General features: G+C 52.1%; 119 protein-coding genes, 2 tRNA genes and 3 pseudogenes (1 of these 124 only partly in view). 74 read left to right on the top strand and 50 right to left on the bottom strand.

All coding sequences use genetic code 11. The features are described 5' to 3' along the window. The coding region (locus J4E70_RS19705) for an IS3 family transposase (protein ID WP_425516548.1) at positions 1-240 on the bottom strand (240 nt) is incomplete at its 3' end. Positions 241-294: 54 nt separating this feature from the next. Here J4E70_RS19705 and J4E70_RS08795 point away from each other — a divergent pair. Continuing rightward, positions 295-453, top strand: a complete 159-nt coding sequence (locus J4E70_RS08795; RefSeq protein ID WP_213888721.1) for a hypothetical protein — start codon at positions 295-297, stop codon at positions 451-453. A 9-nt stretch (positions 454-462) separates the two neighbouring features. On the opposite strand, the gene J4E70_RS08790 is transcribed toward J4E70_RS08795, so the two are convergent. Then, complete coding sequence (locus J4E70_RS08790; protein WP_213888720.1) at positions 463-810, bottom strand: helix-turn-helix domain-containing protein; 348 nt, start codon at positions 808-810, stop codon at positions 463-465. Between the two features lie 121 nt (positions 811-931). Between J4E70_RS08790 and J4E70_RS08785 the strand changes: the two genes are divergently transcribed. The 4 genes from J4E70_RS08785 (at position 932) to mauJ (ending at position 5,387) form a co-directional block, all read left to right on the top strand. Further along, positions 932-1,552, top strand: a complete 621-nt coding sequence (locus J4E70_RS08785) for a hypothetical protein (RefSeq protein WP_213888719.1) — start codon at positions 932-934, stop codon at positions 1,550-1,552. Positions 1,553-1,622: 70 nt separating this feature from the next. Continuing rightward, a complete protein-coding gene (locus J4E70_RS08780) occupies positions 1,623-1,889 on the top strand; it encodes a hypothetical protein (RefSeq protein ID WP_213888718.1) in 267 nt (88 codons plus the stop codon). Positions 1,890-2,552: 663 nt separating this feature from the next. Then, entirely contained in the window at positions 2,553-3,938 is a 1,386-nt protein-coding gene (locus tag J4E70_RS08775; protein WP_213888717.1) for a hypothetical protein, read from the top strand. A gap of 18 nt (positions 3,939-3,956) precedes the next feature. Then, positions 3,957-5,387 carry a methylamine utilization protein MauJ gene (mauJ, locus tag J4E70_RS08770; protein WP_213888716.1) on the top strand — a complete coding sequence of 477 codons (1,431 nt, stop codon included), beginning with the start codon at positions 3,957-3,959 and terminating at the stop codon, positions 5,385-5,387. Between the two features lie 215 nt (positions 5,388-5,602). Here mauJ and J4E70_RS08765 read toward each other — a convergent pair whose 3' ends face one another. From J4E70_RS08765 to J4E70_RS08750, 4 genes are all read right to left on the bottom strand, one after another. Further along, positions 5,603-5,890, bottom strand: coding sequence for a hypothetical protein (locus J4E70_RS08765; protein WP_213888715.1), 288 nt, complete (start codon positions 5,888-5,890; stop codon positions 5,603-5,605). Between the two features lie 20 nt (positions 5,891-5,910). Next, on the bottom strand, positions 5,911-6,144 hold the full coding sequence (locus J4E70_RS08760; protein WP_213888714.1) for a hypothetical protein: 234 nt from the start codon (positions 6,142-6,144) through the stop codon (positions 5,911-5,913). Between the two features lie 178 nt (positions 6,145-6,322). Beyond that, a tRNA-Ala gene (locus J4E70_RS08755) sits at positions 6,323-6,398 on the bottom strand. A 76-nt stretch (positions 6,399-6,474) separates the two neighbouring features. Next, positions 6,475-6,801, bottom strand: coding sequence for a TIGR02300 family protein (locus tag J4E70_RS08750; protein WP_213888713.1), 327 nt, complete (start codon positions 6,799-6,801; stop codon positions 6,475-6,477). Positions 6,802-6,978: 177 nt separating this feature from the next. Here J4E70_RS08750 and J4E70_RS08745 point away from each other — a divergent pair, with 177 nt between their 5' ends. Then, the gene (locus J4E70_RS08745) at positions 6,979-7,662 is read left to right on the top strand and encodes a M48 family metallopeptidase (RefSeq protein WP_213888712.1); all 684 of its coding nucleotides are present in this window, start codon (positions 6,979-6,981) and stop codon (positions 7,660-7,662) included. A gap of 32 nt (positions 7,663-7,694) precedes the next feature. Further along, positions 7,695-8,345, top strand: a complete 651-nt coding sequence (locus J4E70_RS08740; RefSeq protein ID WP_213888711.1) for a GntR family transcriptional regulator — start codon at positions 7,695-7,697, stop codon at positions 8,343-8,345. A gap of 75 nt (positions 8,346-8,420) precedes the next feature. Here the strand turns inward: J4E70_RS08740 and lpdA are convergent, their stop codons facing one another. From lpdA to J4E70_RS08700, 8 genes are all read right to left on the bottom strand, one after another. Next, the gene (gene lpdA, locus J4E70_RS08735; protein WP_213888710.1) at positions 8,421-9,809 is read right to left on the bottom strand and encodes a dihydrolipoyl dehydrogenase; all 1,389 of its coding nucleotides are present in this window, start codon (positions 9,807-9,809) and stop codon (positions 8,421-8,423) included. Between the two features lie 175 nt (positions 9,810-9,984). Continuing rightward, positions 9,985-11,535 carry a 2-oxoglutarate dehydrogenase complex dihydrolipoyllysine-residue succinyltransferase gene (gene odhB / locus J4E70_RS08730; protein WP_213888709.1) on the bottom strand — a complete coding sequence of 517 codons (1,551 nt, stop codon included), beginning with the start codon at positions 11,533-11,535 and terminating at the stop codon, positions 9,985-9,987. 6 nt (positions 11,536-11,541) lie between these two features. Further along, entirely contained in the window at positions 11,542-14,493 is a 2,952-nt protein-coding gene (locus J4E70_RS08725; RefSeq protein ID WP_213888708.1) for a 2-oxoglutarate dehydrogenase E1 component, read from the bottom strand. Between the two features lie 20 nt (positions 14,494-14,513). Next, positions 14,514-15,182: a hypothetical protein gene (locus J4E70_RS08720; RefSeq protein ID WP_213888707.1), complete on the bottom strand. Its 669-nt coding sequence runs from the start codon at positions 15,180-15,182 to the stop codon at positions 14,514-14,516. 187 nt (positions 15,183-15,369) lie between these two features. Continuing rightward, complete coding sequence (gene sucD / locus J4E70_RS08715) at positions 15,370-16,251, bottom strand: succinate--CoA ligase subunit alpha (protein ID WP_213888706.1); 882 nt, start codon at positions 16,249-16,251, stop codon at positions 15,370-15,372. Between the two features lie 7 nt (positions 16,252-16,258). Further along, complete coding sequence (locus J4E70_RS08710; RefSeq protein ID WP_213888705.1) at positions 16,259-16,564, bottom strand: hypothetical protein; 306 nt, start codon at positions 16,562-16,564, stop codon at positions 16,259-16,261. A gap of 16 nt (positions 16,565-16,580) precedes the next feature. Next, complete coding sequence (sucC, locus tag J4E70_RS08705) at positions 16,581-17,774, bottom strand: ADP-forming succinate--CoA ligase subunit beta (protein ID WP_213888739.1); 1,194 nt, start codon at positions 17,772-17,774, stop codon at positions 16,581-16,583. A gap of 209 nt (positions 17,775-17,983) precedes the next feature. Continuing rightward, positions 17,984-18,364 (bottom strand): winged helix-turn-helix transcriptional regulator, encoded by a 381-nt coding sequence (locus J4E70_RS08700; RefSeq protein WP_213888704.1) that lies wholly within the window; start codon positions 18,362-18,364, stop codon positions 17,984-17,986. Between the two features lie 118 nt (positions 18,365-18,482). Here J4E70_RS08700 and J4E70_RS08695 point away from each other — a divergent pair, with 118 nt between their 5' ends. Then, on the top strand, positions 18,483-18,890 hold the full coding sequence (locus J4E70_RS08695; protein WP_213888703.1) for an MAPEG family protein: 408 nt from the start codon (positions 18,483-18,485) through the stop codon (positions 18,888-18,890). A 49-nt stretch (positions 18,891-18,939) separates the two neighbouring features. Here J4E70_RS08695 and J4E70_RS08690 read toward each other — a convergent pair whose 3' ends face one another. Both J4E70_RS08690 and mdh read right to left on the bottom strand, forming a co-directional pair. Beyond that, the gene (locus J4E70_RS08690; RefSeq protein ID WP_213888702.1) at positions 18,940-19,242 is read right to left on the bottom strand and encodes a hypothetical protein; all 303 of its coding nucleotides are present in this window, start codon (positions 19,240-19,242) and stop codon (positions 18,940-18,942) included. 84 nt (positions 19,243-19,326) lie between these two features. Next, the gene (gene mdh / locus J4E70_RS08685) at positions 19,327-20,289 is read right to left on the bottom strand and encodes a malate dehydrogenase (RefSeq protein ID WP_213888701.1); all 963 of its coding nucleotides are present in this window, start codon (positions 20,287-20,289) and stop codon (positions 19,327-19,329) included. Between the two features lie 161 nt (positions 20,290-20,450). On the opposite strand from mdh, the gene J4E70_RS08680 reads away from it, so the two are divergent. The 12 genes from J4E70_RS08680 to J4E70_RS08625 all read left to right on the top strand — a co-directional run bounded on the left by J4E70_RS08680 (position 20,451) and on the right by J4E70_RS08625 (position 29,996). Next, positions 20,451-21,203 (top strand): sulfite exporter TauE/SafE family protein, encoded by a 753-nt coding sequence (locus J4E70_RS08680; protein WP_213888700.1) that lies wholly within the window; start codon positions 20,451-20,453, stop codon positions 21,201-21,203. A 295-nt stretch (positions 21,204-21,498) separates the two neighbouring features. Beyond that, positions 21,499-22,356 (top strand): HpcH/HpaI aldolase/citrate lyase family protein, encoded by an 858-nt coding sequence (locus tag J4E70_RS08675; protein WP_213888699.1) that lies wholly within the window; start codon positions 21,499-21,501, stop codon positions 22,354-22,356. A 7-nt stretch (positions 22,357-22,363) separates the two neighbouring features. Then, entirely contained in the window at positions 22,364-22,921 is a 558-nt protein-coding gene (locus J4E70_RS08670; RefSeq protein WP_213888698.1) for an NnrU family protein, read from the top strand. Beyond that, positions 22,918-23,121 carry a DUF1737 domain-containing protein gene (locus tag J4E70_RS08665; RefSeq protein WP_213888697.1) on the top strand — a complete coding sequence of 68 codons (204 nt, stop codon included), beginning with the start codon at positions 22,918-22,920 and terminating at the stop codon, positions 23,119-23,121. The genes J4E70_RS08670 and J4E70_RS08665 overlap by 4 nt, the downstream gene beginning before the upstream one ends. Further along, complete coding sequence (locus tag J4E70_RS08660; protein WP_213888696.1) at positions 23,121-24,152, top strand: MaoC family dehydratase; 1,032 nt, start codon at positions 23,121-23,123, stop codon at positions 24,150-24,152. The genes J4E70_RS08665 and J4E70_RS08660 overlap by 1 nt, the downstream gene beginning before the upstream one ends. A gap of 56 nt (positions 24,153-24,208) precedes the next feature. Then, on the top strand, positions 24,209-24,970 hold the full coding sequence (locus J4E70_RS08655; protein WP_213888695.1) for a DUF1194 domain-containing protein: 762 nt from the start codon (positions 24,209-24,211) through the stop codon (positions 24,968-24,970). 188 nt (positions 24,971-25,158) lie between these two features. Beyond that, complete coding sequence (gene sdhC, locus J4E70_RS08650; protein WP_213888694.1) at positions 25,159-25,545, top strand: succinate dehydrogenase, cytochrome b556 subunit; 387 nt, start codon at positions 25,159-25,161, stop codon at positions 25,543-25,545. Between the two features lie 11 nt (positions 25,546-25,556). Beyond that, positions 25,557-25,937 (top strand): succinate dehydrogenase, hydrophobic membrane anchor protein, encoded by a 381-nt coding sequence (gene sdhD / locus J4E70_RS08645; protein WP_213888693.1) that lies wholly within the window; start codon positions 25,557-25,559, stop codon positions 25,935-25,937. A 14-nt stretch (positions 25,938-25,951) separates the two neighbouring features. After that, the gene (sdhA, locus tag J4E70_RS08640) at positions 25,952-27,757 is read left to right on the top strand and encodes a succinate dehydrogenase flavoprotein subunit (RefSeq protein ID WP_213888692.1); all 1,806 of its coding nucleotides are present in this window, start codon (positions 25,952-25,954) and stop codon (positions 27,755-27,757) included. Beyond that, positions 27,757-28,233 (top strand): hypothetical protein, encoded by a 477-nt coding sequence (locus J4E70_RS08635; protein WP_213888691.1) that lies wholly within the window; start codon positions 27,757-27,759, stop codon positions 28,231-28,233. The genes sdhA and J4E70_RS08635 overlap by 1 nt, the downstream gene beginning before the upstream one ends. 2 nt (positions 28,234-28,235) lie before the next feature. Next, entirely contained in the window at positions 28,236-29,015 is a 780-nt protein-coding gene (locus J4E70_RS08630) for a succinate dehydrogenase iron-sulfur subunit (protein WP_213888690.1), read from the top strand. A gap of 117 nt (positions 29,016-29,132) precedes the next feature. Next, positions 29,133-29,996, top strand: a complete 864-nt coding sequence (locus J4E70_RS08625) for an urea carboxylase-associated family protein (RefSeq protein WP_213888689.1) — start codon at positions 29,133-29,135, stop codon at positions 29,994-29,996. Here J4E70_RS08625 and J4E70_RS08620 read toward each other — a convergent pair. Next, positions 29,993-31,315 (bottom strand): serine hydroxymethyltransferase, encoded by a 1,323-nt coding sequence (locus J4E70_RS08620; protein WP_213888688.1) that lies wholly within the window; start codon positions 31,313-31,315, stop codon positions 29,993-29,995. The genes J4E70_RS08625 and J4E70_RS08620 overlap by 4 nt on opposite strands. Positions 31,316-31,413: 98 nt before the next feature. Here J4E70_RS08620 and J4E70_RS08615 point away from each other — a divergent pair, with 98 nt between their 5' ends. After that, positions 31,414-32,298, top strand: coding sequence for a LysR substrate-binding domain-containing protein (locus J4E70_RS08615; RefSeq protein WP_213888687.1), 885 nt, complete (start codon positions 31,414-31,416; stop codon positions 32,296-32,298). Positions 32,299-32,325: 27 nt separating this feature from the next. On the opposite strand, the gene deoD is transcribed toward J4E70_RS08615, so the two are convergent. From deoD to J4E70_RS08595, 4 genes are all read right to left on the bottom strand, one after another. Further along, positions 32,326-33,030 carry a purine-nucleoside phosphorylase gene (gene deoD / locus J4E70_RS08610; protein ID WP_213888686.1) on the bottom strand — a complete coding sequence of 235 codons (705 nt, stop codon included), beginning with the start codon at positions 33,028-33,030 and terminating at the stop codon, positions 32,326-32,328. A 50-nt stretch (positions 33,031-33,080) separates the two neighbouring features. Continuing rightward, the gene (metG, locus tag J4E70_RS08605) at positions 33,081-34,802 is read right to left on the bottom strand and encodes a methionine--tRNA ligase (protein WP_213888685.1); all 1,722 of its coding nucleotides are present in this window, start codon (positions 34,800-34,802) and stop codon (positions 33,081-33,083) included. Positions 34,803-34,859: 57 nt separating this feature from the next. Further along, positions 34,860-36,083, bottom strand: a complete 1,224-nt coding sequence (locus J4E70_RS08600) for an MFS transporter (protein ID WP_213888684.1) — start codon at positions 36,081-36,083, stop codon at positions 34,860-34,862. Between the two features lie 86 nt (positions 36,084-36,169). Next, entirely contained in the window at positions 36,170-36,778 is a 609-nt protein-coding gene (locus tag J4E70_RS08595) for a YceI family protein (RefSeq protein ID WP_213888683.1), read from the bottom strand. 99 nt (positions 36,779-36,877) lie between these two features. Between J4E70_RS08595 and J4E70_RS08590 the strand changes: the two genes are divergently transcribed. Next, complete coding sequence (locus J4E70_RS08590; RefSeq protein ID WP_213888682.1) at positions 36,878-37,924, top strand: aldo/keto reductase; 1,047 nt, start codon at positions 36,878-36,880, stop codon at positions 37,922-37,924. A gap of 26 nt (positions 37,925-37,950) precedes the next feature. Here the strand turns inward: J4E70_RS08590 and J4E70_RS08585 are convergent, their stop codons facing one another. Beyond that, positions 37,951-39,015 (bottom strand): GlxA family transcriptional regulator, encoded by a 1,065-nt coding sequence (locus J4E70_RS08585; RefSeq protein WP_213888681.1) that lies wholly within the window; start codon positions 39,013-39,015, stop codon positions 37,951-37,953. Between J4E70_RS08585 and bcoG the strand changes: the two genes are divergently transcribed. The 3 genes from bcoG to J4E70_RS08570 are packed head-to-tail and all read left to right on the top strand — an operon-like array spanning position 39,014 to position 42,173. Next, a complete protein-coding gene (gene bcoG, locus J4E70_RS08580) occupies positions 39,014-39,922 on the top strand; it encodes a 3-dehydrocarnitine:acetyl-CoA trimethylamine transferase BcoG (RefSeq protein ID WP_213888680.1) in 909 nt (302 codons plus the stop codon). The two genes, J4E70_RS08585 and bcoG, sit on opposite strands and share 2 nt — an antisense overlap. 35 nt (positions 39,923-39,957) lie before the next feature. Further along, the gene (locus J4E70_RS08575) at positions 39,958-41,415 is read left to right on the top strand and encodes a carnitine 3-dehydrogenase (protein ID WP_213888679.1); all 1,458 of its coding nucleotides are present in this window, start codon (positions 39,958-39,960) and stop codon (positions 41,413-41,415) included. Continuing rightward, the gene (locus tag J4E70_RS08570; protein WP_213888678.1) at positions 41,412-42,173 is read left to right on the top strand and encodes an SDR family oxidoreductase; all 762 of its coding nucleotides are present in this window, start codon (positions 41,412-41,414) and stop codon (positions 42,171-42,173) included. The genes J4E70_RS08575 and J4E70_RS08570 overlap by 4 nt, the downstream gene beginning before the upstream one ends. Positions 42,174-42,282: 109 nt before the next feature. Here the strand turns inward: J4E70_RS08570 and J4E70_RS08565 are convergent, their stop codons facing one another. Next, the gene (locus J4E70_RS08565; RefSeq protein WP_213888677.1) at positions 42,283-43,143 is read right to left on the bottom strand and encodes a helix-turn-helix domain-containing protein; all 861 of its coding nucleotides are present in this window, start codon (positions 43,141-43,143) and stop codon (positions 42,283-42,285) included. Between the two features lie 108 nt (positions 43,144-43,251). On the opposite strand from J4E70_RS08565, the gene J4E70_RS08560 reads away from it, so the two are divergent. From J4E70_RS08560 to J4E70_RS08550, 3 genes are read left to right on the top strand one after another with little or no spacing between them, the layout of a single operon-like run. Then, positions 43,252-43,479, top strand: coding sequence for a DUF2061 domain-containing protein (locus J4E70_RS08560; RefSeq protein WP_213888676.1), 228 nt, complete (start codon positions 43,252-43,254; stop codon positions 43,477-43,479). Then, positions 43,472-44,377, top strand: coding sequence for a fatty acid desaturase (locus J4E70_RS08555; RefSeq protein WP_213888675.1), 906 nt, complete (start codon positions 43,472-43,474; stop codon positions 44,375-44,377). Before J4E70_RS08560 ends, J4E70_RS08555 begins: the two co-directional genes overlap by 8 nt. A 38-nt stretch (positions 44,378-44,415) precedes the next feature. Further along, positions 44,416-45,336, top strand: coding sequence for a DMT family transporter (locus J4E70_RS08550; protein ID WP_213888674.1), 921 nt, complete (start codon positions 44,416-44,418; stop codon positions 45,334-45,336). Here J4E70_RS08550 and J4E70_RS08545 read toward each other — a convergent pair. Continuing rightward, complete coding sequence (locus J4E70_RS08545; RefSeq protein ID WP_213888673.1) at positions 45,325-46,017, bottom strand: NUDIX hydrolase; 693 nt, start codon at positions 46,015-46,017, stop codon at positions 45,325-45,327. The genes J4E70_RS08550 and J4E70_RS08545 overlap by 12 nt on opposite strands. Before the next feature lie 25 nt (positions 46,018-46,042). Beyond that, positions 46,043-46,435, bottom strand: a complete 393-nt coding sequence (locus J4E70_RS08540; protein WP_246531671.1) for a DUF983 domain-containing protein — start codon at positions 46,433-46,435, stop codon at positions 46,043-46,045. 201 nt (positions 46,436-46,636) lie between these two features. Between J4E70_RS08540 and J4E70_RS08535 the strand changes: the two genes are divergently transcribed. The 4 genes from J4E70_RS08535 (at position 46,637) to J4E70_RS08520 (ending at position 48,656) form a co-directional block, all read left to right on the top strand. Then, positions 46,637-47,116 (top strand): EF-hand domain-containing protein, encoded by a 480-nt coding sequence (locus tag J4E70_RS08535; RefSeq protein WP_213888671.1) that lies wholly within the window; start codon positions 46,637-46,639, stop codon positions 47,114-47,116. A gap of 81 nt (positions 47,117-47,197) precedes the next feature. Continuing rightward, positions 47,198-47,782 carry an RNA polymerase sigma factor gene (locus J4E70_RS08530; protein WP_213888670.1) on the top strand — a complete coding sequence of 195 codons (585 nt, stop codon included), beginning with the start codon at positions 47,198-47,200 and terminating at the stop codon, positions 47,780-47,782. Beyond that, positions 47,775-48,146: a hypothetical protein gene (locus J4E70_RS08525; RefSeq protein WP_213888669.1), complete on the top strand. Its 372-nt coding sequence runs from the start codon at positions 47,775-47,777 to the stop codon at positions 48,144-48,146. The genes J4E70_RS08530 and J4E70_RS08525 overlap by 8 nt, the downstream gene beginning before the upstream one ends. 21 nt (positions 48,147-48,167) lie before the next feature. Beyond that, positions 48,168-48,656 (top strand): periplasmic heavy metal sensor, encoded by a 489-nt coding sequence (locus J4E70_RS08520; RefSeq protein WP_213888668.1) that lies wholly within the window; start codon positions 48,168-48,170, stop codon positions 48,654-48,656. Here J4E70_RS08520 and J4E70_RS08515 read toward each other — a convergent pair. Continuing rightward, a complete protein-coding gene (locus J4E70_RS08515) occupies positions 48,645-50,030 on the bottom strand; it encodes a diguanylate cyclase (RefSeq protein ID WP_213888667.1) in 1,386 nt (461 codons plus the stop codon). The genes J4E70_RS08520 and J4E70_RS08515 overlap by 12 nt on opposite strands. A gap of 95 nt (positions 50,031-50,125) precedes the next feature. Between J4E70_RS08515 and J4E70_RS08510 the strand changes: the two genes are divergently transcribed. Next, on the top strand, positions 50,126-50,404 hold the full coding sequence (locus tag J4E70_RS08510; RefSeq protein ID WP_213888666.1) for a DUF3572 domain-containing protein: 279 nt from the start codon (positions 50,126-50,128) through the stop codon (positions 50,402-50,404). A 10-nt stretch (positions 50,405-50,414) separates the two neighbouring features. Here the strand turns inward: J4E70_RS08510 and J4E70_RS08505 are convergent, their stop codons facing one another. Beyond that, positions 50,415-50,870: a MarR family winged helix-turn-helix transcriptional regulator gene (locus J4E70_RS08505; protein WP_213888665.1), complete on the bottom strand. Its 456-nt coding sequence runs from the start codon at positions 50,868-50,870 to the stop codon at positions 50,415-50,417. Positions 50,871-50,989: 119 nt separating this feature from the next. On the opposite strand from J4E70_RS08505, the gene J4E70_RS08500 reads away from it, so the two are divergent. From J4E70_RS08500 to J4E70_RS08455, 10 genes and pseudogenes are all read left to right on the top strand, one after another. Continuing rightward, positions 50,990-51,679, top strand: coding sequence for an HAD family hydrolase (locus J4E70_RS08500; protein ID WP_213888664.1), 690 nt, complete (start codon positions 50,990-50,992; stop codon positions 51,677-51,679). 121 nt (positions 51,680-51,800) lie between these two features. Next, positions 51,801-53,351: a trimethylamine methyltransferase family protein gene (locus J4E70_RS08495; RefSeq protein WP_213888663.1), complete on the top strand. Its 1,551-nt coding sequence runs from the start codon at positions 51,801-51,803 to the stop codon at positions 53,349-53,351. An 83-nt stretch (positions 53,352-53,434) separates the two neighbouring features. Continuing rightward, on the top strand, positions 53,435-55,207 hold the full coding sequence (locus J4E70_RS08490; protein ID WP_213888662.1) for a DUF4153 domain-containing protein: 1,773 nt from the start codon (positions 53,435-53,437) through the stop codon (positions 55,205-55,207). 63 nt (positions 55,208-55,270) lie between these two features. Next, positions 55,271-55,868 (top strand): annotated as a pseudogene (locus tag J4E70_RS08485) (heme NO-binding domain-containing protein). Further along, the gene (locus J4E70_RS08480; protein WP_213888661.1) at positions 55,865-56,896 is read left to right on the top strand and encodes a diguanylate cyclase domain-containing protein; all 1,032 of its coding nucleotides are present in this window, start codon (positions 55,865-55,867) and stop codon (positions 56,894-56,896) included. Before J4E70_RS08485 ends, J4E70_RS08480 begins: the two are co-directional and overlap by 4 nt. 162 nt (positions 56,897-57,058) lie before the next feature. Next, on the top strand, positions 57,059-57,682 hold the full coding sequence (locus tag J4E70_RS08475; protein WP_213888660.1) for an ATP-dependent Clp protease proteolytic subunit: 624 nt from the start codon (positions 57,059-57,061) through the stop codon (positions 57,680-57,682). A gap of 139 nt (positions 57,683-57,821) precedes the next feature. Next, positions 57,822-59,087, top strand: a complete 1,266-nt coding sequence (gene clpX, locus J4E70_RS08470) for an ATP-dependent Clp protease ATP-binding subunit ClpX (protein WP_213888659.1) — start codon at positions 57,822-57,824, stop codon at positions 59,085-59,087. A 251-nt stretch (positions 59,088-59,338) separates the two neighbouring features. Then, positions 59,339-59,713 (top strand): NADH:ubiquinone oxidoreductase subunit NDUFA12, encoded by a 375-nt coding sequence (locus J4E70_RS08465; RefSeq protein ID WP_213888658.1) that lies wholly within the window; start codon positions 59,339-59,341, stop codon positions 59,711-59,713. 22 nt (positions 59,714-59,735) lie between these two features. Beyond that, positions 59,736-60,182 carry an outer membrane lipid asymmetry maintenance protein MlaD gene (mlaD, locus tag J4E70_RS08460; protein ID WP_213888657.1) on the top strand — a complete coding sequence of 149 codons (447 nt, stop codon included), beginning with the start codon at positions 59,736-59,738 and terminating at the stop codon, positions 60,180-60,182. Next, a complete protein-coding gene (locus tag J4E70_RS08455; RefSeq protein ID WP_213888656.1) occupies positions 60,179-60,535 on the top strand; it encodes a DUF2155 domain-containing protein in 357 nt (118 codons plus the stop codon). The genes mlaD and J4E70_RS08455 overlap by 4 nt, the downstream gene beginning before the upstream one ends. Here the strand turns inward: J4E70_RS08455 and aat are convergent. The 3 genes from aat to accB are packed head-to-tail and all read right to left on the bottom strand — an operon-like array spanning position 60,499 to position 63,016. Beyond that, positions 60,499-61,116, bottom strand: a complete 618-nt coding sequence (gene aat / locus J4E70_RS08450; protein ID WP_213888738.1) for a leucyl/phenylalanyl-tRNA--protein transferase — start codon at positions 61,114-61,116, stop codon at positions 60,499-60,501. The genes J4E70_RS08455 and aat overlap by 37 nt on opposite strands. A gap of 47 nt (positions 61,117-61,163) precedes the next feature. After that, positions 61,164-62,513 carry an acetyl-CoA carboxylase biotin carboxylase subunit gene (gene accC, locus J4E70_RS08445; protein ID WP_213888655.1) on the bottom strand — a complete coding sequence of 450 codons (1,350 nt, stop codon included), beginning with the start codon at positions 62,511-62,513 and terminating at the stop codon, positions 61,164-61,166. Positions 62,514-62,524: 11 nt separating this feature from the next. After that, positions 62,525-63,016, bottom strand: a complete 492-nt coding sequence (gene accB, locus J4E70_RS08440) for an acetyl-CoA carboxylase biotin carboxyl carrier protein (RefSeq protein WP_213888654.1) — start codon at positions 63,014-63,016, stop codon at positions 62,525-62,527. 236 nt (positions 63,017-63,252) lie between these two features. Between accB and J4E70_RS08435 the strand changes: the two genes are divergently transcribed. The 3 genes from J4E70_RS08435 (at position 63,253) to J4E70_RS08425 (ending at position 66,558) form a co-directional block, all read left to right on the top strand. Then, a complete protein-coding gene (locus J4E70_RS08435; protein ID WP_213888653.1) occupies positions 63,253-64,587 on the top strand; it encodes an NAD(P)-dependent oxidoreductase in 1,335 nt (444 codons plus the stop codon). A 14-nt stretch (positions 64,588-64,601) separates the two neighbouring features. Then, a complete protein-coding gene (gene preA, locus J4E70_RS08430; protein WP_213888652.1) occupies positions 64,602-65,918 on the top strand; it encodes an NAD-dependent dihydropyrimidine dehydrogenase subunit PreA in 1,317 nt (438 codons plus the stop codon). Positions 65,919-66,132: 214 nt separating this feature from the next. Continuing rightward, the gene (locus tag J4E70_RS08425) at positions 66,133-66,558 is read left to right on the top strand and encodes a GFA family protein (RefSeq protein WP_213888651.1); all 426 of its coding nucleotides are present in this window, start codon (positions 66,133-66,135) and stop codon (positions 66,556-66,558) included. Between the two features lie 153 nt (positions 66,559-66,711). On the opposite strand, the gene J4E70_RS08420 is transcribed toward J4E70_RS08425, so the two are convergent. Both J4E70_RS08420 and J4E70_RS08415 read right to left on the bottom strand, forming a co-directional pair. After that, a complete protein-coding gene (locus tag J4E70_RS08420; protein ID WP_213888650.1) occupies positions 66,712-67,320 on the bottom strand; it encodes a TetR family transcriptional regulator C-terminal domain-containing protein in 609 nt (202 codons plus the stop codon). A 130-nt stretch (positions 67,321-67,450) separates the two neighbouring features. Then, positions 67,451-68,104: a TetR/AcrR family transcriptional regulator gene (locus J4E70_RS08415; RefSeq protein WP_213888649.1), complete on the bottom strand. Its 654-nt coding sequence runs from the start codon at positions 68,102-68,104 to the stop codon at positions 67,451-67,453. A 133-nt stretch (positions 68,105-68,237) separates the two neighbouring features. Here J4E70_RS08415 and J4E70_RS08410 point away from each other — a divergent pair, with 133 nt between their 5' ends. The 8 genes from J4E70_RS08410 (at position 68,238) to J4E70_RS08375 (ending at position 75,676) form a co-directional block, all read left to right on the top strand. After that, the gene (locus J4E70_RS08410; RefSeq protein WP_213888648.1) at positions 68,238-69,488 is read left to right on the top strand and encodes a Zn-dependent hydrolase; all 1,251 of its coding nucleotides are present in this window, start codon (positions 68,238-68,240) and stop codon (positions 69,486-69,488) included. An 11-nt stretch (positions 69,489-69,499) separates the two neighbouring features. Then, positions 69,500-70,960 (top strand): dihydropyrimidinase, encoded by a 1,461-nt coding sequence (gene hydA / locus J4E70_RS08405; protein ID WP_213888647.1) that lies wholly within the window; start codon positions 69,500-69,502, stop codon positions 70,958-70,960. A gap of 73 nt (positions 70,961-71,033) precedes the next feature. Then, positions 71,034-71,819, top strand: a complete 786-nt coding sequence (locus tag J4E70_RS08400; protein WP_213888646.1) for an ABC transporter ATP-binding protein — start codon at positions 71,034-71,036, stop codon at positions 71,817-71,819. Positions 71,820-71,873: 54 nt separating this feature from the next. Then, on the top strand, positions 71,874-72,797 hold the full coding sequence (locus tag J4E70_RS08395; RefSeq protein ID WP_213888645.1) for an ABC transporter permease: 924 nt from the start codon (positions 71,874-71,876) through the stop codon (positions 72,795-72,797). A gap of 35 nt (positions 72,798-72,832) precedes the next feature. Then, complete coding sequence (locus J4E70_RS08390; protein WP_246531677.1) at positions 72,833-73,639, top strand: ABC transporter permease; 807 nt, start codon at positions 72,833-72,835, stop codon at positions 73,637-73,639. 31 nt (positions 73,640-73,670) lie between these two features. After that, positions 73,671-74,657: an ABC transporter substrate-binding protein gene (locus J4E70_RS08385; protein WP_213888643.1), complete on the top strand. Its 987-nt coding sequence runs from the start codon at positions 73,671-73,673 to the stop codon at positions 74,655-74,657. Between the two features lie 112 nt (positions 74,658-74,769). After that, positions 74,770-75,321: an RNA polymerase sigma factor gene (locus J4E70_RS08380; RefSeq protein ID WP_213888642.1), complete on the top strand. Its 552-nt coding sequence runs from the start codon at positions 74,770-74,772 to the stop codon at positions 75,319-75,321. Further along, positions 75,314-75,676: a DUF6768 family protein gene (locus J4E70_RS08375; RefSeq protein ID WP_213888641.1), complete on the top strand. Its 363-nt coding sequence runs from the start codon at positions 75,314-75,316 to the stop codon at positions 75,674-75,676. Before J4E70_RS08380 ends, J4E70_RS08375 begins: the two co-directional genes overlap by 8 nt. Positions 75,677-75,885: 209 nt before the next feature. Here J4E70_RS08375 and acs read toward each other — a convergent pair whose 3' ends face one another. The 6 genes from acs to J4E70_RS08345 form a co-directional block, all read right to left on the bottom strand. Next, positions 75,886-77,835 carry an acetate--CoA ligase gene (acs, locus tag J4E70_RS08370; RefSeq protein WP_213888640.1) on the bottom strand — a complete coding sequence of 650 codons (1,950 nt, stop codon included), beginning with the start codon at positions 77,833-77,835 and terminating at the stop codon, positions 75,886-75,888. A 60-nt stretch (positions 77,836-77,895) separates the two neighbouring features. Continuing rightward, complete coding sequence (locus tag J4E70_RS08365; RefSeq protein ID WP_213888639.1) at positions 77,896-78,642, bottom strand: ABC transporter ATP-binding protein; 747 nt, start codon at positions 78,640-78,642, stop codon at positions 77,896-77,898. 9 nt (positions 78,643-78,651) lie between these two features. Further along, on the bottom strand, positions 78,652-79,410 hold the full coding sequence (locus J4E70_RS08360; RefSeq protein ID WP_213888638.1) for an ABC transporter ATP-binding protein: 759 nt from the start codon (positions 79,408-79,410) through the stop codon (positions 78,652-78,654). A gap of 15 nt (positions 79,411-79,425) precedes the next feature. Then, complete coding sequence (locus tag J4E70_RS08355; protein ID WP_213888637.1) at positions 79,426-80,634, bottom strand: branched-chain amino acid ABC transporter permease; 1,209 nt, start codon at positions 80,632-80,634, stop codon at positions 79,426-79,428. A gap of 3 nt (positions 80,635-80,637) precedes the next feature. After that, positions 80,638-81,669 carry a branched-chain amino acid ABC transporter permease gene (locus tag J4E70_RS08350; RefSeq protein WP_213888636.1) on the bottom strand — a complete coding sequence of 344 codons (1,032 nt, stop codon included), beginning with the start codon at positions 81,667-81,669 and terminating at the stop codon, positions 80,638-80,640. A 123-nt stretch (positions 81,670-81,792) separates the two neighbouring features. Continuing rightward, positions 81,793-83,139, bottom strand: a complete 1,347-nt coding sequence (locus tag J4E70_RS08345) for a substrate-binding protein (RefSeq protein WP_213888635.1) — start codon at positions 83,137-83,139, stop codon at positions 81,793-81,795. Positions 83,140-83,356: 217 nt separating this feature from the next. On the opposite strand from J4E70_RS08345, the gene J4E70_RS08340 reads away from it, so the two are divergent. From J4E70_RS08340 to J4E70_RS08325, 4 genes are all read left to right on the top strand, one after another. Beyond that, positions 83,357-84,667 (top strand): helix-turn-helix transcriptional regulator, encoded by a 1,311-nt coding sequence (locus tag J4E70_RS08340; protein ID WP_213888634.1) that lies wholly within the window; start codon positions 83,357-83,359, stop codon positions 84,665-84,667. A 69-nt stretch (positions 84,668-84,736) separates the two neighbouring features. Then, positions 84,737-85,105 (top strand): response regulator transcription factor, encoded by a 369-nt coding sequence (locus tag J4E70_RS08335; protein WP_213888633.1) that lies wholly within the window; start codon positions 84,737-84,739, stop codon positions 85,103-85,105. A gap of 283 nt (positions 85,106-85,388) precedes the next feature. After that, on the top strand, positions 85,389-88,085 hold the full coding sequence (locus tag J4E70_RS08330) for an ATP-binding protein (RefSeq protein ID WP_213888632.1): 2,697 nt from the start codon (positions 85,389-85,391) through the stop codon (positions 88,083-88,085). Between the two features lie 102 nt (positions 88,086-88,187). Next, positions 88,188-89,207: a flagellar motor switch protein FliM gene (locus tag J4E70_RS08325; RefSeq protein WP_213888631.1), complete on the top strand. Its 1,020-nt coding sequence runs from the start codon at positions 88,188-88,190 to the stop codon at positions 89,205-89,207. 41 nt (positions 89,208-89,248) lie between these two features. Here J4E70_RS08325 and J4E70_RS08320 read toward each other — a convergent pair whose 3' ends face one another. Next, positions 89,249-89,674 (bottom strand): protein tyrosine phosphatase family protein, encoded by a 426-nt coding sequence (locus J4E70_RS08320; protein ID WP_213888737.1) that lies wholly within the window; start codon positions 89,672-89,674, stop codon positions 89,249-89,251. A 118-nt stretch (positions 89,675-89,792) separates the two neighbouring features. On the opposite strand from J4E70_RS08320, the gene J4E70_RS08315 reads away from it, so the two are divergent. The 3 genes from J4E70_RS08315 (at position 89,793) to J4E70_RS08305 (ending at position 92,587) form a co-directional block, all read left to right on the top strand. Continuing rightward, positions 89,793-90,110 carry a TraR/DksA family transcriptional regulator gene (locus tag J4E70_RS08315; protein ID WP_213888630.1) on the top strand — a complete coding sequence of 106 codons (318 nt, stop codon included), beginning with the start codon at positions 89,793-89,795 and terminating at the stop codon, positions 90,108-90,110. Positions 90,111-90,145: 35 nt separating this feature from the next. Continuing rightward, entirely contained in the window at positions 90,146-90,358 is a 213-nt protein-coding gene (locus J4E70_RS08310) for a hypothetical protein (protein ID WP_213888629.1), read from the top strand. 135 nt (positions 90,359-90,493) lie between these two features. Continuing rightward, the gene (locus tag J4E70_RS08305) at positions 90,494-92,587 is read left to right on the top strand and encodes a 3-hydroxyacyl-CoA dehydrogenase NAD-binding domain-containing protein (protein ID WP_213888628.1); all 2,094 of its coding nucleotides are present in this window, start codon (positions 90,494-90,496) and stop codon (positions 92,585-92,587) included. A 53-nt stretch (positions 92,588-92,640) separates the two neighbouring features. Here the strand turns inward: J4E70_RS08305 and J4E70_RS19700 are convergent, their stop codons facing one another. Further along, the gene (locus tag J4E70_RS19700; protein ID WP_377608799.1) at positions 92,641-92,979 is read right to left on the bottom strand and encodes a hypothetical protein; all 339 of its coding nucleotides are present in this window, start codon (positions 92,977-92,979) and stop codon (positions 92,641-92,643) included. Between J4E70_RS19700 and J4E70_RS08295 the strand changes: the two genes are divergently transcribed. After that, positions 92,978-93,235, top strand: a complete 258-nt coding sequence (locus tag J4E70_RS08295; protein ID WP_213888627.1) for a DUF2312 domain-containing protein — start codon at positions 92,978-92,980, stop codon at positions 93,233-93,235. The genes J4E70_RS19700 and J4E70_RS08295 overlap by 2 nt on opposite strands. 24 nt (positions 93,236-93,259) lie before the next feature. Here J4E70_RS08295 and J4E70_RS08290 read toward each other — a convergent pair whose 3' ends face one another. Further along, complete coding sequence (locus J4E70_RS08290; RefSeq protein WP_213888626.1) at positions 93,260-93,883, bottom strand: GntR family transcriptional regulator; 624 nt, start codon at positions 93,881-93,883, stop codon at positions 93,260-93,262. Positions 93,884-93,949: 66 nt separating this feature from the next. Here J4E70_RS08290 and J4E70_RS08285 point away from each other — a divergent pair, with 66 nt between their 5' ends. Continuing rightward, positions 93,950-94,420 (top strand): OsmC family protein, encoded by a 471-nt coding sequence (locus J4E70_RS08285; protein WP_213888625.1) that lies wholly within the window; start codon positions 93,950-93,952, stop codon positions 94,418-94,420. A 32-nt stretch (positions 94,421-94,452) separates the two neighbouring features. Here J4E70_RS08285 and J4E70_RS08280 read toward each other — a convergent pair whose 3' ends face one another. After that, the gene (locus J4E70_RS08280) at positions 94,453-95,265 is read right to left on the bottom strand and encodes a hypothetical protein (protein ID WP_246531670.1); all 813 of its coding nucleotides are present in this window, start codon (positions 95,263-95,265) and stop codon (positions 94,453-94,455) included. Between the two features lie 150 nt (positions 95,266-95,415). Here J4E70_RS08280 and J4E70_RS08275 point away from each other — a divergent pair, with 150 nt between their 5' ends. Together J4E70_RS08275 and J4E70_RS08270 are read left to right on the top strand one after the other, a co-directional pair. Next, positions 95,416-97,074 (top strand): ABC transporter permease, encoded by a 1,659-nt coding sequence (locus J4E70_RS08275; RefSeq protein ID WP_213888623.1) that lies wholly within the window; start codon positions 95,416-95,418, stop codon positions 97,072-97,074. Positions 97,075-97,139: 65 nt separating this feature from the next. Continuing rightward, positions 97,140-97,215, top strand: a tRNA-Thr gene (locus J4E70_RS08270). 131 nt (positions 97,216-97,346) lie between these two features. Here J4E70_RS08270 and J4E70_RS08265 read toward each other — a convergent pair. Then, positions 97,347-98,015: a hypothetical protein gene (locus J4E70_RS08265; RefSeq protein WP_213888622.1), complete on the bottom strand. Its 669-nt coding sequence runs from the start codon at positions 98,013-98,015 to the stop codon at positions 97,347-97,349. Positions 98,016-98,146: 131 nt separating this feature from the next. Continuing rightward, on the bottom strand, positions 98,147-98,716 hold the full coding sequence (locus J4E70_RS08260; protein ID WP_213888621.1) for a class I SAM-dependent DNA methyltransferase: 570 nt from the start codon (positions 98,714-98,716) through the stop codon (positions 98,147-98,149). 159 nt (positions 98,717-98,875) lie between these two features. On the opposite strand from J4E70_RS08260, the gene J4E70_RS08255 reads away from it, so the two are divergent. Continuing rightward, entirely contained in the window at positions 98,876-99,580 is a 705-nt protein-coding gene (locus J4E70_RS08255) for a winged helix-turn-helix transcriptional regulator (RefSeq protein WP_213888620.1), read from the top strand. A 97-nt stretch (positions 99,581-99,677) separates the two neighbouring features. On the opposite strand, the gene J4E70_RS08250 is transcribed toward J4E70_RS08255, so the two are convergent. From J4E70_RS08250 to J4E70_RS08240, 3 genes are all read right to left on the bottom strand, one after another. Further along, the gene (locus J4E70_RS08250) at positions 99,678-100,178 is read right to left on the bottom strand and encodes a GNAT family N-acetyltransferase (protein WP_213888619.1); all 501 of its coding nucleotides are present in this window, start codon (positions 100,176-100,178) and stop codon (positions 99,678-99,680) included. Between the two features lie 482 nt (positions 100,179-100,660). Beyond that, entirely contained in the window at positions 100,661-100,870 is a 210-nt protein-coding gene (locus J4E70_RS08245) for a hypothetical protein (RefSeq protein WP_213888618.1), read from the bottom strand. 177 nt (positions 100,871-101,047) lie between these two features. After that, on the bottom strand, positions 101,048-101,473 hold the full coding sequence (locus tag J4E70_RS08240) for a hypothetical protein (RefSeq protein ID WP_213888617.1): 426 nt from the start codon (positions 101,471-101,473) through the stop codon (positions 101,048-101,050). Between the two features lie 252 nt (positions 101,474-101,725). Between J4E70_RS08240 and J4E70_RS19695 the strand changes: the two are divergent. From J4E70_RS19695 to J4E70_RS08210, 7 genes and pseudogenes are all read left to right on the top strand, one after another. Further along, a pseudogene (locus J4E70_RS19695) lies at positions 101,726-102,169 on the top strand (pentapeptide repeat-containing protein); the annotation flags it as partial. Positions 102,170-102,172: 3 nt separating this feature from the next. Continuing rightward, a complete protein-coding gene (locus J4E70_RS19690) occupies positions 102,173-102,721 on the top strand; it encodes a pentapeptide repeat-containing protein (RefSeq protein ID WP_246531669.1) in 549 nt (182 codons plus the stop codon). 151 nt (positions 102,722-102,872) lie between these two features. Continuing rightward, on the top strand, positions 102,873-103,166 hold the full coding sequence (locus J4E70_RS08230) for a hypothetical protein (RefSeq protein WP_213888615.1): 294 nt from the start codon (positions 102,873-102,875) through the stop codon (positions 103,164-103,166). 195 nt (positions 103,167-103,361) lie between these two features. Further along, positions 103,362-104,051: an SH3 domain-containing protein gene (locus J4E70_RS08225; protein ID WP_213888614.1), complete on the top strand. Its 690-nt coding sequence runs from the start codon at positions 103,362-103,364 to the stop codon at positions 104,049-104,051. Position 104,052: 1 nt separating this feature from the next. Further along, positions 104,053-104,640, top strand: a complete 588-nt coding sequence (locus J4E70_RS08220; protein WP_213888613.1) for a hypothetical protein — start codon at positions 104,053-104,055, stop codon at positions 104,638-104,640. A gap of 130 nt (positions 104,641-104,770) precedes the next feature. After that, complete coding sequence (locus tag J4E70_RS08215) at positions 104,771-105,505, top strand: hypothetical protein (RefSeq protein WP_213888612.1); 735 nt, start codon at positions 104,771-104,773, stop codon at positions 105,503-105,505. Positions 105,506-105,628: 123 nt separating this feature from the next. Beyond that, complete coding sequence (locus tag J4E70_RS08210; RefSeq protein ID WP_213888611.1) at positions 105,629-106,474, top strand: hypothetical protein; 846 nt, start codon at positions 105,629-105,631, stop codon at positions 106,472-106,474. Positions 106,475-106,668: 194 nt separating this feature from the next. Here J4E70_RS08210 and J4E70_RS08205 read toward each other — a convergent pair whose 3' ends face one another. The 3 genes from J4E70_RS08205 to J4E70_RS08195 form a co-directional block, all read right to left on the bottom strand. Next, positions 106,669-107,211 carry a histidine phosphatase family protein gene (locus tag J4E70_RS08205; protein ID WP_213888610.1) on the bottom strand — a complete coding sequence of 181 codons (543 nt, stop codon included), beginning with the start codon at positions 107,209-107,211 and terminating at the stop codon, positions 106,669-106,671. Between the two features lie 334 nt (positions 107,212-107,545). Further along, entirely contained in the window at positions 107,546-108,337 is a 792-nt protein-coding gene (locus J4E70_RS08200) for a hypothetical protein (protein WP_213888609.1), read from the bottom strand. Beyond that, the gene (locus tag J4E70_RS08195; protein ID WP_213888608.1) at positions 108,330-109,526 is read right to left on the bottom strand and encodes a site-specific integrase; all 1,197 of its coding nucleotides are present in this window, start codon (positions 109,524-109,526) and stop codon (positions 108,330-108,332) included. The genes J4E70_RS08200 and J4E70_RS08195 overlap by 8 nt, the downstream gene beginning before the upstream one ends. Before the next feature lie 437 nt (positions 109,527-109,963). On the opposite strand from J4E70_RS08195, the pseudogene J4E70_RS08190 reads away from it, so the two are divergent. After that, a pseudogene (locus J4E70_RS08190) lies at positions 109,964-110,203 on the top strand (IS6 family transposase) (it continues 467 nt past the right edge of the window).

The raw sequence follows: 110,203 nt of genomic DNA, 5'->3' as shown, positions 1-110,203 counted from the left end.
TTTCTTGTGATTGACCTTCCAGCCCTCCATCCGCAAAAGGGCTGTGACCTTCCTGTAGCCATACCGACCATACTGCTTGGCCAATCTGATCATCGCCAAACGCAGCGCATCGTCATTCGTTGGCTTGCCGTCATTCAACGCACGATGAAGAAAGCCGGAACACTCAAACCTATATGGTGAAGGTTTGTTTCCGAGCCAAGCACCTCGGCTACGCTCGATGCCGCATCCCAGTACTTGCACGCAAATATCCCACCATGTTTTCCTGAAGTTTTTTTGCAATTTCAGGGGCTGGTTATGGAGCAGGTTTTCATGGTGCAAGACCGACGGTCAGGCGTGTTGATGTTGTTTGATGTTTCCGGGGTTGAGAGACTTCTTGGCATCGAATTGAACTACATCAATTGGGCAATCCAATCGGATGGCGTATTTGAAAACCCATATTGGCGTGTAAGCTAGAACACCCTTTTAACTGTCCAGTTGGCTGAGCGCTTCCAATTGGGCGAGTGCGATCCTAAGTTCCTTGTCCGGCATGGCGCGGATCAGGGTCATCGCTTCAGCCTCGCGCTTTAACCTGTTCGGGCTCCGGGAGGGGTCATGATCCTGCGCCGGAAAGAACTCTGTAATTGGAACGTTGAAGACGCCTGCCAACAAAACAAGTGTGTCGAGGCTTGGCAGGCTTTTTCCGGTTTCAATGTTTGAAACGGCTTCAGCTGTTCGGCCAATGGCTTCGCCAATTGCTGCCTGGGTTTGACCCGTCGTGCGCCGAAACGACCGGACTTGGCCGCCAAGGTAGGTTTTTAAGTGATTGCTCATATGACGAAGTAGACTTCGTCTTGTGCATCAATAAATCGAACATACTTCGAAAAGTTTTGCAAAACACGACCGGACTTCATAGTTTGCGCAAATCAGTGCATTTACATGAAGCGAAGACGATTTGCGGGACGATCCAAAGAATATCGTTATTGCCGCAATCGATGTCGGTGCTCCCAAGAACATTGGCTGGGCGATATTGGATGGTGATGCCGTTGAAACGGGCAATGGCCTTGATGCATTCATTTGTTGTTTTGCAGAATTGGCTAAGGACAAACCAGCTGCATTGGGATTTGAAGCACCTTTGTTCGTTCCAATTAGCCGCCCGTTGAACCGGCTTACTGCTCAACGCAATGGCGAGAACGGGCGTCCGTGGTCAGCCGGGGCCGGGGCGACGGTAACAACAATAGGTTTGGCAGTGGTTTGTCATGTTCTGGAAGGTTTGCGAGACCGTCTTCCCAGTAAACCTGCGACATTGGATTGGCATAGCTGGACCAACGGCAATGACATGTTGCTCTATGAGGCCTTCGTCAGTGGTGCCAACCACGCCGGACCCGGGGAGCACTGGAAAGATGCGCTCAACGCAGCTGAAGGGTTTCGCGCAGCGCTCCCTGATCTCAATGCTGCAAATGCGGTATATGAAGACAACGTCCTATCCTTGGTTGGAGCCTGCATGATGCGCACGGGCTGGTGCCACAATAACAACCCAGTTCTCGCCGACCCATGTCTGGTCATTCGCCCTTAACAAAGGGGTTTGTAAGGCGCTGTTTCAGCTGATATTTTCGGATATTTTTTGCTGTAACTGAGAGGTAGATATGGAGCAGGACAACAAAGGTGAACCGGATCAAGAACCTACAACAATAGCGCTGACGATAGCCGTTCCAGAGAAAGTGGGCTGGTCGGTCAGGGCAGGGGACAACACTTGGTCGGGAGATGATATCAAAGGTTTGGTGCAACATATTGGGGAGACCAAAATCGAATGGCCTGCAACGCTGTCGATCTCACTGCTGTTTGAGTTGACGGGGGACGTTGAAGCGGTACGGTCGAGACCAAATCACCCAACAAAGGGGCGAGGCATTTGAGCGACGACACTTGGATACAGACATTCACCGGGAAGAAATTTCCACTTACCCATCCAGACCCAAACAAGATTGATATAGAAGACATCGCGCACGCTTTGTCGCTGCTGTGCCGGTTTAATGCGCATTGTGAGAAGTTCTATTCGGTTGCCGAACACAGTGTTCATGTGTCCCATGAAATCGACCCTGAACCGTCGCCCAAAAATTTGGATCTATCGTATCCTACAATGATGTTTGTCCTGAAAGGTTGCTGGTCTGTCGTATTGATGACAATCTTAAGGAGCCCAAAGATTGGACACATCTCTCCACGGTGACGAACAACAGAATTGCTCGTTTCGATTTCTAGCTTCAGCATTTTGTAGGGCGGTTTGAGAATTCAAGGAACGGAAAATTTCTGGTTCGCCGAAACCTAAATGGAGTAAATCTTGACAAGAAACTTGGAACATTGAAGGTCGCAGAAGACAAAGTGTGCTTTACATTCGAAAAGGCGCTGCGAGATAAAAATTATAAGAGACGTTTCGCTTTTTTCAGCTACTCGAACCGTTTGAGTTGCAAACAAAGCAGATATTCGAACAAAGTCGACTATAGGTCGCTCAGTTGCGATAGTAGGTCTTTGGCGCATCTGCGAGAACAGTAAAATGCGACCCTAACAACGGATTTTATGTTTTGGCTAACTTATCTTCTCGCAAAATTGATAAAACGCTGAAATTCGTAATGGACGAGTTGGTTCGTTACCACGAACTTTCTCAAAACATTGAGAGCATAAAGTCAGCCATTAAGAACGATGGTTGGCTTTACGAAATTCCGCTTGAAGGAAACCGAAAGAAGATAATCGGAAAAGCCGCTCACAAAAGGCTGGCCCAGCTATCAGAAACCGTCGTCAGCTCTGAGCCCAAACTCGTAGGTCGTGTCCGCAATTCAGATTTCTTGGAAGTCTTAAAGGTCGAATTTGGAAAACTGCTTCTAAAGGGCTGTGAGTACGATGATAAAGAGTTTATCGATCACTGCATCGAAGTGACTTGCCGAGATAAGCTTGTCTCGAAGAACTACTATATCCCTTGCCTCGCCCCAAACTTCCGAGGCATGACAAAGTTCTCTATTGGTCCCGTAACTTTCTACGATAAGAAAGTTTTTCTAGAAAGGCACGGTCCTGAAATATCCAAAGAAGGTTCTGTCACTCTCGAAGAATTTGAAGCTAAATATGATGTTCAAAATTGGATAGCTCACGTCCGCATATCTGGTTTCTGCGAACCAAAGGCCCAAGAGCGAGCATATCTTTCCGTACGCATGGCCATTGCTGCAATTAAGTCACGACTCCGACTGCAGGACAGTAAGTGGCTAGGAACATCGAAGCAAATGATGCCCAAGCTTCTCGAGTTTTTTATGAGTTCCTCTTCTGCTTCAGACGAAAAGGAGTCGATCTTTTTTAGTTGGCATAAGCAGTTCATTTTAAATGCGGAAAATGATGTTGTAATGCATCTTTTGTCAGATGGTTCAAGAGACTGGTTCATCTTGTTTGGTTCGTTTTTAGCAAAAGTTATCAATGAAGGTAGGTGGAGATTTCTCGAGCAGAAACTCATTACAGCGATGATATGGTTAGATATTGGTAATAGCCCTGCGAGTGATGCTGAACGAACCGTAGCCTTTTCAAATTGTTTAGAAGCACTGTACGTATCTTCTGACAAAGGCATAAAGCAGCAAATTGTAAAAAACTCGAAGGTCATTCTCGAATTTTCTGGTTGGAAATCTGATTTGAACGGTAAAGTCGGGGAATTTTACTCGAAGAGAGGCTCGCTGGTTCACGGGGAAGATATGCCTTTAGGTGAGGATATTGCGAATTCGACCTATCTTGGGAAATACCTAACAGACGTTAGCATTGAAGGCTTTTTTTATTTCGCTGCTTGGCTATTAGAGAAACACAGTCTTGCGAAGACGAAGGAACACGATCGGCCATTTAATGGACCGAATAGCTTCACGAAAGCCCTTAGTACTGAGCTCCCTCTGTTTATCCAGGAACGAAAAAAGCTACAAAAGAACATTAAATCTATTTAGTGGTTTATCTGTTGCATCGTGACTGAAATTGCTGCCCTTGCAGCGGTTTTGTCGTATTGCTCCATTTCCAAAGGTTTAGCCAGATATCTCGTTCGGCGAGAATTCGGCGGGAAGACATCGAAGATTATGCTCGGATTAAAAGTTCTAGAATACAAAGACGCTCTGACAGACGAATTGAAAAAGCCTGGGCGCTGGATCGTTGCATATGTAGAATCGTCGATGGCGTGGCCGGTGCGTGTCCAACGTATCGCGTACCTCGGGCAAGAATACTGGATCATTCCGGTCACTATCGATGCGTATCCTGGAATAGCTGTCCGAGTCCAAGGCAAAGATGAGGACGAACTGCGGGAAAAAATACTTCGCTTCTTAAGTGTATTGTCTTGGGTCGAAGGGAAAGGATCGGTATTGCTGTCTTTTGGAGGAGGCAGTGCACTCTACCCCTACAAACGAAGTTCCAACGCTGGCCTCGTTATTAGAGATCAATTTGATCTATGCTACCTTCCCGAGATAACTGAAGCAAAGCATCAATTGGCATTGGCTCTTATGCGAGAGGGTCGAGGTTTAAGTCACATCGCTTATTCGTTTCTCTCTTTTTACCGGGTGTTGGAAGTTGCCGTCGGAAAAACAAAGATCAAAGAATGGGTTGCGCAAGCTGTAAATCGCTTGCCCAATGGCGAGGGAAAAAGAGCATGGGGCAAGTTGATCGCTTCAGGTATCTTAAATGTATCTGATCACCTCTACAAATCCGGGAGATGTGCAATTGCTCATGCGGGCAGCAATCCGATTGTTGACCCCGATAAACCCACTGATTCAAATCGATTATATCATGAACTACCGCTGGTCGAAGGTTTGGCTGAACTCGCGATTGAGGAAAATTTTAATGTGCAAACCGCCGGGAAAGTTTTTCGTGAGCATCTCTATGAACTTTCCGGCTTTAAGAGGATTTTGGGCGCAGAAATAGTTCAAAGTGTTGTTTTGGGAAAGCCAATTGGCGCGAGCAAGGAAATAGACGTGCCAGTTATCGACTTCCAGCTAAAGGGAAAGGGGCCTTTCGAAGCGCTTAAGGGGTTGCAACCAACTTCTTTTGTGCAAGATGGGAACAAAGTTCATGTCGAGTTCGAGCGTGAAGATGGACGGCTCCGAGTGAAGTTTTCCTTGAACTTTACGGAGGAACGTTTGGAGTTTGACATACATGATGGATTTTTCGGTGCCCAAGATGATGACTCCTCAACGTATGCGTTTCACAAGGCGGAGTTAACCGAATTTGCTAAATGGTATTACTTGAACGGCTCTATACAGATCGCCGACTCCAAGACAGGTGAGCTTATCGCGCGAAAGGACGCGTTCATTCCAATCAACGTTGTTGTGCAGCCCGACGAATTTGACAAAGATATTGAATTTTGGCGATCCATCGCTGAGAATCGAAGAAAATTGGAAGCTGCTAAGTAGAATGGCACAAGTACAAATAGCAGTGCTGCAAGCCCCTAACATTCTTATGGTTGCTCTGGGCTCTAGACGCCTGCGTTGATTCCTAGCATTCTTTATGGGGCGCCACCGACGCCAATCCAATTCACCCAAATTCCAATAGCGGTGACTACGACCGAAATCCCTACAGCGATATGGCACTCTCAGCGAAGGTTTTGCCCGCTGAGAGCCTTGTCTGCCTATGCCGGAGCTTCCTCGTCCTTCTTAGCTTCATCATCACGGATGTTGCTAAGAACTAGCAATGCATCCCGAACGAGTGACCTTTCAATAGGAGGCATCTCAATATCGGAATTGTCATGCACGAGCATAACTTTGATTGCATAGTCCTGAATGGTTACGCATCGCAGTTCAGCTATCTGATCTTCAGTTTCGCGAAGTCGAGTGAGTTTTGAATCAATACAGTTCCTGACAATGCTTTCGCTGAGGTGGAACCATTTGCAGTAGAGCTGATACATCGTGAGTTTCATTTGAAGATCCTCCCAATGTTCTACGCAGCTACATTTTCAAGGCGGCTTCTGCGGACTTCCCTTACGAGGCAACCAACATCGCCTACAAAGAGCCAATCAAGAGATAGGCCTTGTTGCCGGGTGTAGGCCAAAAGCTCGTTGGTTGGTGCGCCGTCGTCATCAACCAAAGTTTCTGGCGGTTTTGTTCCTGTCCACTCGGCAAATTCTTTTAAACGAGCGTGTGCTGGTTCAAGATCGAGTTCTGGAAGTGTCATGTTCGTACCTTTCGTGTTGCAAATAGAAGCGCGAAACCGCGCATTGCAGGGCGAAAGAGACAACCAAACTATATTAACTGAGAGGGTTCTTCAGATACCTGATGGTGGGAAAATTGGCGGGACAGAGTTTTCTATATCTCGCGTTTTCGTTATATTTCAGTATCTTAATGATTTTATTTGGTGGAGCCTAGGGGGATCGAACCCCTGACCTCTTGCATGCCATGCAAGCGCTCTCCCAGCTGAGCTAAGGCCCCGATCCAGAATTAATCTGTGCGCTGCTATCTAGGCGAGCGTGGGGCCCAATTCAAGTGAAAAGAGCCCCATCTTAGATTAATTGTCGTCGTCATTCGCAGCGACATCGACGATCTCGTCAAGAGAAACGTCACCATCATCATCGTCGTCATCGTCATCGTCCAGAAGATCATCGGCCAGATCGACATCTGCGTCGTCATCCAGAACGACTTCTTCGTCTGCTACAACTTTTTCGGCTGAATTTTTATCTTCTTTGTCCGCGATCATCACACGTGATTTGTTGCCGGTGTCCAGATTAACCACTTCGCCGGTATAGGGGCTGACGATCGGATCTTTGTTCAAATCATAAAAACGTTTGCCAGTTGTCGGGCAGAGGCGCTTTACACCCCATTCTTCTTTGGCCATGAATTTTCCCTTCAAGCGTCGCCATCATTTTTGAGAGTCGCAGCCAACTGCCATACCCTGCGATTACTGTCAAAGGCTTTTGAATAACATTTGCGCAATTGGCGAAAATGACGTGAATAAACCTTCGTGTTACGGTAAATATCAATACAAAATTAAAATACAGGCAGCGAACAGCAGATGATCCTTACGGGCGATCCACCTATTGAAATTGCGTTGAAACGGTCTGCGCGGGCGCGTCGGCTGTCGCTGAGGGTGTCGCGGTTGGATGGGCGCGTTACACTTTCGTTGCCCAAAAGAGTACCAGTTGAAGAAGCTCTGGCATTTGCTCAGGAGAAAGAGCACTGGATTCGCAAGCATCTTGAACAGCAGCCAAAAACAGAAAAAGTACAGATTGGGGGGCAGGTGTTGTTTGAAGGCCGGCTGTTGAAAATTGTACCCGAGACAACACGCAGGGTGCGTGCTGAACAGGATGCGCTTGTTGTTCCTGATCAACCAGCGCGCACAGCAGCTCAGATTAGAGCTTTTTTAAAAGTTGCGGCGCGTGACAGGTTGCAAGCTGCATCGGACCACTATGCATCTGCTGTTGGGTGCCCTTATGCTCGGCTAACTTTGCGTGATACGCGGTCGCGGTGGGGGTCCTGCACAGCAGAGGGAAATCTGATGTATTCCTGGCGGCTGGTCATGGCACCGACGGAAGTGCTGCGCTACGTGGCGGCGCATGAGGCAGCGCACCTGAAGGAATTAAACCATTCCCCGGCGTATTGGAGCGTTGTTGAAAAAATCTATCCGGACTATCAGGCCCCGCGGAGCTGGTTGCGAAAGAACGGTGGTTTGCTGCATCAATACAGCTTCACAGATTGACGATGCCCACTGATATGTGATCACAATATAGCATGTTGATCCATTCCCGCCCGACAGAGGCAGTAACCGCTGCTCACGACAGGTTATACCGCAGCCTGCGTAGCCAGATTATGCATGGTGAACTGGCACCCGGTCAATCCCTGACCATACGCGGGGTTGGCAAAGCCTTTGGTGTTTCCATGACCCCTGCACGCGAGGCAGTCAGGCGGCTGTCAGCAGAAGGTGCGCTGACGATGTCTACCTCGGGTCGTGTCTCGACCCCAGCGCTGTCAAACGAACGTCTGGAAGAGCTTGCCGCCTTGCGCGCCTTGCTGGAGCCAGAGCTGTCTTCCAGGGCTTTACCACGTGCTCATATCGCACTGATTGAACGTTTGCAGATGATCAACGGCACGATTTCTGAAGCCGTGGCAAAGCAGGATGCCGTTGGTTATATCCGTACCAATCTGGAGTTTCACAGAACGCTATATCTGCGTGCCCAGGCCCCGGCAATGTTAGCTATGGTCGAAACGGTCTGGTTGCAGCTTGGCCCTACGATGCGCGCCCTTTATGGACGTTTGCGCCAGACAGATCCGCCACGAAACCACCGCCTGATTATTGCGGCCCTTAGGGCAGGGGATGAGCCGGGCCTGCGATTGGCGGTGCGCACGGACGTAACTCAAGGTTTGCGCCTGCTGATCACCTAACAAGCAACCAGTTGTTTTAAAAAGAAAACGCCAGCAATATTGCTGGCGTTTCCAAGTTCTATTCAGCTGTTGGCCTCAGGAATGGATCGCCCCGTCGCCGCAGGCGAGTGCCGCTTCGCGGACTGCTTCGGAACAGGTAGGATGCGCGTGGCAGGTCAGGGCAATATCCTGTGCCGAGGCGCCAAATTCCATTGCGACGCACAATTCATGGATCAATTCACCTGCGGATGGGCCCAGAATATGCGCCCCAAGAATACGGTCTGTTTCCGCGTCAGCCAGGATTTTTACAAACCCGTCCCCCGCGAACATCGCCTTTGCGCGGCCGTTACCCATGAAGGAAAACTTGCCAACTTTATACGCGCGGCCTTCTTCTTTCAGGGTTTCTTCGGTCTTTCCCACACTTGCAACTTCGGGGGCTGTGTAGATAACGCCGGGAATAACGCCGTAGTTTACATGGCCTTTTCTGCCTGCGATTACTTCTGCAACCGCCATGCCTTCGTCTTCGGCCTTATGTGCCAGCATTGGTCCTTCGATTGCATCACCGATGGCATAAATACCTTTGACGTCAGTTTCCCAGTGATCGTTTGTCTGGATTTGACCACGCGGGAAGACAGTGACGCCTAACGCCTCAAGGCCGAGACCTTCGGTATAGGGACGACGACCGGTTGCGACGAGAACGACATCTGCATCAAGTGTATCTTCCTTGTCGTTTTTACGCAGTTTGTAAGTGACTTTGGCTTTGGCTCGCTGTTTTGTTACGCTTTGAACCGCAGCCCCCATGATGAACTTAAGCCCTTGTTTTTTCAAAGTTCTCTGGAATGTTTTACAGATTTCAAGGTCCATGCCGGGGGTGATCTGATCAAGGAACTCCACCACGGTCACATCCGTGCCAAGCCGTGCATAGACCGACCCCATTTCAAGGCCGATCACGCCCGCGCCAATCACGACCATGGTTCTTGGAACTTTTCCTAATGCCAGTGCGCCGGTCGATGTGACGACGGTTTTCTCATCCACCTCAACACCGGGAAGGTCTGAGGATTCAGAGCCGGTTGCGATAACGATGGCCTTTGCTTCATGCACCTCGTCACCGACCTTAACCTTGCCTGCCTCTGGGATAGAGCCCCAACCTTTCAGCCAGTCTACCTTGTTCTTTTTAAACAGGAATTCGATACCCTTGGTGTTCTGCCCAATGACGTCATCCTTATAGGCGAGCATTTGGGGCCAATCGACAGAGGGGCTTTTGCCCTTCAGGCCCATCTTGGCAAAGTTGTGCTCTGCCTCGTGCAGCATATGGCTTGCATGCAGAAGCGCCTTTGACGGAATGCAGCCGACGTTCAGGCAGGTGCCGCCCAGCGTGTCACGACCTTCGACACATGCGGTTTTCAGGCCAAGCTGCGCGCAGCGGATCGCGCAGACATAGCCGCCGGGGCCGCCGCCGATGATGATCACGTCATAGTTTGCCATGGGGGTCTCCTGTAGGGAATTTGTAAGTCTTTAAAGCAATCAAAGACCGTTTTTTAAACTTTTACAACTTTTTGCGGTGGAGACTTCCTGAATGTAGGGTGCCATTTTGAGAGAGACGCCAGTTTTTCGGGAAGCGGGTCGGGATGTTCTGGCGGCAGAACACCCCGGGTTCATTTTATAAATCCATCAGCAAGCGGCGCGGATCTTCGAGCGCTTCTTTGACGCGCACGAGGAATGTCACAGCACCTTTGCCGTCAACGATCCGGTGGTCGTAGCTGAGCGCCAGATACATCATCGGGCGGATCACGACCTCACCGTTGATTGCCATTGGGCGGTCCTGAATTTTGTGCATCCCCAGAATACCGGATTGCGGTGGGTTCAGGATGGGCGACGACATGAGCGAGCCGTAGACACCCCCGTTTGAGATGGTAAAGCTGCCGCCCTGCATTTCTTCCATCGACAGCTTGCCATCGCGAGCACGCGCGCCCTTTTCGGCAATTGCCTTTTCGATGGTCGCGAATGACATGCTGTCAGCATTGCGGATCACTGGTACGACAAGGCCGGTTGGAGTCCCTGCAGCGATGCCCATGTGAACGAAGTTCTTGTAGACAACATCTGTACCATCGATTTCGGCGTTGACCTCTGGTACTTCTTTCAGCGCGTGAACACAGGCCTTGGTGAAGAACGACATGAAGCCAAGCTTTACGCCATGCTTTTTCAGAAACAGGTCTTTGTATTCGTTCCGCAGGTCCATCACAGCACCCATGTCGACCTCGTTATAGGTCGTGAGCATGGCGGCGGTGTTCTGGCTTTCTTTCAGGCGGCGCGCGATGGTTTGGCGCAAGCGGGTCATTTTCACGCGCTCTTCACGCGCGGCGTCATCAGCAGCAACCGGTGCGCGTGGAACGGCAGCGGGCGCGGCTGTGGCGGGAGCAGGAGCAGGTGCCGCCGGTGCAGCAGCGGGCGTTGCGGCTTTTGCTGCAGCGGTCGCGTTCTGCACGTCTTCTTTCATGATCCGGCCATCTTTGCCCGTACCTGCCACCGTTGCTGGGTCGATGCCTTTTTCGGCCATCAGCTTGTTGGCGGATGGGGCGTTCTCGATGTCTTTGCCGGTCTCCGCTGCGGCCCCTGCCGCTGCTGTGGCTGGGGCTGCACTGGCAGCCACAGCGCCGCTCGCAGACCCGGAGATCACGCCAAGCTTTGCCGACGCCTCGACTGTTGCACCTTCGGCAGCAACTATTTCTGTAAGCACGCCACTGGCTGGTGCGGGAACCTCGACCGAGACCTTATCGGTTTCAAGTTCACATAGCATTTCGTCTTGCGCAACGGTGTCACCGACAGCTTTGAACCATGACGCAACGGTTGCTTCTGTAACGCTTTCCCCCAGGGTTGGAACCATAATGTCAACGCTGCTGGCAGTTTCTGGAGCAGCGGGTGCTGCTTTTGCCTTTGGTGCAGCAGCGGCAGCAGGTGCCGCAGCGGCGGAGGCACCTTCGGAAATGGTTGCGAGCAGGGCGCTGACACCAACAGTTTCACCTTCGGCTGCAACAATTTCACCAAGCGTTCCGGCAACCGGCGAAGGAACCTCGACCGTTACCTTGTCGGTTTCCAGCTCGCAGAGCATTTCATCAACTGCAACGCTGTCGCCGGGTTTTTTGAACCAGGTGGCGACGGTGGCTTCGGTAACGCTTTCACCCAGAGTTGGGACGCGGACTTCTGTGGACATGATCAATTACCCTTTGATGGTCAGCGCGTCATCAATGAGCGCGGCTTGTTGATGTTTGTGTTGGCTGGCAAGGCCCGTCGCGGGCGAAGCAGAGGCGGGGCGACCCGCATAGGCTGGGCGTTTGGCCGCGTTCTTCAGGCGACCCAGAACCCATTCAATATTGGGTTCCATAAAGGTCCAGCCACCTTGGTTTTTAGGTTCTTCCTGGCACCAGACGACATCGGCGTTTTTGAAACGCTGCAGTTCATTCACAAGGCTCATCGCCGGGAACGGATAGAATTGTTCGACACGCATCAGATAGATATCCTTGATGCCACGCGTGTCACGCTCTTCCAGCAGGTCGTAGTAAACTTTACCTGAACACATAACCACGCGTTTGATCTTGCTGTCGGCTGCGAGCTTGGTATCAGAGTTGCCCTTTTGTGCGTCGTCCCAAAGGATGCGGTGGAAGGATGACCCGTCTGTAAAGTCCTCTGCATTTGACACTGCCATTTTATGGCGCAGCAGCGATTTTGGTGTCATCAGGATCAGCGGTTTGCGGAAACTGCGGTGGATCTGGCGGCGCAGGATGTGAAAGTAGTTTGCAGGGGTCGTGCAGTTTGCAACGATCCAGTTGTCACCACCACACATTTGCAAGAAGCGCTCCAGCCGGGCAGAACTGTGTTCTGGCCCTTGCCCCTCAAACCCGTGCGGCAAGAGCACCACAAGGCCGGACATCCGCAGCCATTTTGATTCTCCAGAACTAATGAACTGGTCAAACATGATCTGCGCACCGTTGGCAAAATCGCCAAACTGTGCTTCCCACATTACCAAGGCGTTCGGTTCCGCCAGCGTATAGCCGTATTCAAAACCAAGCACCGCGTATTCCGAAAGCATCGAGTCGATAACTTCGTAATGCGCCTGACCTTTGCGAACGTGGTTCAGCGGGTAGTAGCGTTCTTCTGTTTCCTGACTAACGATGCCTGAATGACGGTGGCTAAAGGTGCCGCGCGTTGCGTCCTGACCTGCGAGCCGAACCGGCAGGCCCTCGGTCAGGAGCGACCCAAACGCAAGTGCTTCGCCAGTCGCCCAGTCGATGCCTTTGCCGTTTTCAAACATGGCTTTCTTGGTTTCCAGCATCCGGGCCACCGTTTTATGTACCGGATAACCTTCGGGCAGGGTGGTCAGCGCCTTACCGACCTCGGCCAGCGTGTCTTCCCTGATCGCAGTCTGGCCGCGCTGGTAGTCTTCTTTTTGCTTGTCTATGTGGGACCAGCGCCCATCGAGCCAGTCAGCCTTGTTTGGCTTGTAGTCTTTGCCGGCTTCAAATTCCTCGTTCAGATGGGCCTGAAACGCGGCTTTCATATCTTCGATTTCACCTTCGGGGATCAGACCGTCACGAACCAGACGTTCAGTATAAAGCTGCAGTGTGGTTTTTTGCTTTTTGATCTTCTGATACATCAGAGGGTTGGTGAACATTGGTTCATCCCCCTCGTTGTGCCCAAAGCGGCGGTAGCAGAAGATATCGATGACCACGTCCTTGTGGAACTTCTGGCGAAATTCCGTTGCGACCTTGGCCGCGTGAACCACGGCTTCCGGGTCATCGCCGTTCACGTGGAAAATCGGTGCCTCAACCATCAGCGCGATATCTGTTGGATAGGGCGAAGACCGGCTGAAATGCGGTGCGGTGGTAAAGCCGATCTGGTTGTTCACGATGATATGCATCGTACCGCCGGCCTTGTGGCCGACGAGCCCCGAAAGGCCGAAACATTCGGCAACCACGCCTTGCCCTGCAAAGGCAGCATCACCGTGCAGCAGCACGGGCATGACCTGTGTGCGGTCCTCGTCGTTCAACTGCTGTTGTTTTGCACGGACTTTGCCGATCACGACCGGATTAACAGCCTCAAGATGGCTTGGATTGGCTGTCAGCGAAAGGTGCACGGAGTTGCCGCTGAATTCGCGGTCAGAACTCGCACCAAGGTGATATTTTACATCGCCGGATCCATCCACATCTTCGGGTTTAAAGCTGCCGCCCTGAAACTCGTTGAAAATGGCGCGGTAGGGTTTGGCCATCACGTTGGCCAGCACCGAAAGACGCCCCCGGTGGGGCATACCGATTATGATGTCTCTGATACCAAGTGCGCCACCGCGTTTGATGATCTGCTCCATCGCTGGGATCAGGCTTTCGGCACCATCAAGGCCAAAGCGCTTGGTTCCCATGTATTTGACGTGCAGGAATTTTTCAAAACCCTCAGCCTCGACCAGCTTGTTCAGAATCGCTTTGCGCCCTTCGCGGGTAAAGGCAATTTCCTTGCCGTAACCTTCGATACGTTCTTTTAGCCAACCGGATTCTTCAGGGTTGGAAATATGCATGTATTGCAGCGCAAAGGTGCCGCAATAGGTGCGGCGTACGATATCGATGATCTGCCGCATCGTGGCGATTTGCAGCCCAAGCACATTGTCGAGGAAGATTGGGCGGTCCATGTCGCCTTCTTCAAAGCCATATGTTTTTGGATCAAGCTCTGGCCGCTGGGACTGATCGCGCATTCTGAGCGGGTCAAGGTCAGCGGCAAGGTGGCCCCGGATACGGTAGGCGCGGATGATCATCAGGGCGCGGATACTGTCGAGCACGGCGCGCTTGATGGCATCGTCAGACACCTCGACACCAACTTCGACGGCCTTGGCCTTGATCTTTTCGCCCGCCTTTTTCGGCTCTTCTATCCACTGCCCGTCAAGCGCCTGTGTCAGGTCATCGTTCGGAACCGGGGGCCAGTCCGTGCGCGCCCATGAGGGGCCGGAGGCCTCGGCCTTGACGTCCATGTCGGCGTCGCCGAGTTCCTTGAAAAACGCTTGCCATGCCTCGTCAACCGCATTCGGGTCATTGGCATAGCGGGCATAAAGCTGTTCCACATATTCCGCGTTATGCCCTTGCAAGAAGGAAGACGCGTGGAATTGGTCGTTTGGGCTTTGTTCGGTCATTTTGTTACCTCCGTAGTGGCTTAACGCCTACGAACCTCCAGGAATAAGTTGAAGCTCGGATCAAATCCCATCAATTCAGAGAAGGCTTCGCTATCTGGAATAATGGAGACAATTTCGGTAAACGTGGCACCCTCGCCGCGCGTGTGTTTGGAGCTTTGATCGGACAGACGAAGCTCTGGCAGAGAACTTCTTCCGGTGAGATCTGTTGGAAGGGGGGCAGGATGATCGAGAAAAAGCCGGCATTGGATCATTCTTCCAAGTTCAGAGATGATAGCGAATGCTCCAGCTTTGTGTACGAGTGCAGTTACGCGGACTTCAACTGGATCGCTTTGAATAGAACGTAGGAGCGTCCTTTTGGTCGACCTTTCGATTTTTTCTCTGTATCTGACAGCTCCCTCGTGTCTTTCCTGTGCCGAAACATCTGAGAGTTGACCACTTTCGACAAGATTGATTGCAGAATAGTCGGCTTCAAAAATACTAACAGCAGAAACGCCATCGTCCGAAGCCTGTTCCCAACCGTCACTAAGCAATTGCTCGACGACAGTTCGTTTTTCCAAGGAAATATCGAGACAGTGGGCGATCGCCTGATCCAAATGTTCTGATGCAATAACTGGGTAAGCAGTAAGCCCCACGATCAGGGAGGCGAGTGCAACTCGCCAGTTGCTAAAAGTTTGGGTCAAAGTTGTCATCCAATCGCTTTCAACATGTTCGTGAAATCTAATCTTATGGCCTGAAACGGTCCCATCAGAAGAACCCTTTCGCACGGCGGACACGCCGGGCAGCGCCCGAACCGCCCCCCACGGGGCGGGCGCTTTGCGTCCACCCCTGCGGTTCGGGCACTGCCCTTAGTGTATATGCTGCGTCACAAGTCACAGTTTAACCGATCGCCTTAAGCACAGCCTCGCCCAGACCCGCCGGGCTGTCAGCAACAATAATCCCGGCGGAACGCATCGCTTCGATCTTGCTTTCCGCGTCGCCTTTGCCACCGGCGACAATCGCGCCTGCGTGGCCCATGCGGCGGCCCGGAGGGGCGGTGCGGCCTGCGATGAAACCGGCGGTCGGCTTCCAGCGGCCTTTTTTCTTTTCATCGGCCAGGAATTGCGCGGCTTCTTCTTCGGCGGAACCACCGATTTCACCAATCATGATGATCGACTGGGTTTCATCATCAGCAAGGAACATTTCAAGCACGTCGATATGTTCGGTCCCTTTGATGGGGTCGCCACCGATGCCAACAGCCGTTGACTGGCCAAGGCCCATATCGGTTGTCTGTTTCACGGCCTCATACGTCAGTGTGCCAGAGCGCGAAACCACACCGCAAGAGCCGCGTTTGTGGATATGACCGGGCATGATGCCGATCTTGCAGGCCTCTGGCGTGATAACACCCGGGCAGTTTGGCCCGACAAGGCGGGAGGCAGAGCCTTCCAGCGCCCGCTGAACGCGCATCATGTCAAGCACAGGGATGCCTTCGGTGATGCAGACGATTAGTTCCATTTCGGCGTCAATCGCCTCGAGGATTGAATCTGCCGCAAAGGGCGGTGGCACGTAAATGACAGAGGCGTTCGCCCCCGTTGTGTGCCGTGCCTCGTGCACCGAGTTAAAGACCGGCAGGTCAAGGTGGGACTGCCCACCTTTGCCCGGCGTTACGCCACCAACCATTTTGGTGCCGTAAGCAATTGCCTGTTCAGAGTGGAAGGTGCCTTGCGAGCCCGTGAGGCCCTGACAGATTACCTTGGTATTTTCGTCTATGAGTACGGCCATTTGCCATTCACCCTTTATCGCTAATTTCAGCAGTTTCAGTCTGAGACCACAAAAAAGTTACATTTATTGCACAGCCGAACGCGGCACCAATTGTTGTTGCTATGGCTAAAACCCGGACGACTATATCGCCGAGAGGAACGTCAACCGTATTCATTGAACCGAGAAACATGAAGATGCCGAAGGTAACGGCAACGGCAACTAGAATCTGCCGTTTGACTCTTGAGGAAAAACTGCCTTCGCTTTTACCGAATAACCATCCGAAAAGACTTGCAGCGGTTAATGCGCACACAAAAGCTATGAGAGAGGCGGCCAACATTCGATTGCTTAATCTACCCTTTCACCGCTTTAACGATTTTCTCAGCAGCATCGCTGAGGTTGTCGGCGGCGATGACGTTGAGGCCGGAGGTGTTGATAATTTCTTTACCCCGTTCAACGTTGGTACCTTCCAGGCGCACGACGAGGGGGACCTGAAGACCAACCTCTTTCACGGCGGCAACAACCCCCTCTGCGATCACATCACAGCGCATGATGCCACCGAAGATGTTTACAAGGATGCCTTTTACGTTCGGGTCAGACGTGATGATCTTGAACGCCTCGGTCACTTTCTCGGTCGTGGCACCGCCACCAACATCAAGGAAGTTGGCAGGTTCAGACCCGTAAAGCTTGATGATGTCCATCGTCGCCATGGCTAGGCCCGCGCCGTTGACCATACAGCCGATTTCACCGTCAAGCGCGATGTAGTTCAGGTCGTATTTCGAGGCTTCAAGTTCTTTTGGGTCTTCCTCGGTCGTGTCGCGCAGTTCAGCGATGTCTGCGTGGCGGTAGACCGCGTTGCCATCAAAGCTGATTTTGGCGTCGAGCACTTTCAGGTCGCCCCTGTCTGTGACGATCAGCGGGTTGATCTCCAGCATCTCCATGTCTTTTTCGAGGAACGCTTTGTAGAGCAGGCCCATCAGCACGACACATTGTTTGACCTGCGGGCCAGCAAGACCAAGAGAAAAGGCAATGCGGCGACCGTGGAAGGCCTGGTATCCCGTGGCAGGGTCAACAGAGAAGGACAGGATCTTTCCCGGTGTGCTTGCAGCAACTTCTTCGATGTCCATGCCGCCCTCGGTCGAGCAAACAAAGGAAATGCGCGATGTTTGACGATCTACCAGCAGGGCAAGATAAAGTTCGGTTTCAATGCCAGAGCCGTCTTCGATATAGATGCGGTTAACCTGTTTGCCTGCCGGACCGGTTTGGTGGGTGACAAGCGTGCGTCCCAGCATTTTCTTGGCTTCGGTCGCCGCCTCTTCGACAGATTTGGTCAGGCGTACACCGCCTTTGTCACCAGCATCCGGCTCTTTAAAACTTCCTTTGCCGCGTCCGCCAGCGTGGATCTGCGCTTTGACAACCCAAAGCGGGCCATCCATTTCGCCCGCCGCTGTTTTTGCGTCTTCGGCTTTCAATACAACACGCCCGTCAGAAACCGGGGCGCCGTAGCTGCGAAGCAATGCCTTCGCCTGGTATTCATGAATGTTCACGAACTCATCCCATTTTGCTGCAATCTTCGACACTAAAGACTTGCATGCGCAGCAAATAAAAGAATTTATTTGAGAAAACACGCTGGTTTGGGAAATATTAACGTTTTGTGATCACAAGCTGAAATCGTGTGATCACAAAAGAAGAAGCGCTTATTTTCTAACACCATTATGAGAGAATCATCAGCTTGTTGTTTACTGTAACGTCAGAGCTAAACGAATTCTGCTGTAGACGCCGTATCTTTTTCCGCAGAATTCAGGTGAGGCAGCGCGTACTCTGTGCCCCAACCCATCAGGGCGGCGATCACAGGTTGCAGGCTCTGCCCCAGTTCTGTCAGGTCATATTCAACGCGCGGCGGCACTTCGGCATAGACCGTGCGACGGATCAATCCGTCGGCTTCCAGTTCGCGCAATTGTTTGGTCAGTGTACGGGGGGATATTCTGCAGAGCAGCCGGTTCAGTTCGTTAAAACGACGGGTGCATTCGCTTAGACGGAACAGGATGACGCCTTTCCATTTGCCCCCGATCAGATCAAGCGTTGCTTCCATCGGGCATTCCGTCAGGTTTTCTGATTTATGTCTTTGTTTACGCATATCGTGCCTTCCGCATCCAATACTATCCAAAGTGTAAGTATAGACATTATTTGTGCATACTTACGAGCGTGAAAGTAATTTGATATCGACACCGCGTCACAATCAAGGAGAAATTTACATGCTGACGCTAACCCCCGATCTTTACTGGCTCACAATAACGCTAATCATGACAGGCCTTTTCTGGGCACCGTACATTGTACAACTGATGGTGCAGCTTGGCCCTGTTAAGGCAGTCTGGGACCCAACAGGGGCACACCCACATGATGCGGACTGGGCACTCAGAGCGAAACGCGCGCACTACAACGCGGTTGAAAACATGGCGGTCTATGCCCCGCTTGTGATTTTGGTATCGGCGCTTGGCTTGAATGACGCGCTAACAGCAGGGGCAGCGGTGCTCTATTTCTGGATAAGACTGGCGCATTACTTCATTCACATCTTTGCCATTCCGGCGATCAGAACAGTCGTTTTTCTGATTGGGTTTGGTTGCCAAATGACAATGGCTGGCCGCATTCTCGGACTGTGGTAAAACCCTAGAACCATCGTGGTGCGCTTTCCAAAACTATGTGGAAGGCGCATCAAGTTTTCTTTTCAGGAGGCTTGACGGCGAAAATAGTAAAGGCAGTTGCAAGCAGGGCGGGGATGGAAGGCACAAAGGCCGCAATCGCTATCTGGAAAAATGTGGGATTGCCACCTCCTATAGAGAACGCCAAGAAGAAGTAGAGCCAACACACAAGCCAAAACAAGGCTAACGCAATCGAAATAAAAATGAGAAGTATTCTGGCCCGGACGCGCGATTCGCGTTTTCCACTTTTTGCGATTCCAATTCCGACCATCCCTGGAATGCAGAATAGCAGCAACATTGGTAACAGGTATGACAAAGCTCTTTCCTTTTCTATTCCAAAAAAGGAAATGCACGCCCGAAGGCGTGCATTCAAGAACTGGTAAGGAATTCCATACCTTAGTTAGCTTAGTGAACCGTCGATCTCTTTACAGGCTTTCACCAGGCCTTTGACCGCATCGACAGATTTGTCGAACATGGCCTGCTCGTCTTTTGACATCTTGATGTCGATGACGCGTTCAATGCCGCCAGCGCCAATAACGGTCGGGACACCAACGTACATACCGTCAAGGCCAAGGGCACCGTCAACATAAGCTGCACATGGCAACACGCGTTTCTGGTCTTTCAGGTAAGATTCGGCCATTTCAATGGCAGAGGTTGCCGGGGCATAAAAAGCAGAACCTGTTTTCAACAGACCAACAATTTCAGCACCTCCGTCGCGGGTGCGTTGTACGATCGCGTCGAGTTTTTCCTGTGTGGTCCAGCCCATGGCCACCAGATCAGGCAGTGGGATGCCGCCAACGGTGGAATAGCGTGTCAGCGGCACCATCGTGTCGCCGTGACCGCCCAGAACAAAAGCAGTGACGTCACGCATAGAAACCCCGAATTCCAGGCTCAGGAAGTGGCGGAAACGTGCTGAGTCAAGCACTCCCGCCATGCCAACAACTTTTTCATGCGGCAGGCCGGAAAATTCGCGCAGCGCCCAGACCATTGCGTCAAGCGGGTTGGTGATGCAGATGACAAATGCGTTTGGCGCGTGTGCCTTGATGCCTTCGCCAACAGATTTCATAACCTTGAGGTTAATGCCCAGCAGGTCATCGCGGCTCATGCCCGGCTTGCGCGCAACTCCGGCAGTCACGATACAAACATCAGCGCCAGCGATATCAGCGTAGGATGTCGTGCCTGACATGGCCGCATCAAAGCCCTCGGATGGGCCGGATTCCGCGATGTCGAGTGCTTTGCCCTGAGGAACGCCGTCTGCAATGTCAAATAGAACAACATCGCCAAGCTCTTTCATTGCAGCGAGGTGCGCAAGGGTGCCACCGATCTGTCCGGAGCCGATAAGTGCGATTTTGGGTCTGGCCATGAATTTGATCCTTGAAACGTTAAATTCGCAGGTTGCGTATCTATTCCTGACAGTTTTCGCAAGTCTGCTGCGCTGCGGCAAAGACGCGTATTGCCCGGTTGACCAGAGCGGAGGCTGCGCTAAGCAGGTAAGAACGGACGGTTTTTAGGGGTTTTTCACGTATGGTGATGGATTTCACCTTTTTTGCACTTGCGATCCCTGCGGTCGTGTTTGCCGGGGTATCAAAAGGCGGATTTGGCTCTGGCGCCGCTTTTGCCGCAACTCCATTGCTTGCCCTGATTCTGGAACCGGGAGTGGCGATCGGGTTGATGTTGCCGCTTTTGATGCTGATGGATGTAAGCGCACTTCGCCCTTACTGGCGTCAGTGGGATTGGCCCCATGCGCGGGCGCTGATCATTGGGGCGGTACCCGGTGTAATGCTTGGGGGCGCACTTTACTCAATTGCAAAACCTGATCTGTTCAGGTTGCTGATCGGGATTGTCGCGATCAGTTTTGTTGCGTTTCAGGGTGGGCGGGCGCTGGGCTGGATTTCCCCGGCACACAGGCCATTGACCCCTGCAGTCGGTTTGTTAGCAGGTGTTGTTGCCGGATTTACAAGCTTTATCAGCCATGCGGGCGGGCCACCTGCAGCCGTCTACTTGTTGTCGCACGGGCTGAGCAAAACTGCGTTTCAGGCGACGACGGTGATCACCTTTTGGATCATCAATTTGCTGAAGTTCGGTCCGTATTTGGCGCTTGGAATAGTTACTCAGGAAACCTTGTTTGCAGATTTGCTACTGGCACCTGTCGCGGTGTTCGGGGTCCGGCTGGGGGTCAAATTCCATTTTAAGCTGTCTGAGCGCTGGTTCTTCCTTTTGACCTACGTATTCTTGACACTGACAGGAGCGAAATTGATTTGGGATGCGCTAACTTAGGTCAGGTAGGACAGGGCGTGTTGGATCGCCAATAGCAAGGCCCCGATTCCAAATGAGAGCGTTGTCAGTTGGATTTTCAATTTTGGTCTCCTTAGCAGGCTTTACGATCTGGGCAGTCCGAAATGAAAGCCACGTGCAAAGAGCTTGCTGAAGGGAATTGAAAAAGCGGTTAACAGGGCGTGCAGGAAAGCATAATTTGCAATCGCAGCGTAAATTCTGCGATGCGGCAAATCGGGTCTTGTCAAATGGTGCGCTGTTGTGGTGTTTTGCGCAACTATATTACGGAGACGGAATCATGAGCCAAGCCGCGCGACCCTTTCGGTCAGTTCTTTATCTTCCTGCGTCAAATGCCCGGGCGCTGGAAAAAGCGCGGAGTCTGCCGACAGACGCCATCATATTTGACCTTGAAGACGCCGTTGCCGCCGAGGAAAAAGACTCTGCGCGCTGGCTTCTTTCCAGCGCACTCGCAGCTGGCGGATACGGCAAAAGAACCCTGATTGCCCGGATAAACGGGTTGGACACGCCATGGGGGCAGGCGGATGCCGAAGTAGCCCGCGATATGAAGGCTGACGCGATCTTGCTACCTAAAGTCAGCAGTGCAAAGGATGTTGATGCGCTGGCGGCGATTATTGGCAAGCGGCCTATCTGGGCGATGATGGAAACACCAACGGGTATTCTGAACGTGGTAGAAATTGCAGCGCACCCGCAAATCCAGTGTTTGGTGATGGGCACCAACGACCTTGCGAGTGAGCTGAAAAGCCGACACCGCCCTGACCGGGAACCGATGCTTGCGTCGCTTCAGCACTGCCTGTTGGCAGCGCGTGCACACGGTGTTCTGGCAATCGACGGTGTTTATAACGCTTTCAAGGACGAAGAAGGGTTGCTCGTGGAATGCAAACAGGGTCGTGACATGGGTTTTGATGGCAAAACCCTGATTCACCCTGCGCAACTTGCACCAGCCAATGAGGCTTTCGCACCGTCAGAAGAAGAAATTGACTTGGCCCGTCGTCAGATCTCTGCTTACGAGGCAGCCAAAGCCGCCGGCAAAGCAGTCGCAGTTGTGGATGGTAAGATCGTTGAGAATCTGCATATCGTGACCGCGCGGCAGGCTTTGGATAAATTAGACGCTATTGCCGCACTCGCAACTGAATGAGGCAGCAATGACACTTTTGATACTTGGTTTGATCTTATGGATCGCCGCACATTTCTTTAAACGCCTGATGCCTGATCTGCGCGCAGCACTTGGTGACAAGGGCAAGGGGCTGGTTGCGATTACTATATTGGCTGGTGTTGTTCTGATGGTTATCGGTTATCGCAGCACTGTAAACATACCAGTTTATACGCCTATGGCGGGGATGGGGCATCTGAACAATCTTCTCATGCTTATCGCGATATTTTTGATGGGTGTCGGAAAAAGCGGTGGGATTGTTGGCTCCAAGCTCCGTCATCCGATGCTGACAGGTATGCTTATCTGGGCGGTGGCGCATTTGCTGGTGAACGGGGATCAGGCATCGCTGGTTTTGTTTGGAACGATGGCCGTTTGGTCTGTTTCGGAAATGGTTCTGGTTAACCGGGGTGAAGGTACGTGGAACCAACCGGTTGCCGGTTCGATCACCAAGGACCTGCGCGTTGGTGTTGTAACGCTGGTGCTGTTCGTCATTATCGCCCTTGTTCACAATTGGTTGGGATACAGCCCGTTTCTGGGAACCTATGGATGAAGCTTTACCGATTTCTAAGTGCGGACGACACGTCTGAGTTTTGCCACAAGGTCACAGCCGCGCTGAACAAGGGGTGGGTGTTGCAGGGTGACCCAACTTACGCTTTTGACGCCGCGAATGGTGTTATGCGCTGTGGGCAAGCCGTTGTGAAAGAAACGGCAGGTACCTACAGGCCTGACATGAAACTGGGAGAGCAGTAATGGCCAAAACCAACCCCGGATGGTTTTTTGAGGATTACCGCGTCGGGCAAGTAATTGCGCACGCCGTACCACGTACCGTTTCGGGTGGGGAACGCGCACTTTACCATGCGCTCTATCCTGCGCGCCACGCGCTCTATTCTTCGGATGAGTTTGCGCGGAACTGCGGGCTTTCTGTACCGCCACTTGATGATCTTATCGCGTTTCATACCGTCTTTGGCAAAACCGTGCCTGATATATCACTGAACGCAATCGCGAACCTTGGCTATGCAGAAGGTCGCTGGTTGCTGCCTGTTGTGCCGGGTGACACTCTGCGTTCCGAAAGTGAAGTCATTGGTTTAAAGCAAAACTCCAATGGAAAATCAGGTGTGGTCTGGGTGCGGACACGCGGGTTGAACCAGCGTGACAAGGCCGTGCTGGAATATGTGCGCTGGGTGATGGTACGCAAACGCGATCTTGATGCAGCGGCCCCGGAAACCAAGGTGCCGGACCTGGCAAAGGTCGTTGCACCGGAAGATCTTGTTATTCAAGCAGGGCTCGATTTCACCAACTATAATTTCACCTTGGCAGGGGAGCCGCACAAGTGGCGCGATTACGCGATCGGCGAACAGGTGGATCACGTTGATGGCGTGACCGTCGAAGAAGCAGAGCACATGATGGCAACGCGGTTGTGGCAGAACACGGCGAAGGTGCATTTTGATGCGACAAACCGGGCAGACGGGCAGCGGCTGATCTATGGCGGGCATGTAATTTCGATGGCGCGCGCCTTGTCGTTCAATGGGCTCGCGAATGCGCAGATGGTTGTCGGGCTTAATGCGGGTGCCCACGCGAACCCCTGTTTTACTGGCGATACGGTCCGGGCATGGTCTGAAGTGCTCGATAAATCCGAGACCAATGCGCCGGGTGTCGGGGCAATTCGACTAAGATTGGTCGCGACAAAGGGTGGTGAACCATTTGTTCTGAAGGGCGATGATGGGAAATACCTGCCCGAGGTGCTGCTTGATCTGGATTACTGGGCGCTCATGCCAATGTGATCAGCCGCGCCGCGAATGAAGGTTTCAGATTTTTGAGCCTGTGCTAGGCTGCGGTGATGAGCAAGCCTGACGAAACTTCGCACGGTGTTATTGGCCGGATTAGCGGGGCCATTTTGGCGACTGCGGTATTTACATCGGCGTTGCCTGCTAAGGCTTGCGAGGTTGCGCTTGCACTTGCTGTTGATATCTCCGGTTCGGTGGACCAAAGAGAATACCAGATTCAAATGCAGGGGCTGGCCAATGGCCTGCGTGACGGGGTGATTTCCGAAGCGCTTGTTCGGGCTGAGGCAGCTATTGCACTCATTCAATGGACTGGATCGAGCCGTCAAATTCTATCGGTTCCCTGGACGCGCGTTCGCAGTTTTGAAGATGTGGAAAAGCTTGCAAGTGTTATCGAGACTGTTCCACGGGAATGGCGTAGTTTTTCAACCGCCATTGGTGATGCCTTGAATTTCACGGCAGAACATTTTTCGGATGTACCGGATTGCAAACGTTTGGTCATTGATGTCTCCGGCGACGGTGAATCCAATGAAGGCACAGAGCCGCGTGATGTGCATTCAAATCTCCAGCGTATCGGGATCACCGTCAATGCATTGGTCATTGAAAAGGCGGACGAGGATCTGACGAGTTACTTTTGGGAAAACGTGATCACCGGGCAAGGGGCATTTGTTGTGACTGCAAATGGTTTCAACGAGTACCCAGACAGAATGCGAACCAAACTTCGTAGAGAAATTACCAATCAGGTTGTCAGAAACGAACAGACAGAGAGCGAGACGAAGCTTTATGCTGTTCGTACGGATGAAGAAACTGTTTGGTGAGCACGAAACGCGGATTGTTGCTAAAATTTGTGATCACGGGATACTTTGCTGTGATCACAAGATTAAAATATTTACCCACTGTGCCAAAAAACCGCGAAATTATTGGGCTTAGTATCGTGACTCACCGTATTTTATCGGTATTGATGTGCTGAAGAGAAAACAAAGCTGAAGAGATGAAAGGGCATTCCATGGCTGACGTGAACAGGGGTAACAGGCCTCTTTCCCCACACCTCTCTATTTATCGTCCTCAGATAACATCTGTTCTGTCGATCATTCACAGGATCACAGGGGTTGGTATGTCGCTTAGCGCTGTACTGATTGTCTGGTGGTTTCTGGCTGCGGCAACCAGCCCGGAATATTTCGAGTTTGTTGACGGGCTGCTGACCTCGTGGCTGGGGCTTTTGGTTTTGGTCGCATCGCTTTGGGCCTTCTGGTTCCATTTTTTTAACGGCATTCGTCATTTACGCTGGGACGCAGGTGTTGGTCTCGGGCTTAGTGCATCCGCCCGAACTGGTTGGATCGCTGTCATCCTGTCTGTAGCGATGACCGTTCTTTGTGTCATTCTGGCTGTGTGAGGGAAAAGGGCATGTCTTATCAAACCGACCGTAGCCGCGTTTCTGGTCTTGGCTCTGCCAAAAAGGGGACGGAACATTGGGTGTCGCAACGGGTAAGTGCGATTGCACTTATTCCGCTGGCGGTTCTGTTTCTTTATACTTTCATTGGCACGCTTGGCGACGGGCACGCGGCGGTGGTTGCAAAGTATGCCGAGCCTATCCCTGCAATTATCGCCGTTATGTTCATTCTGGTGTTGTTTCGCCATCTGCGCCTTGGCGTACAGGTGGTGATCGAGGATTACATAAGTGACCATACGACCCAGTTACGCATGTTGATCCTGAACATGCTGGTCTGGCGTGGGGTTGCCATTGTCGGCTTGTTCGCCATTGCCAAAATCGCCTTTAGCGCCTGATCCGGAGAGCTTTGATGTCTGCATACGAATATGAAACCCACGAATTTGATGTTGTCGTGGTTGGCGCGGGTGGGGCCGGGTTGCGTGCAACGCTGGGCATGGCCGAACAAGGGCTCAAGACCGCCTGTGTGACCAAGGTTTTTCCAACACGCAGCCACACGGTTGCCGCGCAGGGTGGTATTGCTGCCAGCCTGTCGAACATGGGGCCGGATCACTGGCAATGGCACATGTATGACACCGTTAAGGGGTCTGACTGGCTGGGTGATACCGATGCGATGGAATATCTCGCACGTGAAGCCCCGAAAGCAGTTTATGAACTGGAACATTACGGTGTTCCGTTTTCGCGGACCGAAGATGGCAAGATTTATCAACGCCCCTTTGGGGGCCACACGACGGAGTTTGGTGAAGGCCCCCCGGTGCAACGCACCTGTGCCGCTGCTGACCGGACGGGCCATGCCATTCTGCACACGCTTTATGGCCAAAGCCTGAAGAACAACGCGGAATTCTATATCGAATATTTCGCCATTGATCTGATCATGTCCGAAGACGGCCAGTGTCAGGGTGTTCTTGCATGGAAGCTTGATGACGGCACGATGCATGTTTTCAACGCCAAGATGGTTGTGCTGGCAACGGGCGGATACGGGCGCGCATTTTTTAGCGCGACCTCGGCCCATACCTGCACTGGCGATGGCGGCGGTATGGTCGCACGGCAAGGCATGCCGCTGCAGGATATGGAGTTTGTGCAGTTCCACCCAACCGGGATTTACGGCTCTGGCTGTTTGATCACCGAAGGTGCGCGCGGCGAGGGTGGATACCTCACCAATTCGGAAGGCGAGCGGTTCATGGAACGCTACGCGCCGACCTACAAGGACCTCGCATCGCGCGATGTGGTGTCGCGTTGTATGACGATGGAAATTCGCGAAGGCCGCGGCGTTGGTGCTGAAGGTGATCATATTCACCTGCATCTCAATCACCTGCCCCCTGAAACCCTGGCGCTGCGCTTGCCGGGTATCTCTGAAAGCGCACGGATTTTTGCAGGTGTTGATCTTACCAAAGAACCCATTCCGGTTTTGCCGACCGTTCACTACAACATGGGCGGTATTCCGACGAACTACTGGGGTGAAGTTCTGGCGCCGACCAAAACGAACCCGGATGCGATTGCACCTGGCCTGATGGCGGTGGGCGAAGCTGGCTGCGCATCAGTACACGGCGCGAACCGGCTTGGCTCCAACTCGCTGATCGACCTTGTGGTCTTTGGCCGCGCTGCGGCGATCAAAGCGGGGGAAGTTGTTGACCCGAAAACTGCGAATATGCCGACGAATAAAGCATCTGTAGAACAGGCTCTCGACAGGTTCGACGGCCTGCGTCACGCGAGTGGCGGTACTTCAACCGCTGATCTGCGGCTTGAGATGCAAAAAACCATGCAGGCAGACGCAGCGGTTTTCCGAACAGATAAAACCCTTTCTGAAGGGGTTGAGAAAATGGGCGCGGTCGCGGCTAAGCTTGACGATCTGAAAGTCACTGACCGTACGCTGGTCTGGAACAGTGACCTGATGGAAACGCTTGAACTGACAAACCTGATGCCAAATGCGCTTGCGACAATCGTTGGGGCAGAGGCACGCAAGGAAAGTCGCGGCGCACATGCGCACGAGGATTATCCTGATCGTGACGACAAGAAGTGGCGCAAACACTCGCTGGCTGTTGTCGATGGCAACAAAGTCAAACTCAGCTACCGTCCAGTCCACCTGGAGCCGCTTTCCAAGCATAAAGACGGTGGTATTGATCTGAAAAAGATTGCACCAAAAGCGAGGATCTATTGATGCGTATGTTGGTTTTAACAGCGACTCTTACGGCATTGGTTGGATGCGGAAGCGGCAAAAGTTCGGCACCAGATGTTAGTGTTCAGCGGCGCGCGATTTCTGACTGTGTTTTTGAAGCACACGCGGGCAGTAACGTTGCCTTGAGCACGTCCTGGACAAGACGCGCCGGTACAACTGTACGAGCAGTTGAAAGCGATGACATCACTGCAGCAGAAGCCGCTGCGGCAAATGCTTGCGCGGATCAGAAGCTTGCACAGATGGGTTTTGGTTCTCGATCTAATGAGCGAACCACCCGCGGGCAACGTCGTGCACTGCGTGATCAACTGGCCTCTAACCTGTCGCCGCTTCCGGATGGGTACCCGATGCAGCCCGGAGATAACGAGCTTTGGGCGAGCCTGACCCCCGCACAACAAGCACGGGCGCGTCTGTTCATCCAGGATGGCAGCACGATCCGTTCTTCCCTAGAGGCAGATTAATCATGGTTGAATTAACGCTCCCCAAAAACTCGCGCATGGTGACGGGCAAAACATGGCCTAAACCAGCCGGTGCAACGAATGTTCGCAAGTTCCAGATTTATCGCTGGAACGAGGAAGACGGCAAAAACCCATCCGTCGACACATATTTCGTTGATATGGACACATGCGGCCCGATGATCCTGGACGCGCTGATCAAGATCAAGAATGAAATCGACCCGACGCTGACGTTCCGCCGGTCTTGCCGTGAGGGGATTTGCGGCTCTTGCGCGATGAATATCGGCGGCATCAACACGCTGGCCTGTATTTATGGCATGGACGAGGTGCAGGGAGACGTCAAAATCTACCCGCTGCCACATATGCCAGTGGTGCGTGATTTGATTCCAGATCTGACGCATTTCTACGCGCAGCATGCGAGCATCATGCCGTGGCTTGAGACAAAAACGAACCGTCCTGCCAAAGAATGGCGCCAGTCGATTGACGACCGCAAAAAACTGGACGGTCTTTATGAATGCGTGATGTGTGCGAGCTGTTCGACAAGCTGCCCTAGCTATTGGTGGAATGGTGACAGATATCTTGGACCAGCGGCGTTGCTCCACGCGTATCGCTGGCTGATTGACAGCCGTGACGAAGCGACGGGTGAGCGGCTTGATGAACTTGAAGATCCCTTCAAGCTTTACCGCTGCCACACCATTATGAATTGCGCAAAGACTTGCCCCAAAGGCCTGAACCCGGCCAAGGCGATTGCTGAAATCAAGAAGATGATGGTGACGCGGTCGGTCTAAGCCGTAGCGTTTCAGAATTTTGGCCTCGCCCCTGGCGGGGCCTTTTCTGTTTTCGATGATTGCAAATGAAAATTGCTGTGCGAATACTGTGCTGGTCAACTTTCCAAAGGTCTGCCAATGAAACGCACCCCAGAAACGCCCGCCCCAGATGACGCTGCTGTACGCCTGGCGATCAAGCCCGTCATTTGCTATCCGCCCGAGACGCTGCCAGCCCCGAATTTGGTGCTCTACGCGAAGGTGCGGCAAAGCCTGGAGAAAGTCAGCGAAGCAATCGCAGACCCGCGAGAGGCCGCTACCTTTCATGTGCCGGCCGGGTACTTCTTCCGGATCACCAGTGTTGAGGGGCCGCAGGTTGGAGATTTGAACCTATGGAACGCCCATGATCTGACCGAGAGGTTCTATTCTGGCAAGACCCGCGCCCTGCACGGCACACATCTTACGACTGGCGATAGAATGTGGTCCTCTTTTCCAATGATGCGTCCAATGGCAACCGTCACGCATGATACACTTGACTGGTATGGTTTCGATGAATTTGGCGGCTCTGTTCACGATGTGATTGGCACGCGCTGTGATCCTTATACGCATAACCTGCTTGCTGGCGGGCACTACCATCATTGTTGTCATTCAAACCTGATACGCGCCCTTGCGGATGAAACGGGCCTGCCGCTATCGGAGGCAGAAAAACATGTACACGATGTGCTGAACGTTTTTATGTGCACCGGTTTCACCCGCGACACCGGGCAGTATTTCATGAAAGCCAGCCCCGTGCGGCCCGGCGATTTTATTGAGTTCTTCGCAGAAATTGACCTGCTCGGCGCGCTTTCCGCCTGTCCCGGCGGGGATTGTTCATCAGAGCATTCGAGCGATACCGCAGCCTGTTACCCCCTGTTGATCGAAGTGTTCAAGCCAGCCGAAGGCGCGTTAGCGGGTTGGCAGGCTCCGGTTGCCAATGGGTATGACCGGAGCCACGGTAGGGGTTAGGTGCGGATATAGTGCAGCGTGTTAAACCCTGAACGCAATTCTGCAACTTCAGCAGCCAGCGCTTCGGGTGCGTTGGCGCGCAATGCAGATGTGATGAGCCGTGCAAGTTTCTGTGCATGGCTTTCATCAACACCCCAGCGCACGAGTTCCGGTGTGCCGATACGCAGGCCGTTCATATCCCCGGCTACGGGATCACTTGGCAGACCAATTCCGCATGCCAGAAATCCTGCCTTGCGCAGGGATTTGGATGCAGCCTGACCACCGCCAAACCCCACCGCTTCAATCGCAAACTGGTGTGACTGGGTATATCCCTGATCGGCAGCAAAAACGGGCAACCCTTCGGCGGCAAGTGCTGTGGCTAAGGCTTGAGCCACGCTGACCATCTTTTCTGCATAGGCTGCACCGTATTCGCGCCAGTCAAGCATGCTCAGCGCAAGTGCTGCGGATTTTGCCGCGTCAAAGTTCGCGGTCATACCGGGGAAGGCAATCGCGTCTAACCGCTCGGCAATTTCGGCGTCATTGGTAACGATAAGCCCACCAGCAGGCCCGCCAAGGCTTTTGTAGGTGCTCATCGTCATCAGGTGCGCGCCTTCGCTCAATGGGTTCGCCCATGCGCGCCCTGCGATAATGCCGCATTGATGTGCTGCGTCAAACAACAGCTTTGCGCCAACACTGTCGGCAATTGCGCGGACCTCGCGTACAGGATGCGGAAACAGGTTCAGGCTACCGCCAAGCGTAATCAGTTTTGGGCGCACCTGTTCGGTCAGCGTGCGAAGGCCATCGAGATCAACTGTATAGCCATCTGCGTTTACGGGTGCCGCGTGGCTTACAAGACCATAAAGCCCGGCGCAGCCATCGGCGTGATGCGTGACATGACCGCCAATAGAAGCAGGCGGCACGATGATCGCATCACCCGGTTTGCAAATCGCCATGAAACCATAAAGGTTTGACAGCGCACCCGAAGCGACGCGGATTTCTGCATAGGATGCGTCAAAAATTTCAGCGCTGAGTTCTGCAGCGATGACTTCAATCTCTTCTATTGCCTCCAGCCCCATTTCGTATTTGTCGCCGGGATAGCCGAGCGACGGGCGTGACCCTAAACCCCGTGCAAGCATCGCTTCAGCCGCAGGGTTCATCACGTTTGTTGCCGGGTTGAGGTTGAAACACTCACGCTCGTGAATGCGCTGATTTTCATCTGCCAGTGCGTCAAGGCGTGTGGCGATATCCTTCGCAGAGGCCCCGGCTGTTTGCGCCGCAAGCTTCTGGATATAGGTTTCGCAATTCTCAGGCACCCAAGGGCGGTGTGAAAGATGGGTCATTTCATGCTCCGGTTTTCTTGCTGCCAAAGGAACAGGCCCTTGCGTTTTGCGCAAATGAGTTTTTATATAATTTAGGTGTAGAAAATCTAAGGCTTAGAATGGCAATTGTTCCTCCACGGCCAAAGGGGCCACCGCTGAACGCGCTTCGTGCCTTCGAAGCCGCCGCACGGCTGGGCGGGTTTACCAAAGCAGCTGACGAGCTTTGTGTGACGCCGGGCGCGATAACCCAGCATATCAAAACGCTGGAAACATGGGCGGGTGCGCCTTTGTTTAATCGTCAGCCACAGGGCGTGCAACTGTCGCCGCTCGGGCACAAGATCGCTGCCGAGTTCAGCGCGGCTTTTGACAGGTTGGGGCAGGCGGTTCAGGCGCTGCGTACAGAAGCGGCGCCGCAACTTGTGCAAATAGCGGCTTTGCCGAGCATCGCGCAGCTATGGCTTTCACCACGTTTGCCAGCCATTCGCAAAGCTTTGCCAGAGGTGACGCTTTCGGTAACGGCAATGGAAACCCCGCCAAATATGTTGCGGGACCCGTTTGACCTGACAATCTTTTTTTCTGATGAGCCGTCGGGTGGTTCACTGTTTTCGCTAGGCACGGATGTGATCTTTCCGGTGTGCGCACCGGAAGTGGCGGAAGGTTTGCAGCATGTTAAAGACCTTGCGAACTACCCGATGATCGGTGACGCCAGTTGGGCCAATGACTGGCAAATCTGGCTACGTGCGGAACACCCAAAGCTTAGCGTATCGGTAAAAGGCCCGACCTATTCGCTTTACAGTCTGGCGGTTGACGAAGCGGTAAATGGAGCAGGCGTGTTGATGGGGCACGAAACACTGGTCCGCAGTCATCTGAAGGCCGGGCGCCTTGTTGCGCCATTTTCCGGAAAGGTTTCGCTGGAACGAAGCTTGTTGCTTGCGCTTGCTCATAGGCCAAAACCCGGCAGCACGATCAGCCGCTTGTGTGACATGCTTGTCGAGGCGGCTTGAAAGCAGCCCGAGGTATAACCGGATGCGTTAGGCGAACGCGGCTTCCAGCGCGATTTCAACCATATCACCAAAGCTTTTCTCGCGCTGTTCCGATGGCATCGCTTCTCCGCTTAACAGGTGGTCACTTACGGTCAGAACGGCCAGCGCGCGGCAGCCATATCGTGCGGCAAGATTGTAAAGCTCTGCCGCTTCCATCTCGACGGCCAGAATGCCGTGCCGGGTCATTTGTTCATTTAAATCAGGGCGTTCGTCGTAGAACACGTCCGACGAATAGATGCCGCCGACATGGGTTTGAACCCCCTTAGCCTCAGCCGCATGAAACGCCCGATGCAAGAGGTGAAAATCAGCTGTGGGCGCAAAGTTGAACTCTTTGAAAATCGCGCTTGAGGGGGTCGAGAGCGAAGAGGCAGTTGAGGCCAGAACAAGATCGCGCAGTTTCACCTTTTCTTGCATCGCCCCGGCAGACCCGATGCGGATAAGTGTTTTCGCGCCATAATCCCTGATCAACTCGTTCACGTAGATTGACAGGCTTGGCATGCCCATACCACTGCCCTGAATGGTGACACGGTTCCCTTTGTAGGTGCCTGTGTAACCCAGCATCCCGCGTACTTCGTTGACCAGCTTTGCATCTGTCAGAAAAGCGTCCGCCGCCCAACGTGCGCGGTAAGGATCGCCCGGCAAAAGCACGGTTTCAGTGATGTCGCCGGGTTTGGCACCAATGTGGATGGTCATGTCAGAAGCTCCGATTGATTGCGCTTTCGAGCTAAGTTTAGACGCCTTGCCTAGTCTTTACGAACACCGGCAAATTGCACCTGCCATTTTTCACGATCTTCGTCCAAGATCTTTCCAAACAAAACGTCGGGCACTTCAAATGCGTGGCCCGCTGGCAAAGTTTCCAGTGCAGCGGCAACATCATTGGGCCAGTCCATATCGTCTGTTTTCAACGCTGCCATGATAGTGGCTGAGGCATCGGGAATGAAGGGTGCAGACAAGACCGCATAAATTCGGATCAGGTTGAGCGACAGACGGATCGATGCAGCGGCTGCGTCCGGATCTGTTTTGAACTTTGCCCAGGGTGCCGCCGTTTGCAGGTATTCGTTGCCCGCAACCCAGATCGCGCGAAGCTCGCTTGCGGATTTGCGAACCTCCATCGCGCCCATATGCGTTTCGTAGGCACGTATGCGGATTGTGATTTCTGCAATCAGTTTTTCTTCGTCAGGGCCATTGGTGCCACCTTCGGGGACAGCTTCGCCAAACTTTGAGCGGCAGAATTTCGTGACGCGCGAAACAAAATTGCCCAGCACATCAGCAAGGTCCTTGTTTACGCTCGCCTGGAAATTCTCCCAGGTGAATTCGCTGTCTGAACTTTCGGGCGCGTGGGACAAAAGCCACCAGCGCCAGTAGTCAGCCGGCAGGATCGAGAGTGCCTGATCCATGAACACGCCACGCCCTTGTGAGGTGCTGAATTGACCACCGTCGTAGTTGAGGTAATTGAAGCTTTTGATATAATCGACCAGCTTCCACGGCTCGCCCGACCCCATGATCGTTGCTGGAAAAGACAGGGTGTGAAACGGCACATTGTCCTTGCCCATGAACTGCACATATTTGACGTCATCAGCGCCCATATCGGTGCGCCACCAACGTTGCCAGCAGGCGTCTGGCTTACCATTCGCTTCGGCCCATTCTGATGTTGCTGCTATGTATTCGATTGGGGCGTCAAACCAGACGTAAAAGACCTTACCCTCCATGCCAGGCCAATCCTCGTCGCCTTTTTTTACGGGCACGCCCCAGTGCAGGTCGCGGGTGATACCACGGTCGCGCAACCCGTCACCATCATGCAGCCACTTCTTTGCAATCGAGGTGGTCAGGATGGGCCAGTCTTTCTTGCTGTTGATCCATTCGTCCAACTTGTCACGAAGCGTAGATTGGCGCAGATAGAGATGCTTGGTCTCGCGCACCTCTAGATCGGTTGACCCGGAAACAGCGCTGCGCGGATCAATCAGGTCTGTCGGCTCTAGTTGCTTGGTGCAGTTTTCGCATTGGTCCCCGCGCGCCTTGTCATAGCCGCAGTTTGGGCATGTGCCTTCGATGTAGCGATCTGGTAGAAAACGACCATCGGCGTGGGAATAAACCTGCTTTTCGCTCACTTCTTCAATCAGCCCGTTTTCCGCAAGTTTCCCAGCAAAATGCTGCGTCAACTTGTGGTTTTGTGGGCTCGAAGAGCGACCGAAATGGTCAAACGACAGACGGAATCCTTCGGCGATTTCGGACTGCACCTTATGCATTTCAGCGCAGAATTCTGCGACCGGCTGTCCGACTTTAGCCGCTGCAAGTTCAGCAGGTGTCCCGTGCTCGTCCGTTGCACAGATGAACATCACCTCGTTACCCCGGCCGCGCATGTAGCGGGCATAAAGGTCAGCTGGCAGCTGAGAGCCGATCAGATTGCCCAGATGCTTGATTCCGTTGATATACGGGATCGCCGAGGTGATCAGGATACGTTCCATGAAAAATGCCTTCTTTGCAGTGTCGGCCTTTCCTTTAACGTAACCTTTGCTCGGGTGCTAGCGCCTGTCGCGTTGCTTGCGAAGAAGTCGGCCAATCGTGAAGGATGACCGGGGGGTGTAGACGTAGGGCGTGCGTTCCCTAACTGTTTCACGGGCACGCATCCGTGTGACTCCAAACACGATCAGTGCAACATGACCTACCGCAACAAAACCAAACAATGCTGATGGTCCGAACTCGTGAATCAGTGTTGAGGCGATGTAAGGGCTCGCAATCGCACCAAGAGCGTAAAAGAACATAAGTGCGGCTGACAATTCCACGCGTTGCTCGGAAGTGGCAAAATCGTTGGCGTGGGCGGTAGAAACCGAGAATATAGGAAAGGTGGTAAACCCGAACACTCCGGCACCAATCATAACCATGAGCGTTCCGCCATCGGCGACGAGCACGGTATTGAAACAACTGACAACAGCGGCGGCAGACAGCCAGATCAGAACCCAGCGACGGTCAAATTTATCCGCAAGCCAGCCAATCGGATATTGCGCAAGCGCACCGCCGAGCACGAAGGCAGCAAGGAAATAGGCGATCTGATTGATCTGCAGGCCAACCTCTTGCCCGTAGATCGGGCCAACCATTCGAAATGCAGAAGACGACAACGCCGCAATCACCACCCCGAAGGACGCGAGCGGAGAAATATTCCAAGCCAGCATTGGGCGTAGCCGCGCGGCAGCTGGAGTTTCCGGTTGTTGGATTTTGGTGATCGTGATCGGCAAGAGCGACAGACAACAGAGCAGCACCAGAAGATTGTAAGAGATGTAATGTGCAGGTTCCAAAACCGCGATCAAAAGCTGTGCGCACAACGAAGATCCCATATCCACGATCCGGTAAGTTCCCATTGCGCGACCGCGAGTTTCATTTGTGACTTTGGCGTTTAACCAGGCTTCGATCACTGTGTAGCAGCCAGAGATGCAAAGGCCTGATCCAACCCGCATCATCGCCCAGAGATAAGGATCATCGCTCAGCGTGTGCGAAATGAGCCCAATTGCACCCGTCGCCGTAAAAGCCGCAAAGGCGCGCGAATGGCCAATGGTGCCCATCAGGCGCGGCGCCCACCAGCAGCCTAGAAAGAAACCCAAGAAGTGAGATGACCCCAGCAGACCGATCTGCGCAGTGGTGAACCCCTTGGCAATGCCCGATAGCGCGTCGAGCGGGCCAACGCCCCCTGAAGAAAGCTGTAGCAGGATAATGGAAAGAAAAAGAGCAGCAAAAGAAATCAGAAGACGCATGGGTCAGCCAGAGTTGTTACGGGTACAAAGTCGCACAGGTTGTAGTGCAAGCTTGGGTTTATTCGACAAAGGATGTCGTTTTCATACTAATTCTCAGGAGATATCCTCACCAGTATTCTCAGATTAATTTTATCCGAGACAAGGTTAGGATAACCGGTGGCGCCAAAATCAGATCGGCGCAGCGATCCGGTCAGCACGATGGATAGACCAGACGGATCGCCGCCGGTTTCGGCATTTTGCCGAAACAATCGAGCTGATAGTGTGACGGGCCGCGTTATGCCGCGTACTGTTAGGTTGCCCGTGATTTCAGCGCCTTGTGCATTCGGGCGTACGCGCAGGCTTTCAAACCGAATGAGTGGGTGGTTCCGGGTATCGAGCACGTTTGGGCCCTGCATGGCTTGCGTTGCAAGGAAAAATCCGGTGCGTGCACCATTTGCCTGTAAAGAAACGCGCACGCTTGACCGTGCGAGATTTGCAAGATCAATCGTTATTTCCGAAGTTGCGACAGGCATCGTGCCACGCCGCGGTTCTGAATTCAGGTAATAGATAAAACTGACGCGCGATCTGTCTTGATCAAGTTCGTAGGAGACCGGCGAAGCAAAAGCGCTGTTAGATATCCAGATCAGATTGAGACAGATAAACAGGAAGGCTTTCATAAGGCCAGTGTAACGCCAAATTTCAAACTGTCGCTTCATTCTTTTCTGTCAGGGCGTTCTAAGGGTGGCAGGTCTGCAATTTCGCCTTGCCCTTGGCGTTTGGTTCGGTAGGCTCGGTCGGCGAACAGGAGATGTAAGATGCGCTACAAAACCCTTGGTCAGACTGATCTGAAACTGTCCGAACTGTGTCTGGGGTCAATGACATGGGGCACACAGAACACGATGGAAGAGGGCCATGCGCAGATAGACCTGGCGCTGGATCACGGAGTGAACTGCATCGATACGGCAGAGATGTACCCGGTGAACCCGGTAAGCGCCGAAACCTGTGGGCGCACCGAAGAGGTGATTGGCGAATGGTTTGCTAAAACCGGACGCCGCAAGGAGGTTATTCTTGCGACAAAGATTACGGGTGCGAATGGCGGGTTCATGCGCGAGGGTCGCGGGATTGACAGTACAACGATCCCAATTGCGCTTGAGGGGTCACTGAAGCGCCTGAAGACAGATGTTATTGATATTTATCAGCTTCACTGGCCCAATCGTGGCTCGTACATGTTTCGCCAAAACTGGTCTTATGACCCGAGCAGTCAGAATAAGGCTGAAACTCTGGCGCATATGGAAGACACGCTTGAAGCACTGCAAAAACAGGTTGATGCAGGAAAAATCCGCCATATTGGCTTGTCGAATGAAAGCGCCTGGGGGACAGCCCAGTGGTTGCGTATGTCTGAGGACCGTGGCTGGCCACGTGTGGTAAGCGCACAAAACGAATACTCTTTGCTTTGCCGCTTCTATGATACTGATATGGCGGAATTGTCCGCGAACGAAGATGTCGGTTTGCTGGCGTTCTCACCGCTTGCGGCAGGGCTGCTGACCGGGAAATACAGGCGTGATGTGACACCCGAAGGATCGCGCCGCACGTTGGCGCCAGAACTTGGCGGCCGTCTGAAAACGGGGCGCGTTTGGGATGCGGCAGCAGCCTACGAGGATGTCGCCAAGCGGCATGGTCTGAATGTTGCGCAAATGGCGCTGGCGTGGTGTCGGACAAGGCCGTTTATGGCAAGTGCGATTTTTGGGTCAACCAGCCTGGAGCAACTGAAAACCGCACTGGGTTCGGTCGAAGTTGAATTGTCAGGTGAGGTTATGGCCGACATTGATATCGCGCATAAGGCGCATCCGATGCCTTATTAGATTTTATGCCTCCGGCGGGGATATTTTCAGGATAAAGAAGGCGGGCGTTGTCTGAGCACACTTGCCGTTTTCCCGAATTTTCGGCGAAATGCGCGGGCAAACGTGGCCTGAGCGGCAAATCCGGTGCGGATTGCGATTTCCTGCAAGGTAAGATCGCTGTCCTGCACTAGGCGGTGAGCCTCTTGCAGACGCAGATCAAGGAAAAACTGCCCGGGTGTGGTGCCAAGTGTTTGGCGAAACGCGGTTTCAAGCGAACGGGCGGAAAGGCCAATACCCAGCGCTATCGCGGTGATCGTTGGTGGATCTTCGATATCGGTTTCCATTCTGCGTACAGCTGCCGCAACAGCCGGGGCGGTGATTTCAAGACGCGCAGAAGAAACAAGGCTTTGCGGCGCACTTGCCGGATGAAGCGGGTCGTAGATGAACGCGCTCGCGACACGAAGTGCGAGCTCAGGCCCTTGTCGGCAGCGAATGAGATGCAACATCATGTCAAGACAAGGCGACGCCCCGCCCGTTGTGAAATAGCGGCCATCTATAACGTAGCGGTCGCGGACTGTATCGATTTCGGGAAAGCGAGTCATAAAGGTTTCGATGTCTTCCCAATGGGTTGTGGCCGTAACCCCATCTAACAGCCCGGCACGCGCCAGTATCCAACTGCCGCCATCGACACCACCTACAGCTTGATATTTACGGCGTTCATGCCGTAATCGCCGCATACGGGATTGGGAAGCGTGTTTTTCAAGGTTAAACCCGGCAACGACGATGAGCGCGTCAGCCGTTGCAGCTTGTTCCAGCACAGATGTCTCAACAGAGATACCGCTGGTTAAGTGCGTGGCGCCGCCATCAAAAGAAACGAACTGCCAATGGTAAAGCGGGTTTGCAGCGCGGCGGTTTGCGGCGCGGAGCGGGTCAACCGTGGCGGCAAGCGACAGAGTATTGCTATCTGGTAATATCAGGATTGCAACCGAGAGTGTCTCGGGTGTTCGCAAAAATATCTGATTTTCGGTTTTCATCAAATATGTTTCGTAAATTGTAAAGCTCATTTGCGCAAGTCCCACATGATCAGCGGAACGAAAGAGGAGATTCGTCATGCCACTCGCCATGAACAAAGATGTTTTTATCACCTGCGCCATCACCGGTTCGGGCAGTACGCAAGACCGTAGCCCGCATGTGCCCCGTTCGCCTAAGGATATTGCCGATAGTGCGATTGCAGCGGCCAAGGCAGGTGCAGCAGTTGTGCATTGCCACGTGCGTGACCCGGAAACCGGGGTGCCATCACGCAAGCTTGAGTATTACCGGGAACTGACAGACCGTATCCGCGACGCTGAGGTCGATATGGTTCTGAACCTGACGGCTGGCATGGGCGGCGATATCATTTTTGGTGGGCCAAACAGCCCGCTACCTTTGGCAGGCGGAACCGATATGGTTAGCGCGGAGGAACGTGTTGCCCATGTTGCGGAATGCCTGCCAGAGATTTGCACACTTGATTGCGGCACAATGAACTTTGCAGAAGCCGACTATGTGATGACCAACACCCCCGGCATGTTGCAAGCCATGGGGCGGATGATGACCGATCTTGGTGTTAAGCCAGAGATTGAGGCATTTGACACTGGTCATCTTTGGTATGCCAAGCAGCTTGTCAAAGATGGCGTTCTGGACAGCCCTGCGCTGGTGCAGCTTTGCATGGGTGTTCCCTGGGGCGCACCGGATGACCTCAATACTTTCATGGCAATGGTAAACAATGTGCCGGACGGTTGGACCTTTTCGGCCTTTGGGCTGGGGCGCAGTCAGATGCCCTATGTTGCGGCTTCTGTGCTTGCCGGGGGTAACGTGCGGGTTGGCCTTGAAGACAACCTGATGCTTGGGCGCGGCAATCTGGTAACCAATGCCGATCTGGTCGAAAATGCGGTCAATATTGTCGAAGGTCTGGGCGCAAAGGTGATCGGTCCGGACGACGTTCGCAAGAACCTCGGGCTTGAAAAGCGGGCACCCGTCTGACGCAAGGCACCACACAGGAAAACCGGAGAAATAAAATGACAAAGAGAGCGACAATCGTCGGCGGTGGTGTAATTGGTGGCGGCTGGGCGGCACGGTTCCTGCTCATGGGGTGGGACGTACGGGTTTTTGACCCTGACCCGGAAGCAGAGCGTAAGATCGGCGAAGTTCTTGACAACGCCCGCCGCTCCTTGCCCGGTTTGTCGGATGTTGCGATGCCTGCCGAAGGTAAACTCAGCTTTCACGAGACAATTTCCGAAGCAGTCGCCGGATCTGACTGGATACAGGAAAGTGTTCCGGAAAGATTGGACCTTAAGCGTAAGGTCTATCAGACCCTTCAGGAACATTGTTCGCCGGATGCCGTGATCGGCTCATCCACCTCAGGCTTTAAACCGTCGGAGTTGCAGGGCTGCGCAACGCGCCCTGCACAAATCGTGGTGACGCACCCGTTTAACCCGGTCTATCTGTTGCCGCTGATTGAACTGGTTACAACCGAAAAAAATGACGCGGCCCTGATTGAGCGGGCAAAAGACATTATAACGTCACTGGGTATGTTTCCACTGCACCTGAAGAAGGAGATCGATGCACATATCGCAGATCGTTTTCTTGAGGCAGTCTGGCGCGAAGCACTTTGGCTGATCAAGGATGGCATTGCCACGACCGAAGAAATCGACAACGCAATCCGCTACGGTTTTGGCTTGCGCTGGGGACAGATGGGGCTGTTTGAAACCTACCGCGTGGCGGGGGGCGAAGCTGGGATGAAGCATTTCATCGCCCAGTTTGGCCCCTGTCTTGAATGGCCCTGGACCAAACTGATGGATGTGCCGGAACTGACAGACGAACTTGTCGATATGATAGCCGATCAGTCCGACGCGCAATCAGGTGCCTATACTATCCGTGAACTCGAACGCATTCGCGACAATAACCTTGTTGCGATGATGCGGGCGCTCAAGACGCAGGACTGGGGGGCAGGGGCCTTGCTCAGGGTGCAGGACAAGCGGATGATGCCTGCGGAGCCTGACCTGTTAAAGCCCATTGTTACTGTTTCACGTGCAGTGCCGCTCGACTGGACAGACTACAATGGTCACATGAACGAAGCCCGTTATGTGCAGGCTTTCGGAGATGGAACTGATAAATTCATGGAATTTGTCGGCTGTGATGAAGACTACATTGCAAACGGCGGCAGCTATTTCACCGCAGAAACCCATATCCGTTACATCGACGAGTTAAACGCAGGCGCGCGCATTCGCGTCGAAACGATATGTGTCTTGGGCGAAGGGAAAAAAATGCATCTGTTCCATCAGATGTTTGAGGGGGACCGTCTTGTCGCCACGGGTGAGATGATGTTGATACATGTCAGCCTAAAAACCCGTCGTGCGTCAAACCCTGCTCCGCATATCGAAGAAAAACTCGCCAAAGTTGCCGCGGCGCATGCCGCACTTCCACGTCCTGAAGGGATAGGCCGCGCGATAGGGGTGATCGGGGTGAAGGCATGAACGACCGTGTTCTGATCACGGCAGGGGCATCCGGCATAGGCCGGGCTATGGCCGAAGCCTTCGCTTCGGCTGGGCACCAGATCTGGGTCACCGATGTTGATACCGTAGCTTTGGCAACCTTGCCGGCGGGGTGGCGTGGCACCTGCGTTAATGCCAGCGACGATGCTGGCGTATCAGCCCTTTTCGCTGAAATCCGCGAAACATGGGGTGGCCTTGATGCTCTATGCGCGAATGCGGGGATCGCGGGGCCAACAGCCCTTGTCGAAGACGTCACTTTAGACGACTGGCGTGCTTGCGTCAGCGTCAACTTGGAAGGGGCCTTTTTGGCGGCGAAATATGCAGCGCCCATCATGAAAGCGGCGGGTTCCGGTTCGATGGTGTTCACCTCTTCGACGGCGGGGATCTACGGCTATCCAAACCGTGCGCCCTATGCGGCTGCAAAATGGGCTGTGATCGGCCTGATGAAAACGCTGGCGATGGAACTTGGACCCTTCGGAATTCGCGCAAACGCGATTTGCCCAGGTGCGGTCGAAGGCCCACGCATGGAAGGGGTACTTGAACGTGAGGCCACCGCAAAGGGCATGACACGTGATCAGGTCTATGCAGGCTACGCAAGCGGTACATCTATGCGCAGTTTTGTTGAGGCAGCGGATATTGCCAATATGGCGGTGTTTCTGGCCAGCCCTGCCGCGCGGTTGGTTTCGGGTCAGGTCATCGCAGTAGACGGACATACCGAAAACCCAGACCCAAAAGTCTGATCCCAGAACTTGAACCAGAAACCAATTTCTTTATCCCTTAAATATCCCCGCGCGGAGCGCAAAACCGCACGAAGTGCCAGAAAGAACAGCGCGGAACGCGCTTCACTATTCAAACGATGTCTGCACGCAATTCCAAAAGCTTATCGGGAAGGTCATTTGAACTTACGACAGCCTCCCGGACCAGCCCGTCAAAATGCTGACTGATTGCTGCGACCCGTTCTTTTTCGCGGAACGCCAAATAACTTCGCCCAAGGTAGAGCACCGCCAGAAGCGGGCCAAAAATGGTAACCGGCGATGAATAAAGCCGACGCGCATCAAAGAGATATATTCGCAGACGAGGGTAAAACTGGTCATGCAGGGCCAGCATCCAGTCGATTTGCTCAAGACGTAATTCTAGCGGCAAATCCCGGTAGTATCCTTCGGCATGCGTGAAAGACTCAAGCTCGTGCAATGGTAGCGCGATTTCGTAGTCCGATTGTGCGGAACGCATAAGGTTCAGGCGGTCCTCAGAGGCACCAATTGCCTGATCCGTGGTGCGGCCCAGTTGCGGCTGATATTCCCAACTTAGCATCGACCTGGTTTTTATCATGTCCGGCAAAGTTGCGGGGACATGGCGAATTTTGTAACCGATGGCTTCCTGATGCCAGGCAAATATCTGTTCGTCGACCAATGCGCGCGGCGCTGCCGTCATCGAAACAGAGGCTGCGATGAGGTCAGCGGCTTGGTCAGGATGGTCCGTCAGACCCAATAACCAATCAGCAGAGACACCCAGGGCTGCGGCGCATTCACCAACGACTTGCGCGTTTGGCAGCCTTGTTCCGCCACCCGCCAGTAGTTGCGAAATAGTCGACCTGTCTACACCGACACGCCGTGCCAGAGAGCTTTGATTGAGGCTTGAAACAGAGAAGGCTTCGCTCAAACGTTGGCGAAACAACAATGCACGGTCCCTCTTGTCTGTTTTTTCTGGCATTTGGTTAATAAATCCAACAATGTTTAGTTTTTGTTTTGTATTCCCGTAATACACGCATCCGTGATTAGGGGATAGAGAAATGTGTAACCAACGAAAAACCGAGAAAAAATGGACACGAAAAGGCGAACATGGGTCAAGGCGATCGGATGGCAGGGGATGGGTCTTGCGACGATGGCGCTGATTGGATTTCTGATCACTGGATCTTTCAGCATTGGTAGTTTGTTGGCCCTGATCAATGCGACGGTCGGGTTTTTGTCTTATCTTGCATATGAACGTTTGTGGAACCGCATCAGTTGGGGACGGGCGACACTTGTACAAAGGGAACGCAATGGCTGAACACGCACCGCGCCGGATTTTGGTGGAATGGCAAACATTACTGCTGATCATCCTGTGTTACGGTCTTTGGTTGCTTGGCTGCACGGTTGTCGCATCGCTGTCTCTGTGGTTGTCTTACGCAACGCTCACCTTTGCTCTTGCACTCCATTCTTCGTTACAGCACGAAGTTTTGCATGGCCACCCCTTGCGCAGCAGGGCGCTAAGCGAGGCGCTCGTTTTTCCGGCAATCGGGTTGTTCATCCCCTATATGCGGTTCAGGGATTTGCATCTGGCGCACCATCAGGATTCGATCCTGACAGACCCTTATGATGATCCTGAATCGAACTACATGGACCCCAAGGTGTGGAACTATTTGCCAAGATGGCAGCAGGTTGTCCTGAACCTGAACAACACCTTGCTGGGCCGAATGCTTATCGGGCCGATCATCGCGCAAATATATTTTGTAAAGGGTGATTGGCGGTTGATCCGCGCGGGTGACAGAACTGCCCTTATGGGCTGGGTCTGGCATTTTGTTGGTTTGGTGCCCGTGTTATTTTGGCTTTTCTATGTCGCAGAGGTTCCGTTCTGGCTTTATGTGCTTGCGGCTTACTCAGGTCTGGCGATCCTTAAGATCCGGACCTTTCTGGAACACCGCGCGCATGAACATGTCGGTGGCCGTACAGTGATTATCGAAGACAAAGGCCCACTGGCCCTGATTTTCCTGAACAATAACCTTCACGTCGTGCATCACATGCATCCGGCCGTCCCTTGGTACAAGCTGCCGCAACTTTATGCGCAGAACAAAGATCGGTACCTGAAACGTAATGAAAACTATTTGTACCGGTCTTACGGCGAAGTGTTTCGCAAACATTTCTTTCGTAGAAAAGATGATGTTCCGCATCCGTTTTGGCGGCGTTAAGGTCTCGACAATTCGAACGCCTTCTGTAACGAGGCGGTATGGAGCTTTGGATACCCATATCGATTGCCGCGGCGTTTTCGCAAAATTTGCGATTCATGCTGCAAAAGCACCTCAAAGCGACACAACTTTCGACGGCGGGCGCGACATTTGCGCGATTTATCTACTCCGCTCCGCTGGTAGCGATACTGATTTTCGTTTATATGAATGTAACGGGGCAAGCCGTAACGGCGCTGCCGTTGCGGTTCTGGGCCTTCGCGCTTAGCGGCGGGCTGGCGCAGATTTTGGCGACAATGTGTGTTGTCGCGTTATTTGCTGAAAGAAACTTTGCTGTCGGGATTACATTTAAGAAAACCGAGGTGGTTCAAACTGCCCTTCTCGGCTTAATTGTTCTTGGCGAAGGAGTTTCTTTTTGGGGTCTTATGGCGATCGCTGTAGGGTTCATCGGGGTCGTACTTTTGTCTGATCCGCCCAAAGGGGCAACTGGACGCTGGTACAAAAGAATGTTCAATCGTGCGGCAGGTTTGGGACTGCTTTCGGGCATCCTGTTTGCCGTATCTGCAACCGGCTATCGTGGGGCGACCCTGTCACTTGGTCTTGATGACTTTATTCTGCGCGCGGGCTTTACGCTAGCAATTGTCGCTACCTTTCAAACACTTGTTATGGCTGTGTGGCTGCGGTTGCGCGAACAGGGTGAAATCAGCCGTGTGCTGCGTCACTGGCGCGTTGCGGGGCTTGTTGGTTTGACAAGCATGATTGGCAGCTTTTGCTGGTTCGCGGCGTTTTCACTACAAAACGCTGCCTACGTAAAGGCATTGGGCCAGATCGAATTATTGTTCAGCTTTATTGCAGGTGTCTTCGTATTTCACGAAAAAACCAGCCGCCGCGAGCTTCTTGCGATGGGGTTCATAACTGTAAGTATTCTGCTTCTGATCCTCGCAACAAGCGATTTACTGGCTTAGCGGGCTCTTTCGCCCTAGTCTTAGAAACAGGCTCTCTTCGTCGTCATTCTTAAAGAACGGAACACTTTCTGGCTGTGTCTCTTCATTCGCCAGAGCGGCAATCTCTGCCAGTACAACTTCGGTGATAAACGGCAAGTTGAAACTGCGCACTTCTTCCAACGGTATCCACTGCAATTGAGACAATTCTTCTGAGGCGCGAGAGAAATCATCCGGGTCACCCTGAATATGGGCGGCGTCGGCTAAAAAGAAACGGGCGTCAAACCGGCGTGGCCGACCCGGAGGGGTGATGGCCCGAAACACAAACGTGAACCCTGCAGCGGAAGGCACATGGCCGGTTGCCGCGAAATCAACCCAATCTTCGGGGGGTGCTGTATGCCATCTGCTTTGTGCTCCGAGAATAAGGCCTGTTTCTTCCCAGACTTCGCGTATTGCCGCAGTCTGCAAGGCCGGAACAAGTGCTGGGTCGGCATCTTCTGCCAGACGTGTCAGGCAGGTGTTTGACATGGTGCTTGCCAAAGGTATCTGTGCATCGTCCGGGTCAACCGCACCACCGGGGAAAACGAATTTGTTAGGCATGAATGCAGCTTTGGCCCCACGTTGCCCCATGAGCACGCGTGGGTTCGTTGTTTTGTCACGCAGCAGAATTACGGTAGCGGCGTTTCGGATCGCGGTTTTGTCCATTCATTCCTCCGATATTCAGATCTGACTAGACGTTTACCGTTTTCCCGAAGCCGTGCATCCGCTTTGCCCACTGCAACCCAACGATTGCACCTTTTAAGCGGGGTAAAAGATAAAGCGACAGCGCGACACACCCTACTGAGAAACTGCTGGCTAAGACCATAGGTTCGGGTCGGTATTGTGTATAGATTATGAGGATAAGGGGGGCCAGGATGTGACCCACGATCAAAATAGTAAGGTATGCCGGTCCGTCATCCGCGCGGTGATGATGTAATTCTTCATCGCATACCGGACAGGTTGCTCGCACCTTGAGATAGCCGCTAAGTAATGGGCCTGAGCCACATTTAGGGCAGCGGCGGCGCCAGCCGCGCAACATCGCGGGGCGAACCGGACGATTGAAAGTAGCTTGGGAATCGGGCATCTGAGTCTCTCGGTACTGTCGTGTTAGCCTTACCATTTAGTCCTAAACTTCAAATTAGTAAGCTCTAGAACACGTTCCGCGTCGGGATGTCGCAAAAGCATTAAATTTTTTTCGACGGAAAAAGCGCGCTCAGCCGTTTGATATTCTGATTGCGAAGAAAAACTCGCATCGAAAGAAACTTACAATTCGGAGAATACTGGCATGAAAGATAACTATCGTATCGCAGCATTGGTCGCGCTCATGGTTGGAGCGATTGGAGTCACTGGTGCTGTTGAAGCCCGCGAAGGCCATGGCCGTTATGGTCCAGAGCATGATTTTTCAGAACTTGACGCAGACGGCGATGGTTTGGTGACCATGGAAGAAATGGTTGCGCACCGTGAGGCTCGTTTTGACTCTGCAGACACAAACAGCGATGGCTTTTTGTCCGCAGAAGAGATGACAGCCCAGGCTCAGGAGCGTGTTGCGCGCCGTGTCGCACGCATGATTGAGCGCCACGATGAAAACGGCGATGGTCAGATCGGAAAAGACGAAATGAACGGGCACGAAGACCGGCGCGCCCACATGTTTGAGCGTATGGACAGTGATGGTGACGGCGCCATTTCAGAAGAAGAATTCGAGGAAGGTAAGGCCCGGCACGCTGGTCGCCGACATCGGCACGGCGAAGGCAGTGCATCTGAGTAAAGTGTAACTTGGTCACGGAGTCTGCAGTTGGCAGGCCCCGTGATTGCCTGAAGAGACTGTTTGGGCTAGGCATAAAAGGCAATGAAAATGGCGTTTGATGCCTTAGCTGATGTTTCCGATGACGCGTTGCTGGTTCTCTATGGCAATGGCGATACGGATGCTGCACGCGCCTTAACACAACGGTTGTTGCCAAGGGTTCTGGGTTTCGCCACGCGTATGCTGAACGATGCGACCGAAGCCGAAGATGTTGCACAAGAAGCAATGCTGCGTCTTTGGAAAATTGCAGGCGATTGGCGACAGGGTGAAGCAAAAGTCAGCACATGGCTTTACCGCGTTGTTTTAAACCTGTGCACAGACAGGCAGCGCAAACGCAAGGGGATCGGACTTGATCAGATTTCTGAACCAGAAGACGAAACACCGGGGGCGGTGGCGGGCCTTCAGGAACAAGAACGCCTCGCGGCATTGAAGGATGCTCTGGCCGCCTTGCCCGACAGGCAACGTCAGGCGGTTGTCCTGCGCCATATAGAGGGGTTTAAGAACCCTGAAATAGCGCAGGTGCTGGAAATCAGCGTTGAAGCGGTTGAAAGCCTGACCGCACGAGGAAAACGCTCGCTCGAGGTCTTGCTGGCCGGAAAACGTGCAGAATTGGGGTATACGGATGACTGAAGAAAAGTTTGATAGTGGCGCTTTGGAGGGCTTGTTTGATCTGGCTCGCACCGAGAAACACGTTCCGTCATCTGATCTTATTGTTCGCGTTCTTGCGGATGCGGATACTGAACAGGCTGTCTGCAGAGTCACCAGTTCTAAACCTTCAGAAGCGCGCGAATCCAGATTGGCGGTGGTCTTTCGTGCAATAGGCGGATGGCCCGCTATCGCTGGTATGGCGACGGCAACTGTTGCTGGAATCTGGATTGGGCTAAGCCCACCCGCAACACTGGAAGATATAAGTAGCAGTATTCTTACCGGTGAGACAGACGCTTACCTCTCCGAGCTATTGCCGGGGTTTGATGATTTTGTGGCAGAAGGCTGACCGATGACAATGGAACAACAAATGGAAAAACCACGCAGCAAGATTTGGCCAAAAGTCCTTCTGGCGGTATCGCTGTCATTGAACCTTTTGGTTATTGGTATCATTGCCGGAACGGTTTTGAAATTCGGGCCCGGTGGGCACCATCGACACAGGGGATTGGATCTGGATGTTCAACCAATGATTCAGGCACTAAGCCGTAGTGACAGAGCAGCGTTGCGCAGGTCTTTTGCCCGTGAAATGACAACCGTACGAGAGGCGCGTGCAGACCTACCATCTCGTGCAGAGTCAATCTTGCAAGCACTGCGGACGGAGCCGTTTGATCAGGCGGCACTGCAGACCGTGCTCGATGCACAAAAGCAGCAATTGGCCGAGCGACACAAAGCCGGGCAGCAAATATTGTTTGATCAGATATCGGCTATGTCAGAACGTGAACGGGCAACTTACGCGGACCGATTGGAAGAAGAATTTAGTCGGCGGCCCCGGTTTCGTCGGTATCATTCAGGCGGCTGAGCGGCTCAAAGTAACCTGATTACGCCCTTCAGACTTTGACGCAAACAAAGCCCGGTCTGCGCGTTTAATGAGCTGCTCTGCAGTTTCTTGTTCCGTTGACAAAGCACTGCTTAATGCGACACCGATACTAAGCGTGACGGAAACCTTGTTTTGACTCATCGGGATATCAACACTCGCGTCGCGCACTACCCGCCGTAGACGTTCTGCCGCAAATCTTGCATCGGCCAGATTGGTGTCGGGCATAGCGATCAGAAACTCTTCGCCCCCGATTCTGGCGAGCAAATCAACATGCCGCAGGTTGTCACGCAGGCGCTGGGCAACAGCGATCAGAACTGCGTCACCAGTGGCGTGTCCAAAATTGTCATTCACGCCCTTGAAGCGATCAATATCGAGCATCATGACTGCGTAAGGTTTTCCAGAAGTTTGCGCACGCTCCGCAATGCGTTCAAGGTGCGAGAACGCGTAACGCCGATTGTAAAGCCCTGTAAGCGGGTCAACAACAGCCATGCGCAGCCCGTCACGCACAGTGCTTCGAAGGCGGTCAGCTTTCCGTTTGCGCCGCGCCTGAGTCCTGATGCGCAAAGCAAGCTCCAGGGGTTCAAACGTACCGGACATCAAATCATTTGCGCCAAGGTCAAGCGCAATCACAGCTTGTTGCCGTGCTTTAGCACGCAGAACCATTATGATTGCAGCGTGCCGGGTCAGGGCGCGGCTTCGCAATTCAGACAGCAAACGCAACCCTTCGTCAGGGCGCTTTAGGTCCCCCGAAATCACAAATATGTCGGGAGGTGTCTGAGTTCCTTTCAATGCGAGGGCATCTTCCTTGGACACCACTTCAATATCGTCATCCAGAAATGGTGATAATTCAGACTTCCAATCCACTGCAATCGCTTCGTTTGAAGCAACAAGGGCAATTTTAGCTGGTGAGGTGAAATCCTGACCTTTTTCAGCAAAACCAAATTCGCGGCAAGTCGCTTCGCGCGATTGCAGCTCTTCTTCGGTATCGCGTGCACGAAGCAGGCTGCGTACCCGCGCCAAAAGTGTCATCTCGTCGATTGGTTTTGAAAGAAAGTCGTCAGCACCCGCTTCCAACGCTCTGATTCTGGCTTTTGAATCTTTCAAAGACGTCACCATAATAATCGGAATATTAGCGGTCAGAGGATCGGCTTTAAGTTGCTTGCAGACAGAAATGCCGCTTATGTCCGGCATTAAAACGTCAAGAAGAATTAGGTCGGGGTGTTCTGTTTGGGCGAGCGACAAAGCTTCTGCACCACACCCTGCCTGCAGTACATCGTAGCACGCTGAAGCGAGCGTAACTTTCAAAACGATGCGGTTGGTCGCGACATCATCGACGATAAGGATGCGACCTGGCATTGTTTCCCCGCAAAGTTAAGGTTAGTTGCTCGTTCCTGAGTTCTTGTGGGCTAGAAAAGTTAAGAATGTATTGCTCGGAGGTTAATTTAGGTGCGATGACCAGCGAACAGGCTGAAATAATTTCACTGCAATGTCTTGGTTGGCTGGTAGCCAATGATGACTTGTTGCCGGTTTTTCTGGGCTCTAGCGGGGCTTCGGAAGAAGATTTGAAAAATTACGCAGCAGAACCTGAATTTTTAGGGTCTGTGCTGGATTTTCTGATGATGGACGACGCTTGGGTTGTTTCGTTCTGTGATTCTGCTGGAATACGCTATGATATTCCCGCGCAGGCACGCATGGCGTTACCGGGCGGAAGCCATATGCATTGGACCTGAGAAGGGAATGCTAAAGGTTTTTCAGAGCGGCATCTTCACCTGTTCGCAGTCTGATCAACAGAAGACGTAAATTTTCTGCCTCGGCTTTTGAAAGTTTGCTTTCAAGTTTGGCGGCGTTTTCACGGGCAAAATTTGTACCGAGCGTAACCAGATTTTTGCCTTTATCTGTAAGCGCGACAGAGGTTGTCCGCTTGTCACCCTTACCGGTTGCGCGAAAAAGCGTTTTGTTTTGCTCCATTTGACGTAAAGCGCGCGAAGTAGCGGTGCGATCAATTCCGACAAATGATGCAATATCAGACGGTTGGAACAGGTTTTCGTTTTGCACAGCAAGCAAAATGCACCAGGTAATTCGCGTCAGTCCCAGCGTTTTAAGCTTTTCTTCAAAACGGCGTTCCTGAATGCGTGATGTCAGGGACAATTGATACCCGAGCGATTGATGAAGCCGGTAAGGGGTTTGGTCTGTCATGATTAACACTGTCAATTTTTAGGGTAGGCTGGTCAAGACGCTTTAAAAACCGTTCTGGCGGAAGGTTGCAAAACAGCCTAGAAGCATCTTGGAAACGCGCAACATCCGGAGTCAGTTGGATGCAATATACTGGGGTTCTTTTCGATAAAGATGGTACACTCTTTCATTTTGAACACACGTGGAGCCTATGGGCTAAACGCTTGTTTGACGACCTTGCCAATGGAGACCTTATAAGGGCCATCGAGATGGCGAAGTCAGTTGGATTTGACTATCACACCAAAGAATTTCACCCTGAAAGCATCTTAATAGCGTGCACACCAGACATGATTGCAGAAGCTCTCGCCCCGTCGGTTCCTAACCAGACAGCGGACCAGCTTCTTGTGATAATCAACGCGATTGCGGAAGAAGTTCCCGTTGTCGAAGCTGCACCGTTGGACCCTTTGTTAACAGGGCTTCGCGAACGCGGGATGAAATTGGGAATCGCTACAAATGATGCCGAAGCGCCGGCACGCGCGAATCTGAAAAAGGCTGGGGTCACAGAACATTTTGACTTTATAGCCGGGTTTGATTCTGGGTTTGGTTCCAAACCGGAACCGGGAATGTTGCTGGAGTTTTCCAATTCTATGGGTCTTCGGGCCAAAGACGTGGTCATGGTAGGGGATAGTGCGCACGATCTGGTGGCAGGACGTGCGGCCGGGATGGCAACTGTGGCGGTTTTGACAGGAATCGCAAAGGAGCCAGAACTTGCACCACATGCAGATGTTGTTTTGGCGGATATAGGTCGTTTGCCAGTTTGGCTGGATCGCTAAAGCGCCCGGTTTTTTATCTTCAAATTTTCTCGACGCATTTTTTACGACATTTAATGTCGGTTTCATCCGGTAAATAGCCGTTCTGTTGCGGCTTGCTAGAATGAAGCAATGGAGATGAACGATGGCGAAAACCACACGTAGGCAACGGTCTGGCGGCAGAGCGGGAAATACCCGCGGTTCAGGTAGCACGATAGATCAAATGCCCTGGCGCATTCCAGTGAACACTGATCGCCCGACAGAACCGCTGACTGAAGAAGGCGTTCAGGCCATTCATGGCGGTGCCATGCGTATTCTTGAAGATATCGGCATTGAAATCCTGTTCGATGATGCGCTCGCGATATTCAAGGAAATGGGGTGCCGGATTGACGGAACCAACGTTCGCATCGACCGGGATACGGTGATGGAACTGGTCGCCAAGGCCCCGTCAGAGTTTACGATCACACCGCGCAACCCGGATCGCAAGATTGCCATTGGCGGCAAACATATGGTGTTTGTGAATGTCTCTAGTCCGCCAAACTATTGGGATATGGAGACCGGAAAAGTCCCGGGAACGCGCGAACATTGTGCAAATCTGCTGAAACTGACGCAGTATTTCAACTGTATTCACGTCGCGGGCGGTTATCCGGTAGAACCCGTCGATGTGCATGCGTCTGTCAGGCATCTGGATGTGCTTTTCGACAAGCTGACCCTGACGGACAAGGTGCCGCATGCCTATAGCCTGGGCAAAGAGCGTGTCGAAGATGTGATGGAGATGGTGCGTATCGCAGGCGGCCTCAGTCACGAAGAATTCGAAGCGACACCAAGGATGTACACAAACATCAACTCAACTTCGCCACTGAAGCACGATCATCTTATGCTTGACGGATACATGCGCTGCGTGCGGCGCGGGCAGGTTACGGTGGTAACACCCTTCACGTTGGCCGGGGCGATGGCGCCTGTCACAATGGCTGGTGCTGTTGCGCAGTCGTTGGCTGAAGGGTTAATCGCGATCGTTCTGGCGCAATATATTCGCCCAGGCGCGCCCTGTGGGATAGGTACCTTTACCTCAAACGTTGACATGAAAACAGGTGCGCCGGCGTTTGGAACACCGGAATATATGCGGGCAACCCAGATGACTGGCCAGATGGCGCGGTTTTACGGTTTGCCGATGCGGTCGTCCGGCGTGTGCGCTGCGAATGTGCCGGATGGTCAGGCAATGTGGGAAACCTCAAATTCGCTTTGGGCGGCGGTGCAGTCGCAATCGCACATGGTTTATCACGCGGCTGGCTGGCTTGAGGGTGGGCTAATTGCAAGCCCGGAAAAATTCATCATGGATTGCGAGGTCTTACAGCAAATCCAGCGTTATTTTGAACCGATGATTACGGCTACAACACCTGATGATATTGCGCTTGATGCGATCAAGGACGTCGGAAATGACGGGCACTTCTTTGGCATTCAGCATACGCAGGATCGTTATGAGCACGCGTTTTATCAGCCTTTCCTTTCTGACTGGCGAAACTATGAGGGCTGGGATCTGGCTGGAGGTTACTGGACAGCGGAACGCGCCAATAAAATGTTCAAGAACATCATCAATGAATTCGAAACTCCGGCGATGGATGTGTCGATCAGAGAAGAACTCGCAGAATTTGTAACGCGCAGAAAAGCAGAAGGTGGCGCGCCAACTGATTTCTAAAAACTGACCTGTTTGGCTGGTCAGATTCCTATCACCTCGCTAATCTGTGCTCAAACCCGCGATCCAATAAGGGGGAGAAGGCGATGAGCACAGATACAATCACCAATCGGAACCGGTTGCTTTTAGCACTGATCGGCGGGTTCGCCGGGTACAGTTTCTGGTTTTTGTTCGAAGTGCTCGAAGACTTTTTCAGCAATTCGCATGTGTTTTTGCTGATTGCTGCGGCGACGTTTGGGTTTTTTGGATCGTTGATGGCCCTGTTTGGCCCGCTCAAGCTTGGGCGCGCTGCTCTTTCAGCGGTGGTGGTTGCTGTTCCGTCAGCCTTGCTATTGTTTTGGGCAAGTTTTCGATTTGTCGAGATGGAAGAGTTTCTGGAAACGGGTTTACCCCTGATCGCATACAGTGTGCTCATTACCATTCCACTGCCCTTTCTGATTACCGCTCAAAGCGCAAAAGAGGGCTGGCGTTACTATCCGGCATTGTTCGATCACGCCTGGAACATTGTTGTCCGTTACGCCGCAGCCTGGTTGTTCGTCGGCATTTTTTGGGCCGTCGTAATGCTGTGCAACGCTCTGTTTAATATCGTTGGCCTTACGACCATTGAGGACTTGCTTGATATTGACTGGGTGCCATTTGCGCTGACAGGTGGCATATTAGGTCTGGCAATTGCCGTCGTGAACGAACTTTCAGACTATGTATCACCCTTCTTGATTTTACGGCTGTTGCGATTGCTGTTGCCCGCGTTTGTTGTGGTCGTTGCCGTCTTTGTTCTGGCGTTACCATTGCAGGGCTTATCAGGATTGTTCGCGGGCCTATCCGCTGCCGCAACTTTACTCGCGATAGCTGTCGCTGCTGTAACCCTTGTCTCAACAGCACTGGAAAAAGAAGACGCTGATGCTGTTGAAGGCTTTGTTATGCTTGGTTCGGTGCGGCTCTTGTCTCTGATGACGCCGATTATAGTTGCGCTTGCCGGCTATGCTGTCTGGCTTCGGGTTGATCAATATGGCTGGACCCCGGACCGGCTTGCACTGGCAACAGTTGTTGTTCTTATGCAAACCTACGCAGTGGCTTATGCGGTTTCCGTGATATTGCGTCATAACTGGATGATCCACATAAGACGGGCAAATACCTATATTGCTTTGCTTCTGATTGCCTTGGCTGCTTTATGGCTGACGCCTGTATTAAACCCGGAACGTATTTCAACAAACAACCAGATCGCGCGTTTTGAAGCGGGTCGTACCGATGTTGAAACGCTTGATGTGTGGGCGATTGGCCGGGAATGGGGGCATGCCGGTGCTGCAGGGCTAAGGCGTCTTGAAGCAATGACAGATCACCCACAATCAGAGCAATTGCAAGCTAAGATTACGCGCGTCACGGAAGCATCCAACCGATACGAATTAGAGAATACAAGAACCACAACCGAGATTAATTTGTCAACACGAGAGCTGCTCCAAATCCTTGCTGTGCGTCCCGAGAGCGCGGTTCTAAAAGAAGAAATGTTTGCACGTCTTCCCAGCAATACCTTAAACGCGATCATGGATGGTTGCGGGCGAACGACGCCAGAGGGGCATTCGGGATGTGTTGCCTTGTTTGTTGACCTGTTGCCTGCGACAACCGATCCGGAAGTGATCGTCGCATATATGACAGGCAGCCAGAGCGCCCGGTTGGTCGCTTTCGTGCCGACCGAGAACGGTGGCTATGAATTTAAACAATATCTCTCTGATCTCAGTGATTCGAGCAGTAATTATCGAGGCGCGGATACGGTTGACGCGATTCTCGCGGGTAGATTTGCGACGGGGCCTGCTGAAATACAGGTTCTGCGCTTGCTAGATAGTTCAATCTTTATTCAACCCTGACACCGTAAGTGTGATGTTAATGCCTGCACTCTAGCTTTCCTTCAAAATTTTGAGGGGAAGAAAATGCATGGTCTGATTAACCGGTCTATCCAATGTTTCGTTCAAGATACCTATGGTGCGCAGATCTGGGCTGACGTGGCTGTTTCGGCAAACATCGGGTTACCAGGCTTTGAGGCGATGCTCAGCTACGATGACAGCCTGACTTATGCTGTTCTGGATGCAATTAGCCGTTCGGCTTTCTAATCCCCGTGACGACGTGATGGAAGATTCGGGTACGTATCTTGTTTCTCATAGGAATGTTGTGGCCGTTCGCCGTTTGCTGCGCTTTGGCGGAGTCAACTTCGTTGAGTTTCTTCATTCTCTGGATGATCTTCAGGATCGGGCGAAACTTGCTGTGCCTGATCTCGATATTCCCAGATTGGAATTGAAAGACAACGGAAAGGGAAATTTTACCCTGTTCAGTCATTGGGTCCATACCGGTTTTGGGCATGTTGCGCTCGGGCTATTACGCGGAATGGCGGATGATTACGGTGCATTGGTGTTTCTGGAGTATGAGGGCGCTGAACTGGGTTTTGAAAAAATATCGATTTCAGTGTTTGAGTCCGACTTTTCGGAGGGGCGTGCATTCGACCTGACACAGATCGCAGGTGAGGTGGCATGACAGAGTTTCAGTTGGGGCAAGTGCTCGACCAGCTTATTCCGATGCACCTTTGTCTGAATGTATCTGGTGATATTACCCATGCAGGCCCGACCCTGATGAAGCTGAGACCGAAGGGCGAACTGATCGGAAATCCATTTCTGGACGTCTTCAGACTGCGTCGTCCGGCAGGTGTAAAGCACGTTTCAGAACTCTTTAATCTTGTGGGCCATAAACTGTATTTGCGGTTTCGTTCCGAACCCGCAACATCGTTTAAAGGTCAAATCGTCAAAACATGTGATGAGCGTGTCCTGCTCAACCTGTCCTTTGGGATCTCGGTTTTGGATTGCGTGCGTGAGTACGGGCTAACGATAGCCGATTTCGCGCCGACGGATCTTACTGTGGAAATGCTTTACCTTGTCGAGGCTAAGACAGCTGTGATGAACGAGCTGCGTAAACTGAACAACAGATTGCAAAGCGCAAAAACAGTAGCGGAAGAACAAGCGCTTTCAGATACATTGACGGGCCTGAAGAACCGCCGCGCTATGGACCATATTCTCGCGCGCAAGATTGAGGCAAACAGACGGTTCGGCCTGATGCACCTTGACCTGGATTTTTTCAAGGATGTGAATGACACCTATGGGCACGCAGCGGGGGACTATGTACTGCAGGAAGTTGCCAATGTGCTTGTCGCAGAAACACGCTTGGATGACACTGTCGCAAGGGTTGGTGGTGATGAGTTTGTCGTTCTCTTTCCGGATATGACGGACGCCGCGAAACTAAAAATTTTTGCACAAAGGATAATCGCGAAGTTGGAACGGCCGATTGCGTTCAACGGAGCGCTCTGCAGAATTTCCGCAAGTATTGGTGCGACGACCTCTGAAAATTACGAGAGCCTGAATGCTGAAAAAATGCTCGCAGATGCAGATTTTGCGCTCTATGCGTCGAAAAGCAAAGGGCGTGCTCAGGTCACATTCTTTTCTGAAACCCTGATGGGGGAGGATCGGTCGGCTGAGCAAATGAAACAGAAGGGATTGCGACCGCATCATTGAAAATCAGGCGTTTTTGTATGGCGCCATGCTGACTGGACGCTTCGGACATTGTTAAAAAGGTCGCAAATACCGTCGTCGCCCCTTGCAGGGGCCCGGGCGCACAACTAAGACTCTCGTAGGTATCCCGCGCTAAAGATCAGGCGACAGTAGCAGGCAGGCAAAATGTACGATCCAATTTCAACACTCACTAACTTCATAATTCCAACCGTCGAAGAGACAACATCACGTGGTTCGATCCGCTATGATATCTTTTCGCGACTCCTGAAAGAACGTATCATCTTTGTTGCAGGTCCGGTTCACGATGAGATGGCAACCGTTATTGTTGCGCAGCTTCTGTTTCTGGAATCTGAAAACCCTTCAAAAGAAATCTCGATGTACATCAATTCGCCGGGTGGCGTAGTGACCTCTGGTCTCTCGATCTACGACACGATGCAGTACATCAAGCCCAAAGTTTCTACTGTCGTAATCGGTCAGGCCGCTTCTATGGGCTCGCTTTTGTTAACGGCAGGCGAGCCTGGGATGCGCTATTCGCTGCCGAACAGCCGTGTAATGGTGCACCAGCCGTCTGGTGGGTATCAGGGGCAGGCGACAGATATTATGATTCACGCGCAAGAGACACAAAAGCTCAAAGATCGTCTTAATCAGATCTATGTGAAACACACCGGTCAGAAGATAAAAGCCGTTGTCGACGCGCTGGAGAGAGACAACTTTATGTCCGCAGAGGACGCAAAAGAATGGGGCCTGATCGACGAAATTGTCGAAAATCGCCCTAAATCTGACACCTAATCCATTTACGAGGCAGGAGCCAAAGTCGTGATTTTGGCGTTGTAGATCAAATTTGGCTGGCCTAAGCTGGGTCGAGGGCACCAACTCCTGCCATAATTTGGCGGGTATCAGAGTGAGGCGATGGCCTTAGAGGAAAGTGATGGCGAATAATTCTGGCAACGACGGTAAAAACACCCTGTACTGCTCTTTTTGCGGAAAGAGTCAGCATGAGGTGCGTAAACTTATCGCTGGCCCAACAGTGTTCATCTGCGACGAGTGCGTCGAGCTGTGCATGGATATCATACGCGAAGAGACCAAGACAGCCGGGCTGAAATCATCCGAGGGCGTGCCATCTCCTCGCGAGATTTGTACTGTGCTGGATGACTATGTCATCGGACAAACACATGCGAAACGGGTGCTGTCAGTCGCGGTTCACAATCACTATAAGCGCCTGAATCACGGCTCTAAATCTGGTGAGATTGAACTCGCGAAATCGAACATCATGCTTATTGGCCCTACGGGGTGCGGTAAAACGCTTCTTGCGCAAACGCTGGCGCGTATTCTGGATGTCCCCTTCACAATGGCTGACGCCACAACGCTGACCGAAGCAGGGTACGTTGGGGAAGACGTTGAAAACATTATTCTAAAGCTGTTGCAAGCGTCTGAATACAATGTTGAACGCGCGCAGCGTGGTATCGTTTATATTGACGAAGTTGATAAGATCACGCGTAAATCTGACAATCCTTCGATAACCCGTGATGTGTCGGGTGAAGGCGTTCAGCAAGCGTTGCTGAAAATTATGGAAGGCACAGTCGCTTCTGTTCCGCCACAAGGCGGGCGCAAGCATCCGCAGCAGGAATTTCTTCAGGTTGATACCACGAATATCCTGTTCATTTGCGGCGGTGCATTCGCAGGTCTCGAAAAGATTATCGCGACGCGTGGCAAGGGTTCATCCATGGGATTCGGCGCAGATGTGAAAGACAACGACACCCGCGGTGTCGGTGAGATGTTCACTGAACTTGAGCCTGAAGATCTTCTTAAATTTGGGTTGATCCCGGAATTTGTTGGCCGCCTACCAGTCATCGCAACACTGACTGATCTGGACGAAGACGCGCTTATCACGATTCTGACGCAGCCCAAAAATGCATTGGTCAAACAATATCAACGGCTTTTTGAGTTAGAAGACACGACCTTGACCTTTACCGAAGATGCGCTGGCTGCAATTGCAAAACGTGCGATAAACCGGAAAACGGGTGCTCGAGGTTTGCGGTCTATCATGGAAGATATCTTGCTGGATACGATGTTTGAATTGCCCGGAATGGACAGCGTTGATGAGGTTGTTGTGAATGAAGAGGCTGTAAATTCTGATGCAGCACCGCTTTTCGTACACAGTGATGCGAAAGAAAATCCGGTTTCCGTTGGTTAGATACGCTGGCGACTGAGACCTGCTAAATTATTAGGATAGGGCCATCGTGTGTGCGGCGGCCCTTTTCCATTCTGAGACTGATGGAGTTTTCAGCTCTCGAATAGAACTACTCCCTTACGCGTCCTGAAACTCGGCGCAGCAAAGCCAAATTCTGAAATGAAATGACGCTCCATTATCACGATGCGCTCTCTTCCACTGGACCTTGGCGCAAACATGGTTCATATCATGAGAAATTGCTCCCGGAGGGTTTCATGCGCTTTATTTTGTCTCTTATCACTTGGTGGCACGGCCAAACGCTTGGTACACGGCTATTTACCTGGCGCAAAGGTGTCAAAGTTGGCGAGGATGAACAGGGCAATATCTTTTACCAAACCCGCGACGGAAAACGCCGCTGGGTGAATTACGCTAACGATATTGAAGCGAGCCGCATTTCCCCTGACTGGCACGGCTGGTTGCATTTCACCTGGGACGAGCCACCGACAAAGACACCATTGGCGCATAAGCCTTGGGAAAAGCAACATCAGGAAAACCTGACAGGTACAGAGCTTGCCTATGCGCCTGCAGGTTCAATCAGGCACACGGCCACTAAGTCTGGTAAAGACTATGAAGCCTGGAAGCCTGAGTAATCCACAGACTTGGGATACTTAAATGTCTGAGAATACAACAGAGGTATTGGTCGGCGGGGCCGTTCTGGCTGTCGCGATAGGGTTTCTTGTTTTTGCCGGGCAAGCAACGGGGTTCTCCACTGAAAGTGGCGACTATTCCTTGAAAGCGAGTTTCAGATCCGTCGAAGGCGTTTCGATCGGGACTGACGTTCGGATGGCCGGTGTCAAAGTCGGAACGGTGATCGGGCTGAACCTGAACACACAAAATTTCAGAGCAGATAGTGAGATTTCGGTTTTTGAAGGTGTCGTAGTTCCGGACGACAGCTCTATCCAAATTTCCTCTGAAGGGCTTTTGGGTGGAACTTTTGTTGAAATATTACCCGGTGGTTCGCCCCTGAATTACGAACCAGGATCGGAGATAGAGGATACGCAAGGCGCAGTAAGCCTCGTGTCCTTGTTGCTGAAATTCGTATCAGGCAGTGAAGAATGATCCGAGCTTTGGCAATTGTTGCTGCTCTGGCCGCAAGTCAGGGAAACGCACAAGATGCCACGGAAGCGAGCGGCGCTGTGCTGCGCAGTCTTGATAAGGTAAACGGTAACCTAGCTGACTATCAGATGTCATCGGGCGAGGTCGTAAAGCTCGGAAGGTTGGAGATCAAACTTAACAGCTGTCGCTACCCAACGGGAAATCCCGCGGGCGACGCTTTTGCTTCGCTGGAAATTCGTGGCGAAGGCTCGGTTTCACCTTTGTTCGAAGGATGGATGATTGCATCATCACCCGCGCTCAATGCTCTGGACCACCCGCGCTATGATGTTTGGGTATTGCGCTGTATCACGTCCTGACCGCTTGGCGTGCCAACCTGTCTGTTGAAATCTGCGTTTACAAGCAAGGCCTGTTCCAGCAATTCACGATAGTGCGCGCGAGAAATTTCAACAGCGCCCAAGGATGCAAGATGTGGGGTGATGAATTGTGTATCGAATAGCGTAAACCCCCCGACCCGCAACCTGTCTACAAGATAAGCCAGCGCGATCTTTGACGCATCCTTGCGTCGTGAAAACATGCTTTCACCAAAAAAAGCACCGCCAAGCGCTACGCCGTATACCCCCCCCACCAATGTATCTTCTTGCCAAACCTCCATTGAATGCGCAAAGCCCATTTCATGCAGTGACAGGTAAAGCTGAAAGATTGAGTCATTGATCCAGGTCTCATTTCTGTCTGCACATCCTTTTAAAACAGAAAAAAAGTCAAAATTTGTTCTAATTTGAAAAGTTTCATGGCGTATATTTCGCTTCAAGGTTCTTGAAATGTGGAATTTGTCCAATGGCAAAATTCCCCGATCTAACGGGTCCACCCAGAAAATCTCGGGGTTTTCCTGTGAATCTGCCATAGGAAAAACGCCCGCAGCATAAGCGCGAAGCAACATTTCAGGTGTGATTTTTTCAGTCACGGGGAAGACCCCCCAAGCACTGGCTACCCGCCCAGGTTGGTTTCCAGCCAATGTTCCAACCAGTGGATGTCGTAGTCACCAGTCTGGATATCCGGTTCATCAAGCAACGCATGGAAAAGTGGCAGGGTGGTATCAATGCCATCTACAATCAACTCTCCCAGGGCTCGCTTTAACCGAGCCAGTGCTTCTGGTCGGTCGCGGCCATGCACAATCAGCTTCCCAATCAGACTGTCGTAATAGGGGGGTATTGAATAACCGTTATAGAGTGCGGAATCCATACGCACACCCAAACCACCCGGTGCATGAAACGCGGTGATCTTGCCGGGACAGGGGCTGAAGTTCGGGAGTTTTTCCGCGTTGATCCGCACCTCGATTGCGTGGCCATGCAGGTCCAGATCATCCTGCCCAAATGACATTGAAAGCCCACCTGCCACGCGGATCTGTTCACGAACAAGGTCTACACCAAAGATGGCTTCTGTAACGGGATGTTCGACTTGGAGTCGCGTGTTCATTTCAATGAAAAAGAATTCACCGTTTTCATAGAGAAATTCAATTGTGCCAGCGCCAATGTAGTTGATACGCGCGACTGCGTCGGCGCAGGTCTTGCCAATCTTGTCCCGCAATTCTGGTGTAATGCTTGGGCCGGGGGCTTCTTCGAAAACCTTTTGATGGCGGCGTTGAAGTGAACAGTCACGCTCTCCCAGATGAACGGCTTTACCCTTGCCGTCCCCAAAAACCTGAACTTCGATATGCCGTGGCGCACCCAGGTATTTTTCAATATAAACTTCATCGTTACCAAAGACTGATTTGCCTTCGGAACGCGCCGTGCGGAACGCCGTTTCAAGTTCATCAGCGGATTTGGCGAGCTTCATGCCGCGTCCACCACCACCGGCAGTTGCCTTGATGATGACAGGGTAACCCACTTCTTCAGCTACTTTTTGTGCCGTTTCATAGTCAGGGACACCACCTTCGGATCCGGGAACACATGGCACACCCAGCGCCTTCATAGTTTCCTTGGCGGTAATCTTGTCGCCCATGATGCGGATATGTTCCGCCGTCGGTCCGATAAACGTGATGTCATGATCCTGAACGATCTGTACGAAATTCGCGTTCTCGGACAAGAAGCCATAGCCGGGGTGAATGGCTTGTGCTCCTGTGACTTCGCAAGCAGAAATGATCGATGAAATCGAAAGGTAACTGTCCACGCCGGGCGGAGGCCCGATGCAGATTGCCTCGTCAGCCATACGCACATGCATTGCGTCTGAATCAGCTGTCGAATGTACGGCGACCGATTTGATTCCCATTTCCCGGGCTGCACGAATGACGCGCAAAGCGATTTCGCCTCGGTTGGCGATCAGGATCTTTTCGAACATGGCGCCTGCCTTTATTCGATGATCATCAGGGGAGCGCCATATTCGACTGCGTCCCCGTCTGTCACCAGAATGCGTTTAACCGTGCCAGATCTGGGCGCGGGGATTTGGTTCATGGTTTTCATGGCTTCAATTATCATCAGGGTGTCGCCTTCGTTGACCTGCGAGCCAACTGTGACGAAGGCGGCGGCACCCGGTTCAGCAGCCAAATAGGCTGTGCCGACCATTGGTGAAGAAACAGCACCAGGGTGGTTCGCTGGGTCTTCTGAGTTGGCAGCAGGAGCTGAAGGGGCCCCTTGTGCGGGTGCAGCGGGTGCTGCAACAGGTGCTGCGGCTTGAACAGCCGCAGAAGCGAGAACCGTTTTTGCGCGGCTGACCCGGACGTTCAAACTGTCGTCCTCGCCGTAACAACGTTTGACTTGAAGTTCGGTCAGATCATTCTCGTGCAGCAATTCTGCCAGCGCCTGAATAAATGCAACGTCTGAATCTTGAGATTTTTTTGTCATGCCATCCTCGATTGGTCTTGCTGCTCGTCTGTAGCGAGCTTGCCCTGAGCTCGTTTGCTTATACGTCAGCCAATGTAGGGTGAAAAGCGATTGTTGCCATTAAATGGAAGACTGCCATGTGCCAGTGAGAAAAAACAATGCGTTAACGAAAAAAGAGAGACTAAAAATTTACCATTTGATAAAAAAATGAACTTGTGGCAAGATTCGCGTGACATAAACCAGCAGGGAGGCCGGTAATGCCAAACAGCCAAATGACGCCGGGGATTCAGTCAGGCAGACTGAGTGCAGAGGCATACCAGGAAAATTTTTCAGATTTGCATCCGCCTTATGAGCCGCATGAAGCTGCCGTTGCCGCAGACCGATGCTATTTTTGCTATGATGCGCCATGCACAACCGCCTGTCCTACCGACATCGATATTCCGATGTTCATTCGTCAGATTCAGACTGGAACACCTGAAGAAGCCGCAAAAACGATTTTTTCTCAGAACATTCTGGGCGGGATGTGCGCGCGGGTCTGCCCGACAGAAACGTTGTGCGAAGAGGTTTGTGTGCGTGAGGTTGCTGAGGGTAAGCCCGTCGAAATCGGACGTTTGCAGCGATATGCGACAGACAAACTGATGAATAGCGGCAAGCATCCGTTCAGTCGCGCCGACGTGACTGGTAAAAAGGTTGCCGTCATCGGCGCAGGGCCTGCGGGCCTTTCTTGTGCGCACCGTTTGTCGATGTATGGTCATGATGTCGACCTCTTTGATGCACGATCAAAGGCTGGCGGTCTGAACGAATTTGGAATCGCTACCTACAAATCCGTAGATGGGTTTGCTGCACGCGAAGTTGACTGGCTTTTGCAGATTGGCGGAATTTCCCTCAAGACCGGAAAATCGCTCGGAAACGGGCTAAGCATTGACCAATTGACGACGGCATATGACGCTGTGTTCCTTGGAATCGGCCTTGCGGGCGTAAATGCACTTCGGGCAGAGGGCGTTGATAAAGACGGAGTGTCTGATGCGGTTGATTTCATCAGCACACTTCGGCAGGCCGAGGATATGTCAACCATTCCTGTTGGACGAAATGTTGTTGTCATCGGGGGCGGGATGACGGCTGTTGATGCGGCAGTACAATCAAAACTGCTTGGTTCTGAAAACGTGACTATCGCCTATCGCCGTGGCCGTGATCAGATGGGGGCCTCAGGATTTGAGCAGGATCTCGCAGCATCGGCTGGGGTGCGCATTCTTGAAAATGCGCAACCCGTGAAGGTGCATGGCAATGGGGCCGTTCAGGAAGTGGAGTTCGAATATACCGAAACCACCAGCGACGGCCTGCGCGGCACTGGCGAGACATTTCGTTTACCTGCGGATCAATTGTTAAAGGCAATCGGCCAGACGCTTGGTGAAACACCTGAAGGGATCATTCTGGAGGGTGGTAAAATCGCCGTTAGCGACGCGGGGCGTACGTCGGTTAACAACGTCTGGGCTGGCGGGGACTGCGCCACTGGCGGGGACGACCTTACAGTGACAGCCGTGGCCGAAGGCCGCGATGCTGCCGAAGACATCCACCAAAGCCTGATGGGCTGAGAGGAGGAATAAATATGGCTGATATTTCTGCAAATTTTCTGGGGATCAAATCCCCGAACCCGTTCTGGCTCGCTTCGGCACCGCCAACGGACAAGGAGTACAACGTCCGCCGCGCGTTTGAGGCCGGATGGGGTGGCGTTGTCTGGAAAACACTTGGGTCGGAGGGCCCGCCCGTGGTTAATGTAAACGGCCCACGATATGGCGCGATTTACGGGGCTGACAGGCGGCTTTTGGGGCTCAATAATATCGAGCTGATCACGGATCGTCCGCTTCAGACAAATCTGCGAGAAATCAAGGCTGTAAAGCGTGATTACCCGGATCGGGCGATGATTGTATCACTTATGGTGCCTTGCGAAGAAGCGGCATGGAAAGCGATTTTGCCTGTCGTCGAAGAAACCGGCGCGGATGGCATCGAGCTTAACTTCGGGTGCCCTCATGGCATGGCGGAACGTGGTATGGGTTCTGCTGTGGGGCAGGTGCCAGAATACATCGAAATGGTGGCACGCTGGTGCAAGCAAAATACCCGGATGCCTGTGATCGTAAAGCTGACGCCAAATATCACCGATATTCGTCGTCCGGCAGAGGCAGCCAAGCGCGGTGGAGCAGATGCCGTCAGCCTGATCAACACGATCAATTCGATCACCTCGGTGAACCTGGATGCAATGTCACCAGAGCCAATGATTGATGGCAAAGGAACGCACGGCGGCTACTGTGGTCCGGCAGTCAAACCGATCGCAATGAATATGGTCGCGGAAATCGCACGCAATCCGGAAACAGCGGGTTTGCCGATATCTGGCATCGGCGGTGTTACCACATGGCGTGATGCTGCGGAGTTCATGGCGCTTGGGTGCGGTAATGTTCAGGTATGTACCGCCGTTATGACCTATGGTTTTAAAATCGTTCAGGAAATGTGTTCGGGTCTCTCTGCTTGGATGGATGAAAAAGGGCATAGCTCTGTCGACGATTTTGTTGGCAAAGCCGTGCCAAACGTTACCGACTGGCAGTATTTGAACCTCAACTACATTGCCAAAGCCAAGATTGATCAGGATGCCTGTATCAGCTGCGGTCGGTGTTATGCCGCTTGCGAAGATACCAGCCATCAGGCGATTTCAATGTCCGAAGATCGCGTGTTTGAGGTGATGGATGACGAATGTGTCGCCTGCAACCTGTGCGTTGATGTTTGTCCGATTGAAGACTGTATCACGATGGAACCTATGCAGCCGGGTCAGATAGACCCGCGCACAGGCGAAAAGGTTCCGTCCGAATACGCGAACTGGACAACGCATCCAAACAACCCATCCGCAGTCTCGGAGCCAACCTTCGGCGGATGAACAATCTCCCAGGGTTTTTAACCCCACCTTCACCCCGGCCTTGTGTCGGGGTGTTTTCGTTTGGGGGGAGGTCGGAAAGTAGTGATGGTTTGCGTTAATGTCATTGTTGACGAGTAATGAGCGGCGAGTTCGAGCTAACTAAGATTGTTGCCGCGAACCCTGTCCTTCGATAGTGATTTCGGTGAACTGGATTTGGTGGATATGGAGCTCATTCGTGGCAAATGAGATGGAATTGACCGGGAGATGCATGTGTGGTGCCGTGAAGATTGTTGCGACAGCCCGCAAGCCAACTGTCGCAGCTTGTCATTGTAACATGTGCCGACAATGGTCGTCAGGGCCATTCATGGGAGTGAATTGCCAAAATGCGGCATTCGAAGGCGAAGAGAGCATTGGTCGAACACGTTCATCTGACTGGGCGGAACGGGGTTTTTGTACGAAATGCGGATCAAACCTTTTTTATCACATCATAGACAGCAAAGATTATCAGATAGCCGCTGGCCTGTTCGACGATCAGTCGAAATTACGCATGTCGTTGCAGGTCTTCACTGACAGCAAACCGAAGTTCTATGAGTTCTCGAACGAGACCAAGATGATGACGGGTGCAGAGGTTGCCGCCTCATTCGGACCCTCACCGAAGTGATCCACCCACCACAAAATTGTTCTTAAGAAGCCTGCGCCGGTTCCTGATTTAACACGAGTGCCGCGCTTAAACCGGATCAGGTGGGGGCTTTGATCCGGGCAATGTCTGAATTGCCTGCAAAGCCCACCTAATCTCCTTGCGGTCTTCTCTTTTCTAAGGTGTCAGCAGCTTGGTGAACAAAAGGTCCAGATACGCTTTTGCCTCCGGGTATGGGTCATCTTCCTTGCCTGCCAGAACACTTCGGACTTGAACGTCAAAGTCGGCGTAGTGCTGGGTCAGGGACCAGATTGAAAAGATCAGATGGTGCGGGTTTACGTTGGCTATCTTTCCTTCAGAAATCCAGTTCTTAATGACTTTTGCCTTCGCATCCACCAGTTCTTTCAATTCTCCGTTGATCGTTTCTTTGATCCGCGGTGCGCCTTGTATGATCTCGTTCGCAAACAAGCGGCTTTCACGGGGGTAATCGCGGCTCATCTCAAGTTTGCGGTGCATGTAAGACAGGATTTCCTGTTTCGGATCCCCCTTGGCGTCCATTGCGCGTAGCGGATCAAGCCATGTGTCCATAAGGCTCGATAAAAGCGCGATATGGATCGCATCTTTCGACGGAAAATAATAAAGCAAGTTTGGCTTTGACAACCCGGATGCCAAAGCAATTTGATCCAGCGTGGAACCGCGATACCCATACTGCGAAAACACCTCTAATGCGGCATCCAGAATTGTGGTGATATTCTTCTGCTGAATGCGTGTGCGCGGTTGAGTCATGCGTCTTCCCAAAAATAGCTTTGTCAAAGGCCCGGGCGGGTTCTTTTCTATAAACGTTCAGCGCAATTTGAACAATAAAATCAGATGGACACTGCGCCCTAATCTAATGAGTTTACCCAATGTAGCAGGATTAACCGGTATTTTTGCCAACAGGCACCACCCCGATACCTTTGAGAATGATCTCTTTTACAGATACCTTCGCCTCTGCCCAGTCTTTGTCAGACAAGGGTTTGCCGTTGTTCAGCGTTTCAATCTGATGACCAAAGTCGGCATAGTGCTGGGTTGTGGCCCAAAGCATATAAAGCAGATGGCGTGGGTTGATCGGGTCCATCAAACCTGCGTCAATCCAGCGTTGAATGACAGCCATTCGCCCATCCGTCCAATCTTTCAAAGTGTTCTCCAGATAATCCTGAATAACAGGCGCACGATGCATCACTTCTGACGCCCAGACTTTAGACCCAGCGGGGTGCCTGCGGCTGATTTCCATTTTTGCGTCAATGTATGCCCCGATTCCCTCGGCAGGGCCGGGGGCGGCATCAAAGATGTCTGCGGCCTGCAACCAGACCTGAAAAATGTTCTGCACAACTTGTCGGTACAGGGATTCTTTTGTTGGAAAATAATAGTGCAAATTGGCCTTGGGCAGACCGGCAACATCCGCAATCAACTGCATGGTTGCCCCGCCAAACCCCGCTTCTGCAAAGACTTTTTCGGCTGCTTCTAAAATAAGCTTTTCATTCTCCTGCCGAATATCTTTTTTGCGGGCGGGGCGCTGGGCTATAGGCATTGCAAAAACCATCCAGAATTTTCTTGACCGGTTGGTCAGGTTGTGGTCGTGTTATCTTGACCATACGGTCAGGATGTAAAAAAATGCAAGAGGCAGAAGGCCCGGCACCTGACACGACCTAGGGAGAGAGAGAATGGCTGCACCCGGTGAGAACCTGAAAATCAATGGCGAACGCCTTTGGGACTCTTTGATGGAAATGGCCAAAATCGGCCCCGGCATTGCGGGTGGCAATAACCGCCAGACCCTGACGGATGAAGACGGCGAAGGCCGTGCACTGTTCCAAACCTGGTGCGAAGCGGCGGGTTGCACGATGGGGCTCGACACCATGGGCAACATGTTCGCCCGGCGTGAAGGAACAGACCCTGAGGCGCTGCCGGTCTATGTCGGCTCGCACCTCGACACCCAACCGACGGGTGGTAAATATGATGGTGTGCTTGGGGTTCTTGGCGGGCTCGAAATCCTGCGCACGCTGAACGACCTTGGGATAAAGACCAAACATCCCATCGTTGTGACCAACTGGACGAACGAAGAAGGCACACGTTATGCCCCCGCAATGTTAGCGTCAGGCGTATTTGCTGGGATGCACACGCAGGACTGGGCTTATGACCGTGAAGACGCCGAAGGTAAGAAATTTGGGGACGAGCTGAAACGCATCGGCTGGCGGGGTGATGAAGAGGTTGGCGCGCGCAAAATGCATGCCTTCTTTGAACTTCACATCGAACAGGGCCCGATTCTTGAGATAGAAGGCAAAGACATTGGCGTTGTGACCCACGGTCAGGGCCTGAGCTGGACGCAAGTGACAATCACCGGCAAGGACAGCCACACAGGCTCTACCCCCATGCCGATGCGCAAGGATGCGGGGCTTGGCCTTGCCCATGTGCTGGAACTGGTCAATCAGATCGCGCTTAGCCACGCACCCGATGCTGTGGGTGCGGCGGGCCATATTGATGTTTATCCGAACTCGCGCAACGTGATTCCGGGCAAGGTGGTGTTCACTGTTGATTTCCGCTCGCCCGATCTGGCAGTGATCGAAGATATGGAAGCCCGGCTAAAAACTGGCGCGCAGGCGATTTGCGATGAAATGGGTCTGGGGGTTGAGTTTGAAAAGGTTGGCGGGTTTGATCCGGTCACCTTTGACGAAACTTGTGTAACTGCCGTGCGGAATGCCGCTGAACGGCTGGGCTATTCCCACCGCAACATCATTTCAGGTGCCGGGCACGACGCCTGTTGGATCAACCGCGTCGCCCCAACCGCAATGGTCATGTGCCCCTGTGTTGACGGGCTAAGCCATAACGAGGCCGAGGAGATCTCCAGGGAATGGGCCACAGCCGGGGCAGATGTGCTGATGCACGCGGTGGTCGAAACGGCGGGAATTGTGGAATAGGGAGAAGATCAATGACCAAAGTCATCAAAAACGGCACCGTCTGCACTGCAGACCGTACATGGAAGGCCGATGTCCTGATCGAGGGCGAGGTGATCAAGCAGATTGGCGAGGATTTGAAGGGTGATGAATACATCGACGCCGAAGGCGCCTATGTCATCCCCGGTGGGATTGATCCGCACACTCACCTTGAAATGCCATTTATGGGCACAACGGCGGCGGAAACCTTTGAATCCGGCACATGGGCCGCCGCAGCAGGTGGCACCACGATGGTGGTTGATTTCTGCCTGCCGGGGGCTGACGGCTCTATCAAGAACGCAATCAACGAATGGCACCGCAAATCCGCGCCGCAAATCTGCTCTGACATTGGCTATCACATGGCGATCACAGGCTGGGATGAGAATGTGTTCACCGAGATGGAAGACGCGGTGAAGATGGGTGTCAACTCCTTCAAACACTTCATGGCCTACAAGGGCGCGTTGATGATTGAAGACGACGAGATGTTCGCGAGCTTCAAGCGCTGCGCCGAGCTTGGTGCGCTGCCGATGGTCCACGCCGAAAACGGTGACCTGGTGGCAGAGCTTCAGCAGAAGTATTTTGATCAGGGCATCACGGGGCCAGAGGGCCACGCCTATTCACGCCCACCCGAACTGGAAGGCGAGGCCGCGAACCGCGCGATCACCATTGCCGATACAGCAGGTGTGCCGCTTTACATCGTACATGTGAGTTGCGAACAGACGCATGAGGCAATCCGCCGTGCGCGGCAAAAAGGCATGCGGGTTTATGGTGAGCCACTGATCCAGTTCCTGACTCTGGATGAGTCTGAGTATTTCAACAAAGACTGGGATCATGCCGCGCGGCGTGTCATGTCACCGCCGTTCCGCAGCAAGGACCATCAGGACAGCCTTTGGGCCGGGCTTCAGGCGGGCAGCCTGCAGGTTGTTGCAACGGACCACGCGGCGTTTAACACCGAACAGAAACGCGCGGGCCGCGATGATTTCCGGATCATTCCGAATGGCTCGAACGGGCTTGAGGAACGGCTGGCCGTGCTCTGGACCGAAGGCGTCGAAACCGGGCGGCTTACGCCAAATGAATTTGTCGCAGCCACTTCAACAAACGTCGCCAAGATATTGAATATATATCCGAAAAAAGGTGCGATTGTCGAAGGCGCCGATGCCGATATCGTGGTATGGGACCCAAAAATATCTAAAACCATTTCGCCTGCGAACCACCATTCCGTGCTCGACTACAACGTATTCGAGGGTTTCAACGTGAGCGCCCAAAGCCGCTATACCCTAAGTCGGGGTGAAGTGATCTGGGCCTGGGGGCAAAACAGCCAGCCGCAACCGGGAAGAGGCCGGTTCGTGCCGCGCCCTGCGTTCCCGTCTGCGCACACCGCACTTAGCCAGTGGAAAGCACTGAACTCTCCACGCAAGATTGAGCGTGATCCGCTGAACATACCGGCAGGGATTTGATAGTAGCGAGTCCACTATGTGGGCTCGTAACGACACAGGGACCCCAGAACGGGGCGATTGACAGGGGGATGTCTTGGATCAAGACGTTGTAATCGAAGCAAACAATCTGGATTTGACGTTTCAGACCAATGATGGGCCGGTTCACGCACTGAAGGATGTGAACCTGACCATCAACAAGGGTGATTTTGTCAGTTTCATCGGCCCGTCCGGGTGTGGGAAAACCACGTTCCTTCGGGCAATGGCGGCGCTTGAAGAGCCAAGCAACGGCTCCATTACCGTAAACGGCATGTCCGCGGACGAGGCACGCCGTAACCGCGCCTATGGCTATGTATTTCAGGCCGCAGGCCTTTACCCGTGGCGCACGATTGCGGGCAACATAAAACTACCGCTCGAGATCATGGGGTTCAGCAAGGCTGAGATGGCAGAGCACGTTAATAAGGTTCTTGAACTTGTTGATCTAAAAGGATTTGGTAAAAAATTCCCCTGGCAGCTTTCTGGCGGAATGCAGCAGCGCGCGAGCATTGCACGGGCGCTGGCGTTTGACGCTGATATTCTTCTGATGGATGAGCCCTTTGGGGCATTGGATGAAATTGTACGGGACCATCTTAACGAACAGTTACTGGAACTTTGGGCACGTACGGAAAAGACCATTGGTTTTGTTACCCACTCAATCCCCGAAGCGGTCTACCTCTCAACAAAGATTGTTGTCATGAGCCCGCGTCCCGGGCGGATCACTGATATTATAGAGAGCACGCTACCAAAAGACCGTAGTCTGGATATTCGCGATACGCAGGAATTCATTGATATCGCGCATCGGGTACGTGAGGGGCTTCGTGCGGGGCATGGTGACGATGCTTGATAAACAAATAAATACTAATGCTTGCATGATTTTGTTAATTCGAAAGATGTGCGCATGAGGTCGATTATCCCTATCCTCACCGTTGTCGCGGCATTGATGGCAATCTGGTACGCAGGCGCCATCTGGATGAATAGCAAATGGGCGCTGGATCAGGCCGAACGCGCAGGTGTTGAACTTAGCCTTTCCGAAATTGTTACTGATACATTGGCGCAAGAACGGCCAGTGCTGCCTGCACCGCATCAGGTGGTCACCGAGCTTTGGCAGACGACGGTTGAGAAAAATATCACTTCAAAACGCAGTTTGGTTTTTCACGGTTGGATAACACTCAGCGCGACATTGCTTGGCTTCATCTTTGGCACCGGCCTTGGTGTGTTGCTTGCAGTGGGGATCGTTTATTCCCGCGCAATGGATATGAGCGTGATGCCCTGGGCCATTGCAAGTCAGACGATCCCTATTTTGGCAATCGCACCCATGCTGGTTGTTGTGATGAACACAATTGGTGCGACCGATTTTCTGGGCAAAGATACTGCTGAAGCCCTGTTTGGAACGCAACCCGCATTCATGAAGGGCTTGCTGCCGAAAGCGGTGATCGCGGCCTACCTTAGTTTCTTTCCCGTGGTTGTCGGTATGGTCAAAGGTCTGCGCGCCCCAGACGCGATGCAGCTTGATCTTATGCGCACTTATAGCGCCAGCGGCGCGGCGACTTTCTGGAAATTGCGCCTTCCGTCTTCGATGCCCTATTTCTTTACATCGCTGAAAATCGGCATAGCCGCCTCTCTGGTTGGTGCCATCGTGGCAGAGCTTTCTGCAAGCCCGATCCGGGGTCTTGGCGGGCGTATGTTGACCGGTAGCTACTATGGGCAAACGCTGCAAATCTGGGCCGCGCTTATCGGGGCTGCGGTTCTGGCTGCCGCGCTGGTCGGCCTTATTGGGGCGCTGCAGCGGGGAACCCTGCGCCGTATGGGGATGAAGCCATGAGTTGGGTGATCGGATCTTTGGCTTTTTGGGCCGTCATGACCTGGATAAATTTCTGGCTGGCAAATTCGCCTCTGCGAGGAACGCGATTAGTCAAACTGTTTGTACCCGCAGTTTTTGGGATCACTTTGCTCGTCGTCTGGGAAGGGTTGGTGCGTGGGCTTCAGGTGCCAAATGTAATCCTTCCTCCGCCAACAGCAATCGCCGCTCGGTTTGCGAGTTCGCTTGATATTCTTTGGGTCGATTTTGTTCAGACATTCGTCAAAGGCGCATTGAGCGGGTACATTATCGGCTGCGGTGCCGCCTTCCTGACGGCTGTCATGATCGACAGATCGCCATTTTTGCAGCGCGGGTTACTGCCGGTTGGCAACTTTATCGCGGCGCTGCCGATTATCGGGACAGCACCCATCCTTGTGATGTGGTTCGGGTTTGACTGGCACTCGAAGGCTGCCGTTGTTGTTGTGATGGTGTTTTTCCCGATGCTGGTGAATACCGTGCAGGGGCTCGCGGCAAGCGATCATATGCAGCGTGATCTGATGCGCACTTATGGCGCTAGTTATCCGCAGACCTTGCTGAAACTACGCCTTCCTGCGGCAATGCCGTTTATTTTCAATGGGTTGAAGATTTCGACAACATTAGCGCTTATCGGTGCAATCGTGGCGGAATTTTTTGGCTCGCCCATTCGCGGAATGGGATTTCGCATTTCAACAGAGGTCGGCCGCCTGTCGCTTGATATGGTCTGGGCAGAGATCACCGTTGCAGCGCTCGCCGGATCGGCGTTTTATGGGGTGGTCGCAATGATAGAAAAAGGGGTCACCTTCTGGCACCCCTCACAACGAAGCTGAATCAACAATAAATTCAACATGGGAGACTGAAATGAAGAAAATGCTGACAACTGCACTGGCGGGCGCGATGGCGTTTGGGGCCGGTATGGCTGAAGCGGCAGATGATCTGACGCTGCAGTTGAAATGGGTAACGCAAGCGCAATTCGCTGGCTACTACGTAGCGCTTGAAAACGGCTTTTACGAAGAAGAAGACCTGAACTTAACCATCCTGCCGGGTGGCCCGGATGTTGCACCTGCTCAGGTTATTGCGGGCGGTGGCGCTGACGTGGTGATCGACTGGATGCCATCAGCACTTGCCGCACGTGAACAAGGCTTGCCGCTGGTCAACATTGCGCAACCCTTTGCATCGTCCGGGATGATGCTGACCTGCCGTAAAGATTCGGGTGTTGAAACGCCCGCAGATTTTGCCGGTCGGACATTGGGCGTCTGGTTCTATGGCAACGAATACCCGTTCCTCAGCTGGATGGGAACGCTTGGTCTGTCGACAGATGGCGGTGACGGCGTGACCGTGCTGAAGCAAGGCTTTAACGTTGATCCGATCCTGCAAGGGCAGGCAGACTGCGTTTCAACCATGACCTACAATGAATACTGGCAGATCATTGATGCGGGCCTTGGCGCTGATGACCTAGTGACCTTCAAATACGAAGATCAGGGCGTGGCGACACTGGAAGATGGTCTTTATGTTCTGGAAGACAGGTTGACGGACGAAGCTTTTCAAGATCAGCTTGTGCGGTTTGTACGTGCCTCTATGCGCGGTTGGAAATGGGCCGAGGAAAACCCGGATGCAGCAGCAGACATTGTGCTCGAAAACGATGAAACCGGTGCACAAACTGAAAAGCACCAACGCCGTATGATGGGCGAAATCGCCAAGCTTACAGCGGGTTCTGACGGTGCGCTTGATATTGCAGCTTATGATCGCACGGTCGCAACGCTGTTGGCCGGCGGGTCTGACCCGGTTATCTCTGCAGCACCTGAAGGTGCATGGACTCACGCAATCACGGATGCAGCACTGAAATAGCCCTGGCCAAATTTAAAATCAAAGCAGGCGCGGCTTCGGTCGCGCCTTTTCTTTTGAACCGATTGGGCCTGGCGTGCCACCTTATATACAGAAGCATGGTGGGTTGAAGCAGATGAAACAGGCCGAGCGGAGTTTGGAAGAGTTGCTTGTGCTGCGCGCGCAGGCGGGTGACTCCCGCGCGCTGGATCAGTTGGTAAGGCTTCGTGGTCCAAGGTTGCTGGCTCACGCGATGCGCCTGTCGGGTCGTGCTGACGACGCACGTGATATCGTACAAGAAGCCTGGATTGAAATCCTGCGTGGTCTGCACGGGCTGCGAGAAGCGCGCGCCTTCGCAGCCTGGGCGACAAGAATTGTAACCCGGCGGGCTGCGCGATTTGTTAAAGGGAATGTTGCGCGGCGGGCATTATCGGCAGCAGTTTCTGTCGAAACAGAAACTAGTATGCCGGACGTTGGTGAAGCAGCTTCAGATGCACGCGCAGTGCGCAAAGCAATGTCAAGTTTACCCCCTGATCAGGCAGCGACCATTGCCCTGTTTTACTTGGAAGATATGAGTGTGGCCGAGGTGGCCATCGCATTGGATATACCTCGCGGTACCGTGAAAACACGGCTGATGCACGCGAGAGCAAAACTGAAAGACGCTTTGAAAGGAGCATGTGATGAGTAGACTTGATGAACTGATCGAAGAGGCATTGCGCGAAGAAGATCGCGAGATCATTGAGGCCACGTCAGAGCAGGGTTGGTTTCAACTGGGATTGAGCCAGTTCAGCGGCAAACTCGGCTGGGTTACATGGGTCATTATGATCACGCAGGCCATCCTGTTTTTAGCAGGAGTCTGGTGCGCCATATATTTCTTCAACACAACCGAACTTTTGTCAGCAGTAAAGTGGGGGTTATCAGGTGCAGTTCTTATCCTGATGGCAACTCAACTTAAACTAAGTTTGATGCCAAAGATGCAGGCGGATCGTGTTTTGAGGGAAATGAAACGGTTGGAATTAATACTGGCCAGTCACAGAAGTTAGATGAATTTGCACCTCGCCGGCATAGACGCGACGAGGTGCTTTCTTCATCCACGGCCATCGGCGTCCCCGCCTGTACCGCCGGTCAAGATTTAACCAAATAACTTTCTTTTTCCCTAAAATATCCCCGCCGGAGGCAAAAAATCTTAGATAAGATTTTTCAACTTTCAAGCCTCCGGCGGGGATATTTAGAGAATAAAGAAAGAGTAATGTTAGCTTCTGTTCATACGGTTTTCGATCAACTCATCCACGACGGAAGGATCGGCGAGTGTCGATGTATCTCCAAGTGCACCAAAATCGTTTTCAGCAATTTTGCGTAGAATCCGGCGCATTATTTTCCCGGAGCGGGTTTTTGGAAGGCCGGGTGCCCATTGAATGAGATCGGGTTTGGCGATCGGCCCAATCTCAGTGCGAACCCATTTTTCCAGTTCTTTACGCAATTCCTCGGTTGGTTCAACGCCATTCATCAGAGTTACATAGGCGTAGATGCCCTGACCTTTGATGTCGTGGGGATATCCCACAACCGCAGATTCCGCGACGTTTGCGTGTGCAACGAGGGCGCTTTCGACTTCTGCTGTACCCATTCGGTGGCCTGAGACATTTATTACGTCGTCAACGCGCCCCGTGATCCAGTAGTAACCATCTGCGTCGCGGCGACATCCGTCACCGGTAAAGTAGTAACCTTTGTAGTCAGAGAAATAGGTTTGCTGGAAACGCTCGTGATCGCCATAGACAGTGCGCATCTGTCCAGGCCAGCTGTCTTTGATGCAAAGCACGCCTTCAGCTTCGGTTTCATTAATCTCAGCACCACTTGTCGGTTCAAGAATGACAGGCTCTATCCCGAAGAAGGGTAGGGTGGCAGAGCCAGGTTTTGTGGTGGTTGCGCCGGGGAGTGGGGTAAGTAAATGACCCCCGGTTTCGGTTTGCCACCAGGTGTCCACAATTGGGCAATTCCCTTTGCCGACAACGTCATTGTACCAGTTCCAGGCTTCGGGATTGATTGGCTCGCCGACTGTGCCAAGAACTTTGAGATCTGACAAATCGCATTTTTCAACCGGCTCATTGCCATGTGCCATCAAAGCACGGATCGCCGTGGGTGCGGTATAGAATTGGTTAACCTTATGCTTTTCGCAAACCTGCCAAAAGCGGGATGCATCAGGATAGGTTGGCACCCCTTCGAACATAACTGTTGTCGCGCCGTTCGCGAGGGGACCGTAGACAATATAGCTGTGACCCGTAACCCAGCCGACATCTGCTGTGCACCAGAAGACATCGCCTTGGTGGTAATCAAAAACGTATTCTTGTGTCATCGACGCGTAAACCAGGTAGCCGCCGGACGTATGTACAACGCCTTTGGGTTTGCCCGTAGAGCCAGAGGTATAGAGGATGAACAGCGGATCTTCGGCATTCATCTCTTCAGGTTCGCAATCTGGAGAGGCGGCCGCAGCGAGAAGGTTATAGTCGTAGTCGCGGCCTTCTTTCCATGTCGTTTGTCCACCGGTACGTTTTACAACAAGGTTTTTGACTTTGTCCGAGCAATGCAGCAAGGCTGCGTCTGTGTTGGATTTCAGAGCTGTATTGCGCCCGCCGCGCGGGGCCTCGTCCGCGGTGATAACGACTTTAGCCTCTGAATCATTGATTCTGTTTGCCAACGCGTCCGGGCTGAAACCCGCGAAGACGATCGAGTGGATCGCACCGATACGCGTACAGGCCAGCATCGCATATGCCGCCTCTGGAATCATCGGCATGTAGAGCACGACACGATCGCCCCTGGTAACACCCAGGTCTTTCAGCACATTGGCCATGCGACATGTGTTGGAGTACAGTTCTTTGTAAGTGATGTGGAGCGCTTGCTCGTCTGGGTTATCGGGTTCCCAGATGATTGCTGTTTGGTCGCCCCGGGTTGCAAGATGTCTGTCGATACAGTTGGCCGAGACATTCAGAGTACCGTCCGAGAACCATTTGATGTCAACTTCGCCATAGGCGTAGTTGGTCTCCTTGACCGATGTATAGGGTTTGATCCAGTCGATCCGTTGTCCATGCTGGCGCCAGAAACCATCGGGATCAGAGATCGAGGCGGCATACATTTCCTGGTATTTAGCTTGATCAACATGGGCGTTGGCAGCGAATTCGGCGGTGGGTGGATAGGTTTTGTCGGTCATGATTATGAAAAACTCTCTTGCAAGGGTACGCGGACAGAACAAATCTGTCCGTGTCTGTAATCAGATGGCCAGATACTCGGCCCGCAATTCGGCGTTATCAAGCACCTCTTTTGCGGTACCGTCAAATACGACGGTGCCTGTATCAAGGATAACAGAGCGATCAGCCAGATTAAGTGCACGGATCGCATTTTGTTCAACGATCACGGTCGTAATTCCCTGCTCTTTGATGACATTGAGTGTTTTCTCGATCTCGTCGACAATCACCGGGGCCAGACCCTCGTATGGTTCATCAAGCAACAGAACTTTGATGTCGCGGGCCAGTGCTCGCGCGATTGCAAGCATTTGCTGTTCCCCGCCTGACAGGGTTACGCCTTCTTGTTTGCGACGTTCACCCATACGGGGAAAGAGGTCGTAAATCCGCTCAAGTGACCAGCCGACAGGTTCAACGATTTGTGCAAGCTGCAGATTTTCCTCGACCGTAAGTCCGGCGATAATACGACGATCTTCAGGGACAAGCGCCATACCTGCAACCGCCGCCTCATGTGATTTCATGGTATGCAGACGTTCGTGGTCCAGCCAGATTTCACCATGCGTCAGTGAAGGGTTGTCGAGCCGTGCAATTGCGCGCAGCGTTGAGGTTTTGCCGGCACCGTTGCGTCCCAGAAGGGCAAGGATTTCACCTTCGTGCACGTTAAAGCTGACGCCTTGCACGATATAGCTTTCGCCGTAGTAAGCGTGCAGATCCCAGACCGAAAAATAAGCGGGGGCGGTTGACGCATGATTGGCGTTTTTTGGAAGTGCGTTCATTGTCGCCTCCTATTGTTGGGTTTGGCCAAGGTATGCTTCCATAACCTTGGGGTGCCCTTTGATGTTTTCCGGCGTGTCTTCGACAAGCGGTGTTCCCTGTGCAAGGACTGTGATCCGTTCTGCAAGTGAGAATACCACATGCATGTCGTGCTCGATGATCGCCATGGTAATATCGCGCTTGGCATTGATCTCTTTCAAAAGATCGATGGTGTTGTTGGTATCAGCACGCGCCATACCTGCGGTTGGTTCGTCAAGCAGAAGAAGTTTTGGTTCCTGTACCAGACACATCGCCATTTCCAGGCGCCTTTTGTCGCCGCGTGACAACGATGCGGCATGCATGTGGATCTTGTCCTGCATGTTTACGTCTTCGAGCATTGCTTCTGCTTTTTCGACGATTTCTTTTTCTGCCGGGATGGTCTCAAAGGCATGAAGCCGATATGCACCATCGCGTTTTGCAAAACAGGGGATCAACATATTTTCGAAAACTGTGAGGTCACCGAAGATCTCGGGTGTTTGGAACACCCTTGAAATGCCCATTTGGTTGATCTCATGTGGTGCGCGGCCCAGAACGGACTGCCCGTCGAACATGACGCTGCCGGTATCCGGGATCAGCTTACCGATCAGGCAATTGAGCAAGGTTGATTTGCCGGCACCATTAGGCCCGATGATCGCGTGTACAGAATTTTCCTCTACGCTGAGGTTAACATCTCCGAGCGCTTGCAGACCGCCAAAGCGTTTGCCGACACCTTTGATTTCGAGAATACCCATTGTTTCGTATCCTTCTTATTCGGCCACGTGAGGCGATTGTTTCGGGTGGTGTGCAGAGTCGTCATCAGCGGTGTCTTTGGATTTACGTTTAAGGAGGTTCAAAATCCGTTGTCCACCTTCCATCAGACCACCTGGCAGGAAGATCACGACACACATGAACAGCAGACCAAGTGTCAGATGCCAGCCTTCGCCGAAGAAGGGGTTAACAATATTGATGAAGAAATCTTCAATACCGTCAGGCAAGAAACTGAACCAGCCATGCAGCACGTTGTCATTGATCTTGGAAAAGATGTTCTCAAAGTACTTAATGAAACCAGCACCAAGTACCGGACCCATCAATGTACCCGCACCACCAAGGATGGTCATGATCACGACTTCTCCACTCGCAGTCCACTGCATACGCTCGGCTCCAGCAAGCGGATCCATTGAGGCGAGCAAGCCGCCAGCAAGACCAGCATACATACCTGAGATCACAAACGCGGCCAGTGTATAGGGACGCGAGTTAAGCCCTGTATAGTTCATACGCTGTTGGTTTGATTTCACAGCACGCAGCATCAGCCCAAAAGGTGACCGGAAAATGCGCAGGCTGAGGTAAAAGGCAAGGATGGCGATGATCGCGCAGAAATAATAGCCAACGTTAAAGTTAAACTCCCACCCCCCAATCGGCACAATGAGTGATTTGTTCATTGCCAGACCGAAAACATGGGTTGTCGTCAGCGCGCCTTCACCCATCAGGTACTGTGGATCATCAGTGTAAACCTGAAGTCCAGTTTCGCCATTGGTGATTGGTGTCAACACTGAATAGGCAAGGTTAAAGCTCATTTGCGCGAATGCCAGCGTTAGGATCGAGAAATAAATACCCGAGCGACGCAGAGAGATATACCCGATGAACAGCGCAAAGATGCCCGAAGTGATAACCGCAAGGACAAGCCCCGGCAGAACATTGTAGGACAGCAACTTGAACATCCAGACGGTCGAGTAAGAGCCGACACCCAGAAAGGCTGCGTGGCCAAACGAAAGGTAACCAGTCAGGCCGAAGAGGATGTTAAAACCAATGGCAAAGATACCAAAGATAGCGAAACGTTGCATCAAGTCTGGATAGCCAGCGTTGAACTGCGCCAGCGATGAGCCTTCCGGAAAGGGTTGAAGGATGATCGGCGTGCACAGAGTCAGCGCCACAACGACCAACAGGAACTTTGTGTCTTTATTTTCTAGACCTAGCATGAATTAATCCTCCATCACGCCTTTACGACCCATTAGCCCGCGTGGGCGTGTGAGTAGGATGAGAATGGCAACCAGATAAATGATGATCTGGTCGATACCAGGGAAAATGGCTTTGATTTGGTTCATCGAAGCAAAGCTTTCGAGAATACCCAGCATAAAGCCCGCGAGCACTGCGCCTGGAAGAGAACCCATGCCGCCAACAACAACGACGACGAAGCTCAGGACCAGAAAGTCCATGCCCATGTGATAGTTGGGCGAGTTGATGGGTGTGTACATAACACCGGCTAGTCCAGCCACTGCAGCGGCGATACCAAACATGATTGTGAAGCGTTTGTCGATGTTGATACCAAGCAGACCAACGGTTTCGCGATCAGCCATGCCCGCGCGAACGACCATACCGAAGGTGGTGAATTGCAGGAAGGCAAAGACGCCACCAATGATCAAGACGGAGAAGAAGAAGTAGACCAACCGCCAGTAGGGGTAAATGATCACGTTTGGGTCAAACCCAAGCATTGACCCAAAGTCGAATGATCCGCGAAACGCGTCGGGGGCGGGGGTTGGGATCGGGTTGGCGCCATAAAAATGCTTGATGACTTCCTGCAGCACAATGGCAAGACCAAAGGTTACAAGAATCTGATCAGCGTGTGGGCGCTTGTAGAAATGCTTGATCAGGCCACGTTCCATGATAAAGCCGATGCTGATCATGATCGGAATGGCAAACAAAATGCCAAGAGGAACCGACCAGTCGATCAGGGCGGCGCCGATCTCTGGCCCAAACCAGGATTCGACATAGGGTGTTTCGATCTTGGCCGGGTTGCCAAGGAAATCGGTTTTTGTCGGATCAAGTGTCGTCGAGCTCAGGCTCAGGATCTTTTGCAGTGTCACTGCACAGAACGCACCAATCATAAACAAGGCCCCGTGGGCAAAGTTCACAACACCTAGCGTGCCGAAGATGAGAGTAAGGCCCAACGCGATCAGCGCGTATGCACTGCCTTTGTCCAGACCATTGAGAATTTGTAGAAGGAGCGCGTCCATCGTATGCCACCCAGTTCTTTTGGTTGCCTGATCCTTTGGATCAACGTTGCAATGAAAGGCCCGCGGAAGGGCCTGTCAGCAAGATCCGGCCGCGCAAAACGCGCGACCGGCGATTTTTTAGGCTTATGCGCCTGGGTTACATTCACCCAGGTTGCCACCCGCAAACATTGGGTGATCTGCTGGATATGTAACCTGAGCTGCCGGAGTAACTTCAACAACTTCGAGAAGGTCGAATTCGTTTTCCGGGTTCTCTTTACCCTGCACCACAAGCACGTCTTTGAAGCACTGGTGGTCATCTGCACGATAAAGAGTTGGACCGTTGCCAAGACCGTCGAACTCGTAGCCTTCGAGAGCTTCGCCAACCGCACATGGGTTGAACGATCCGGCGCGCGTAACTGCGTCTGCATAAAGCAGGGTCTGACAGTATACTGTGTGCGCGGCCTGTGATGGCGGGAAGCCATATTTCTGACCAAACGAGCGAACGAAAGCTTTGGAGCCTTCATCCTGAAGTGACCAGTGCCAGTTCGTCGAGCCAAGAATGCCCTTAACGTTTTCACCAGCACCACGAGCCATCAGGCGTGAATAGAGCGGAACGACGATTTCGAAGTTCTTGCCGTTCACTTGCTTGTCACGCAGGCCAAACTGAACCGCGTTGGTCAGCGAGTTCACCATGTTACCGCCATAGTGGTTCAGCACCAATACGTCAGCGCCGGAGTTCAGAACCGGTGCGATGTAGGACGAGAAGTCCGTTGCTGCAAGCGGTGTGCGCACTTTGTCTACGGTTGACCAGCCGAGTGCCTCGGTCGCGGCAGCGATCGATTCTTCCTGTGTCCAACCCCAAGTGTAATCTGCAGTCAGGTGGTATGCTGTCCGGTCGGTGCCGTAACGAGCTGCAAGCACTGGTGCGAGCGCTGCACCAGACATATAGCCGTTGAAGAAGTGTCGGAAACCGTTGGCTTTTTTATCTTTGCCCGTTGTGTCGTTAGAGTGGGTCAGGCCAGCCATAAAGATAACGCCTGCCTCTTGGCAGAGACCTTGGACAGCAATCGCAACGCCGGAGGATGAACCACCGGTGATCATGATTGCGCCATCTTTTTCGATCATCGAGCGGGCAGATGCACGCGCGGCGTCTGATTTGGTTTGGGTGTCGCCAGTTACGTACTCGACTTTTTTACCCAAAATACCGGTGCCATCGAGCACTTGAGACGAGAACGTCGGCATCATGCCGCCGTCACCACCACCATTCAGGTGCTCAACTGCAAGCTCGTAAGCGCGCAATTCGTCTGCACCTTCGTCTGCGTAGGGGCCGGATTGTGGAACGTTAAAACCAAGCGTGACGCTGCCGCCAGTTGGTTCGTTAGTGAAAGCATGTGCTGACGACGCCGTAAAGATTGTTGGCATAGCAAGACCAGCGCCAGCGATGGCCCCGGTTTTCAACAAGCCGCGACGTGTCGGTTTCGAATAGGACATATAAATTTCTCCCGTTGATACAGTGCACCAATGCCTCCTCTGCACTGGTGCGGGCCTTTTACAGGCTGGGTGCAGTATCGCTCAGGGTATGAAAATTTCGCAACAACTGCTTTTATCGAAACAATAATTTTGTAAAGATATAGACAGCGTGATAGAAGATTTTGTAAATTTCTTAACTCGCAGATGCAGAAACCTATTGTTTTAAACGGAGATTTCCATGTCGAACCGTACATTGACGGGTAGCCGGATCAGGGGCAGGCGTCTGGATTTGGGTTTGAAGCAGTCGGAATTGGCCAATGAAGTTGGGATTTCGCCGTCCTATCTTAATTTGATTGAACACAACCGCCGCAGAATCGCAGGTAAATTGCTGGTGGATTTGGCGAGGGTGTTGAAAGTCGACGTGTCGAGCTTATCTGAGGGGGCTGAAGCTACGATGATGGTTGATCTACGAGACGCGGCCTCGGATCAATCTACCCCACCTGTTGAACTTGATCGGGTTGAAGAGTTTGCCGGCAGATTCCCCGGGTGGGCCACATTATTGGTTGCAGGCCATCGCAGAGTCGAAGAGCTAGAGAGAACGGTTGAAACATTATCTGACCGTTTAACACACGATCCATTCTTATCGGCTTCTTTGCACGAGGTGCTTTCCACCGTAACGGCAATTCGGTCTACATCCTCTATTCTTGCAGAGCCGGGTGAAATTGAACCGAGCTGGCAAAGACGTTTTCAGACGAATATTCACGAAGACGCATTGCGTTTGGCAGAAAGTGTGGAAGGTTTGGTAACCTACCTTGATGCAGCCGGCGATGCAGAACGCGAACTGACCTCGCCACAGGAGGAACTGGAAGTCTGGCTGGAAGGTCGCGATTATCATGTTGCAGAACTAGAAGGCGCAAAGACGCAGTCACCCGAGCAATTGATAGAAGACGACGTTAAGCTAACGCTCTCCGCACGCGCGTTGATACTAGCATATTTGCAAACCTATCGCGCAGACGCGGACGCCCTGCCTCTCGCGTCGTTTCAGGCCGCAGCTGCAGAGATGCATTACGATCCGGCCCGGCTCGCAACGTATTTCGGTGTTGGGCTTGATATTGTCTTTCGGAGATTGGCGACCCTTCCGTCCAAAGCGGAGCACCTCAGGATTGGGCGTGTTGCCTGCGACGCATCGGGAACATTGACCTTTCGTAAACCCACTACCGGGTTTGATGTGCCTCGGTTTGGGGCTGTATGCGCGCTTTGGCCTCTTTATGGGGCATTGGCGCAACCGATGGCGCCAATACGTACGATTGTTGAACAAGTTGGCCGCAACCCGCGTCAGTTTTTGACCTACGCATTGTCGCAACCACGCTACCCGGACGGGTTTGACGGGGTCGCCGTCTACGAAGTGCAAATGCTTGTCCTGCCAATCGATTTGTTGGCGGAGACCGGCATCAACACAGTTCGGTCTGTTGGAACAAGCTGCCGGATTTGCCCAAAAATAGAGTGTGTCGCACGACGAGAACCATCAATTTTATCGGATGGGTTTTGACTTAAGGTAATTTCTTGCTGATAGTTGGCGGGCAGCCGTTTAGGGAAGGCGGTCAAAAGGGGGGAGCAGATGGGCAAGACAGTCCTTCTGATAGAGGATGAACCAAATATTATTGAGGCCGTAAGGTTTATCCTGTCGCGGGACGGCTGGCGTGTTGAAACCCATTCTGACGGTGCAACGGCAATGTCTGCGATTCAAAAGATAAAACCAGACGTTGTTATTCTTGACGTGATGCTTCCTAACAGGAGTGGCTTTGACATATTGCAGGAGTTGCGTTCAGCAGAAGAAACCGAGGCCTTGCCTGTCCTGATGCTCACAGCCCGAGGTCAAACCAAAGATCGTGAACTGGCAGAACATTATGGCGCAAGCAGATTTATGACAAAACCCTTTGCGAACTCCGACGTTCTTAATTGTGTTCGCGAGCTTGCAGGACCATGAGTGATCGGCGACAGCCGCTGTTTTTGGCAAACCAAAGCTATCGGCGCAGGCGCGTAATGGATGCAGCGCATCTGTTACCTTTGCTGGGGGTTTTGCTTGTAATTCTGCCGTTACTCCGGAACTCAGAAGCCGAGCCAGCATCGACGTCATCGGCCATTTTGTATTTGTTTGGGGTCTGGTTTGGGCTTGTGCTGCTTTCAGCAATGTTTTCGCGCCTTTTAAAGGAGCAGAATCTTTTAAAAGAACAAAAGGAACTGGACCAGGAACAAGGGGACGCGCCCTGATGGTCGGCTTCAATATGCTGATTGTTGTTTGCCTCGCTTACGTGGTGCTTTTGTTTGTAATTGCATTTTTCGCGGACAGGCGCGCGGCCCTCGGCAAACTTGGGTGGCTACAATCACCAATCGTCTACACGCTCAGCTTGTCGATTTACTGCACAGCATGGACGTTCTATGGCGCTGTCGGAAATGCAGCTCGATCCGGGCTTGAGTTTGTAACGATCTATCTCGGTCCCACGTTGGTCATGGTCGGTTGGTTGTGGATTGTACGAAAACTCGTTCGCATCGGAAAAACGCAGCGCATCACCTCAATCGCTGACCTGATTTCATCACGCTATGGAAAATCGAATTTGCTGGGTGTGCTCGTAACCTTGCTCGCAGTTGTTGGCACGACACCGTACATCGCGCTTCAGCTTCAGTCTGTGACATTATCATTCGCCGTGTTCGCTGATCGTGCACCGGAAAGAGTTTCGTCAGGTTGGGATTTGCCAGACCTTAATGCGACGGCGCTCTGGGTCGCGGCGGGTTTGGCGCTTTTTACTGTTCTGTTTGGCACGCGTAACCTAGACGCAAACGAACGGCATCATGGGGTGGTTACTGCCATCGCCTTTGAAGCGATTGTAAAACTGGTAGCACTTCTAGCAGTTGGCATCTTTGTCGTCTGGGGCGTTGCGAGTGGGCCATCAGATATTTTGGCGCGTATCGACGCATCCCCGATAGCAAACTGGGAACTTCGCCCCGGGCGTTGGGCCGGGCTAATCTTTCTCTCGGCGGCCGCATTTTTATGTTTGCCCCGAATGTTTCAGGTGATGGTGGTCGAAAATACCGACGAGAGAAATGTTCTGACAGCCAGTTGGGCCTTTCCACTCTATCTGCTTTTGATGAGCCTGTTTGTTGTGCCGATCGCGGTGGTTGGTCTCGACCTGATGCCTGCAGGTTCAAACCCGGACTTGTTTGTTTTGACCCTTCCTTTGTCACAGGGGCAGGATGGGCTGGCGCTGCTTAGCTTTCTGGGTGGATTTTCATCGGCAACATCTATGGTCATCGTGGCGGCGATCGCGCTTTCCACAATGGTGTCAAACCACATAGTGATGCCAATATGGCTGGCGGCAACAACGACAGGGGCGACTGTATCTGGTGACGTGCGCCAGGTCGTCCTGATGGCGCGGCGTATATCAATCGGGGCAGTACTGGCGCTGGGCTACGCATATTTTCGCTACTCTGGCGGTGGCACTGCGCTTGCGGCCATTGGCCTGATCTCATTCACGGGCGTTGTTCAGGTATTACCTGCGATGCTTGGTGGTATTTTCTGGCGAAGGGCAACACGTGTCGGTGCCGCAGGCGGGCTTATCGTTGGATTTATCGTTTGGGGTTACACACTCTTCTTACCGTCGATTGGCGGGGCTAATATTTTGCCCGAAACCGTCATGCTATCCGGACCATGGGGGCTTGGCTGGTTGCGACCGCAGGCCTTGTTCGGGATCGCTGGACTGGATCCGGTTGTTCATGCATTGATCTGGAGCATGGTTTTGAACACCCTGGTCTTTTGCCTCGGGTCGTTGCTAAGTTTTCCGACACCTCTTGAACGGCTTCAGGGTGTTCAGTTCGTGAATATCTTTGAGCACAGCACCGGCCCACGTGGTTGGACAAAAAGTGGTGTGGAATCCGAAGATCTGCTGGTGATGTCGCAGCGCATCCTTGGGCCAGAGCAGGCCCAACGGCTTTTCCAGCATGAAGCGCAAGCACAGGGTAAGGTCGGGTTTTTGCCTGATACATCCCCTGATTTTCTAGAGTTGCTGGAACGAGAACTGGCCGGATCTGTCGGGGCTGCGACGGCCCATGCGATGATTGGCCAGATAACGGGCAGTGCGCGTGTCTCTGTTGAGGATCTGCTTGCCGTGGCCGATGAGACTGCTCAGATACTAGAATATTCCAGTCAGCTTGAAGCGAAGTCGGCAGAGCTTGGCCGCACTGCGCGCCAGCTTAGGGAAGCAAATGAGAAGCTTACGGAATTGTCGGTTCAAAAAGACGCCTTCCTTAGCCAGATCAGCCATGAATTGCGAACGCCTATGACATCTATTCGCGCGTTCTCTGAAATTTTACGCGACATGGAAGGAATGACCCCTGTCGATCAACGCCGATACTCTTCCATCATTCATGATGAAACGATACGCCTGACGCGCCTGCTGGACGACCTTCTTGACCTCAGTGTTCTGGAGAACGGTCAAGTGGTGTTGAACGAGGCACCGGTTAGATTGCGTGACGTGATAGAACGTGCTGTTTCAGCCTCTTCGCAGGCGCAAACGACCCAAATTCTGAAGGTTCGACGCGACACAGCGTCTGAGATGGTGACGCTTGTTACGGATAGTGACCGTTTGAGTCAGGTCTTTATTAATCTGATTGCGAATGCGCGAAAATATTGCGCTGCGCCGGATCCGCAGCTGACCATAAAAGTGCGTAAGTATGAATCTCGCGTCGAAGTGGACTTTGTGGACAATGGTCAGGGTATTCCAACCAAAAGCCAATCATTGATTTTTGAGAAATTCTCGCGCCTTTCAGATCATGCGGCGGCGGGTGGTGCTGGACTGGGGTTGGCAATTTGTCGCGAAATCATGACCAATCTGGGTGGTACAATCGCTTATCTTCCGGGGCAGGGTGGTGCGGCCTTCCGTGTTTCTTTGAACTTAAAACAAGTGGTCTAAATCACAATCGTGATTTCGGCTTTCAGAAGTAACACTTTCTAAATCAATGCGCAGCATGGTCGAGGCGTGGTTAACCGGGTTTCGACCAATTCAGAGGCGCCAATGCAATCTGTTTTGCAGAAAATTACAATTTCTGCGCAAAACACCCAGCAAAAGCCAGCGGTGATAGCTGCTTCACAGTTGTGCCACGCCTTTGCACTGGCGGCGCAAAATGGTTTTGACATGGCCTTGGCGGCAACGTTGCAAAGCGAAACTGAATTGATGCTCCCGCGTCTGCTAAACGAACTGCCTGAAGCTGCGTTGCTTGTAACGCTTGACGCGCCAGACTGTGCAAAGGGTTGCATGGCGATTGATCCGCAGGTTCTTGCAGGATTGATCGAGGTGCAAACTCTGGGTCAAGTCAGCACCCAGGCTGCGGTGCCGCGGCTTGCAACACACACCGACGCGTTGATGTGTGAAAGTTTCGTAAACAAGGTTTTTGAAACGGCAGACGAACTTTTACACCCGTTGCAAAGGGGGGAATGGTTCTTTGGGTATCGGTTCGGCACCCGTATCGAAGAAGTCCGTAAGTTAGGCCTAGCTCTAAAAAATGTATCCTACCGCTTCTACCAACTAGAGATTGATATGGCGCTGGGTGCGAAACGGGGTCAGATTTTAATAGCGCTTCCGTCCCAGTTTGAGAAAACCGTCGGGAACGACAGTGAAACCAAAGTGCGCCACTGGCATCAGACGCTTTCTGCATCGGTTATGACGAGCGAAGCACAGATTGACGCGATCCTGCATCGCTACATGGCACCGCTGTTCTCTGTCCAAGCTCTAAAAGTTGGGGACATTCTGACACTTCCGGCCAGCGCGCTTTCCTCCGTTTCGCTCGAAACCAATACCGGAATCGAGCTGGCAAATGCCAAGCTGGGTCAGTTGCATGGGTGTCGTGCGGTTCGTCTGTTAAGCGTCGAGGGTAAGGGCGCGGTTGCGCCACATCTGGCCAGCATCAGCGGATCACCGGCCCCACAGGTCCGTGAAGCGAATGAAGATGACTCTGAAACGAGCGATGGCTTAGAGGAAAACCAGCAAGAAGATGGTTCAGCACTGCCATTGAAAGTGATGAGTGAGAAACCTTGATCGATGTCATATCTGACGAGAGAGGTTGTTTGACTCTTAACTCAATCTTTTGCAATCGCGGCCAGATGGGGACGAACGCCTTCGATCTGATATCCTGCTTCGGCCGCGGTTGCGATAATTTCATCGACAGGCTGCGTATCTGCCTTGGACAGGGCCCAAACAATTGTCGAACGTGTGCCTGAGGCGCAATAGGCAAGTACGGGGCCTTCTGACGTTTCTATTGCGGCGGCCTGCGCGGCAATAAGGTCTGGCGTCATTGTGCTGTGTGTAACGGGTAGTTCCACAAATTTCAGCCCGGCAGCTTTGGCTGCGGTGCGCATTTTTGTGGCGTGCAGGGTTGGTGGTATCTCTGCATCTGGTCTGTTGCAGATCAACGTCGTGAAACCGGCGTTTGCGATTTCCGCAACATCGCTGATTTCGATTTGGGGCGAAACCGCATAGTCGGGTGTGATTTGTCGAATATCCATAAATCGCGCAATACCATGAGTGGTGTAGCCATACCAGTGTGTCATGTTATTATTGACCTGCGTCAAAGAAGGGCTGGTGTACTCGCTCCATAGTGCTTCTGATCAAAGGAGAACACAGATGACAAAAATCGCCGAAAGAAAAGCTGCTCTCTTGGAACGTCTGCAGGAGTTAGATGAGCGAATCCACCATATTGAAGAAGAGCTGGATGAGCCCGTATCCAAGGATTGGGAAGACCGTTCAGTAGAGCGCGAAGAAGACGAAGTGCTTGAAACTATGGGCGTTACAAGTCAGGCGGAAATCCGCATGATACAGGCTGCTTTGGAACGAATAGAAGCTGACGAGTATGGATTTTGCGTTAAATGCGGCGTCGAGATTTTGCCAGCACGCTTGGATGTGTTGCCATATACACCGTTCTGTAAAAATTGCGCTGTATAGTGTGAGTAGTGAATTAATTTTAGGAGGAAGCTATTATGTCATTTGAAAACCTGAAAGCTGCGGCGCTGTTGCTGATGGATGAAATTCAGAAGCGACCAGAGGATGCGCATGTTTTACAAGAGCAACTGCGCGAAAAAATCGCCGAGTTTAAAGCGATGGGACTACCCGTTCCTGAAGACTTAGCTGCCTTTGAACTGGCCCTTGAAGAAGAAGAAGCAGAGGAATTGTTTGATAACATGCCACTCTAAGCTCTTGGTGCGCTGCATTTTTTAAGGCCGTGCTTTGCAAATTTTTTAAAGTCGGCTTTGCGTTTTCACGCCGTGGTGCAATAGTGCGTTAAAATCCGGACAAAGATCGGGTATGCGCGCAGGGAGTTGAACCTTATGGGGCAAGAGGTAAAATTTAACGTCAATGACGGCGTTGCTGTTATTACAATCAATAATCCACCGGTTAATGCACTAAATGCCGCGGTTCGGCAGGGCCTCGTCACTGCATTTGACGATGCCGAAGCAAATGATGATGTCAAAGCCATCGTGATGTTTGCCGAGGGGCGTACCTTTCCGGCAGGCGCGGATATAACCGAATTTGGCAAGCCAACGGTGGATCCGTGGTTGCCGGATGTGTGCAACCGCGTTGAAGCGACATGCAAACCTGTCGTTGCTGCCGTGCACGGCACGGTTCTTGGTGGTGGCTTTGAGCTTGCTCTTGCTGCGCACTATCGCATCGCAGACCCAATGACGACATTTGGTTTGCCCGAAGTCACGCTTGGCATTTTGCCGGGTGCGGGTGGTACGCAGCGCGTTCCCCGAATATGCGGGGCAGAGGCGGCGCTTGATCTGATGATTGCCAAGGCACCGATATCGGCTGCAAAAGCCGTCGACTTAGGGCTGATAGACGGGGTTTCACGCGCACATGTCAGGGATGCGGCGCTCGACTTTGCACACGAACTTATTGGCAAACCCAACGCGCTGCGACCCACGCGTGAACGCACCGAAGGATTAAGCGATCCAGTTGGGTATGCCAGAGCGGTTGCGGCAAAGCGGCAGGCATTGGCAGGCAACCCGCTCTTTGCGCCGGCAAAGATTGTTGATTGCGTTGAGGCTGCGATGTTGTTGCCCTTTGAGGGTGGGCTGGCCTTTGAGCAGGCAGCGTTTGAGGATTGTTTGCGCTCAGATCAATCCGCAGCCTTACGGCATGTTTTCTTTGCGGAGCGCAAAGCTACAAAAGCGCCCGAAGTGGCGCGTGCAAAACCAAGGCCCGTTGAGATCGTAGGGATTGTCGGCGGCGGCACCATGGGGTCAGGCATTGCTGCATCTTTTCTTGATGCGGGGTTTGGTGTTGTTCTTGTTGACCGGGATCAGCCCATGTTGGATACGGCACTAGCCCGGATTGAATCTGTTTTCGATAAAGCTGTTCGAAAAGGGAGCATAACCGCACAGATGCTTGATGAAAGAATGGCGCGTCTTACTGGCGATATTCACTATTTCGCTGTGAGCGAGGCAGATCTCGTTATCGAATGCGTGATTGAAGATATGTCTGTAAAGGAACAGGTTTTCGCGACTTTGGACGCGGTTATCAAACCGGGTGCGATACTCGCGACGAACACGTCCTATCTTGATATCAATACGCTTGCTGCGGGTGTTGCACACCCAGAGAACGTTTTAGGGCTACATTTCTTTTCGCCGGCTCATGTTATGCGCCTTGTCGAAGTCGTGGTTGGAGAGGCAACGGAGGCTGACGTTGTCGCCACGGGTTTTACGCTCGCCAAGAAACTTGGAAAGATCCCGGTGCGTTCCGGGGTTGCCGATGGGTTCATCGGCAATTCCATTTTGGCTGCGTATAGAACCGCCGCAGACTTTATGTTGGAAGACGGGGCGAGCCCTTATCAGGTTGACGCCACAATGCGCGCCTTTGGCTTTCCGATGGGCCCGTATCAGGTGCTTGATCTGGCGGGGCTTGATATATCGTGGGCCCGTCGCAAAAGATTAAAATCCACGCGAGATCCTGAAATGCGATACATCGCGATTGGTGACAAGATGTGTCAGAAGGGCTGGCTCGGCCAAAAGGCCGGGCGTGGATACTATACCTATGCAGATGGTAGCCGTTTGGGTGTCGAAGATCCCGAAGTTCTGGGGCTTATCGCCGCCGAGCGAGAGAGAAAGGGCATAACCCCGCGCGCGTTCGGGCCCGAAGAAATTCTATACAGATGTCTCTCTGCAATGGTGAATGAAGGTGCAAACCTAGTGCTGAACAAGATCGCGCAGCGGCCCTCGGACATTGATGTTGCGATGATACATGGCTACGGCTTTCCGCGCTGGCGGGGTGGTCCGATGAAAGCGGCAGAACTTTCGGGCCTGTTGTCGTTGCGCAACCAACTTCGGGAATTCGCCAAGGAAGACAAGTTTTGGACACCCTCTCCTTTGTTTGACGAGGTCATAAAGGCTGGACATGGCTTTGACACACTCAACGCGGTGTAGCTGTTGCGAACTCATTTTCGCATTTCGGGCTTTCAGAGCAGGTCTGCTGACACTTAAGAAAGCATAATTCCAACGACGACTATGGCCAGGCCAATCAGAGAGAGCAGGAGCGCGATCATATTCAGAACAACGACTTTTTGAAGTCGCCTGCGCATCTCGTCGTCATCAAGACTGTTCCGTTTTGCAGAAGCCGCAATGACGATGCACCAAATAAGCCCCGCAAGTCCGACAAGCGAAACAGCAGCACCGAGCCAGATCATGTTTGCCATTGGCTTAACCTCTTTGTTTGCCTGACCTTCGGGTAAAGGATGTGCGATAGGCGCGCAAGGGTCTTGCAGCCTGTTGCCAGCCCGGCTACTCAGGGGCTCATTCGAAATATGGGGCCATCGCATGAACGACATTACCTCTGACAGTAGCTACCGCGTAACTGCGGATGAACTGCGCCAGTTTATTGAACGTATTGAACGGCTTGATGCCGAAAAGAAAGACCTTGCTGAACAGCAAAAAGAGGTGATGGCCGAGGCAAAAGGCCGGGGTTATGACACCAAAGTCATGCGCAAAGTGATAGCGCTTCGCAAAAGAGATGCGAATGACATTGCCGAAGAAGAAGCCGTGCTTGAAATGTATAAAGAAGCGTTGGGAATGTAGGTGCAAACCTGGGGCGGTTTCGTTTTATGATGTGGGCATTGCACGCACCAGCGTTTTGCCTGCTTCGGACAAATGACGCTTAAGTGCGTCAACCGCTGCTTCTGTTTCTTTATTTCTGCAATGCTTCATGATCAATTCATGATCCCTGATCCATTGCAGGGTTTCTTCGGGCAGGGTGCGATATGCTGCGATGTGTAACTGGCATCGGCGCCTAAGCTTTTCTATCATCACAATTTGATGTTTGCGGCCCGAAGGCGAATAAAGCGCAAGGTGAAAATTCCAGTCACCTTCAGCCCAGCCTTCTGTTTGCACTTCCAGATTTGAACGGCGGAGTACATGTTCAATTCTTTCAAAATCTGCCTGCTGCATGTATGGGATAGCGCGCCGCAGGCAATCACCTTCCAGCAAGACACGCATATCAAATATTTCCTGCACTTCTGAAGGCGACAGCTGTATGACACGCGCTCCCCGGTTCGGCGTAACGGTCACAACACCTTCGACGGACAACAACATCAGCGCATCCCTAATTGGAATGCGGCTAACCTGAAACCGCGCCGCCAGTTCAGATTGTACAAGCTCTGTACCGGGAGAGAGCGTTCCAGAAAGAATGTCGTGCTGTAGAGTCGCTGCAATAGCTTCGGCTGTCATTTCAGGTCTTTCGTTTGATTTTTCATAATGTATACACGTATACAAAATCGAATTAAAGGAAATATCATGGCAAAACAGTACGACTACACCGCACGTGTCGTCTGGACAGGGGATCAAGGGGTTGGGACGCGTGACTATCGCGCATACGCACGCACCTGGAATATCGAGACTCCGGGTAAGCCGGTTATCCATTGTTCAAACGACCCACTGTTAGGGGGCGACCCTAACCTGCTCAACCCCGAGGATCTGTTGCTGTCAACTTTGTCGGCCTGTCACATGCTCTGGTATCTCCACCTTGCCAGCGTTGAAGGGATCGTTGTGACAGCTTACTCGGACGATCCGCTTGGAACAGGCGAAACGGCACCAAATGGGGCAGGGCGTTTTCTAAGCGCGGTATTGAGACCGAGAATCCAGGTGAAAGCAGGTGCAGACTTACAGCGCGCCCATGAAATCCATAAGGAAATTCACCAATATTGCTTTATCGCGAGGTCAGTTAATTTTCCTGTTACATACGAGCCAGAGTTCATCGAAGTGTGAAATTGTATCTTATTTGCAGCCCTGACTCCGTGTCAGGGCGCGATGAAATTGACGCCATGCATGCGCTGAACCTCATCCAAATCCTCTTCATAAAGATCAGTGAGTTGATCAACATAGTCGTCCGTCCAGCCCTCAATATCCAATTCTTGCTCCATCTTCTCCACCATCGCAAATTTCCCCAGAAACGCAGCGATCACACGGCGTTTCTGAATTTCGTTTCGCGGTGGATGGCTTTCCAGATAGCTTTGGAACCTTTTAAAGCCGCTGCGGGTCATAATTTCTGCTAGCAGATCATCTGTTCCTGAAAGCTCAACCATAGGATCAACGCCCGCAAGCTCGCGCATGAGTTCCGCCCAGATCAACGGTGTATCTTCGTTGGCCCAAACCGTGAGAGTTGCATTTGGAACCGCAGCTTTGATGCGTTTCAATACGTCGGACCAGCGAATATCGAGCGGGTTAATCTCGTTCATGAAATTTTCGTAAGATATGTTGCTGGTGCGGTCAAAAACACTCGGGATAAAGGTTGCCGGATTGCGAAGTCCGATATGAAACTCCACCTCAGTTGCGGGAAATAGGCCAGCAAGTGCCTGTGCTTTCTTGCCAGCCAACGCATAAAATTCGCTGCCATGGAAAATGCGAGTGGGAACGCAGATCATGTGTTCACCAGACAGAATCAAACGCGTTGCTTCATCTTCATCGATTATCGCATCGACAAGCGCGTCTTGCGTTTCCCGCTTGGGTGTTTCCCCCCCAAGAGCGGCCAATGTTTCACGGATTAATTTTCTGAAACGACTCGGGCCGGGGACAACCACCCCCTGACTTCTGAGAACATCCTTATTTTTCAATAAGCACTTTAAAAGCCGGTCTTCATCTGTGGAATGGGCACCGATGTGAAAGACAACCTGCATAAAATCACGACAACTTTCAAAGATTCATCCGGGTCAATATACGGGCTTTTCTGGACAGTGAAACCGCTTTCCGATACTGCGCCTTTTATGTCTGAGAAAAACGCTCATCTTATGGCAGTGCCGAAACGGAGAAGCACGCTGAACCCGTGGTCTTTCGGCGCTGCAGTTATTGCGATTCTTGTGATTTTGCCGATCGCAGCTGTGATTTGGATTGGGTTTAACCCGGCGGAAAACATCTGGCCTCATTTGGTTTCAACGACGTTGCCGCGTTATCTTTCAAACACCGTTATTTTGATGGTGTCTGTCGGTTCTCTCTCGGCCTGCGTGGGCGTGGGCGCGGCCTGGCTCTTGGTGATGTATCGCTTCCCCGGAGCACGTTGGTTGGAATGGCTGTTGTTGTTTCCACTTTCGATCCCTGCCTATGTAGGGGCCTATGCGCTGGTTGATTTTCTGGAATACGCAGGGCCTGTGCAAACGTTTTTGCGAGAGGCCTTTGGCTGGGCTGATTCACGCGACTATTGGTTCCCTGAAATCAGATCGCGCGGATCTGCGATTGTCGTTCTGACGGGCGCGCTATTCCCATACGTATACATGTTGGCCCGGGCTGCTTTTCGCGAACAATCAGCTTCCAGCTTTGAAGTCGCTCGCGCCTTAGGCGCGGGTTCGGTCGCTCGGTTATTCCGGGTTGGTCTGCCTCTGGCACGTCCGGCGGTCGCTGCGGGGGCTGCTATCGTAATGATGGAAACGGTCAGTGATTTTGGCACAGTCGAGTATTTTGCCGTTCAGACACTGACAACTGGCATTTTCAGTACCTGGCTGGAAAGCAACAATGCAGGTGGTGCTGCGCAGATAGCAGGCGTGGTTCTGACACTCGTGTTGCTTCTGGTTGTTTTGGAAAAAACCAGCCGCAAGAAGAATCGCTATTACAGTACGGCGCGTCACCAGCGCCCGGTTACACCCGTTAAACTGAAGGGTGTGCAGGCAGGGGTCGCATCGATTTTGTGTTTTATTCCCTTCGCAGTTGGGTTCCTTCTTCCCGCCCTCGTGATTGGCAGTCATGCTCTGAGCAATGCGCATCCCTGGGCTGATCCGGCTCTTGTCCGTGCGCTGGCAAACACCGTTGTTGTTGGTGGCATTGCAGCGCTTGTGACTGTTTCTGCTGCCTTGTTCATGGTGTACGGAGTGCGATTAACAGGACGGCGCTTACCACGCATTTTACTACCCGTCTCAACGATAGGCTACGCCGCACCGGGTGCGGTTCTCGCTGTTGGTATCCTGATCCCGATGGCGGCTCTGGATCACCTGATTGCGGATGGGATTGAAGCCGCTACTGGCTTTGATCCCGGTCTTTTGCTCACCGGATCAGCCTTTGCGCTAATCTACGCGTATGCGGTCCGTTTCTTCGCGATCGCGCAAGGGACTGCGGATGCAGCCCTTGGCCGTGTCTCCCCAAGCTTGCCGATGGCGGCAAGGTCTTTGGGCAGAACCGCGGGAGGTGTGCTTCGCGAGGTGCACATCCCGTTAATCCGAAGCTCTGTCGGGACGGCCCTACTGTTGGTTTTTGTCGATTGTGTGAAAGAACTGCCTGCAACCCTTTTGCTCAGACCGTTCAATTTCAACACGCTTTCGACAAGGGTTTACGAGCAGGCGTCGCTTGAAAACCTGGCTGGCGCCGCCCCGGCAGCGATGATGGTTATTCTGGTTGGCCTTTGTGCCGTTTTGCTCATGGCCCGTTCAAATCGATAAATTGAGCAACTTTTGCGAATGAGAGGCTTGCAAGACAGCAAACAACCGCGTAAATCCACCCGCGAGCCCCTATAGCTCAGCTGGTAGAGCAACTGATTTGTAATCAGTAGGTCCGCGGTTCGAGTCCGTGTGGGGGCACCATTTAATTAAATAATAACAGTCACTTAAGAGGATGAGGTGTTTCGCACGCTTGGGTCTCTGTTGTGTAGCTTTCACATAGCTTCCACGGGGATAGGGTTTGGACTGATTTCATAGACATCCGCCCGCCGTAGCTAATTCGCTTCAATATCACCCGGAACTATTAAACCTTGTTCGGCTCGAAGTTTCATAATTAACATCTGGTGCTGCCGGGACACCTTCATATGCTGGTGATTGGGTTGCTTTGCATGATCAATAGAACATAGAACCATTAAATTCTTTTGGTTGTTATCGGTGACCACACCATTCTTGTGATGGCAATGAAGTAAGCCGGGTAAAGTAGATAAATTTACCCCGCATGCCTCGCATCTCCAACCTCGCAAACGCCTTAGCTCTTCTGATATTGCAGCCCACCGAGTCACGTAAACATTCGGCGAAGCGGTTATGTCGTGACGACTCGGCTTGGAGGTGAAAAACGTTGAATAATCAAGAAGAAATTCACTAATGTCAAAGCTTTCCCAGACCGCTTTCTTGGATTGGCGGTTGCCGTTAACTTGCCTTAGCCTGTCTTGAGCTCTGGCATATCCTCGCCAATTAATCGCATTCAGACAGTTCTTGCAGACTTTCAGTCTGGCTTCGACCTCCCCCCTTTCGCGTGTTATCGAGTTTCGCCAATCAACTAAAAATGCTCCATCTGTCCTGTTTGTCACTACATAGCGTTCAAAACGCCCTGCATTACGCATCGTCTCTAATGTATCGCATTCAGCGACGTGGAAACGGCGTGATTTTTCTGGTTCATTCAAAAGGGTATCCCGCTCAGTCTGGGTGTCCTTTATATAGAGAATTACCTGTTCGCCCTGATATGTAAGGAGACCGCCAGGACCCCCTTTTACATCCTCCAAGGATATTTCGATACCGCCCCTAAGTCTTTCAATTAACTCTTCCCTGATCGCCCCACTTCTCGGACTGTAGGACCCGCCAATAGGTCGTCGATTTTGGCCCGCAATCCTTGTTCCTCGTAGGTATCTGGCCGCACGTTAAATATCACATGCCCTCCCGGACGGGTCACTCTTATGAACTCATCCAGGCAATCCGGCGGTGCATGCCCGGGACCAAGAGACCCAAAACAGGTTACGGCAGCAAAGCTGTTGTCGGCCTCGGGAATAGGCCGACCCAAGTCTTGCTCGTACAGAAGGTTGTAGGTTTCCAGCCTTTCTGCAAACTTGAGCATTGCCGGAGATATGTCGAGCCCGACGATATCCTCATAACCAAGTATCGCCAGCGCTTCGCCAACAAGACCGGTGCCACACCCAGCATCGAGTATCGGTCCCTCATCATTTGGAACGTGGCGTGCAACAAAGGCTACGCCAATGGTGGGAAGCCTGAATCCGTTGCCGATGTTCTCGGCATCATAATTTGATGCCCAGCCTTCATAGCTCTCTCGAATAGCTTGCATCCCTTCAGCGTTGTAAACATGCTCTAGCGTGTCAGTAGCGTTGGTCATCTGGTTCCTCCATTTCCCATAAATACAACAGTGGCTGTCTACTCGTGCAAAGGGCAGTGTAGAATCTGGATCAACCCCGGTACAAAATTTGTACTGGCGATATCCCAAAAGGCTTTGGTAGGCTGCAATTGGAATACCCCTGTGACGCCAAGAGGTACTATGGCTTCGAAACCCTACGGATTATTTTGTCCAACGTCCAAAGCCTGTGAGGTCTTGAACCCACGCTGGACGATACAAATTCTTGGCGAACTTTGGGGTGGTTCGACCCGGTTCAATGAAATCAAGCGGGGTCTACCCGGAATATCGCCAACTCTGCTAGCAAATCGACTTAAAGAGATGCAGGAAAACGGGCTCATCGACCGTCTTGAAGATCCTGCCACAGGAAACATCAACTACCTTCGGACAGATAGGGCGGCAGAGCTCGACGAAATTCTGCAAGGACTTGCCCGATGGGCGCAACGACATATCGAAGCGGACATAGCGTTGGAAGATCGAGATGCAGACGTCTTGATGTGGACGCTTCAGAGACGGATCATCGTCGATGAACTGCCGCAAAGAAGAGTCGTCATGAGGTTCAACTTTTCCGATGCAACGTCTCCGGCATCGACATATTGGCTGATTTCGAAACCGAGAGAGCCAATCGAGCTTTGTGCATCCGATCCGGGTTTTGACGTCGATCTGTACATCGAAACCGCAGTTGAGGTTATGGCTGGAATTTACCTCGGTAGACTTACTCTCGATCGAGAGATTGAGGAAGGCCGGTTTTTCATGAGTGGCGAGGCGAGACTTATCAAAACCATCAAACGCTGGCTTAAGATCAGCATTTACGCTGATACGGACGGCATAGCGATTGCGGAAATATAATGGTTTTGACATCGCTGACGGCAATGACAGCTAAGTTCCGCAGAGCCGATGCCTAAGCTCGGTGAAGCGAACGTCCGATAAGCTCAAACCTACCGCCTTAGGCCTTCGGGAGTTCCATCATCATCTCATGCCACTGAACTCCGCCGTGGTCAGATTCAGAAGGCTGTGTGTACCGATAGCCAAACTTCTCATAGAGGGGTACGTGGTGCTTTTTGCACATAAGATGGATCGTTTCTTTTTTCGTGTCAGTCATACGCTTAACGAATTCGGACATTAATGCGGTGGACAAGCCGCGACCTTGATATCCTGGATCAACCACCACTGACATGATCACGACATTTGGAGCAGCCGGATCATGTCCAATGAGTTCTTTGAAATCTTCATCAGACATTTCAACGTCATATGCGCACCCGCTGTTTATGAAGCCAACAAAGACTTTATCGACTTCAAGGATCAAAAAACCTTGGGGATAGTTAGAGATACGCTTTGATATTTTTTCAAGCGTCGCAGCTTCATCGCCATCATAGGCTGATGTCTCTACATCAAAGCAGCGCGTTGCATCCGATAGTGAGGCATTGCGAAATTTGTGGTTGTCCATGTTCTTAGTCAATCTATGAATGTATCAGACAAAAGAATAACCGATCATTCGATTGAAAACCAGTTCTCGACGGACGGCAACGTTGTCCCGCATAGCGGTTGTTAGACCGTGATGCCGCGAACGACTGGTGTGAGCTTATTCTGTTGAAAAACTCCAGTTTCGGGCCTAATCGATGAACTTTTTTGCCATGCAGGCCGAGTAGTGGGGTTGGCCAAACGCCATCTTAAACGCTGCTGGGCGATCGCATCACGTCTGGTTCACAATCCTATCTAACTTTCGCCGGCCGCGCGTTTCCACCGGAAAATCGTGATTTTCAGAATTTGGTGTCTTTCAACAGAGTAAGCCCTTCCAAGACATTCGCAATCAAACAATCACGCCGGAGTCCAACTGGTCGAACCGGTCAGTCATCCTAAGCACGGTCTCCTACGCTAGTGACGGCTGTTAGCATTCCGAAGCACAGCGGTCGTCCGTATTGAGCGCAACTAGCCTTCGGGTTCTGGCGTCAGTACGTTCTTGTCAATCAACTGGCGGAGGCTCTGTGCTGCTTCTGCTTGTACCCCTGGCGTGTTCAGGGCTGCCGCAAGATTTGAGACTTTCTCGCGGTAGAGTTTGGCGAGGTTCGGATGCAGGGCAGGTGGACGAAACATTTGGATGGCGTTTCGAACAACGACAATTGGTACATCGTTCCGCACGACGAAATGCTGGGTTGGAACGAATTGGCCGCCGCTCAGAGAACTGCGTCATGGCTAAAGGAGAACGCCTGCTACCAAAGCGCAACGCAGTCGAAGACATATTGGAAAGATTGCGGGCACAATCGAGCAAGCTGCGTAGACGAATGATGATGTTGATGACACCACCATTTTTAGAAATCAGCTCTTATGTCGAGTTACAGTTTCGACCATATTTCGATAGTTTTTTTGATCAACCTCAGGCCAATGATAATCGTTAATACGAGAATTGCAGAAGCCTTTGACAGAGCTATAAATTGGAAGAATTATCTCTTCGAAGCTACCGTCAGCTTGGTGAGATATACCGTCTGAATCTGATCCTTCCGTCTCCATGGTCATAGTAAATGCATTTGCCTTACGTGCCAACGACATCACATAGAACGCTGGTTCCAGGCTCAAATGGACCAATTGTTTGTCTTCGTAAGTTAGAAGCCGAGACAGGGCGATCATCGTGTCATCGATAAAGTCATTTGGCACATCTGATATATTTTCTTCGAGGCAATATTCATTGTCAGTGATTGTAAGATTGACCCAACCATGTTCCGGCGCCCCTAGAGAGAATTTCATTTCGTTAGCTCCGATCCACAAAATTACTACCAAATAGGCCCTACCCGGGGAAAGCCTATTATCTGCCGCCAAACTTGGAACACCTTGGCTCAAAAACCGTGACGGGTACAAAAAGATCAAATCACTGTCTTTTGAAATTAGCATGATTTGCGAAAGCAGGCTTCGGATAGGCTAAATGCGATTATTCTGACATTTCCATTTAAGTTGTTATGCTCAAAAAAATATTTTCATGACAGATAGAGACGCAATATTATGAATCGAAACCTAGAAAACAAATTCGCACGGACTTTTATGGTGCTTGCGCTCACTCTTTCGATGGCGTCTGGAGCGCGGGCTGCGTGCGGCGATTTCGCGGGTAATGGCGTTGATTGGTCGCACTGCGATCTCCGGATGGCAGGCTTGAAAGGGGAGAACCTTGCCGACGCAAACCTGACCGCAGCGTGGCTCTCTCGCGCGAACCTGACTGGTGCGAACTTGACAGATGCAGACTTGGATGGAGCCACCCTTCGAGGATCGACCATGATTGGCGCAAACTTGACAAGTGCCTCGTTGAGAGGTGCGAGCTTGAGCCTTGCAGACCTGACGAGCACTAATTTGTCCAGAGCCGATTTGTCGGGTGCTCTCTTGGGAGGGGCACACCTAAACAGTTCGGTTCTAGCTTCGGCGAATCTAGTCGGAGCCCATTTGGGGGTTGCTGATTTGACCGATGCAGATCTTACCGATGCGCTCATGAACTCTGCGCATTTTGATCAAGCCAATCTAGACAGCGCGAACCTGACCAGAGCGACACTTATTGGAGCGAGCCTGACACGAGTGAACTTGACAGGCGCAAATTTGTCGGATGTAAACGCGTCAGCCGCAGACTTCAGTGGCGCAGATCTAACTGGTGCCAAATTGACTCACTCGGTGTTAATCGGCGCAAATTTTGCGGCGTTCTATTTGAGCGAAGATATTGACTACGCGGCCGCGCATCTGACTAGTGCAGACTTAACAGAAGCGAACCTAACGGCATCAAATCTTGCCGGCGTGTCTTTAATTAACGCCGATCTGAGCGGTGCTATCCTTTCTGGTTCCAACCTGATTGGTGCCGATCTGACCAGCTCTAATCTGAATGGTGCCGTTCTTATCGGAGCGGACCTGACCGGCGCAGACTTAACAGATGCAGATTTGACCGGTGCGGAGCTGTGCCGTGCTATTTGGACAAATGGCAGAATTTGCGAATGCGGCTTGCTGGGGCAGTGCAATTGATGGCTGCAGAGCCTACGTCGCATATTGATTTATTTTCGTGAATTTCTCTCTCGAGAAATTCCAGCGAGAGGCGAAGTGTGTCGATTATTGACGGACAACAACGCTGGGTATTTCTGCGCGGATTAAAACTGAACAGGGAAAGGTTTCATTAATGCCAACAAGTGACATGTCGAGCAAACCACCTTGGAAAATCGTTGCTGAACACAAAGGCACGTCCCGCAGAGCGTTCCAGCGCACGGACGAGTTTAAACACACCGGAAACAACGAAGGAACCCAAACCGATTCCGTGAAAGTTCTGGATTCAGAACTGAATATAATTTTTGAGACGTCGATGAAAATTGAATGGGAATACCACGGGTTCATCAGCGTCGCCTTTTCCGATGACGGAACAGAAATAATGCTTAGGGGTTCTGACGGGCAGCAACGCACGGCCCGACTTGTATAGAGTGCGCAAACGGGATTTGCCCTGATTAGCGGTCACTTTGTTTATTTCTTCGGATGCAAAAATCCGATCAGTTGGGTGCACGATTTCCCCAATTTTGAGAAGGCGAGTCACGGCTTAAAACTGCCATTGTCACGGGAAATATCTCTAATCTACTCAGCGTTAGGACTTTGTCAGTTTCCCTGTTACTGTCTATTAATGCTTAAAAAACTTTCAGTCTTAGCGCTCGTTTTTATCTTTCTCGCTTCCACTACTTCATGGGCCCAAGTACTTCGTGCCCGGCCTTTTGATGAAGGCCCGACCAATCAAAGGTTTTCCAGTTTTAGAGAAAATCTGCTGCAAGCAATTAAAATCCGCGACGTAGACTTCGTCGTTAGCCAGGCAAGTAGCGACATTGAGCTCAGTTTTGGCGGCACTGCAGGTCGCGAAGCGTTAAGGGATTTCCTGACAGTAGATCCCCAAAGCCTGTCGGAGGATTATCGCCATTTGGCACCAAAAATCCGCGAGGAAAACTGGGCTAACCTGGAAGGCACGCTCCGTCTTGGAGGGCGGTTTGAAGAAGGTGGTCTTGTCTTCGTCGCTCCGTACACGTGGGTTGTCGAATTACCCCAGTCTGCCAACCCTTTTGAAACGTACTTTGTCACCGGCGATGGTGTGGCGTTACGTAGTCAGCCTAGCCAATCAAGCGAAGTGATTACTCGTTTGAGTTATGACATTGTGACAATGCTGGACAATGACGACAGTAAAACCTACCAAAAAATTCGCTTGATAGACGGGACCACTGGTTTCGCCCACGGTGATTACCTTAGGTCGTCCGTTGGTTATCGGGCTTTTTTCTCCTCCGAAAATGGCCAGTGGAAAATGACAATGTTTATTGCGGGAGATTGATGTGAAGGCTTTCATGAGAGCTCTGCCTCTAGTCCGAACCAAACCAGTTTCACCGTCAGATATCCCGCCTTTTCGCAGCCGAGACAGCGCGAAAATCTGGGTTGCTTTTACCTTTGCAAACTTACTTCTGGCAGCAACCATTTTTACACCCCCAGCCATGGCTCAACGTTTTGTCAATGCAGAGCCGACAGAGGATAATTCAGAAGGTCTTAGATGTTATATCATCAACTCCCGGATTGGCTGGCAGTATATGCCGTTGATCAGAGGATTTGAGAATGAAGTTAGTATTAACATGTCCGACACCTGGTCTGTCGATGCCGCCAATTATGAGAGAGTGGGCATTTTCGGTCATACCGGTGCAGATGCTGAAAGGCTGGGCCCGTATTCAGAGTACAAGTTCAGCCCAGCATTCGACTTCGGATATTTGTTGGTGAGTGATACGAATGGAAATTTCTACTCAAGTGTTGTGAATGAGTTCAAACTCAACCCTAGTATTCAGGGCTTATATTTGCGCATCAATGACAGCGATGAGACGCTGCATGACAATGTTGGATTTATCCGAGTGTGCACACAACAAGTCTTATGGTAATCATGCGCATCGACAGGTCGCTTGATTTCCGCCTCAAGACGCATGTGCCGCCGTGATCAGGGCTCAAATTCGCAGACCGTGGCGCACGTTTACACTCACTCCCGGAATTTTTAACTTGAGGAAATGGTCAGTGAAACAAAGATTTGCCGCAGTAATTATTCTTGTATTCAGCTTTACGCATTTTATCGCAGCGCAAGAAAATAATCTTGCTGAACAACCAGCGGCAAAAACTGCACCTTATCAGATTCTACTGGAAACCGACTACGCCGAACTGACCGGGTGCGACGTCTACCACAGCTATGAGGACTCACTCGTAATCGCTCTGGACTTTCTGGTCTTTGACGAAGGCTCGGACAAAGACGCTCTAGGCTATGTGCAAAGAGAAACCGTCCACTTATTTGAGCATCTGGTTAAAAGCGGTGAAACCGATTTAGTGGATGCCGCCTGTCTTCCCATGTCTCTGCGTCGTTTGGGAGAAGAGTTAGGGCTTTTGAGTGAACTGTCTTCAACTGTTCCCGATTTTGCCTACCCGTTGTCTTTTCGCTATGATGGAGGTTCTACAGGTTTTCCAGATGAAGCGGGCAAAACCTATTCTGTTCAATCACGTGCAAACTATATTGAAACAACCGAATGTCTGGTATCTGCGTCGACCTATGAGAAGCTCCAAAAAGCGTTTATTGAGTTTTTCTACTACTCTGGGCACCCGGGTGACTCCAAAAAATACATGTTAGCATTTCTTACTGACGTAAGAGATAGCCGACCAACGGCAGAGGGTGAACTGAACCCAATGTGTATGACCCCGGAGATTACAAAACTGGCGCAAGACATCGGCGTCTTGACGGAAGGTGGAAAGATAATACCGTGAAGTGATCTGTCGATACCAAGGGGCGTGAGCCTACCCTTTATCAGGTGATCTACGGCGCGGATCGTTTTGAAGTGATCAGACAGAACGGCGTTTTCGAACAACAGCAAGTATCGCGGAAAAATTATGAGCATAGAACAAGCGAAGAAATACATTAGAAGATTGCGAACCGAGGTACCTTTGCGGCAGCAATTCGAGCTGGTCTGGCAAGGAAAGCGCCGCAATCCGGATGATATCTACGTGATCAAGGGAGAATCGATGGTGCCTCATCTGCTGGCCTCGTCAATTCCCGATTTCAAGACTGACCCCAGCGGCAATCAATCATGGTGGAGTATAAGTAGCGCCCAGCAGGATATGCACGACCTGCTGTTTAGCAAATGGGATGGCAAAGACCACGCTCAGCGATATCTAGACGGTGGCACGATCTCAAATGAGAGCATACAGAAAGTGATCGATAAACCTGAGATGGAGGCGGTGCTACAACTCTTGGCCAACGTCGCCAATGCTTGTTGCGGATATGAAATCAGTCTGGCCCACATGAACGAGGCTTGGCATTGCTATGTGCAATGGGTTTACAAGAAAGTTGACTACACGGGAAGGCATGACGAGGTGCAGCGCCTGCGAATGGATTTGGTCGATAAATTGTCCCTGCGTACCCATATCAATGACTTGGTTTCATCCAAGGATATGCCATTGGGCGTTGCGGGTCTTTTAAAAATCTACTTGCAGACGGGATTCACCAACGAAGGTGCGTACGAGGGCTTTGAAGAACATAAAACCCTGCTTGAATCAGTAGTTATTGTAGCCGAAGAGGCTGGCTATAACTTCAGTGCTCTCGACTATCTCAAGGACTGCATCCACAAACAAGCGGAGGACGATCCGGGGCCTGATCTGGATGATCGTTATTGGCCGGAGGACGACCCCAATCGCTGGAACCACCAATCAATCACGCCGGTGCGCCTCAGTTTTTGAGTGATCCTCCCCTTTTGAATTGGACCGCTCTTATGGTTGGGAACAGAGTTCTTCCCCGCACAGGATCATGACCCGACGCGGAGCCCAAACCGGTTAAAACGGGAGGCTGAAGCGATGACACTGATCCGTGCCATGCCGGACAAGGAGCTTCGGATTGCGCTCGCCCAATTGGAATCGCTTTTCAAACTCGCGCCTCACCCAGGGTACAGGCGGATTTCACAGTTAGCCATTGAGAATCCTGCGAGTTCTCTGAAAGTGTTGCCGTGGCCCACAACGGCCAGTGGTCTTTCAGTGAGGCGGGCAAGGTCCTGCGCGAAACCACGTATCCGCTCTTGAAACACGTCCTTGGGTTCGAGGGGCACGCCGTTTTCATTAGTCAGGCCCTGATGCCACCAAATCTCTTCCAGATGATCGAAGGAAAGATCGAGAAATTCGCTTTTCAACGTGCTCGCAGGCCGACCAATGTCGCAGCTGTAGCTAAGAAGCTCACGGTGCTCGGCGACAACCCTTATCGGTGCAATGTCGTCGAAAATGGTTTGCGCCGTCTGGATAGCACGCGTGAGCGGAGAGGTTATCACTTGCATGATCCCAAGGTCCATCGCAGCGGCTTTGGCTTGTTCGGCCTGAAGACGCCCTTTTGGGGTAAGTGGAGCATCGAAGATCATTGGATCTGGATCACCATCTTTGTGCGCTGCATTGAATTCCGATTGTCCGTGCCGGATTAGATAGATTGCCATTTCAATAACTTTGCCGGGCGTCGCCCCGCATTTTTCGGGTCTGAAATTCCGGCATTTTTTCAATTATTTCCCGATACAGAAGTACTGCAATCTCGATTGCATGTCGAACTGAGTCTGAATCCGCCACTCCAGAGCTAAGTCCTACGCACTCCAAATATGTGAATCAAGCATCAAACTGATATCGGGACGGTCTTTGCGCACCGCTTGCTGCCGAAGATTTGTGGCCAGTTCACAAACCACCAGTGTTGGCGTGCAAGCCCCAAAGTAGCCGTTGGCGCGGCCGCAGAAAATTGGCATTTTGTCCGCATAGCAGACCTTAGCGGGCATCTGAAATTTATAGGTCCTGACCTTTATCAATTCGATTGTTTCGATAACTTTTGACCAGGGACTGGGGTTTGATTTTCAAGTCGAATTCTCGCACTACTTGCCTTGCCGCATGTGATAAAGTTTCACCATCTTCGATACGTCGATTCATTTCTTCATAAGGTTCAGCATAGATGTCTCTTTTGAGTTGGGCGGTGGTCTGCCCACCACGAGATGAACCACCAACTTGACGTTCTCCTAGCTGGGCATTGCGCTCATGCTCGGATTTCATCCGGCGTTCTTTGTCTAGACCACCCAATTCAGAGCCAACATGCGCAGCATAGGCTACAAGCGCTTCGGCAGGTTCATTTCCGTCACGTACCTTTGCTGAAATGAGATCAAGCCTCGTCAGTTCGTTTGCCAATCGAGACGCATACCAAAGATGCGAATGATCCTCATCTGGGCAAAAAACATTTGCAGCCAAAAGGAAACCCAAATCGGATTTTTCTTTTAGGTAGGTTTCTCCCTTTGAAAGTACAAAACTAGCTTCCAGCGGAGCGTATTTTCCCTGGGGGTGAATAAATTTGAAGGGATCAACTAAATCTTCGCTTTCGTATGTATTCCTACAGTACTCCTCGACCTCTTCTCTGAATGTTTGAAAAGGAATGGCGGGTGATACATTTGCGCGGCTGTCGACAAGTGCGCCGCTTATTGCCTTTTCACGGTAAGCTAGATCAACAATAGACGGTTGTCGTCTACGGGTGGTGATGCCCGACCCAACAACCAGCGAGGAAAGCGCTTTTCGGGGTTTCTTTTTAGCCATTTCGCTTCACTCTCATTGCTTCCGCAATCTCTTCGCCAATTGAGTCCGCGGCGGCACGAAGTGGATCGTCAGATAGGTGTGCATATCGGGCGGTTGTAGCTGTTTCTCTATGCCCGAGAAGAGCGCCGATAACGGGTAAGGACATGCCAGCTCTCGCGCCGACGCTGGCAAACGAATGCCGCAGGTCATGCAGGCGCACATCCTCCAAGCCAGCTTCTTTTCGAATAATTGTCCAAGGGTCTTTAATATTCACCAAATGTGTTCCGTGCTTCCTACCGATAATCACGAATGGGTTGTCTTCCTTGCGGGGTAGCTCGGACAAGATCTGCAACGCAGCCGGAGACAGGTAGATTTCTTTCTCACCGGTTTTACTGTCCGTCAATTCGAGACAGCCGCGTTCAAGATTCACTTCACACCATCGAAGGGTTAAGATTTCCCCATGTCGTGCCCCGGTCAAAACTAAAAGTCGGATCATCGCTATGACATGTGGAGAAATTTGGCGTTCCAGTTCTCCGGCCTCTGCCTTCGCCAGAGCTTCACCAAGCCGCGCCAATTCCGCTTGAGATAAATATCGTTTACGCTTCTTCTCCTCGAACCGCCTGATACCCTTTACAGGGTGATCACCGCTTGCGGTCCACTCCAAGTCATTCGCAGAGAAACTAAAAATTTTGGATAGCAGCGCCAATACACGATTTGCCTCATAAGGCGTGTCTTCTAGCTTGGAGTGAAACGCTCGGATTTGTTGACGGGTAACGGATTTGACCTTCTTGCCGCCGAACGTGGGCCGCAAACGTTGCTCAATCATTCGGGTATCATTCGCAAGGCTTGTCGGTTTCTTGTGCTTTTTCGCGTGGTCGGAAATGTAGCGATCAAACAAGTCCGACATTGTTGGGTCTTCCCGAAGTGCTTTTCGTTCACCCGCGGGGTCTCCGCCTTGACGAACCTTCGCCGCCCAATCTTTGGCTATTTTCCGCGCCTGGTCAGCCGTAAGAGAGCCATAGTCGCCTATCTGCGGCTCTCTGATCTGAGCGCCACGCCCACCACCAACGCGATAGCGATAAAAGAATGCTTTTCGACCACTCGGATATATACGGAGTGAGAAGCCGGGCACTTCAGTGTCGTGCACCTTGTAGAGCTTGTTGGCTGGCTTCTGCGCGCCGACGCGGTTTTTGGTGAGTTTTAGCTTCATTTTTGAACGTAGCTTCCACATAGCTTCCACATGAAACGAAACTACACGAAACCCACTGACAATGAAAGGGCGGCATAGGCATTGATTTTATAGATTTTTTCAGATTATGAGTTAGCAACAGAAATCACGCGAAACTTATAACCCTGAGATTTGTAATCAGTAGGTCCGCGGTTCGAGTCCGTGTGGGGGCACCATTTTTCGATAAAATCATCATACATGCTTGATTTTAAGGGATTTACCGGACAGCTGTAACACATCATGGACACAAAATGCGTCCTTGGGAGCAACTAAATGTGCAAGCAGGTTACCCTAAAACACCTTGATGAACTCGCAGATGGCACCTTCAGGTTCCGCAGGAGGTTCCCCTTAGCCCACCAAGAGGCACTGTCAGACAAAACCGACTTGAGCCGGGCAGGGTGGTTTCGTAGCCTCGCTGGATGACAAAACGCAGTCCATTTCGCTATTTTAAAACGTCGCCAGAGATTATCAGGCTGGCAGTTATGTTGTACGTCCGGTTCCCTCTTTCGTTGCGCAATGTTGAAGACCTTCTGCATAAGCGTGGCATTGACGCTAGCCACGAAACCATCCGGTTTTGGTGGAGCCGGTTTGGCCCGTTGTTCGCCGCTGAAATCCGCAGAAAATGGGTTCAGCAACTTCGTGCTCGTTCAAATTGGCAA

This window comes from Pseudohalocynthiibacter aestuariivivens, from assembly GCF_018457175.1.
GTDB lineage: Bacteria > Pseudomonadota > Alphaproteobacteria > Rhodobacterales > Rhodobacteraceae > Pseudohalocynthiibacter > Pseudohalocynthiibacter aestuariivivens.
Note: the sequence above shows the minus strand (reverse complement) of the source record. Positions and strands in the feature narration are given on the sequence as shown.

Bases quoted from the DNA above. Each gene is read 5' to 3' on its own strand.
- J4E70_RS08795 (WP_213888721.1), top strand. From the start codon at position 295: ATGGAGCAGGTTTTCATGGTGCAAGACCGACGGTCAGGCGTGTTGATG.
- J4E70_RS08790 (WP_213888720.1), bottom strand. From the start codon at position 810: ATGAGCAATCACTTAAAAACCTACCTTGGCGGCCAAGTCCGGTCGTTT.
- J4E70_RS08780 (WP_213888718.1), top strand. From the start codon at position 1,623: ATGGAGCAGGACAACAAAGGTGAACCGGATCAAGAACCTACAACAATA.
- J4E70_RS08765 (WP_213888715.1), bottom strand. From the start codon at position 5,890: ATGAAACTCACGATGTATCAGCTCTACTGCAAATGGTTCCACCTCAGC.
- J4E70_RS08760 (WP_213888714.1), bottom strand. From the start codon at position 6,144: ATGACACTTCCAGAACTCGATCTTGAACCAGCACACGCTCGTTTAAAA.
- J4E70_RS08750 (WP_213888713.1), bottom strand. From the start codon at position 6,801: ATGGCCAAAGAAGAATGGGGTGTAAAGCGCCTCTGCCCGACAACTGGC.
- J4E70_RS08745 (WP_213888712.1), top strand. From the start codon at position 6,979: ATGATCCTTACGGGCGATCCACCTATTGAAATTGCGTTGAAACGGTCT.
- J4E70_RS08740 (WP_213888711.1), top strand. From the start codon at position 7,695: ATGTTGATCCATTCCCGCCCGACAGAGGCAGTAACCGCTGCTCACGAC.
- lpdA (WP_213888710.1), bottom strand. From the start codon at position 9,809: ATGGCAAACTATGACGTGATCATCATCGGCGGCGGCCCCGGCGGCTAT.
- odhB (WP_213888709.1), bottom strand. From the start codon at position 11,535: ATGTCCACAGAAGTCCGCGTCCCAACTCTGGGTGAAAGCGTTACCGAA.
- J4E70_RS08725 (WP_213888708.1), bottom strand. From the start codon at position 14,493: ATGACCGAACAAAGCCCAAACGACCAATTCCACGCGTCTTCCTTCTTG.
- J4E70_RS08720 (WP_213888707.1), bottom strand. From the start codon at position 15,182: ATGACAACTTTGACCCAAACTTTTAGCAACTGGCGAGTTGCACTCGCC.
- sucD (WP_213888706.1), bottom strand. From the start codon at position 16,251: ATGGCCGTACTCATAGACGAAAATACCAAGGTAATCTGTCAGGGCCTC.
- J4E70_RS08700 (WP_213888704.1), bottom strand. From the start codon at position 18,364: ATGCGTAAACAAAGACATAAATCAGAAAACCTGACGGAATGCCCGATG.
- J4E70_RS08695 (WP_213888703.1), top strand. From the start codon at position 18,483: ATGCTGACGCTAACCCCCGATCTTTACTGGCTCACAATAACGCTAATC.
- mdh (WP_213888701.1), bottom strand. From the start codon at position 20,289: ATGGCCAGACCCAAAATCGCACTTATCGGCTCCGGACAGATCGGTGGC.
- J4E70_RS08680 (WP_213888700.1), top strand. From the start codon at position 20,451: ATGGTGATGGATTTCACCTTTTTTGCACTTGCGATCCCTGCGGTCGTG.
- J4E70_RS08675 (WP_213888699.1), top strand. From the start codon at position 21,499: ATGAGCCAAGCCGCGCGACCCTTTCGGTCAGTTCTTTATCTTCCTGCG.
- J4E70_RS08670 (WP_213888698.1), top strand. From the start codon at position 22,364: ATGACACTTTTGATACTTGGTTTGATCTTATGGATCGCCGCACATTTC.
- J4E70_RS08665 (WP_213888697.1), top strand. From the start codon at position 22,918: ATGAAGCTTTACCGATTTCTAAGTGCGGACGACACGTCTGAGTTTTGC.
- J4E70_RS08660 (WP_213888696.1), top strand. From the start codon at position 23,121: ATGGCCAAAACCAACCCCGGATGGTTTTTTGAGGATTACCGCGTCGGG.
- J4E70_RS08655 (WP_213888695.1), top strand. From the start codon at position 24,209: ATGAGCAAGCCTGACGAAACTTCGCACGGTGTTATTGGCCGGATTAGC.
- sdhC (WP_213888694.1), top strand. From the start codon at position 25,159: ATGGCTGACGTGAACAGGGGTAACAGGCCTCTTTCCCCACACCTCTCT.
- sdhD (WP_213888693.1), top strand. From the start codon at position 25,557: ATGTCTTATCAAACCGACCGTAGCCGCGTTTCTGGTCTTGGCTCTGCC.
- sdhA (WP_213888692.1), top strand. From the start codon at position 25,952: ATGTCTGCATACGAATATGAAACCCACGAATTTGATGTTGTCGTGGTT.
- J4E70_RS08635 (WP_213888691.1), top strand. From the start codon at position 27,757: ATGCGTATGTTGGTTTTAACAGCGACTCTTACGGCATTGGTTGGATGC.
- J4E70_RS08630 (WP_213888690.1), top strand. From the start codon at position 28,236: ATGGTTGAATTAACGCTCCCCAAAAACTCGCGCATGGTGACGGGCAAA.
- J4E70_RS08625 (WP_213888689.1), top strand. From the start codon at position 29,133: ATGAAACGCACCCCAGAAACGCCCGCCCCAGATGACGCTGCTGTACGC.
- J4E70_RS08620 (WP_213888688.1), bottom strand. From the start codon at position 31,315: ATGACCCATCTTTCACACCGCCCTTGGGTGCCTGAGAATTGCGAAACC.
- J4E70_RS08615 (WP_213888687.1), top strand. From the start codon at position 31,414: ATGGCAATTGTTCCTCCACGGCCAAAGGGGCCACCGCTGAACGCGCTT.
- deoD (WP_213888686.1), bottom strand. From the start codon at position 33,030: ATGACCATCCACATTGGTGCCAAACCCGGCGACATCACTGAAACCGTG.
- metG (WP_213888685.1), bottom strand. From the start codon at position 34,802: ATGGAACGTATCCTGATCACCTCGGCGATCCCGTATATCAACGGAATC.
- J4E70_RS08600 (WP_213888684.1), bottom strand. From the start codon at position 36,083: ATGCGTCTTCTGATTTCTTTTGCTGCTCTTTTTCTTTCCATTATCCTG.
- J4E70_RS08595 (WP_213888683.1), bottom strand. From the start codon at position 36,778: ATGAAGCGACAGTTTGAAATTTGGCGTTACACTGGCCTTATGAAAGCC.
- J4E70_RS08590 (WP_213888682.1), top strand. From the start codon at position 36,878: ATGCGCTACAAAACCCTTGGTCAGACTGATCTGAAACTGTCCGAACTG.
- bcoG (WP_213888680.1), top strand. From the start codon at position 39,014: ATGCCACTCGCCATGAACAAAGATGTTTTTATCACCTGCGCCATCACC.
- J4E70_RS08585 (WP_213888681.1), bottom strand. From the start codon at position 39,015: ATGACGAATCTCCTCTTTCGTTCCGCTGATCATGTGGGACTTGCGCAA.
- J4E70_RS08575 (WP_213888679.1), top strand. From the start codon at position 39,958: ATGACAAAGAGAGCGACAATCGTCGGCGGTGGTGTAATTGGTGGCGGC.
- J4E70_RS08570 (WP_213888678.1), top strand. From the start codon at position 41,412: ATGAACGACCGTGTTCTGATCACGGCAGGGGCATCCGGCATAGGCCGG.
- J4E70_RS08565 (WP_213888677.1), bottom strand. From the start codon at position 43,143: ATGCCAGAAAAAACAGACAAGAGGGACCGTGCATTGTTGTTTCGCCAA.
- J4E70_RS08560 (WP_213888676.1), top strand. From the start codon at position 43,252: ATGGACACGAAAAGGCGAACATGGGTCAAGGCGATCGGATGGCAGGGG.
- J4E70_RS08555 (WP_213888675.1), top strand. From the start codon at position 43,472: ATGGCTGAACACGCACCGCGCCGGATTTTGGTGGAATGGCAAACATTA.
- J4E70_RS08550 (WP_213888674.1), top strand. From the start codon at position 44,416: ATGGAGCTTTGGATACCCATATCGATTGCCGCGGCGTTTTCGCAAAAT.
- J4E70_RS08545 (WP_213888673.1), bottom strand. From the start codon at position 46,017: ATGGACAAAACCGCGATCCGAAACGCCGCTACCGTAATTCTGCTGCGT.
- J4E70_RS08540 (WP_246531671.1), bottom strand. From the start codon at position 46,435: ATGCCCGATTCCCAAGCTACTTTCAATCGTCCGGTTCGCCCCGCGATG.
- J4E70_RS08535 (WP_213888671.1), top strand. From the start codon at position 46,637: ATGAAAGATAACTATCGTATCGCAGCATTGGTCGCGCTCATGGTTGGA.
- J4E70_RS08530 (WP_213888670.1), top strand. From the start codon at position 47,198: ATGAAAATGGCGTTTGATGCCTTAGCTGATGTTTCCGATGACGCGTTG.
- J4E70_RS08525 (WP_213888669.1), top strand. From the start codon at position 47,775: ATGACTGAAGAAAAGTTTGATAGTGGCGCTTTGGAGGGCTTGTTTGAT.
- J4E70_RS08520 (WP_213888668.1), top strand. From the start codon at position 48,168: ATGGAAAAACCACGCAGCAAGATTTGGCCAAAAGTCCTTCTGGCGGTA.
- J4E70_RS08515 (WP_213888667.1), bottom strand. From the start codon at position 50,030: ATGCCAGGTCGCATCCTTATCGTCGATGATGTCGCGACCAACCGCATC.
- J4E70_RS08510 (WP_213888666.1), top strand. From the start codon at position 50,126: ATGACCAGCGAACAGGCTGAAATAATTTCACTGCAATGTCTTGGTTGG.
- J4E70_RS08505 (WP_213888665.1), bottom strand. From the start codon at position 50,870: ATGACAGACCAAACCCCTTACCGGCTTCATCAATCGCTCGGGTATCAA.
- J4E70_RS08500 (WP_213888664.1), top strand. From the start codon at position 50,990: ATGCAATATACTGGGGTTCTTTTCGATAAAGATGGTACACTCTTTCAT.
- J4E70_RS08495 (WP_213888663.1), top strand. From the start codon at position 51,801: ATGGCGAAAACCACACGTAGGCAACGGTCTGGCGGCAGAGCGGGAAAT.
- J4E70_RS08490 (WP_213888662.1), top strand. From the start codon at position 53,435: ATGAGCACAGATACAATCACCAATCGGAACCGGTTGCTTTTAGCACTG.
- J4E70_RS08480 (WP_213888661.1), top strand. From the start codon at position 55,865: ATGACAGAGTTTCAGTTGGGGCAAGTGCTCGACCAGCTTATTCCGATG.
- J4E70_RS08475 (WP_213888660.1), top strand. From the start codon at position 57,059: ATGTACGATCCAATTTCAACACTCACTAACTTCATAATTCCAACCGTC.
- clpX (WP_213888659.1), top strand. From the start codon at position 57,822: ATGGCGAATAATTCTGGCAACGACGGTAAAAACACCCTGTACTGCTCT.
- J4E70_RS08465 (WP_213888658.1), top strand. From the start codon at position 59,339: ATGCGCTTTATTTTGTCTCTTATCACTTGGTGGCACGGCCAAACGCTT.
- mlaD (WP_213888657.1), top strand. From the start codon at position 59,736: ATGTCTGAGAATACAACAGAGGTATTGGTCGGCGGGGCCGTTCTGGCT.
- J4E70_RS08455 (WP_213888656.1), top strand. From the start codon at position 60,179: ATGATCCGAGCTTTGGCAATTGTTGCTGCTCTGGCCGCAAGTCAGGGA.
- aat (WP_213888738.1), bottom strand. From the start codon at position 61,116: ATGTTGCTTCGCGCTTATGCTGCGGGCGTTTTTCCTATGGCAGATTCA.
- accC (WP_213888655.1), bottom strand. From the start codon at position 62,513: ATGTTCGAAAAGATCCTGATCGCCAACCGAGGCGAAATCGCTTTGCGC.
- accB (WP_213888654.1), bottom strand. From the start codon at position 63,016: ATGACAAAAAAATCTCAAGATTCAGACGTTGCATTTATTCAGGCGCTG.
- J4E70_RS08435 (WP_213888653.1), top strand. From the start codon at position 63,253: ATGCCAAACAGCCAAATGACGCCGGGGATTCAGTCAGGCAGACTGAGT.
- preA (WP_213888652.1), top strand. From the start codon at position 64,602: ATGGCTGATATTTCTGCAAATTTTCTGGGGATCAAATCCCCGAACCCG.
- J4E70_RS08420 (WP_213888650.1), bottom strand. From the start codon at position 67,320: ATGACTCAACCGCGCACACGCATTCAGCAGAAGAATATCACCACAATT.
- J4E70_RS08415 (WP_213888649.1), bottom strand. From the start codon at position 68,104: ATGCCTATAGCCCAGCGCCCCGCCCGCAAAAAAGATATTCGGCAGGAG.
- J4E70_RS08410 (WP_213888648.1), top strand. From the start codon at position 68,238: ATGGCTGCACCCGGTGAGAACCTGAAAATCAATGGCGAACGCCTTTGG.
- hydA (WP_213888647.1), top strand. From the start codon at position 69,500: ATGACCAAAGTCATCAAAAACGGCACCGTCTGCACTGCAGACCGTACA.
- J4E70_RS08395 (WP_213888645.1), top strand. From the start codon at position 71,874: ATGAGGTCGATTATCCCTATCCTCACCGTTGTCGCGGCATTGATGGCA.
- J4E70_RS08390 (WP_246531677.1), top strand. From the start codon at position 72,833: ATGACCTGGATAAATTTCTGGCTGGCAAATTCGCCTCTGCGAGGAACG.
- J4E70_RS08385 (WP_213888643.1), top strand. From the start codon at position 73,671: ATGAAGAAAATGCTGACAACTGCACTGGCGGGCGCGATGGCGTTTGGG.
- J4E70_RS08380 (WP_213888642.1), top strand. From the start codon at position 74,770: ATGAAACAGGCCGAGCGGAGTTTGGAAGAGTTGCTTGTGCTGCGCGCG.
- J4E70_RS08375 (WP_213888641.1), top strand. From the start codon at position 75,314: ATGAGTAGACTTGATGAACTGATCGAAGAGGCATTGCGCGAAGAAGAT.
- acs (WP_213888640.1), bottom strand. From the start codon at position 77,835: ATGACCGACAAAACCTATCCACCCACCGCCGAATTCGCTGCCAACGCC.
- J4E70_RS08365 (WP_213888639.1), bottom strand. From the start codon at position 78,642: ATGAACGCACTTCCAAAAAACGCCAATCATGCGTCAACCGCCCCCGCT.
- J4E70_RS08360 (WP_213888638.1), bottom strand. From the start codon at position 79,410: ATGGGTATTCTCGAAATCAAAGGTGTCGGCAAACGCTTTGGCGGTCTG.
- J4E70_RS08355 (WP_213888637.1), bottom strand. From the start codon at position 80,634: ATGCTAGGTCTAGAAAATAAAGACACAAAGTTCCTGTTGGTCGTTGTG.
- J4E70_RS08350 (WP_213888636.1), bottom strand. From the start codon at position 81,669: ATGGACGCGCTCCTTCTACAAATTCTCAATGGTCTGGACAAAGGCAGT.
- J4E70_RS08345 (WP_213888635.1), bottom strand. From the start codon at position 83,139: ATGTCCTATTCGAAACCGACACGTCGCGGCTTGTTGAAAACCGGGGCC.
- J4E70_RS08340 (WP_213888634.1), top strand. From the start codon at position 83,357: ATGTCGAACCGTACATTGACGGGTAGCCGGATCAGGGGCAGGCGTCTG.
- J4E70_RS08335 (WP_213888633.1), top strand. From the start codon at position 84,737: ATGGGCAAGACAGTCCTTCTGATAGAGGATGAACCAAATATTATTGAG.
- J4E70_RS08330 (WP_213888632.1), top strand. From the start codon at position 85,389: ATGGTCGGCTTCAATATGCTGATTGTTGTTTGCCTCGCTTACGTGGTG.
- J4E70_RS08325 (WP_213888631.1), top strand. From the start codon at position 88,188: ATGCAATCTGTTTTGCAGAAAATTACAATTTCTGCGCAAAACACCCAG.
- J4E70_RS08320 (WP_213888737.1), bottom strand. From the start codon at position 89,674: ATGGATATTCGACAAATCACACCCGACTATGCGGTTTCGCCCCAAATC.
- J4E70_RS08315 (WP_213888630.1), top strand. From the start codon at position 89,793: ATGACAAAAATCGCCGAAAGAAAAGCTGCTCTCTTGGAACGTCTGCAG.
- J4E70_RS08310 (WP_213888629.1), top strand. From the start codon at position 90,146: ATGTCATTTGAAAACCTGAAAGCTGCGGCGCTGTTGCTGATGGATGAA.
- J4E70_RS08305 (WP_213888628.1), top strand. From the start codon at position 90,494: ATGGGGCAAGAGGTAAAATTTAACGTCAATGACGGCGTTGCTGTTATT.
- J4E70_RS08295 (WP_213888627.1), top strand. From the start codon at position 92,978: ATGAACGACATTACCTCTGACAGTAGCTACCGCGTAACTGCGGATGAA.
- J4E70_RS19700 (WP_377608799.1), bottom strand. From the start codon at position 92,979: ATGCGATGGCCCCATATTTCGAATGAGCCCCTGAGTAGCCGGGCTGGC.
- J4E70_RS08290 (WP_213888626.1), bottom strand. From the start codon at position 93,883: ATGACAGCCGAAGCTATTGCAGCGACTCTACAGCACGACATTCTTTCT.
- J4E70_RS08285 (WP_213888625.1), top strand. From the start codon at position 93,950: ATGGCAAAACAGTACGACTACACCGCACGTGTCGTCTGGACAGGGGAT.
- J4E70_RS08275 (WP_213888623.1), top strand. From the start codon at position 95,416: ATGTCTGAGAAAAACGCTCATCTTATGGCAGTGCCGAAACGGAGAAGC.
- J4E70_RS08260 (WP_213888621.1), bottom strand. From the start codon at position 98,716: ATGACCAACGCTACTGACACGCTAGAGCATGTTTACAACGCTGAAGGG.
- J4E70_RS08255 (WP_213888620.1), top strand. From the start codon at position 98,876: ATGGCTTCGAAACCCTACGGATTATTTTGTCCAACGTCCAAAGCCTGT.
- J4E70_RS08250 (WP_213888619.1), bottom strand. From the start codon at position 100,178: ATGGACAACCACAAATTTCGCAATGCCTCACTATCGGATGCAACGCGC.
- J4E70_RS08240 (WP_213888617.1), bottom strand. From the start codon at position 101,473: ATGAAATTCTCTCTAGGGGCGCCGGAACATGGTTGGGTCAATCTTACA.
- J4E70_RS08230 (WP_213888615.1), top strand. From the start codon at position 102,873: ATGCCAACAAGTGACATGTCGAGCAAACCACCTTGGAAAATCGTTGCT.
- J4E70_RS08225 (WP_213888614.1), top strand. From the start codon at position 103,362: ATGCTTAAAAAACTTTCAGTCTTAGCGCTCGTTTTTATCTTTCTCGCT.
- J4E70_RS08210 (WP_213888611.1), top strand. From the start codon at position 105,629: ATGAGCATAGAACAAGCGAAGAAATACATTAGAAGATTGCGAACCGAG.
- J4E70_RS08205 (WP_213888610.1), bottom strand. From the start codon at position 107,211: ATGGCAATCTATCTAATCCGGCACGGACAATCGGAATTCAATGCAGCG.
- J4E70_RS08200 (WP_213888609.1), bottom strand. From the start codon at position 108,337: ATGGCTAAAAAGAAACCCCGAAAAGCGCTTTCCTCGCTGGTTGTTGGG.
- J4E70_RS08195 (WP_213888608.1), bottom strand. From the start codon at position 109,526: ATGAAGCTAAAACTCACCAAAAACCGCGTCGGCGCGCAGAAGCCAGCC.